This is a genomic window from Streptomyces sp. NPDC048172 (genome assembly GCF_043202595.1).
Taxonomy (GTDB): domain Bacteria; phylum Actinomycetota; class Actinomycetes; order Streptomycetales; family Streptomycetaceae; genus Streptomyces.
In genome coordinates, this window is sequence record NZ_JBIDAT010000003.1 from 281763 (window position 1) to 397105 (window position 115343).

At 73.4% G+C, this 115343-nt stretch carries 69 protein-coding genes and 3 pseudogenes (1 of these 72 only partly in view); 41 read left to right on the forward strand and 31 right to left on the reverse strand.

Annotated features, from left to right (window positions below; all coding sequences use genetic code 11):
• A protein-coding gene (locus tag ACGF3A_RS14780) for a protein kinase (RefSeq protein ID WP_393729596.1) crosses the window boundary here: on the forward strand, window positions 1-2861 show its 3' portion. Its footprint begins 622 nt before the window's first position; only the last 2861 of its 3483 coding nucleotides appear in the window; the start codon falls outside the window, past its left edge; it ends in the stop codon at window positions 2859-2861.
• Here ACGF3A_RS14780 and mca read toward each other — a convergent pair.
• Window positions 2803-3693 carry a mycothiol conjugate amidase Mca gene (gene mca, locus ACGF3A_RS14785; RefSeq protein WP_393729598.1) on the reverse strand — a complete coding sequence of 297 codons (891 nt, stop codon included), beginning with the start codon at window positions 3691-3693 and terminating at the stop codon, window positions 2803-2805. The two genes, ACGF3A_RS14780 and mca, sit on opposite strands and share 59 nt — an antisense overlap.
• Complete coding sequence (locus ACGF3A_RS14790) at window positions 3690-4586, reverse strand: alpha/beta hydrolase (RefSeq protein ID WP_393729600.1); 897 nt, start codon at window positions 4584-4586, stop codon at window positions 3690-3692. Before ACGF3A_RS14790 ends, mca begins: the two co-directional genes overlap by 4 nt.
• A gap of 123 nt (window positions 4587-4709) precedes the next feature.
• On the opposite strand from ACGF3A_RS14790, the gene ACGF3A_RS14795 reads away from it, so the two are divergent.
• Window positions 4710-5342 carry a TetR/AcrR family transcriptional regulator gene (locus ACGF3A_RS14795; RefSeq protein WP_393729602.1) on the forward strand — a complete coding sequence of 211 codons (633 nt, stop codon included), beginning with the start codon at window positions 4710-4712 and terminating at the stop codon, window positions 5340-5342.
• A gap of 6 nt (window positions 5343-5348) precedes the next feature.
• Here ACGF3A_RS14795 and ACGF3A_RS14800 read toward each other — a convergent pair whose 3' ends face one another.
• Entirely contained in the window at window positions 5349-5981 is a 633-nt protein-coding gene (locus ACGF3A_RS14800) for a DUF1345 domain-containing protein (protein ID WP_393729603.1), read from the reverse strand.
• Between the two features lie 97 nt (window positions 5982-6078).
• Here ACGF3A_RS14800 and ACGF3A_RS14805 point away from each other — a divergent pair, with 97 nt between their 5' ends.
• The 6 genes and pseudogenes from ACGF3A_RS14805 (at window position 6079) to ACGF3A_RS14830 (ending at window position 12917) form a co-directional block, all read left to right on the forward strand.
• The gene (locus tag ACGF3A_RS14805) at window positions 6079-7290 is read left to right on the forward strand and encodes an MFS transporter (protein ID WP_393729605.1); all 1212 of its coding nucleotides are present in this window, start codon (window positions 6079-6081) and stop codon (window positions 7288-7290) included.
• Window positions 7291-7508: 218 nt separating this feature from the next.
• Window positions 7509-8048 (forward strand): TetR/AcrR family transcriptional regulator, encoded by a 540-nt coding sequence (locus ACGF3A_RS14810; protein WP_393729606.1) that lies wholly within the window; start codon window positions 7509-7511, stop codon window positions 8046-8048.
• A 58-nt stretch (window positions 8049-8106) separates the two neighbouring features.
• Window positions 8107-8490 carry a VOC family protein gene (locus ACGF3A_RS14815; RefSeq protein ID WP_393729608.1) on the forward strand — a complete coding sequence of 128 codons (384 nt, stop codon included), beginning with the start codon at window positions 8107-8109 and terminating at the stop codon, window positions 8488-8490.
• 137 nt (window positions 8491-8627) lie between these two features.
• Entirely contained in the window at window positions 8628-10529 is a 1902-nt protein-coding gene (locus tag ACGF3A_RS14820) for an alkyl/aryl-sulfatase (protein ID WP_393729610.1), read from the forward strand.
• Window positions 10530-10711: 182 nt separating this feature from the next.
• Window positions 10712-11945, forward strand: a pseudogene (locus ACGF3A_RS14825) (MFS transporter).
• An 81-nt stretch (window positions 11946-12026) separates the two neighbouring features.
• Window positions 12027-12917, forward strand: coding sequence for a LysR substrate-binding domain-containing protein (locus ACGF3A_RS14830; protein WP_393729612.1), 891 nt, complete (start codon window positions 12027-12029; stop codon window positions 12915-12917).
• Between the two features lie 61 nt (window positions 12918-12978).
• Here the strand turns inward: ACGF3A_RS14830 and ACGF3A_RS14835 are convergent, their stop codons facing one another.
• Window positions 12979-13827: an SGNH/GDSL hydrolase family protein gene (locus ACGF3A_RS14835; protein WP_393729614.1), complete on the reverse strand. Its 849-nt coding sequence runs from the start codon at window positions 13825-13827 to the stop codon at window positions 12979-12981.
• A gap of 109 nt (window positions 13828-13936) precedes the next feature.
• Window positions 13937-14521 (reverse strand): hypothetical protein, encoded by a 585-nt coding sequence (locus ACGF3A_RS14840; RefSeq protein ID WP_393729616.1) that lies wholly within the window; start codon window positions 14519-14521, stop codon window positions 13937-13939.
• 352 nt (window positions 14522-14873) lie between these two features.
• Here ACGF3A_RS14840 and ACGF3A_RS14845 point away from each other — a divergent pair, with 352 nt between their 5' ends.
• The 8 genes from ACGF3A_RS14845 (at window position 14874) to ACGF3A_RS14880 (ending at window position 33914) form a co-directional block, all read left to right on the forward strand.
• Entirely contained in the window at window positions 14874-16331 is a 1458-nt protein-coding gene (locus tag ACGF3A_RS14845; protein ID WP_393729618.1) for a tannase/feruloyl esterase family alpha/beta hydrolase, read from the forward strand.
• A gap of 444 nt (window positions 16332-16775) precedes the next feature.
• Window positions 16776-23633: an SDR family NAD(P)-dependent oxidoreductase gene (locus ACGF3A_RS14850; protein WP_393730676.1), complete on the forward strand. Its 6858-nt coding sequence runs from the start codon at window positions 16776-16778 to the stop codon at window positions 23631-23633.
• Window positions 23634-23641: 8 nt separating this feature from the next.
• Window positions 23642-28210 carry a beta-ketoacyl synthase N-terminal-like domain-containing protein gene (locus tag ACGF3A_RS14855; RefSeq protein WP_393730678.1) on the forward strand — a complete coding sequence of 1523 codons (4569 nt, stop codon included), beginning with the start codon at window positions 23642-23644 and terminating at the stop codon, window positions 28208-28210.
• Entirely contained in the window at window positions 28200-28505 is a 306-nt protein-coding gene (locus ACGF3A_RS14860) for an acyl carrier protein (protein ID WP_393729620.1), read from the forward strand. The genes ACGF3A_RS14855 and ACGF3A_RS14860 overlap by 11 nt, the downstream gene beginning before the upstream one ends.
• Window positions 28502-29383, forward strand: a complete 882-nt coding sequence (locus tag ACGF3A_RS14865; protein ID WP_393729622.1) for an alpha/beta fold hydrolase — start codon at window positions 28502-28504, stop codon at window positions 29381-29383. The genes ACGF3A_RS14860 and ACGF3A_RS14865 overlap by 4 nt, the downstream gene beginning before the upstream one ends.
• A complete protein-coding gene (locus tag ACGF3A_RS14870; protein WP_393729623.1) occupies window positions 29384-30592 on the forward strand; it encodes a glycosyltransferase in 1209 nt (402 codons plus the stop codon).
• Entirely contained in the window at window positions 30589-32409 is a 1821-nt protein-coding gene (locus ACGF3A_RS14875; protein WP_393729624.1) for an ABC transporter ATP-binding protein, read from the forward strand. The genes ACGF3A_RS14870 and ACGF3A_RS14875 overlap by 4 nt, the downstream gene beginning before the upstream one ends.
• A 197-nt stretch (window positions 32410-32606) precedes the next feature.
• A complete protein-coding gene (locus ACGF3A_RS14880) occupies window positions 32607-33914 on the forward strand; it encodes a phosphatase PAP2 family protein (protein ID WP_393730680.1) in 1308 nt (435 codons plus the stop codon).
• Window positions 33915-33920: 6 nt separating this feature from the next.
• Here the strand turns inward: ACGF3A_RS14880 and ACGF3A_RS14885 are convergent, their stop codons facing one another.
• From ACGF3A_RS14885 to ACGF3A_RS14895, 3 genes are all read right to left on the reverse strand, one after another.
• Window positions 33921-35009: a methyltransferase domain-containing protein gene (locus tag ACGF3A_RS14885; RefSeq protein WP_393730681.1), complete on the reverse strand. Its 1089-nt coding sequence runs from the start codon at window positions 35007-35009 to the stop codon at window positions 33921-33923.
• An 83-nt stretch (window positions 35010-35092) separates the two neighbouring features.
• Window positions 35093-37462, reverse strand: a complete 2370-nt coding sequence (locus ACGF3A_RS14890; RefSeq protein ID WP_393729626.1) for an ABC transporter permease — start codon at window positions 37460-37462, stop codon at window positions 35093-35095.
• A complete protein-coding gene (locus ACGF3A_RS14895) occupies window positions 37459-38190 on the reverse strand; it encodes an ABC transporter ATP-binding protein (protein ID WP_393729628.1) in 732 nt (243 codons plus the stop codon). Before ACGF3A_RS14895 ends, ACGF3A_RS14890 begins: the two co-directional genes overlap by 4 nt.
• Before the next feature lie 203 nt (window positions 38191-38393).
• On the opposite strand from ACGF3A_RS14895, the gene ACGF3A_RS14900 reads away from it, so the two are divergent.
• The 3 genes from ACGF3A_RS14900 (at window position 38394) to ACGF3A_RS14910 (ending at window position 43993) form a co-directional block, all read left to right on the forward strand.
• Window positions 38394-39716 (forward strand): sensor histidine kinase, encoded by a 1323-nt coding sequence (locus ACGF3A_RS14900; protein ID WP_393729630.1) that lies wholly within the window; start codon window positions 38394-38396, stop codon window positions 39714-39716.
• Window positions 39713-40399: a response regulator gene (locus ACGF3A_RS14905; protein WP_393729632.1), complete on the forward strand. Its 687-nt coding sequence runs from the start codon at window positions 39713-39715 to the stop codon at window positions 40397-40399. Before ACGF3A_RS14900 ends, ACGF3A_RS14905 begins: the two co-directional genes overlap by 4 nt.
• A 462-nt stretch (window positions 40400-40861) precedes the next feature.
• Window positions 40862-43993, forward strand: a complete 3132-nt coding sequence (locus ACGF3A_RS14910; RefSeq protein WP_393729635.1) for a BTAD domain-containing putative transcriptional regulator — start codon at window positions 40862-40864, stop codon at window positions 43991-43993.
• Between the two features lie 72 nt (window positions 43994-44065).
• Here ACGF3A_RS14910 and ACGF3A_RS14915 read toward each other — a convergent pair.
• A pseudogene (locus ACGF3A_RS14915) lies at window positions 44066-46824 on the reverse strand (AAA family ATPase).
• A 272-nt stretch (window positions 46825-47096) separates the two neighbouring features.
• Here ACGF3A_RS14915 and ACGF3A_RS14920 point away from each other — a divergent pair.
• Together ACGF3A_RS14920 and ACGF3A_RS14925 are read left to right on the forward strand one after the other, a co-directional pair.
• A complete protein-coding gene (locus ACGF3A_RS14920) occupies window positions 47097-49157 on the forward strand; it encodes a BTAD domain-containing putative transcriptional regulator (RefSeq protein ID WP_393729637.1) in 2061 nt (686 codons plus the stop codon).
• Between the two features lie 13 nt (window positions 49158-49170).
• Window positions 49171-49428, forward strand: coding sequence for a hypothetical protein (locus tag ACGF3A_RS14925; protein WP_393729639.1), 258 nt, complete (start codon window positions 49171-49173; stop codon window positions 49426-49428).
• 58 nt (window positions 49429-49486) lie between these two features.
• On the opposite strand, the gene ACGF3A_RS14930 is transcribed toward ACGF3A_RS14925, so the two are convergent.
• Window positions 49487-50770 carry an LCP family protein gene (locus tag ACGF3A_RS14930; RefSeq protein WP_393729641.1) on the reverse strand — a complete coding sequence of 428 codons (1284 nt, stop codon included), beginning with the start codon at window positions 50768-50770 and terminating at the stop codon, window positions 49487-49489.
• Window positions 50771-51120: 350 nt separating this feature from the next.
• Here ACGF3A_RS14930 and ACGF3A_RS14935 point away from each other — a divergent pair, with 350 nt between their 5' ends.
• Entirely contained in the window at window positions 51121-52341 is a 1221-nt protein-coding gene (locus ACGF3A_RS14935) for a DMT family transporter (protein ID WP_393729643.1), read from the forward strand.
• Between the two features lie 60 nt (window positions 52342-52401).
• On the opposite strand, the gene ACGF3A_RS14940 is transcribed toward ACGF3A_RS14935, so the two are convergent.
• The 7 genes from ACGF3A_RS14940 to ACGF3A_RS14970 all read right to left on the reverse strand — a co-directional run bounded on the left by ACGF3A_RS14940 (window position 52402) and on the right by ACGF3A_RS14970 (window position 74118).
• A complete protein-coding gene (locus tag ACGF3A_RS14940; RefSeq protein ID WP_393729646.1) occupies window positions 52402-53589 on the reverse strand; it encodes an RICIN domain-containing protein in 1188 nt (395 codons plus the stop codon).
• A 298-nt stretch (window positions 53590-53887) separates the two neighbouring features.
• Window positions 53888-57919, reverse strand: a complete 4032-nt coding sequence (locus tag ACGF3A_RS14945; RefSeq protein WP_393729648.1) for an amino acid adenylation domain-containing protein — start codon at window positions 57917-57919, stop codon at window positions 53888-53890.
• Between the two features lie 63 nt (window positions 57920-57982).
• Window positions 57983-58234, reverse strand: coding sequence for a hypothetical protein (locus ACGF3A_RS14950; RefSeq protein ID WP_393729650.1), 252 nt, complete (start codon window positions 58232-58234; stop codon window positions 57983-57985).
• A gap of 105 nt (window positions 58235-58339) precedes the next feature.
• Window positions 58340-59212 carry a TauD/TfdA dioxygenase family protein gene (locus tag ACGF3A_RS14955; RefSeq protein WP_393729652.1) on the reverse strand — a complete coding sequence of 291 codons (873 nt, stop codon included), beginning with the start codon at window positions 59210-59212 and terminating at the stop codon, window positions 58340-58342.
• A 25-nt stretch (window positions 59213-59237) separates the two neighbouring features.
• The gene (locus ACGF3A_RS14960; protein ID WP_393729654.1) at window positions 59238-68585 is read right to left on the reverse strand and encodes an amino acid adenylation domain-containing protein; all 9348 of its coding nucleotides are present in this window, start codon (window positions 68583-68585) and stop codon (window positions 59238-59240) included.
• The gene (locus tag ACGF3A_RS14965; RefSeq protein WP_393729656.1) at window positions 68582-72586 is read right to left on the reverse strand and encodes an amino acid adenylation domain-containing protein; all 4005 of its coding nucleotides are present in this window, start codon (window positions 72584-72586) and stop codon (window positions 68582-68584) included. Before ACGF3A_RS14965 ends, ACGF3A_RS14960 begins: the two co-directional genes overlap by 4 nt.
• A 269-nt stretch (window positions 72587-72855) precedes the next feature.
• Window positions 72856-74118: a glycosyltransferase gene (locus tag ACGF3A_RS14970; RefSeq protein WP_393729658.1), complete on the reverse strand. Its 1263-nt coding sequence runs from the start codon at window positions 74116-74118 to the stop codon at window positions 72856-72858.
• 235 nt (window positions 74119-74353) lie between these two features.
• Between ACGF3A_RS14970 and ACGF3A_RS14975 the strand changes: the two genes are divergently transcribed.
• Window positions 74354-75058, forward strand: coding sequence for a hypothetical protein (locus tag ACGF3A_RS14975; protein ID WP_393729660.1), 705 nt, complete (start codon window positions 74354-74356; stop codon window positions 75056-75058).
• A 51-nt stretch (window positions 75059-75109) separates the two neighbouring features.
• Here the strand turns inward: ACGF3A_RS14975 and ACGF3A_RS14980 are convergent, their stop codons facing one another.
• Window positions 75110-75739 (reverse strand): TetR/AcrR family transcriptional regulator, encoded by a 630-nt coding sequence (locus ACGF3A_RS14980; protein WP_393729662.1) that lies wholly within the window; start codon window positions 75737-75739, stop codon window positions 75110-75112.
• Window positions 75740-75888: 149 nt separating this feature from the next.
• Between ACGF3A_RS14980 and ACGF3A_RS14985 the strand changes: the two genes are divergently transcribed.
• Window positions 75889-76479: an NADPH-dependent FMN reductase gene (locus ACGF3A_RS14985; RefSeq protein ID WP_393729664.1), complete on the forward strand. Its 591-nt coding sequence runs from the start codon at window positions 75889-75891 to the stop codon at window positions 76477-76479.
• A gap of 34 nt (window positions 76480-76513) precedes the next feature.
• Window positions 76514-77665 carry a serine hydrolase domain-containing protein gene (locus ACGF3A_RS14990; protein ID WP_393729667.1) on the forward strand — a complete coding sequence of 384 codons (1152 nt, stop codon included), beginning with the start codon at window positions 76514-76516 and terminating at the stop codon, window positions 77663-77665.
• 34 nt (window positions 77666-77699) lie between these two features.
• Here ACGF3A_RS14990 and ACGF3A_RS14995 read toward each other — a convergent pair whose 3' ends face one another.
• Window positions 77700-78596, reverse strand: coding sequence for an SDR family oxidoreductase (locus ACGF3A_RS14995; protein ID WP_393729669.1), 897 nt, complete (start codon window positions 78594-78596; stop codon window positions 77700-77702).
• 169 nt (window positions 78597-78765) lie between these two features.
• Complete coding sequence (locus tag ACGF3A_RS15000; RefSeq protein ID WP_393729671.1) at window positions 78766-79371, reverse strand: dihydrofolate reductase family protein; 606 nt, start codon at window positions 79369-79371, stop codon at window positions 78766-78768.
• Window positions 79372-79587: 216 nt separating this feature from the next.
• Here ACGF3A_RS15000 and ACGF3A_RS15005 point away from each other — a divergent pair, with 216 nt between their 5' ends.
• Window positions 79588-80337 (forward strand): hypothetical protein, encoded by a 750-nt coding sequence (locus ACGF3A_RS15005; RefSeq protein WP_393729673.1) that lies wholly within the window; start codon window positions 79588-79590, stop codon window positions 80335-80337.
• 420 nt (window positions 80338-80757) lie between these two features.
• Here ACGF3A_RS15005 and ACGF3A_RS15010 read toward each other — a convergent pair whose 3' ends face one another.
• Window positions 80758-81996 carry an MFS transporter gene (locus ACGF3A_RS15010; RefSeq protein ID WP_393729674.1) on the reverse strand — a complete coding sequence of 413 codons (1239 nt, stop codon included), beginning with the start codon at window positions 81994-81996 and terminating at the stop codon, window positions 80758-80760.
• Between the two features lie 97 nt (window positions 81997-82093).
• On the opposite strand from ACGF3A_RS15010, the gene ACGF3A_RS15015 reads away from it, so the two are divergent.
• Window positions 82094-83095, forward strand: a complete 1002-nt coding sequence (locus tag ACGF3A_RS15015; protein ID WP_393729676.1) for a LysR family transcriptional regulator — start codon at window positions 82094-82096, stop codon at window positions 83093-83095.
• A gap of 295 nt (window positions 83096-83390) precedes the next feature.
• On the opposite strand, the gene ACGF3A_RS15020 is transcribed toward ACGF3A_RS15015, so the two are convergent.
• On the reverse strand, window positions 83391-84371 hold the full coding sequence (locus ACGF3A_RS15020) for a pirin family protein (protein WP_393729678.1): 981 nt from the start codon (window positions 84369-84371) through the stop codon (window positions 83391-83393).
• Window positions 84372-84537: 166 nt separating this feature from the next.
• On the opposite strand from ACGF3A_RS15020, the gene ACGF3A_RS15025 reads away from it, so the two are divergent.
• From ACGF3A_RS15025 to ACGF3A_RS15035, 3 genes and pseudogenes are all read left to right on the forward strand, one after another.
• On the forward strand, window positions 84538-85188 hold the full coding sequence (locus ACGF3A_RS15025; RefSeq protein WP_393729680.1) for a C39 family peptidase: 651 nt from the start codon (window positions 84538-84540) through the stop codon (window positions 85186-85188).
• Window positions 85189-85198: 10 nt separating this feature from the next.
• Window positions 85199-85705 (forward strand): aminoacyl-tRNA deacylase, encoded by a 507-nt coding sequence (locus ACGF3A_RS15030; protein WP_393729682.1) that lies wholly within the window; start codon window positions 85199-85201, stop codon window positions 85703-85705.
• A 114-nt stretch (window positions 85706-85819) separates the two neighbouring features.
• A pseudogene (locus tag ACGF3A_RS15035) lies at window positions 85820-86612 on the forward strand (SDR family NAD(P)-dependent oxidoreductase).
• Window positions 86613-86697: 85 nt separating this feature from the next.
• Here ACGF3A_RS15035 and ACGF3A_RS15040 read toward each other — a convergent pair.
• Window positions 86698-87900 carry a helix-turn-helix domain-containing protein gene (locus ACGF3A_RS15040; protein ID WP_393729683.1) on the reverse strand — a complete coding sequence of 401 codons (1203 nt, stop codon included), beginning with the start codon at window positions 87898-87900 and terminating at the stop codon, window positions 86698-86700.
• A 228-nt stretch (window positions 87901-88128) separates the two neighbouring features.
• Between ACGF3A_RS15040 and ACGF3A_RS15045 the strand changes: the two genes are divergently transcribed.
• Entirely contained in the window at window positions 88129-89046 is a 918-nt protein-coding gene (locus ACGF3A_RS15045; protein ID WP_393729685.1) for a DUF4394 domain-containing protein, read from the forward strand.
• On the opposite strand, the gene ACGF3A_RS15050 is transcribed toward ACGF3A_RS15045, so the two are convergent.
• The 3 genes from ACGF3A_RS15050 to ACGF3A_RS15060 form a co-directional block, all read right to left on the reverse strand.
• Window positions 89033-89506 (reverse strand): DUF5707 domain-containing protein, encoded by a 474-nt coding sequence (locus ACGF3A_RS15050; RefSeq protein ID WP_393729687.1) that lies wholly within the window; start codon window positions 89504-89506, stop codon window positions 89033-89035. The genes ACGF3A_RS15045 and ACGF3A_RS15050 overlap by 14 nt on opposite strands.
• 184 nt (window positions 89507-89690) lie before the next feature.
• Entirely contained in the window at window positions 89691-90662 is a 972-nt protein-coding gene (locus ACGF3A_RS15055; RefSeq protein ID WP_393729689.1) for a DUF3048 domain-containing protein, read from the reverse strand.
• A 182-nt stretch (window positions 90663-90844) separates the two neighbouring features.
• The gene (locus ACGF3A_RS15060) at window positions 90845-93016 is read right to left on the reverse strand and encodes a DUF6351 family protein (RefSeq protein WP_393729691.1); all 2172 of its coding nucleotides are present in this window, start codon (window positions 93014-93016) and stop codon (window positions 90845-90847) included.
• A 167-nt stretch (window positions 93017-93183) separates the two neighbouring features.
• On the opposite strand from ACGF3A_RS15060, the gene ACGF3A_RS15065 reads away from it, so the two are divergent.
• The 5 genes from ACGF3A_RS15065 to ACGF3A_RS15085 all read left to right on the forward strand — a co-directional run bounded on the left by ACGF3A_RS15065 (window position 93184) and on the right by ACGF3A_RS15085 (window position 98432).
• A complete protein-coding gene (locus ACGF3A_RS15065) occupies window positions 93184-94344 on the forward strand; it encodes an SRPBCC family protein (protein WP_393729693.1) in 1161 nt (386 codons plus the stop codon).
• Between the two features lie 21 nt (window positions 94345-94365).
• Window positions 94366-95295 (forward strand): 3-keto-5-aminohexanoate cleavage protein, encoded by a 930-nt coding sequence (locus ACGF3A_RS15070; protein WP_393729695.1) that lies wholly within the window; start codon window positions 94366-94368, stop codon window positions 95293-95295.
• Window positions 95282-96259 carry a 3-hydroxyacyl-CoA dehydrogenase NAD-binding domain-containing protein gene (locus ACGF3A_RS15075; protein ID WP_393729697.1) on the forward strand — a complete coding sequence of 326 codons (978 nt, stop codon included), beginning with the start codon at window positions 95282-95284 and terminating at the stop codon, window positions 96257-96259. The genes ACGF3A_RS15070 and ACGF3A_RS15075 overlap by 14 nt, the downstream gene beginning before the upstream one ends.
• Before the next feature lie 10 nt (window positions 96260-96269).
• The gene (locus ACGF3A_RS15080) at window positions 96270-96866 is read left to right on the forward strand and encodes a TetR/AcrR family transcriptional regulator (protein WP_393729699.1); all 597 of its coding nucleotides are present in this window, start codon (window positions 96270-96272) and stop codon (window positions 96864-96866) included.
• A 363-nt stretch (window positions 96867-97229) separates the two neighbouring features.
• A complete protein-coding gene (locus ACGF3A_RS15085; protein ID WP_393729701.1) occupies window positions 97230-98432 on the forward strand; it encodes a cupin domain-containing protein in 1203 nt (400 codons plus the stop codon).
• A gap of 24 nt (window positions 98433-98456) precedes the next feature.
• Here the strand turns inward: ACGF3A_RS15085 and ACGF3A_RS15090 are convergent, their stop codons facing one another.
• Complete coding sequence (locus ACGF3A_RS15090; protein WP_393729703.1) at window positions 98457-100838, reverse strand: ATP-binding protein; 2382 nt, start codon at window positions 100836-100838, stop codon at window positions 98457-98459.
• Window positions 100839-101409: 571 nt separating this feature from the next.
• Here ACGF3A_RS15090 and ACGF3A_RS15095 point away from each other — a divergent pair.
• The 3 genes from ACGF3A_RS15095 (at window position 101410) to ACGF3A_RS15105 (ending at window position 104749) form a co-directional block, all read left to right on the forward strand.
• Window positions 101410-102213 carry a hypothetical protein gene (locus ACGF3A_RS15095; protein ID WP_393729705.1) on the forward strand — a complete coding sequence of 268 codons (804 nt, stop codon included), beginning with the start codon at window positions 101410-101412 and terminating at the stop codon, window positions 102211-102213.
• A gap of 90 nt (window positions 102214-102303) precedes the next feature.
• The gene (locus tag ACGF3A_RS15100) at window positions 102304-103218 is read left to right on the forward strand and encodes a hypothetical protein (protein ID WP_393729707.1); all 915 of its coding nucleotides are present in this window, start codon (window positions 102304-102306) and stop codon (window positions 103216-103218) included.
• A gap of 235 nt (window positions 103219-103453) precedes the next feature.
• Window positions 103454-104749 (forward strand): M20 family metallopeptidase, encoded by a 1296-nt coding sequence (locus ACGF3A_RS15105; protein ID WP_393729709.1) that lies wholly within the window; start codon window positions 103454-103456, stop codon window positions 104747-104749.
• A gap of 80 nt (window positions 104750-104829) precedes the next feature.
• Here the strand turns inward: ACGF3A_RS15105 and ACGF3A_RS15110 are convergent, their stop codons facing one another.
• From ACGF3A_RS15110 to ACGF3A_RS15125, 4 genes are all read right to left on the reverse strand, one after another.
• Window positions 104830-106491, reverse strand: coding sequence for a PucR family transcriptional regulator (locus tag ACGF3A_RS15110; RefSeq protein WP_393729711.1), 1662 nt, complete (start codon window positions 106489-106491; stop codon window positions 104830-104832).
• Window positions 106492-106551: 60 nt separating this feature from the next.
• The gene (locus ACGF3A_RS15115) at window positions 106552-107901 is read right to left on the reverse strand and encodes an aspartate aminotransferase family protein (protein ID WP_393729713.1); all 1350 of its coding nucleotides are present in this window, start codon (window positions 107899-107901) and stop codon (window positions 106552-106554) included.
• A 35-nt stretch (window positions 107902-107936) separates the two neighbouring features.
• Window positions 107937-109469, reverse strand: a complete 1533-nt coding sequence (locus tag ACGF3A_RS15120; RefSeq protein WP_393729715.1) for a CoA-acylating methylmalonate-semialdehyde dehydrogenase — start codon at window positions 109467-109469, stop codon at window positions 107937-107939.
• Window positions 109470-109616: 147 nt separating this feature from the next.
• Window positions 109617-111440, reverse strand: a complete 1824-nt coding sequence (locus tag ACGF3A_RS15125) for an ABC transporter substrate-binding protein (protein ID WP_393729717.1) — start codon at window positions 111438-111440, stop codon at window positions 109617-109619.
• Between the two features lie 162 nt (window positions 111441-111602).
• On the opposite strand from ACGF3A_RS15125, the gene ACGF3A_RS15130 reads away from it, so the two are divergent.
• Together ACGF3A_RS15130 and ACGF3A_RS15135 are read left to right on the forward strand one after the other, a co-directional pair.
• Window positions 111603-113672 (forward strand): hydantoinase/oxoprolinase family protein, encoded by a 2070-nt coding sequence (locus ACGF3A_RS15130; protein WP_393729719.1) that lies wholly within the window; start codon window positions 111603-111605, stop codon window positions 113670-113672.
• Between the two features lie 3 nt (window positions 113673-113675).
• Window positions 113676-115343 (forward strand): hydantoinase B/oxoprolinase family protein, encoded by a 1668-nt coding sequence (locus ACGF3A_RS15135; RefSeq protein ID WP_393729721.1) that lies wholly within the window; start codon window positions 113676-113678, stop codon window positions 115341-115343.

The following is a 115343-nucleotide window of genomic DNA, read 5'->3' on the forward strand; positions in this document are numbered from 1 at the left end:
GCGAACCGCTGGGCCGCCGCACGGACCTCTACAGCTACGCGGTCTGCGTCCTGGAGATGTTCACCGGCGGCCGTACCTGGCTGATCGGATCCGCGGCGGGGGACGCGCTGGCGGAGCACCTGGCCGACGGAGCCGACGCCACGGGCGATTTCGGTGATGGTGACGGTGACGGCCCCGTGCCGCCCCCGATGCCGGAGGGCGTGGCCGGACTCCTCGCCGCCTGCCTGGAGCACGACCCCCGGCGGCGGCCCGGCTCGGCTGCCGAGGTCGCCGAGCGGCTGACCGGCGTCCACCGGGAGCTGACGGGACGGCCGTACCCCCGCCAGGAGCCGGTCGAGGCGGACCTGCGCGCCGACGAGCTCAACAACCGGGCGCTGTCCCTGGTCGACCTGGGACAGCGCCGGGAGGCGGACGAGGCGTTCGGCGAGGCGCTGGAGGCCGACCCGCAGCACCCGGAGGCCCGGTACAACTCGGGGCTGCGCATGTGGCGGGCCTCCGGCATCACCGACGAGACGCTGCTCGCCGCCCTGGAGACGGTGCGCGCCAACGCCGAGAACGCCGCCGATCCCGCTCCCGACCCCGGCCGTACACGCCTGGCCCTCGCCGAGGTGCACCTGGAGCGCGGCGACCACGAGGCCGCCGACGGCATCCTCGGCGCCCTGGCCGACGAGCGGCCCGACGACCCCGACCTGCGGCGTACGCGCGCGGCGCTCGGCCGCGCGCGGGACGCCCTCCCGCACCGCGACTCGGTACGGGAGGTCCCCTGGCAGACCCGTACGCGCCCCGGCCCCGACGACGAGACCGTGGTCCGGCTCACCCCCGACGCGCGGCTCGCCGTGACGGGCGAACGGGACGGCACCGTACGGCTGTGGGACGCGCGGGAGGGCCGGTGCGTGCGGACCTTCGAGGGGCACACCGCGCGCGTCCACAGCGTCGACATCACGCCCAACGCCCGGTACGTCATCTCGGCGGGCCGCGACGACACCGTACGGCTGTGGGACGTCGCCACCGGCACCGCGAACGGCGTCTTCCAGGCCACCGTCTGGTCGCTGCGGCTGAGCCCGCGCGAGCCCGTGGCGGTCTGCTCGCTGCCGCACTCCTCCGAACTCCTCGTCGTCGACCTGGAGTCGGGGAAGCCGCGCCGGGTGATCCAGGACAGGGAGCGCCCGGGGACGGTGGAGCTGAGCCCGGACGGGCGGTTCGCGGTGGTCGGCGGCTGGGCGCAGTCCCCGCGCGCCCGGGTGTGGGACCTGACCGAGGGGCGGCTCCTGCACGAACTCGCCGGTGACGGCGGCAAGGTGGTGGCGAGCGCCTTCAGCGCCGACGGCCGGTACGTCGCGACCGCGAAGTGGTTCGGTGTCTCCGAGGTCTGGGACCTCGGCACGGGACGGTGCGTGCGCACCCTGCGCGACCACGACGGACCGGTCACGGCCGTGGCGCTGAGCGCCGACGGCCGGTGGCTGGTGACCGGCGGCGGACCGACCGACGGCGCCGTACGCCTGTGGGACCTGCCGCCGGGCAAGGGCCGCTGCCTGCGCACCGCGCGCGGGCACGCGGGCGCGGTGAGCGCCGTGCACGTCGATCCCGACGCCGGGCTCGTCCTCTCGGCCGGCCAGGACAGCACGGTGCGGGCGTGGACCATGCCGGGCGGGCATCTGGCCACGCCCCGGCTGAGCCGCCCGCGCCGCCACGAGCGGCTCGCCCGGCTCGCGGACGAGGCCGCGGACCTGGTCGGGGAGGCGGAGACGGCCCTGGCGCGGGGCGCCCGCGCGGACGCGCTCGCCGCGCTCGCGGCACTGAGGCGCGCGCGTGAACTGCCGGGCCACGAACGCTCGCCCAGGGTCAGGGAGGCCTGGCGGGCCCTGGGCCGCCTCCTGCCGCGCACCGCGCCGCGCGGCCACTGGGCGGCGAGCACCTACGAGGGCTTCGTCCCGAGCACCACGGAGGTGCACATCTCCGCGGACGGCAGGACGGGCGTCGAGTGCGCCTACGGCAGGGAGGTGACCGTACGGGACCTCCGGCGCGGCACCGTGCTGCGCGAACTCGCCGGCCACACCGAGAACGTGCTCCGCGTACGGCTCAGCCCGGACGGCACGCTCGCCCTCTCGACGGGACGCGACGGCACCGTACGGCTGTGGCGTACCGGCACGGGCGAGTGCCTGCGCGTCCTGGAGCTGGACCTCGGGCCCGGGGCGACCGGCCGCGACCGGCACGGGCCCGACGCCGACTGGCTCCGGTTCACCGCGGACGGCGCGCACGCGCTGATCGGCGGCGTCGCCCAGGGCATCGCGCGCTGGGACCTGTCGACCGGCGCGCGTACGCCGACGGGGATCGGCCCCGCCGTCCCGGACGCGGGCCGCACGTCCGAGCGGGCCCATCTCACCGACGACGGCGGCTTCCTGGCGCGGGCCACCCCCGACGGCACCGTACGGGTCTGGGACGTGGCGAGCGGCCGCCGCCTGCGCACGGTGCGTACCGAGGGGTACCCCGGCGCCCTGTGCCTGAGCCCCGACGGGCGGCTCCTGCTGACGGCCCACGGCGGCACCCTGCGCCTCCGGAACCTCGTCTCCGGGAACGGCGTGCGGGAGTTCGAGCCCAGGGAGCCCGACGTACGGGAGCTGCGGATCGGCGCCGACGGGCGGTACGCGGTGTCCGGGGGCCTGGACCTGGTGTGCCTGTGGGACCTGGAGCGCGGGGAGTGCGTCCGGGTGCTCGACGACCAGAAGGGCGCGGCCTGGCTGGAGACCACCCCGGACATGAACTACGTGCTGAGCGCGCCGGACGGCAAGATCTCCAAGCCGGTCACGCTGTGGGAGCTCGACTGGGAACTCGGCGCGTCGAGCGGCGCGGGACCCCGGTGAACAGGTCGTCCTCGGGGAGGTCCACGGTGACGTGCGTACGGGCCAGGTGGTAGTCCTCCGTGGGCCACACCTCCCGCTCGACGTCCCGGTCGTGGAGCATGAAACCGGCGTGCGGATCGACCTGGGTGGCGTGGGCGAGCAGCGCCCTGTCCCGTACGGCGAAGTGCGCGGCGCACGGCACGCGGGTCGTCGTCTCCCGCGCGGGCGGCCCCTCGGGCAGCTCCGCCAGGACCTCCCGCATCCCGGAGTCGAGCCCGCGCGCCGTCATCCCGTCGTGCAGCGCCTGGAACCAGGCGCGGGACAGGGCCTGTTGGTAGTAGAGCTTGAGCGGCCGCCAGGGCGCGCCCGCGCCGGGGTGGCGCGCGGCGTCCCCGGCCGCCTCGAAGGCCGCGACCGTGACCTCGTGCGTCCTGATGTGGTCGGGGTGCGGATAGCCGCCGGTCTCGTCGTACGTCACGACGACGTGCGGGCGGAACGCGCGGATCTCCGCGACCAGCCGCCCGGCGGCCTCCTCCAGCGGCGTCGCGGCGAAGCAGCCGTCCGGCAGCGGCTCGCCCGCCGGGGGCATCCCCGAGTCGGTGAACCCCAGGAACCGCTGGCGGACGCCCAGGATGTCGCGCGCCGCGGCCATCTCGGCCCGGCGGACCGCCGCCAGGTTCTCCCGGACGCCGGGCCGGTCCATGGCCGGGTTGAGCACGTCGCCGCGCTCGCCGCCCGTACAGGTGACGACCAGGACGTCCGCGCCCTCGGCCGCGTACCTGGCGAGGGTGGCCGCGCCCTTGTTCGACTCGTCGTCGGGGTGGGCGTGGACGCTCATGAGACGCGGGGTCATGAACACCTTTCTCCGGTCCATTCCGCCAGGCGGCGGAGGAACGTGGTCGTGGTCGGCAGGGCCTGCCCTGGCAGCATCGCGAGGGGAAAGACGTGGGGCATGCCCTCGTAGACGTCGAGCGTGACGTCGACCCCCGCACGCGCGGCGGTCTCCGCGAACCGGCGGGCGTCGTCGAGCAGCACCTCGGCGGAGCCCGTCGCCAGCAGCAGCGGGGGCAGGCCGCCCGGGTCGCCGTGCAGCGGCGACTGGGGCGCCTCGTCCGGGCCGGCCCCCGCCAGGTACTGGGCGGTGATCTGCTCCAGGACGGCCCGGCTGATCAGGTCGCGCCCCTCGTTGGCGTCGAGCGAGGGGCCGGAGAGCGTCATGTCGGTCAGCGGCGACACGACGACGGCACCGGCCGGGAGCGCCTCCCCGGCCTCCCCGGCCTCCCCGGCCCGCTCGGCCTGCCGGAGCGCGAGCAGCGCGGACAGGACGAGCGTGCCGCCCGCCGACTCCCCGAACAGGACCGTCCGGGACGGCGGCACGCCCTGGAGGCGCAGGTGGCGGAGGACGGCGAGGACGTCGTGGAGCGCGGCGGGGAACGGATGCGCGGGGGCGAGCCGGTAGTCCACCCGGAAGACGGGGCGGCCGGTGGCCCGCGACAGCCGGTACGCCAGGGCCCGTTCCGCGCGCGGGTCGGTGTGCGCGAATCCTCCGCCGTGCACGTACACCACCGCTCCCGCCTCGGCCGCCGGACGGCCGGAGCCGTTCACCCACTGCCCCGGCGCCTCGTCGGCGAGCGGGAGCGCGGGGGAGAGGTCGGCGTCACCGGGGAGGTCGGGCGCGCCCGCGGCGAGGGCCTGGAGCTGCGCCATGACGGCGGCGACGTCGCCGGGGGCGGCGGGGATCTTCAAAGGGGCTCCTCGCGTGAAGTGTTGTGGCGTTGTGGTGCTGTGCGGAACGGGGAAAACATTATGTCGAACCTAAAAATATGTCGAGCTACTTTTTAGGTCGGTTCAGAGTTAGGGTGTGGCCTCATGGCCCAGCTACAGGGACTCCGCGCGCTCAAGAAGCAGCAGACGCGCCAGGCGATCTCCGACACCGCGACCCGGCTCTTCCTGGAGCGCGGCTTCGAGGCGGTGACGCTCACCGAGATCGCGGCTGCCGCGCAGGTCTCCAAGATGACCGTCACCAACTACTTCCCGCGCAAGGAGGACCTCGCTCTCGACCACCACGAGGAGTTCGCGGCCTCCCTGGCCCGCACCGTGGCCTCCCGCCGTACGGGCGAGTCCGCGCTCGACGCGCTGCGCCGCGCGTTCCGCGCCGCGGTCGAGCGGCGCGACCCCGTCATCGGCTTCACGGGCGCCCCCTTCGCCCGGATGGTCGCCGACAGCCCCACCCTCACCGCGCGCCTGCGCGACCTGCACGACCAGCGAGAGGCCGCCCTGGCCGACGTCCTCGCCGCCGAAACGGCCGCCGCCCCCGGCGATCTCCTCCCCGGCGCCGCTGCGGCCCAGCTCGCCACGGCCCACCGCACCCTGTTCCAGTACACGGTGGACCTCACTCTGGAGGGCTTCAGTGACAGGAAGACGGCAGTCGCCCTCGACCGCGCCGCGCACCAGGTCTTCGGCCTCCTGGAAGGTCCCCTGGCCGACTACGCGGTGCGCTGAGACCGCTCAGCCCGTGACGAGGCCGACGACCAGGTTGATGGCGCTGGCCAGGATGCTGGTGCCGAAGACGTACGACAGCAGCGTGTGGCGCAGCACGATCGCGCGGATCGCCGGGCTGGAGACGTCGGTGTCGGACACCTGGTAGGTCATGCCCAGGTTGTAGCTGAAGTAGAAGAAGTCCCGGTAGGTGGGCGGCGCTTCGGAGTTGAAGTCGATGCCGCCCCCGGCCGCGTAGTAGACGTACGCGTAGCGGGCGGCGTACATCAGGTGCAGCGCGGCCCAGGCCATGAAGACGCCGCACAGCGCGGTCGCCGCCCCCGCGTGGCCGGTGTCGGACTCGCCGAGCAGGAGCAGCAGCACGATGGCGACCAGCCCGCACAGGGCGACCGCCACGACCGCCAGCTCCTCGACGAGGGGCTGGAAGTCCTCGCGCCGGGCGTTGCGGTGGGTGGCGGCGGCGTCCATCGGCCACAGCACGGCCCAGCCCGCGAGGACGAAGACCAGCTCCGTCGCCGCGATCCCCGCGAGCACGCCGAGCGTCCCCCCGACCGTCGGTCCGACGGACGCGCCGACCGCGACGCCGAGGGCCACCGCCCCCGCGAGCCGGGGCGCGGCGTCAAGGGGCAGCAAGGCGCTCATGGGAACCGAGAGTAGTCGTGAGGTCACTTTCCGGCTCGCCGAGGGCGGGGAGAGGGGGGAGTGTACGTTCGTACGCTCTGGTCGTAGGATCCCCCGCATGACCACTGAGACCCTGGTCCGGCCTGCCCGGGCAGAGCAGCACGCCCGGGTGGCCGTCGCCGCGCTCTTCTTCACGAACGGAGCCCTGTTCGCGAACCTCCTGCCGAGGTATCCGCAGATCAAGGCGGACCTCGGCCTCGGGAACGCCACGTACGGGCTCGCCGTCGCGGCGTTCCCCACGGGCGCGATAGCGGCGGGGCTGGCGGCCGGTGTCGTCATCCGGCGGCTCGGCTCGGCGCGCGCGGCGGTGGCGTGCACGCTGCTGACCGCCGTGGGGATAGGCGTGGCCGGGTTCGCGGACTCGGTGGCGCTGTTCGCGGCGGCGCTGCTCCTGGCCGGGGCGATGGACGCCGTCACGGACGTCGCGCAGAACGCCCACGGGCTGCGCGTGCAGCGCCGCTACGGGCGCTCGATCATCAACTCCTTCCACGCCATCTGGTCCGTCGGGGCCGTCACCGGCGGCGTGATGGCCGCGGCGGCGATCGCGCTCGACGTCCCGCCGGGCTGGCATCTGGCCGTCTCGGGCGTGGTGTTCGCGAGCGCCGCGTGCGTCGCGCTGCGGTTCTGCCTGCCGGGTCCCGACGAGGAGGAGAGCGGACCGGGGGCGGAGGACGCCGCCGTCCCGGCCGGTCGGCGGCCCGGCGGCGGGACCGGCAGGCGTACGGCGTACGTGCTCGGCGTCCTCGTCCTCCTCTCCATCGCGGGAACGCTCGTCGAGGACGCGGGCAACTCCTGGGCCACCCTCTATCTCTCCGACACGCTCGACGCCCCCGCCACCCTCGCGGCGTCCGGCTACATCGCGCTGGTGGGCGCCCAGTTCATCGGCCGTATCCTCGGCGACCGGCTCGTGGACCGCTTCGGGCAGCGCACCGTGGCGCGCGCCGGGGGCCTCGTCGTCACCGCCGGAATGGGCCTGGCGCTGGCCGTGCCCACGGTGCCCGGAACGATCCTCGGCTTCGCCGCCGCCGGGCTCGGCGTCGCGACCCTGGTGCCCGCGGCGATGCACGAGGCCGACGAACTGCCGGGCCTCAAGGCCGGTTCGGGCCTCTCCCTCGTCTCCTGGCTGATGCGCCTCGGCTTCCTGCTCTCCCCGCCGCTGGTCGGCATGGTCGCCGACGCGGCCGGACTCCGTACCGGCCTGCTGGTCGTCCCCGCCGCCGGGATCCTCGCGATGCTGTGCGCGGGGGTGCTGCGGAGCCGGCGCGCCTGAGCGCACCTGTGTCCGTACGGAGGCGCCTTCTGTGACTGCCCCCCCCGATCTTGTTCCGCGGGTGCGGCTGTCGCTGTGGTTGCTCGCGCAGTTCCCCGCGCCCCTTCGGGGCGCTCACTCGTCACGGCTACGATCGCCCCCATGCCGACGGAACACCCCGCGCGGGTCTCTCATGTCCGGGGCGCTCGCGCGCTCCGCTTCCGCTGAGGCCGGTCGCCATGGCCACCGGACACACGGACCCGAAGCGCCGTGACCGCATCATCGACGCCGCGCTCGACCTGATCGCCGAGGAGGGGCTCGCGCGCGTCTCGCACCGCAGGATCGCCGCGCGTGCCGGGGTGCCGCTGGGCTCGATGACGTACCACTTCGGCGGCATCGACGAGCTGGTGCGGGAGGCGTTCCGGCGCTTCACGGACCACATGGTCGCCGTCTTCGACGCGCATCTCGCCGCCCCGGCGGACCGCGACGAGGCCCGGGAGGCGGTGGCCGATCTCGTGCACCTCATGTCCGAGGGCAGCCAGCGCGATCTCGTCCTCACCCAGGAGCTCTACACCCTCGCCGCCCGCCAGCCCTCCTACCGGGAGCTGACCCAGGAGTGGATGCGGCGCAGCCGGGTCCACCTCGGCAAGCACTTCGACCCGCACACCGCCCGTCAGCTGGACGCCCTCATCGAGGGCCTGACCCTCCACCGGGCCCTGGCCAGGGAGCCCCACGACCGGGCCCTCACGGTGGAGGCCATCGCCCGCATCACGGCCTGACCGGGTGAGCGCCGAAATCTACAAGGCCGCCGGGCCCCCTCCCTGCGAGCATCGGGGCATGACCAGCGAATTCTTCCCCAAACTGCTCGTGTCCGACGCGGACGCGGCGATCGACTTCTACACCAAGGCGCTGGGCGCCGACGTGGCCCTCCGGGTGGCCGACGAGGGCGTCGTGCACCACGCCGAGCTCACCGTGGGAGAGGCGACTCTCGCGCTGGCGCAGAGCGTCCCGGAATGGGGGTGGCACGACCCCGTCTCCCTGGGCGGCTCGCCCGTCCTCCTCACGCTCGACGCGGCCGACCCGGACGCGGCGGCCCAGCGCATGGTCGACCTGGGCGCCGAGCTCGTGATCCCGGTCGAGAACCGGCCCTACGGCAAGCGGCAGGGCAGGGTGAAGGACCCGTTCGGACACCTGTGGGTGATCAGCGGCCCGCTCCGCTAGCACGGTGACACCCGCGGTCACCCGGACGGACCGCGCCCGGTAGTGCCCGCACGCGGCGGGGGCGAGGGTGAACCGGCCGGGACCGTGGTGAGCGCGGTCCCGGCACCCGCCCGTGCCCGTCCGCGAGGGAGAGCCCGATGTCCCCGAACGACCAGTCCAGGCCCGCGGAACCGGGAGTCGCCGAGGCGAACGAGGCGGTGCGGCGGCGGTTCCCGTTCGAGGACACCCGGGACCTGGACGACGCCCGGCGCGGCTTCATGGGCACCACCTCCGACGGCGCGATCCACAGCGCCGACGGCCGCGTGGTGTGGGATCTGGAGGCGTACGGATTCCTGGCGGGGGAGTGCCCGGACACGGCGAATCCGAGCCTGTGGCGGCAGAGCCGGATGGCGGCGGACCACGGCCTGTTCGAGGTGGTCGAGGGCATCTACCAGGTGCGCGGCTTCGACCTGTCGAACATGACGCTGGTCGAGGGGGAGCGCGGCGTGTTCGTGATCGACCCGCTGATCTCCGCCGAGACCGCCGCCGCGGCCCTCGCCCTCTACCGGGCCCACCGCGGGGACCGGCCGGTCACCGGCGTGCTCTACACCCACAGCCACGTCGACCACTTCGGCGGCGTCAGGGGCGTCGTCACCGAGGACGAGGTCGCCGCGGGCGTCCCCGTGCTCGCGCCGGAGGGCTTCCTCGACCACGCCGTCAGCGAGAACGTCTACGCCGGTACGGCCATGGCGCGCCGCGCCGCGTACATGTACGGGGCCGCGCTGCCCAAGGGCGGGCGCGGCCAGATCGGCACCGGGCTGGGCCAGACCACCTCGACCGGCGCGGTCGGCCTGATCCCGCCGACGCTCGACGTCACCCGCACCGGGCAGGAGGAGACCGTCGACGGCATCCGGATGGTCTTCCAGCTCACACCCGGCACCGAGGCCCCGGCGGAGCTGAACATCCACTTCCCCGCCCACGCGGCGCTCTGCATGGCGGAGAACGCGACCCACAACCTCCACAATCTGCTGACCCTGCGCGGCGCCGAGGTCCGCGACCCCCGCGTCTGGGCCCGCTACCTCACCGAGGCCGTCACGCTCTTCGGCGCGGACTCCGACCTCGCCTTCGCCTCGCACCACTGGCCCGTGTGGGGCCGCGAGCGGGTGCTGGCCTTCCTCTCCGAGCAGCGCGACCTGTACGCGTATCTGCACGACCAGACGCTGCGCCTGCTCAACCAGGGGCTCACCCCGCTGGAGATCGCCGAGCGGGTGGAGATGCCCCCGGCCCTGGAGCGGGCCTGGCACACCCACGGCTACTACGGCTCCGTCAGCCACAACACCAAGGCCGTGTACCAGCGGTACATGGGCTGGTTCGACGGCAACCCCGCGCACCTGTGGGAGCACCCGCCCGTCGAGGCCGCCGAGCGGTACGTGACGTACATGGGCGGGGCCGAGGAGGTCCTGCGCCGCGCCCGCGACTCCTACGCCGAGGGCGACTTCCGCTGGGTGGTCCAGGTCGTCCACCACGTCCTGTTCGCCGACCCGGGCAACGCCGAGGCGCGCACACTCCAGGCGGACGCGCTGGAGCAGCTCGGATACGGCTGCGAGAACGGGCCCTGGCGGAACTTCTACCTCACCGGGGCGCTGGAGCTGCGCCAGGGCCCGGTCGGCACGCCCACCGCCACCGCCTCCCCGGACTTCCTGGGCGCCCTGACGGTCGAGCAGCTGTGCGACGCGCTGGCCGTACGGGTGGACGGGCCGCGGAGCTGGCACGCCGACCTCACGGTCCGCTGGAACCTCCCGGACGGCGAGCCCCTCACCCTCCGCCTCTTCAACGGCGTCCTCACCCACCTCACCGGCACCGGCCCCGCCGTGGCGCCGCCGGACGTCGAGATCACCGGGGGCGAGGCGGACCTCCGCGCCGTCCTTCTCGGCGCCCTGCCGCCCGTCGGACTGGCGGCGAGGGAGGGCGTCACGGTCTCCGGGGACCTCGGGAAGTTCACCACGCTCCTGGGCCACCTCTCCGAACCGGACCCGGGCTTCGCGATCGTCACGCCCTGACGCCGCGAACGCCCCTGTCGGGGACGGCAGTTCCCTCTGCTATGTTCTGCCGCATGTTCCTCTTCCGTGCATAGGAGTCAGCGCCGCCCACGCCCGCCGGGCGTGGCATCCCGCTGCCCCTGCACGCGCGTGCGCCGCCGGTCCGCCGGTTCCGGTGCCGCTTCTTTCCCGGGAACACATTCATGTCCTCGCCCCTTGCCACGGCTCCGTCGTACGCGGCCGTGCTCCGCACCCCCTCCGCCTGCCGTACGTTCGGCGCCGCCCTGCTGGGCCGCCTCTCGTACGGCATGGTCCCGCTGTCGCTGATCCTGGCGGCCAATGACATCACCGGCTCGTACGCGACAGCGGGCAGCGTGATGGCCGCGTTCGGTATCACGGCCGTCCTGCTCTCGCCCGTACGCGCGGGGCTGATCGACCGTCACGGGCCGCGCCGGGCGCTGCCGCCGATGGCCGCCGGGTACGCGGCGCTGCTGGCGGTGCTGGCCCTCGCGACCCGGCGTACCGGCGGTCCCGCTGGCCCTCCTCGCCGGGGCCGCGGGGGCCTTCGCCCCGCCGCTCGGTCCCGTGATGCGCTCGCTGTGGACGGCGCTGGTCCCCGACCGCGACCTGCTCCGGCGCGCGTACAGCCTCGACGGGGTCGCCGAGGAGCTGCTCCTCGTGACCGGACCGCTCCTGGTGGGGCTGCTGGTGAAGACCGCCTCGCCCGCCACGGGCCTCGCCGTGGCCGCCGCTCTCGTGCTGACCGGGGCGCTGGCCCTGGTCACGTCCCCGGTGGCGCGCGAGCCGCGGGGCCGCCGGGCGGCGGGGAACGGCGGTGCTCCGGAGTCCCCTTCCCCCGCGGCGTCCGGGCGGTCCGGGCGGTCCGGGCTCGGTGCGGCCGTCACCGTCGCCGCGGGCGTCGGGACGAGCCTCGGGGCGCTGGAGCTGCTCGTGATCGCCTTCGCCGACGCGCACCACGCCTCCGGCACGGTGCCCTGGGCCCTGGCGGCGCTCTCCGCGGGCAGCGCGGTCGGCGGTCTGGCCCACGGCGCCGTCCCGTGGCGCGCGCCGACCGGGAACCGGCTCCCGTGGCTGGCCGCCGGGCTCGGGCTCGTACTGGCATGCGCCGGGCTCGCGCCCCACCCGTACGTCCTCATCGCCGGGACCGCCGCGGCCGGGCTCTTCGTCGCCCCGGCGATCACGACGGCGTATCTGCTCGCCGACGAGTCCGCGGCGCCGGAGGCCCGTACGCGAGCGGGGGCGTGGGTCAACACCGCCCTCAACGCCGGGTCCTCCCTGGCGACCGCCGCGGTCGGCCACGCGGTGGGCCAGCTGCCGCTGACGCTCTGCTTCGCCCTGGCCGCCGGTCCCCCGGTGCTGGCCGCGTCGGCGGCCCTCGTCGTGCCGCGGCGCGGTGCGGGAATTGCCCCGGCCTGAATTCTCGGTTTCCCTGGCGTTGAACTCCTCCGGCGGAGCGTCCCCGGATCAGAGTGAGCGATCGATGGAGAGAGCCGCACCATGCAGTTGCGCGATATCGAGATATTCCTGACCTTGGCGGAGGAACTGCACTTCGGGCACACCGCGGAGAGGCTGGGCATCGCGCAGGCGTCCGTCAGCCAGTCCATCGCCAAGCAGGAACGGAGCATCGGCGCGCTGCTCTTCGAGCGCACCAGCCGCACGGTGCGGCTCACCGATGTGGGCCGTCAGCTCCGCGACGACCTCACGCCGATCCCCGGAGCGCTGCGGCGCAGCCTGGACCGTGCGACCCGGGCGGCGCGCGGCGGCTCCGCCGTGCTGCGGGTGGGAATGATCGGGGAGAACGCCCACGATCTCCTCCCCTTCTGGGAGGCGTTCCGCGCGCGCCATCCCCAGTGGCGGCTGCAGGTCCGGCTCAGCCCGTTCGTTCAGCCCTTCGAGTCGCTGCGCCGGGGCGACCTCGACGTACTCGTCGCGTGGCTGCCCGTGGAGGAGCCCGATCTGAGCGTCGGGCCGGTCATCTGCACCGAGCCCATGGTCGCGATGGTGTCCGCGCGGCACGCGCTCGTGGACGAGAAGGCCGTGTCGATGGAGACGTTCGGCGATCACGGGCTGTTCGGGGCGGGCACCGCGCAGCCCGCGTACTGGGAGGACGCCTACAGCCCGTTCGCGACGCCCTCGGGGCGGCCCATCGAGCGCGTGCACACCGTCGCCGCCTGCGAGGAGGTGCCCACGATCGTGGCCACGTCCGACGCCATCGACCTCACCAGCGCCCACGCGGCCCGCTACTCGGCACGGCCCGACATCGCGTATCTCCCGGTCACCGACTCCCATACGCTCCGGTGGGGCCTGGTCTGGCGCTCCGACGCGGAGTCGGAGCCCGTCCGTGCCCTCGCCCAAGTGGTCCGCGACCTGGGGGTTCTCGCGCTGTGAGGTGGCCGGTGCGGCACCGGATGTGCCGCACAGGCCACCTTCGGGGCGCCTCCGGTCAGGGTCAGCCGGTGACGCCGTTCAGCAGCGGCAGGTACCCGTCACGGTGCCCGGCCTTGTTGGGGTGGTACGACTCGTCCAGATCGCTCCACTCCAGGCTCGTCACCCAGGTGTCGTTGTCGGAGCAGATGGTGTGCGGATCGAAGGACTCGCGCGGGTCGACGTAGGTGAACCCGGCCTTCTTGGCCTGCTCGGACGTCACCGCGGCCAGGGTGTCGGCGGCCGAGTTGAGCGCCTCCCGCTCGGCGTCGCTGAGGCCGAGGATGCCGCAGCTCCCGCCGATCGTGTACAGCCGCGGATAGCCCATCACCACGACCTTGGCGTTCGGTGCCTTGGCCCGCATCGCCGCGTACGTGTTGGCGAGCGCGCCGGGCAGCTGGCTGGTGGCAGCGGCCTTGGCGGCGTCGACCCCGGCGAGGCAGTCCTTGTCGTCGGCCGTCAGGATGCAGTTCTTCAGCACCTCGACGAAGCCGACGTCGTTGCCGCCGACCTGGACCGTCGCCAGCGTGGTGTCCGCCGTGAGCTGCGGGACCTGCTGGCTCTGCACCTCCGCGGTGGTCGCGCCGGAGCACGAGGCCTCCACGAAGGCGTACGAGGAGTGCTGCTGCGCCCAGAGGCGGGAGTACGTCGACGGGCCGCGGCGGCACGGGTCGTCGGGGTTGTCGTACTCGCCCGTGCCCGGGGCCACGGCGTACGAGTCGCCGAGCGCCACGTACTTGCCGGCGGCCTTCGGCTCCCCGCCGTCGGCGGCGTTCGCGCCGGGTGCGGCGGTGAACGCGAGGCAGACGGAGGCGAGCGCGAGGGAGAGGGACGTGAGGGATCTTCGCGTGCGTAAGGCCCGTGACGAGCGCATACCTGACTCCTGGTGAGGTGGGGGTGGGGAGGAGAGGGCTGTCGATGCGCGTAGACCCGCGGGCGCGCGCATCGACAGCCCCTTCCGGGGTGAAATTCGGGGGAGGGGCTCAGCCCTGGACTTCGGAGATCATCGCGCGGGCCGTGCCCTCGGCCTGGTCGTACCGCTCGGGGTACGCGGAGCGCTGGACGCTCTGGGCGAGCTCACCCGCGGTGTAGCCGGGGTTGTTGGCGTCGTTCGGGATGGCCTGGTCCAGGAACGCGTTGGTGGCGTGGACCGGGTCCATGCACTGCTCCGGGGTGCCCCAGCCCTGGCTCGGGCGCTGCTGGAAGACCCCGAGCGAGTCGCGGTCGCCGCAGTTCAGGTTGTTCATGTGGGACTCCACCCAGCCCGCCTCGAACGCGGCGAGCAGCACCTTCTCGGTGACGCCGCGCTCGGTCGCGATGCGGTGGACGGTCTGGGTGATGCTGAGGTCGCGGTCCGGCGGGACGGCGCAGCGGGAGTCGAGGATCTCGGCGTTGGCGCGGTGCCGGGAGTCGTCGGGGCTTCCCGCGGTGGCGCTGTTCGCGAACGCCGTACCGGCCGTCACGTTGCCCGCGAGCAGCACACCGGCGACCACGCCGATCGCCGTGCGGGTGACTGTCTTGCGGGAGCGGGATCTCGGACTTCTCGGCTCTCTCGGCAGGCTCGACACAGGAACATCTCCTTCCAGCTCCCGCCTCAGACCACTGAGACGGGGCCAAGTGGGGGGTGGGGCGTGTCAATTCAGCGGACCGTAATGGAGCTGACATGTACGCGTCAATGACCCGGTGGGTACGGGATCTCGGAAACCCGGCCCGACGAGGTGTTCCCGTAATCCGCATTCGCCGACGGGAGGTCCAGGTATTCACGCCGTACGCCCGCCATGCAAGACCGCGTGGGTGAATTCCCGGCATGGTGCGGCGCACCAGAGCGGGAACCCCGGGAGTGGGTCTCCGGTCCATACCTCTGAAGGCCGCGAGTGCTTAACCTCCGCGCGTCGGCACTCATGACTCCGGAGGCAGTTGATGCGCCTATCCCACGGCTCCGCCCCGCATTTCGGGAAAGCGGGCCCGTTCGCCGTTCTCGCCCTGGCGGCCCTCGCCCTCGCCCCGTCCGCCGCCACCGCCGTACCCCCGGAACGGGCTGCTCCGGGGCAGCGCGCCCCGGCCGGAGACCGCTGCCCGGACCGGGCGCGGGTGCCGGGCGCCGAACGCCAGCGCGTGGCCTGCCTCGACGAGCTGACCACGGCGGGGACGGTCGCCTCCGGGCACACCGATCCCGCCGACTGGGAGGGGCTGACGCCCAGGGACCAGCCCGTACCCAGGGGAGTTCCCGGCGTCCAGATCGACGGCTACTTCCCTGACACTTCCACGACCAATGGCAGTCACGGCTGGAACCACGACGCCCAGTTCGTCATCAGGCTGCCGGAGCGCTGGAACGGCGGCCTGGTCGTGGCCGGTACGCCCGGCAACCGCGAGCAGTACGCCAACGACCGCGCCCTCGCCGACGACGCGCTGGCCAAGGGATTCGCCTACGCCGCCACGGACAAGGGCAACACGGGCCCCGCCTTCCACCGCGACGGGAAGGCCCCCGGGGACGCCGTCGCGGAGTGGAACCGGCGCCTGACCCAGCTCACCCGGGCGGCCCGCGCCACGGTCGCCCGGCACTACCACCGGGCGCCGTCCCGCACGCTGGCGGCGGGCCTGTCCAACGGCGGCTACCTGGTGCGATGGCAGCTGGAGAACCACCCCGAGCTGTACGACGGGGGAGTGGACTGGGAGGGCGCGCTGTGGCGTTCCGACGGCCCCACGCAGCTCGACTTCCTGCCGCGGGCGCTGCGCCACTACCCCGTGCACGCCGCGGGAGGCGCGGGTGCCGGGCGGGCCCGGGCGGCGCTGCACGCCGCCGGCTTCCCGGCGGGCTCGGAGTTCCTCTGGCCGTACCACCACCGGGTCTACTGGGACCTCACGCAGCGGATCTACCGGGAGGAGTTCGACCCCGGCTTCGACGGGGAGACGGAGGCGGGGACCCCGTACTGCGCCCCGGGCACCCCGGCCTGCGACGCCGACTACGCGTACGCGGCCCGTCCTGAGCAGGTCAGGAAGGCCGTCGCGAAGGTCGCGCTCACCGGGCGGATCGGCAAGCCGTTGATCACGCTGCACGGGACGCTCGACGTCCTGCTGCCGATCAGCCGGGACTCGGACGTCTACGCGAGCATGGTGCGCGAGAACGGCCGCGGGCGGCTGCACCGCTACTACCGCGTCGAGGGCGGCACCCACACCGACTCCCTCTTCGACACCTTCCCGGAACGGCTCAGGCCGCTGGCGCCCTGCTACCGCGACGCCTTCGCCGCGCTGGACCGCTGGGTCACCTCCGACCGGCGTCCGCCCGCGTCCCGTACGGTCGCGCGGCCCGCCGGGGCGGACTCGGCGTACCTGGTGGACAACTGCCCTCTCGGTAGCAGGAACCGGTCGGAATGGTGAAGCGAAATTAATCGTTCCGCTACCTTGGCGTGAGCTATGAATGCGCATTCATGTGGACCATGAATGCGCATTCATGTGCGCATGTACTCCGGGTGATTTCGGAAATTTTGTTGCGATCTTGATAATCCCTGTTGTGACCGGGTCGAGTTCCGTCGAGAGTGCCGCGATCCGGGTGGAACCGGGCAATCCAAGACGCGAGTTCAACTTCCTGTTGAGGGGGTCGTGTCAACAGCCGTACTCCGTAGTACGATCGCCGCGACTCGCCCTGGAACGCCTTACCCCCCACCCTTGAGGCGCTTGATTCATGGCAGCTCACTCCCTTTTCCCGTGCCCGCGTCCGGTCGCGCCCCCGCCTGTGCGCATATCGCGAAGAGAGCGGCTGCCGTCGTTTATTGGACATTCAACTTCTCGCGCCTCCATGTCCTCTGGAGTGTTCACATGCGTATGCCTCACGCCGGTACGGACGGGGGTGCGTCCGCGATGACGGAACTCGTCCTCGCGGTGCACCCGTTCGGCGTCGCGTCGGCACGGTTCACCGCGGCCGCCTCCCGCGCGGGCGGCCTGGGAGTCCTCGATCTCACCGCCGGCGGACGGGCGGCCCGCGAGCAACTGGCCCTGGCCGCCGAGTGGTCGCGCTCCGGTTTCGGCCTGCGGCTCGCCGACGCCGACGCCTACGGCGTCCGAGCGGGCGACCTCCCCACCCGCGCCCACACCGTCGTGCTCGCCGCCGGTGCTTCGGCGAGCGCCGCCGACTTCCCCGGCCGACGCGTCCTCGCCGAGGTGACCAGCGCCGACGAGGCCCGCGCCGCCGTCGCCGCCGGGGCCCACGGGCTGATCGCCCGGGGCCATGAAGCGGGCGGCCGGTGCGGTGAGCTGAGCACCTTCGTGCTGCTGCAGCGGCTGCTCGCCGACGAGGCCTGCGCCGGGACCGGGACCGGGACCGGGGCCGGGGCCGAGGCGCTGCCCGTATGGGCCTGCGGCGGCATCGGCCCGCACACCGCGGCCGCCGCCGTCGCCGGGGGAGCGGCCGGAGTGGTGCTGGACACCCAGACCGCGCTGCTCGCCGAGGCCGAACTCCCCGCCGAGATCACCGGATCGCTCGCCGGGCTCGACGGCTCGGAGACCGTCGTCGCCGAAGGCCTGCGCGTCCTGCGGCGGCGCGTACCCGGTACGGCCACGCCCGCGGCCCCCCTGGAGATCGGCCAGGACGCGTTCCTCCCCGCCCGCTTCCAGCAGCGCTGGGGCACGGTCGGCGCGGCCGTACGCGGCGTGCGCGAGGCCGTCACCGGCGCGCTCGCCGCCGACGCGCCCGTGCTCGCCCCCGGCGGCGCGGGAAGCCGCGCCCTCGGCGCCGAACTCCCCGTCGCCCAGGGGCCGATGACGCGCGTGAGCGACCAGGCCGCGTTCGCCGCCGCCGTGGCCGCCGAGGGCGCCCACCCCTTCATCGCGCTCGCCCTCTCCGGCGCCGAGCAGACCCGCGCCGTGCTGGAGGAGACCCGGGAGCGGCTGGGCGACGCGCCTTGGGGCGTCGGCGTCCTCGGCTTCGCCGCCGAGGAGGTCAAGGCGGCGCAGCTGGAGGTCATCCGGGAGATCCGCCCCTCGCACGCAGTCATCGCCGGGGGCCGTCCCGCGCAGGCGGCGGCCCTGGAGGAGGCGGGGATCTCGACGTTCCTGCACGTGCCGTCCCCCGGGCTGCTGGGCCAGTTCCTGGAGGCGGGCGCGCGCAAGTTCGTCTTCGAGGGCTCCGAGTGCGGCGGCCACGTCGGGCCCCGCGCCAGCTTCCCGCTGTGGCAGGCACAGCTCGACGTGGTGGAGGACTTCCTCGCCGCGGGCGCCGACGCCGACGGGATCCAGCTCCTCTTCGCCGGAGGCGTGCACGACGCGCGGTCGGCCGCGATGGTCGGGGCCATGACCGCGCCGCTGGCCGCGCGCGGCGTCGCCGTCGGCGTCCTCATGGGCACCGCCTACCTCTTCACCGAGGAGGCCGTCGCCGCGGGCGCCGTACAGCCGCTCTTCCAGCGGCGGATGCTCGACGCCGGGACCACCGCGCTGCTGGAGACCGCGCCCGGCCACGCCACCCGCTGCGTGCCCAGCCCCTTCACCGACGAGTTCGCCGCCGTCAAGGCGGAGCTGCGCGCCGACGCCGTGCCCGACCGCGACGCGTGGGAGCGGCTGGAGCGGCTCAACGTCGGCAGGCTGCGGCTGGCCAGCAAGGGCATCGAACGCGTCGGTGACGCGCTCCGCGAGGTCGGCGAGGAACGCCAGCTCGCCGAGGGCATGTTCATGGCCGGACAGGTCGCCGTGCTGCGCTCCGAGACCACCACCGTCGCCGCGCTGCACGCCTCGGTCACCACCGGCGCCCGGGACTTCCTCGACGGCCGCAGGGCCGCGCTCGGCCTCGGCGAGGAGCCGCCCGCCGCCGCGCCCGAGCCGCTCGACATCGCCGTCGTCGGCATGGCCTGCGCGTTCCCCCAGGCACCCGACCTCGCGTCCTACTGGGGACACGTCCTCTCCGGCACCGACGCCGTCACCGAGGTGCCCGCCTCCCGCTGGGACCCCGCCGTCCACTACGCCGAGGACGGCGCGGGGGAGCGGACGCCCTCGCGCTGGGGCGGCTTCCTGCCCGAGATCCCCTTCGAACCGCTCGACTACGGCATCCCGCCCGCCTCCCTCCCCAGCGTCGAGCCCGTCCAGCTCCTCTCCCTCGAAGTCGCGCGCCGCGCCCTGGACGACGCCGGATACGGGGAGCGCCCGTTCGCCCGGGGCCGCGCCTCCGTGGTCTTCGGCGCCGAGGCGGGCAGCGACCTGTCGAACGCGATGACGCTCCGCACCGTCCTGCCCTCCTACCTCGGCCAGCTCCCGCCCGCGCTGGACGAGCAGCTCCCGCACCTCACCGAGGACTCCTTCCCCGGCATCCTCGCCAACGTCATCGCCGGGCGCATCGCCAACCGCCTCGACCTCGGCGGCGCCAACTACACCGTGGACGCCGCCTGCGCCTCCTCCCTCACCGCCGTCGACGTCGCCTGCAAGGAACTGACCGCGGGCACCAGCGACATGGTGCTGTGCGGCGGCGCCGACCTGCACAACGGCATCAACGACTACCTGCTCTTCGCCTCGGCCCACGCGCTCTCCCCCTCGGGACGCTCCGCGCCCTTCGACCGCTCGGGCGACGGCATCGCGCTCGGCGAAGGCGTCGCCTGCGTCGTCCTCAAGCGGCTCGCCGACGCCGAACGCGACGGCGACCGGATCTACGGCGTCATCAAGGGCGTCGGCAGTTCCAGCGACGGCCGCGCCCTCGGCCTCACCGCGCCCCGCGCCGAGGGTCAGCGCCGGGCGCTCACCCGCGCGTACCGCAACGCCGGGATCTCCCCGGCCGAGGTCGGCGTCGTCGAGGCCCACGGCACCGGAACCGTCGTCGGCGACCGCACCGAACTGGGCGCCCTCACCGAGGTGTTCAGCGAGGCCGGGGCCGAGTCCGGCGGCTGCGCGCTCGGCTCGGTGAAGTCCCAGATCGGCCACACCAAGTGCGCGGCGGGCCTCGCCGGGCTGATCAAGACCACGCTCGCCCTCCACCACGGCGTCAAGCCGCCCACGCTGCACCTGCGGCAGCCCAACCCCGCCTGGGACGAGCAGACCAGCCCCTTCGCGTTCCACACCCGGGCCCGCCCCTGGACCGCGCCGCCCGCCGAACGCGTCGCCGGGGTCAGCGCCTTCGGCTTCGGCGGCACTAACTTCCACGTCGTGCTGCGCGCGTACGACGACGGGGCTCCGCCCGCGCACGGCCGCGACGCGTGGCCCACCGAGCTGTTCACCTTCCGCGGCGCGGACCACGAGGCCGCGGCCAAGGCCGTCCGGGACCTCCTCGCACTGGCCGAGGCGGACGGATCGGCGTTCCGCCCGCCTCGGCTGCGGGACCTCGCGCTGGCCGCCTCCCGCCGCGCCGACCAGGCGGCCGTACGGGGTCTGCCCACCCGTATCGCCGTCCTGGCCTCCTCGGTGCCGGAGCTGACGGCGGCGCTGCGCCGGGCGGCGGAGGGCGAGCACGCCCCGGACGACGGGATCCACCTCGCCGACAGCACCGCCGAACCCGGCGAGGTCGCCTTCCTCTTCCCCGGGCAGGGCAGCCAGCGACCCGGCATGCTCGCCGAACTGTTCGTCGCCTTCCCCGAGCTGCAGCGCTATCTGCGCCTCGACCGCACCGCCGCGGGTGCCCTCTTCCCGCCCGCCGCCTTCGACGAGGCCGGACGGCGCGGCCAGGCCGACCGCGTCACCGACACCCGCGTCGCCCAGCCCGCGCTCGGCATCACCGGACTCGCCGTCCACCACCTGCTCGGCCGCGTCAACGTCCGCCCCGCGATGGCCGCCGGGCACAGCTACGGCGAACTCGCCGCGCTCGCCGCCGCCGACGTCTTCGGCCCCGAGGAACTGCTCTGGTCCAGCCGGGCACGCGCCGAGTCCGTCCTCGCCGCCACCGCTTCCGACGGCCCCGGCACCGACGACCCCGGCACCATGGCCGCGGTCACCGCGCCGGGACCCGAGGTGACCGCCGCGCTGGAGGAGGCGGGCTGCGCCGGTTCCGTCGTCGTCGCCAACCACAACTCGCCCCGCCAGACCGTGATCTCCGGCCCCACCGAGGACGTCGAAAAGGCCGTCGAACGGCTGCGGGCCCAGGGCCTGGAGGCCAAACGGATACCCGTGGCCTGCGCGTTCCACAGCCCCCTGGTCGCCGCCGCGGGCGACACCTTCGCCGCGACGCTCGCCACGGTGCCGCTGCGGGCCCCGGCGCTCCCGGTCTGGTCCAACCGCACCGCGGCGCGGTATCCCTCGGAGCCCGAGGCGATACGCGCCGAACTGGCCGCGCAGATCGGCTCGCCGGTCCGCTTCGTCGAACAGATCGAGGCCATGTACGAGGCGGGCGCGCGGACCTTCGTCGAGGCGGGCCCCGGCGCGGTGCTCACCCGGCAGGTCGCCGAGATCCTCGGCGAACGCCCGCACCGCACGGTCACCCTGGAGGCCCGGGCCCGCACAGGGCTCTCCGGCTTCCTCGCCGCGCTGGCCGAACTCGCCGTCTCCGGAGCCGACGTACGCACCGGCTGGCTCTTCCAGGGCCGCGACGCGGCCGACGCCGCGCACGCCCCCCGCCGCAGGCGCGCGGGCTGGACCGTCGACGGCCACCTCGTCCGTACCGCCGACGGCGCCATCCCCGCCACCGCCCTGCACCCCGCCCAGCGCATCCCGGAGGCCCCAGTGACCACCCCTGCCGGAACCAACGGACACCCGAGCCCCGGGGGTGAGGCCCTCATCAGCGAATTCCTGCGCACCAGCAGGGAGATGCTCGCCGCCCAGCGCGACGTCCTGCTCGGCTACCTCGGCACCGAACCCGGCGTCCGGCCCGCCGCGGTGCCGATGGAGCACACGATGCGCGAGCTGACGGCCACAGCCACGGCCACGGCGACGGTCGCGGAGGCCGAGCCCGCGCCTGTACCGGCCGCACCCGAGCCGGAGCCGGAGCAGCCCGGTGCCGAGCTGACCGGTGAAGCGGTCCTCGCGGCCGTACTGGAGGTGATCGGCGACCGTACCGGCTACCCCGCCGACATGATCGAACCCGATCTGGACCTGGAGGCCGACCTCAGCGTCGACTCCATCAAGCGCGCCGAGATCGCCGGACAGCTCGCCACTCGCCTCGGCCTCCCCACGACCGACGACGCCGGGATGGAGGAGCTGTCCAAGGCCCGTACGGCCGCGGGGCTCGCCGAACTCCTCCTCGCGGCACGGCAGGGCGAAGCACCGGGCACGGCTTCTGAGGCGCCGCCCGCCGACGCCGAGCCCGCCGACGCCGAGCCCGCCGCCGCCGAGCCCGTCGTCACCGCGCCCCAGCGGCTGGTCATGACCGAGTACGACCTCGCGCCCGCCGCCCCGGACGCCGGGGAGCTGAACGGGCGTACGTTCCTGATCCTCGGCGAGGGGCCGCTCGCCTCCTCCCTCACCGAGCGGCTCGGCGCGTACGGCGCCCGTGCCGTGACCGTCACCGGGATACCCGAGGGCGGGCGGTTCGACGGCCTGATCCACCTGGTCTCGCCCGACGGCGGCCCCGCGCCCGAGCCGGTGCTGCCCGGCGCCGTCCCCCTCTACCAGGCGGCGTTGGCCGCGGGACCGCGCTGGGTGCTGGCCGCCGGTGCCTCCGGCGGGCTGCGCGGATTCTTCCGCTCGCTGTCCCGGGAGTACCCGGAGACGACCCTCCGCGTCGTCGAACAGCCCGCCGGAACTGCCCCCTCCGACGCGGCCGAGGCCCTCGTGGGAGAGCTGGCCTCGGTCGACCGCGAGCCGGTCGTGCTGCGCGCGGGGGACTCCCGGCGGCGCGGGCTCCGGATGACCGAGACCGGCCTCGGGACCCTGGGCAGCGCCGGGGCCGGGCCCTCCGACGACGGCGCCGCCGAGGCCGCGGCGCTCGGCCTCGACCACGAGTCGGTGGTGCTCCTCGTGGGCGGCGCGCGCGGCATCACCGCGCGGTTCGCCACCGCGCTCGCCACGGCGGCCCGCTGCCGCCTCGAACTCTTCGGCCGTACCCCGATGCGTTCCGAGGAGGAGACGCCCGCACTCGCCGCCTCCACCGACGCCGAGCTGCGTGCCGCGCTGATCGCGGACGGGCACAGATCCCCGGCCTGGGTGGAGCGCACGGTCGCCAGGATCCAGTCCGAGCGCGAGGTCCGCGACACCGTACGGCGGCTGACCCGGCTGGGCAGCCGCGTGCGGTACCACTGTGTGGACGTGCTCGACGCGGAGGCCGTGCAGGGCGCCGTGAAGGACGTGCACGCCGAGCACGGCAGGCTCGACGGGATCGTGCACGCGGCGGGCGTGATCGAGGACAAGCTCTTCGCGGAGAAGTCCCCGGACTCCTTCCACCGGGTCTTCCGCACCAAGACCGAGGGCGCCAGGCATCTGCTCGACGCCGTGGGCTCTCTCGGGGAAGGGCCCCGGTTCGCGGTGCTGTTCGGCAGTATCGCGGCGACCATGGGCAATCGCGGCCAGACCGACTACGCCGCCGCCAACGACGCCCTCGAATCCCTCGGTGGGGAGTGGGCCGAGGCGGCTCCCGGCCGTCGCGGACTGACCGTCCACTGGGGCCCGTGGGCGCCCACCGGCACCAACGACGGGATGGTCACCCCCGAGCTGATGCGCAGCTACGCGGCGCGCGGCGTCCGCCTCATCGACCCGGAGGAGGGCACCATGAGCCTGCTGCGCGAACTGGCCTGGGGCCCGCGCGAGAGCACCTCCGTCGTCTACACCGCCTCGGGCTGGTGACCGCCCCGATGCCACCGGGCCGTCCCCTCTCGCCCGGTTCCTCGCCGGTCGCCGTCGTCGGCATGGCCGCGCTCTTCCCCGGAGCGCCGGACCTCGGCACGTACTGGGACAACCTCGTGCGGGGCGTCGACGCGATCACCTCCGTCCCCGCCTCCCGCTGGGACGCCGGGCACTACGATCCCGGCCCGGACGGCGTGCGCCGCGCCGACCGCGTCTACTGCGGGCGCGGCGGCTTCGTGGACGACCTCGCCGAGGTCGACGTCAGCGCGTTCGGCATCATGCCCGCCTCCGTGCCCGCCACCGAGCCCGACCAGCTCCTCGCGCTGCGCGTGGCCTCGCAGGCGGTCGAGGACGCGGGCGGCGCCGGGCGGCTCTTCGCCGACCGTGCCGACCGGCGCCGTACGGGGGTGATCCTCGGCCGCGGCGGCTACCTGACGCCCGGCCTGGTCCGCCTCGACCAGCGGGTGCGTACGGCGGGCCAGCTCGTGCGCACCCTGCGGGAGCTGCTGCCCGACCTCGGGGAGGAGCGGCTGGAGCGGGTGCGGAGCGCCTTCACCGAGCAACTGGGCCCCGAGGCCCCGGAGTCGGCCATCGGCCTCGTGCCCAACCTGGCCGCCTCCCGGCTCGCCAACCGCCTCGACCTGCGCGGCCCCGCCTACACGGTGGACGCCGCGTGCGCCTCCTCGCTCATCGCGGTCGACCACGCGGCGCGGGAGCTGGAGAGCGGCCGGTGCGACGTCGTCCTCGCCGGAGGCGTCCACCACTGTCACGACATCACGCTGTGGAGCGTGTTCTCGCAGCTCGGCGCGCTCTCCCGGAGCGAGCGCATCCGGCCCTTCCACCGGGAGGCCGACGGGGTGCTCATCGGCGAGGGCACGGGCGTCGTGGTGCTCAAGAGACTCGCGGACGCCGAGCGCGACGGCGACCGGATCTACGCCGTGATCACCGGCACGGGAGTCGCGGGCGACGGCCGTACGGGCAGCCTGCTCAGCCCCGACTCCGCGGGCCAGGCGGAGGCGATCCGCGAGGCGTGGCGCCGGGCCGGCCTGGACCCCGCCGAGCCCGGCGCCCTCGGCCTCCTCGAAGCCCACGGCACCGCCACCCCGGCGGGCGACGCCGCCGAACTGGAGACGGTCGCCGAGGTCTTCGGCACGCCCGACGAACTGCCGGACGACGCGGCACGCGGCGTCATCGGCTCGGTCAAGTCCATGATCGGGCACACCATGCCGGCGGCCGGGATCGCCGGGCTCATCAAGGCCGCGCTCGCCGTGCACCACGGCGTCCTCCCGCCGACCCTGCACTGCGACGAGCCGCACCCGGCGCTCGCCCGTACCCGCTTCACGACCGTGGACACCGCCGTCCCCTGGGAGGACGGGCGGGCCGGTGCCGGTGCCGGTGCCGTACGCCGCGCGGCCGTCAACGCGTTCGGCTTCGGCGGGATCAACGCCCATGTCGTCCTCGAACAGCCCGCGTCGTCGGCTGTCGCTCGTACGAGCGTCGAGGTGCGCGAGCCCGAGCGCGTACTGCGGCTGGCGGCACGGACCCCGGACGAGCTGGCCCGGCTGCTGGACCGCGACGACGCGGAACTCCTCGCCGCCGCGCCGGACGACACCGGGCCCGGACCGTACGGACCGGTGCGGCTCGGCGTGGCCGATCCGACGGCCAAGCGGCTCGCGCTCGCGCGCAAGGCGGTCGGCCGGGGGCGGCCGTGGCGCGGCAGGAACGACGTGTGGTTCGTCCCCGCACCGCTGCTGGGCGAGGCGGGCGGCGGCGGGCTCGCCTTCGTCTTCCCGGGCCTCGAAGCGGACTTCGACCCGAACTGTGCCGACGTGGCCCGGCACTTCGGGCTGCCCTGGGCGCTCTCCGGCACCGGCACTGGTTCCGGTTCCGGTTCCGGTTCCGCCACGGTCGGCGACGTCGGCCGCCAGGGCACCGGCGTCTTCCAGCTCGGCCGTCTGCTGCACTCCGCGCTGGAGCGGATCGGCGTCGTCCCCGACGCGTTCGCCGGGCACAGCCTCGGCGAGTGGACCGCCATGGCCGCGGCCGGGATCCACGCCCAGGACGAGGTGGACGCCTTCCTCGCCTCGTTCGACCCCGACGAACTGCGCGTGCCGGGCCTCGCCTTCGCGGTGATCGGCGCGTCCGCCGAGAGCGTCGTGGAGGCCCTCGCGGGCCAGACGGAGGTGGTGCTCTCGCACGACAACGCGCCCAGCCAGGCCATGATCTGCGGCCCCTCGGAGGCCGTCGAGGCGTACGTCGCCCGCTTCCGCGCGCAGGGCGCGATCTCCCAGGTCCTCCCGTTCCGCTCGGGCTTCCACACCCCCATGCTCCAGCCCTATCTGGACCCGATACGGAAGGCGGCCGAGACCTACACGCTGCACCCGGCGCGGCTCCCGGTCTGGTCCGCCACCACCCTGCGCGAGTACCCCTCGCACCCCCAGGACGTACGCGAACTCTTCGTCCGCCATCTCCTGGAGCCGGTCCGCTTCCGGCTGCTCGTCGAGGCGATGTACGACGCCGGGTTCCGCGCCTTCGTCCAGCTCGGCGCCGGTCAGCTCGGCTCGCTGATCGCGGACACCCTGCGCGGCAAGGACCACCTCGTGGTCCCCGCCCACTCCGCGCACCGCTCCGGCCTTCCCCAACTGCGCCGCGTGGCCACGGCGCTGTGGGCCGAGGGCGCCGCACCCGACGCGGCGGCGCTCCGCCCGGGCCGCCCCGCCGGAGCACCCACGGCACGCCGCCGCGCGGCGCCCGTACGGCTCGACCTCGGCGGCGCGCTCGTCTCCCTGGACGAGTCCACCCGTACGGAGCTGGGCGCGGCCCTGCTCCCGGCGCCGGGTCCCGTGGCGGGCGCACGCCCCTCCGCGCTCGACCCCCTCCGGGCCGGGGACCCGCTGGCCGCCGAGTTCTCCGCGCTGCTCGACGACACCGCGGCGCTCGCGGCGGACGTGCTCACCGCACGGAGCAGCACCGCAGCCGCACCCCCCGTCCCCTCACCACCCCCCGTCCCCCGCGAACTCCGCGCCTCCCTGCGGGTGTCCGTCGACGCGATGCCGTACCTGCTCGACCACTGCTTCTTCAAGCAGCCCCCGCAGGCCGACCCCTCCGAGGGCTGGCCGGTCGTGCCCGGCACCACCGTCATCGGGCACCTGACGGAGTTCGCGGAGCGGGCGGCGCCCGGTCTGCGCGCGGTGGCCGTGCACGACGTACGGCTCAACCAGTGGATCACCGCCGTCCCCGCCGTGGATCTCCCCGTCCACGTCGTCCCCGAGCCGCCGCACCCCTCGGGCGCGGTCCGCGTGACGGCCACGCTCGGGCCGTACGCGCGGGCCACCGTCGAACTCGCCCCGGAGCACGCGCGGAGACCGCCCGCCGCGTGGACGTTCGACGCGGACGACGAGCGCCCCTGCGAGCTGACGGCACGCGAACTGTACGAGCGGCGCTGGATGTTCCACGGCCCGCGCTTCCAGGGCGTCACCGAGCTGACCGCGACCGGCGACGCGCACGTACGGGGCGTCCTCACCACCCCGCCCGCGCCGGGCGCCCTGCTCGACAACGTCGGCCAGCTGCTCGGCTACTGGATCATGTCGCGGCTGCCCACCCGCACCACCGTCTTCCCCGTCGGCATGCGGGAGATCCGCTTCCACGGCGCGCACCCCGCGCCGGGCGAACGGCTCGACTGCCTGGTCCGCGTCGTCTCCGTCACCGACACCACTCTCGAAGCCGACATGCAGCTCGTCCACGAGGGCCGCGTCTGGGCGGAGCTGCGGGGCTGGCGCGACCGCCGCTTCGACAGCGACCCGCGCATCCGCCGGGTGGACCGCGAGCCGGAGCACCACACCCTGTCCGAGGTGCGGGAGGGCGGCTGGACCCTCGTCCACGAGCGGTGGCCCGACCTGGCCACGCGCGAGCTGATCATGCGGAACATGCTGGCGGGGGAGGAGCGCGCCGCCTACGAGACGCACGCGCCCCGGGGCCGCCGCCAGTGGCTCCTCGGCCGTATCGCGGTCAAGGACGCGGTGCGGCAACGGCTCTGGGACGAGGGGAGCGGCGGGATCTTCCCCGCCGAGCTACGGGTCGCCAACGACTCCGCCGGACGCCCGTACGTCACCGGTGCGTACGGACGTGTCCTTCCCCCGCTCCGCGTCTCGCTCGCCCACCGGGCCGAGGCCGCGGTCGCGCTCGTCCGCGCCGGGACCGGCCCCTGCGGCATCGACATCGAGGAGGTCGCCGAGCGCCCGGCCGGCACCCACGAGGCCGCGCTCGGCGTACGGGAACGGGAGCTGCTCGACTCCCTCGTCCGGGAGACCGGCGAGCCCGAAGCCCTGTGGTTCACCCGCTTCTGGGTCGCCAAGGAAGCGGTCGCCAAGGCACGCGGCACCGGACTGGCCGGGGCCCCGAAGAGTTTCGAGATCACCGACGCCACCGGCACGGAACTCACCGTCCGCACCGGCGGCGAGACCTGCCGTGTCCGCCACCGAAGGGCGGCAAATCCGCCCGGACTGCCCGCCAGGGACTACGTCGTGGGCTGGACGGCCGCCCATGAGGATGAGGAGGAGAGCGAAGATGACCGCTGACACGACCGCCGACGTCGTGCTGGACGACGTCACCGGGATGCTGCGCGAAGTGCTCGGCGAGTACGGGCTCGACGACGCCGAGATCACCATGGACACCCTGTTCCACGACGACCTCGAACTGGAGAGCATCGACCTGGTCACCCTCTCCGCCGCGCTGCGCGGCCACTACGGCGACAGCGTCAACTTCGCCGCGTTCATCGCGGACCGCGGGCTGGAGGAGATCATCGAGCTGACCGTGGGCGACCTGGTGCGGCACGTCGTGGACTCGCTCCCGACCGGGGCGGGCCGGGCATGACGAAGATCCGCGTCGGCGAACTGGACGTCCACGTCCAGCGGATGGCGGCGGAGGGGCCGCCCGCCGACGGACCGTCACCGTCCCACGGGGACGGCCGCCCACCGCTCGTGGTGCTCGTCCACGGCCTGCTCATCGACAGCCTGGCGAGCTACTACTTCTCTCTCGGCCCCGCCTTCGCCGCGCGGGGCATGGACGTCCTCATGTACGACCTGCGAGGGCACGGCCGGACCGGGCGCCCCGCCACCGGGTACCGCCTGGAGGACTTCGTGGCGGACCTCGACGGGCTCCTCGACGCGTTGGGCGAGGACCGTCCCGCGCACGTCGTGGGCAACTCCTTCGGCGGCGCCGTCGCCTACGGGCTGGCCGCGGCGCACCCCGGCCGCGTGCGGTCCGTCGTCGCGATCGAGTCCGAGCCCCCGGTGGCGTCCTGGGCCGCGAAGATGGCCGAGGGCCTCAACGGCGAAGAGGGCGGCCTGGTGGTCAAGGAGGTGCGCACCTGGCTCGCGGGGGACCCCGAACGCAACGCGCGCCCCTTCCAGCTCGCCGGGCGCATCCTGGACGACACCACGATGGCCGAGGACATCCCGCGCAGCGCCGTCCTGGACGACGGACTCACCGGCATCCGCTGCCCCGTCTTCGCCCTCTACGGCGCCGACTCCAAGCTCTCCGCGCAGGCCGGGCAGCTGGCCGCCACGCTCCCGCGCTGCCGCACCGTCGTCCTGCCGGGCCAGGGGCACTCGGTGCTCGTGGAACGGACCAAGGAGACGGCCGACCTGCTGCTCCACTGGCTCGGGGACGACATCCACGACGAGACACACGACGAGGCACACGACGAGATCCACGACGACATCCACCGCACCGGACCGGAGGCCGACTAGATGGGCCGGTTCCTCTTCGTCGTGCCGCCCCTGGTCGGCCACGTCAATCCCGCCGTCGGCACCGCCGCCGCGCTCGCGGCACGCGGTCACGACATCGCCTGGGCGGGTCCGCCGGACCTGGTCCGACGGCTGGCGGGGCCCGACGCGCGCGTGTTCCCGTGCGTCCCCGACGATCCGGAACCGGACCGGAACGGGACGATCGAGGGGCGGACGGCCCGGCTCAAGGGACCCGCCGCCTTCCAGTTCCTGTGGGAGAGCTTCCTCGTCCCGCTGGCGGACCACATGGCGCCCCGGGTACGGGCCGCCGCCGAGGAGTTCCGCCCGGACGTCGTCGTCGCCGACCAGCAGACCGTCGCGGGCGGCCTCGTCGCCGACGCGCTCGGCCTGACCTGGGTCACCTCGGCGACGACCTCGGCCGAACTGGTCGACCCGCTCGCGGGCATGCCCAAGGTGGCGGCCTGGCTGGACGGGCTGCTGGCCGACCTGCGCGACCGGATCACGGACGGCGGGGGCACCGCCGACCCCCGGATGTCCCCGTACGGCGTCGTCGCGTACACCACCCGCGCCCTGCTCGGCCCGGCCGAACTGCCCGAGCGCGTCTGGCTGGTCGGCCCCTCCGTCACCGACCGCCCGGCGCCCGACGACGGCTTCCCCTGGGAGTGGCTGAAGGAGGCCGACCGCACGGTCCTGGTCACCCTGGGCACCGCCAACGCGGACGCGAGCGGACCGTTCCTGAACGCCGCCGCCGAGGCGCTCTCCGGCATGACCGGGTCCGGGGTCCGCGCCGTCGTCGTCGACCCGGCGGGGAGCGTGACCGGCGCCGCCGGGAACGTGCTCGTGCGCCCCCACGTGCCGCAGCTCCCGCTGCTCGCCCGGGTGGACGCCGTCGTCTGCCACGCCGGGCACAACACCGTCTGCGAGGCCCTGTGGCACGGCGTCCCGCTGGCCGTCGCCCCGATCAGGGACGACCAGCCCATCGTGGCGGGCCAGGTCACCGACGCGGGCGCCGGCGTACGGCTGCGCTTCGGCCGCGCCGACTCGCGTCGTATCGCGGACGCCGTCACGACGCTCCTCGACCCGGCGAACGGGCACCGCGAGGCGGCCCGCGCGATCGGCCGCTCCTTCCACGAGGCGGGCGGCAGCGAGACGGCGGCCACCCGCCTCGAAGCCCTCCTCGCCCCGCCGGGAGAGGGGACTGCGCCCCGATGACCCACGACGACGAGATGACGTCCGACGACGCGCCGCCCGGGTCCTTCGGCTCGCTCCTCCGGCGGGCCCGCCCGTACTGGCGCGCGCTCGCGCTCTCCCTGGTGCTGAGCCTGCTGGCCAGCGTGTCCGGGCTCGTGCAGCCGAAGTTCGCGCAGACGATCCTCGACCGGCTCGCCACGGGGGAGAGCGTCGCCCGGCCGATCCTCGTGCTGGCCGTGCTGCTCGTCGGGGGCGCGCTGCTGACCGGCGCCAACGCCTGGCTCCAGCAGCGCACCTCCGAGCGCGTGGTCCGCCAGGTCCGGCGCGACCTCGTGGAACGGCTGATCCGGCTGCGCGTGCCCGAGCTCGACCGGCGCCCGCCCGGCGACCTCATCGCCCGGGTCACCGCGGACAGCACGCTGCTCAAGAGCGCCGCCACCGAGGGGCTGATCATGTCCGTCAACGGGGCCCTGACCTTTGTCGGGACTCTGGTGATGATGGCCACGCTGCACGCGGGGCTGCTCCTCGCGACCCTGCTGGTGCTCGCGCTCGTCGGGCTCGTGATGACCGTCGTCCTGCCCCGGATCCGGCGGGCCGTCGCGCGCGAGCAGAGCGCGGTGGGCGCCGTCGGGGCCCTGCTCGACCGCACCCTCGGGGCGACCCGCACGGTCAAGGCCAACGGCGCCGAGGAGCGCGAGACGCGGGCCGCGCGGGACGCGGTGGAGGAGTCCTACCGCGCGGGCCTGGTCGGCGCCCGCTACAGCGCCGTCGTCACCATGCTCGGCGGCGCCTCGATCCAGACGGCGTTCCTCGTGGTGCTCGGGCTCGGCGGGGTGCTCGTCGCGGGCGGCGACATGGACGCCTCCGCGCTCATCGCCTTCCTGCTGTACGTGTTCTTCCTCTCCAGCCCGATCGCCTCCCTGGTCGGCGGCGCCGGAATGCTCCAGCAGGGCCTGGGCGCGGTCGGCCGTATCGACCAGGTCGAGGAGATGGCGGTGGAGGAGGACACCGCCCCGGTGTCCGCGGAGCGCGCCCCCGGACCGCCCCCCGCGGTCGAGGCCGTCGGCGTCGAGTTCGCCTACCCGGGCCGCTCGCCCGTGCTGAGCGGCGTGAGCTTCACCGTGCCCGGCGGCACCCAGACCGCGCTGGTGGGGCTGTCGGGCGCGGGCAAGACCACCCTGTTCTCCCTGCTCCAGCGGTTCTACGAGCCCACCGCCGGGTCCCTGCGCATCGGCGGCCAGGACATCGCGTCCCTGCCGCGCGCCGAGGTGCGCCGCCGGATCGCGTACGTGGAGCAGGACGCGCCCGCACTCGCCGGGACCCTGCGCGACAACCTCCTCTACGCGGCGCCCGGAGCCGGCGAGGAGGAGATCGCCGAGGCCCTGCGCGCCACCCGCCTCGACACCCTGCTGGCCCGCCTGGACCAGGGGCTCGACACCCCCGTCGGCGCGCGCGGCGTCACCCTCTCCGGCGGCGAGCGCCAGCGGCTGGCCATCGCGCGGGCCCTGCTGCGGCGCCCGCAGGTGCTGCTCCTGGACGAGGCGACGGCCCAGCTCGACGCCCGTAACGAACAGGCGCTCGGCGAACTCGTCGCGGGCCTCGCCCGGCACTGCACCGTCCTGCTCATCGCGCACCGCCTCTCGACGGTGGTCGAGGCCGACCAGATCGTCGTCCTCGAACACGGCACGGTCCGCGCCGTGGGCACCCACGGCTCCCTGATGGACGCGGACGGCCTCTACCGCGAATTCGCCGCGAGCCAGCTCCTGGCCGCCGGGGCCGCTGGGGCCGCCGGGGCTGCCGGGGCCTCCGGGGGACGGAGCCCGCACATGCCGCTGTGACCAGTGCCACACATCGGCACAGGAAACCCTCGACGCACACCGGGCGTCGAGGGTTTCATGGTCATCCTCCGCGGTGCCCGTACTCCGCTAGCATGATCGAACTTACGACGATCAGCCTGACCGTTCCGCCAGAACTCAACAAATCGGCCGAAAAATTGATAACTAACGCATCGCGGAATTCCTCGCGAGTGAAACGCATAACTGAATACGCCGGGTGGCGCCAGCCCCGAGTGCTGCTGTGGATCACGGCGGGCGTGGTGGGCCTCGGATTCCTCGTCGCGCTGGAGATCGCCGCGCGCCATTACGGGACGCCGGGGCCGGTCACCATGCAGGTGCGCGAGGTGATCCTCACCCCGAAGTCGGGGCCCCTGCTCTACGCCAGCCTGGGGCTGACGATGGTGGTGCTCACCTGGCGGGAACGGGCGCTCGCCGCGGCCGTCGCCATCGGCATCGACATCCTCTACCTGCCGTTCCGGTGGGCGTTCGACGCCAAGATGTACTTCGGCAACGGCGCGCTGTGGGTGATCATCGGCCTCGCGGTCATCGCTGTCACGCGCCGCACGGGGCAGGAACGGTCGCTGCTGCTGAAGGGCGTCGGGCTGGGCCTGCTGCTGGTGGCCGGGCGGAAGACGGGCGAGACCTGGCTGCTCATCACGTCGAAGACCCGCCCGATGGTCCTCGACCAGTACGTGGCGACGGCCGACCACGCGCTGGGCAATCCGTCGTGGCTGGTGGGACGGATCGTCGAGGCCACGGCGCCGGTCGGCACGAACATCCTCGACTGGGTCTACGCGCAGCTCGCGGTCGGCGCGGTCATCGTCGCGGCCTATCAGCTGCGGAACGTGGCGTCCGAGCGCCGCTTCCCCAGCCACCACCTGGTGCGGACCTTCCTGGTGATCGGCCTTCTCGGACCGGCCTTCTACATGATCTTCCCGGTGGTCGGTCCCATCTTCGCCTACGGCGCCGACGGCGGGCACTGGGCCGTGGCCAACCTCTGGCCGGACACACCGCCGCCGTTCACGGTCCCGGAGCCGATGCCGCACGACGGGATCACCCCGCGCAACTGCATGCCCAGCCTGCACACGGCATGGGCCGTGGTGATCTTCGTGCACTCCCGCAAGGGACCCTGGGCGCTGCGCCTCCTGGGCACGCTCTGGCTGATCACCACGCTCGGCGCGACGCTGGGCTTCGGCTACCACTACGGGGTGGACATCATCGCCGGTGTGGTCTTCGCGCTCACCATCGAGGCGGCGATGCGCTCGCTCGTCCACGGCTGGAACCGGCAGGGAATCCAGTTCGCGGCCTACGGCACGGCGGTCTTCACCGCGTACCTGCTCTCGTACCGCTATCTGCCGACGGAGATGGCCGAACACCCCTGGGTGTTCGGACCCCTCCTCATCCTGGCGATGCTCTCGGTGATCCACTTCTACATCCGCACCACCAAGGTCCGGGAATCGGAAGCGACCCCGGCCCAGCGCCCGGAACCCCAGCCCGAACCGGCCTGACCGCCGTCAGGCCACGAGGAGACGGAGGCCGAGCTCCGCCGCGTCGAGCGCGACGAGGTCGCGGTTGCGCTCGGTCCACCGCCCCGTGGCGAGGTCGTCCCGGAGGCCGTCCACCGCGCGCTGCTCGGCCTCCGGACCGACCCTGGTCCAGACGGACACCGCGCGCCGCACCTCCTCGTCGAGGTACGCCTCGGGGCGGCGCCAGTGGGCCTCGAAGAAGCCGTCGGCGCAGTCCCACGGGATGAGCACCGGCTCCGCGCGGCCCCCGATCGCGTGGGTCAGGTCGGAGAGCGACGGCCAGTCGCTCATCAGACCGGCGAACTCGGGCAGGTAGTCACGGGTGAGCCAGAACCGCTGCCGCCAGCCGGTGCTGCTGGCGTCGTACGTGAACACCACGACGCGGCGGGCCACGCGCCGCATCTCGCGCAGCCCGGCGACCGGGTCCGGCCAGTGGTGGAGGGTGCTGACCGCCATCGCCGCGTCGAACGACTGGTCCGCGAACGGCAGGCTCTCCGCGGAGGCGGCCACGCACGGTGCCGCTCCCGGCGGACGCTGCGCCCGCATGACCGCCGACGGTTCGACCGCGGTGACGTCGCGGTCGGTGGGCTCGTACGAGCCGGTGCCCGCGCCGACGTTCAGCACCGTCCCCGCGTCCCCGAGCGCGTCCCAGATCCGCGCGGCGATCCGCGGCTCGGTGCGCCGCGTCGCCGGATAGGCGGAGCCGATGGACTCGTACAGCTGCGCGCCGAACACCCTCAACTGCTCCTCCGCCGTCGTCCAGATCCCCATGGCACGTGCCTCCAGCTCCTTGTCGATGGCCGCCACCGTGACGGCCGCGCGGTCCCGCTGCTCCAGCAGCAGGCCGCGCAGCCGGTGCAGATGGGCTACCGCGTCGGTGGACGCGTCGTCGACCAGGTCCGCGATCTCGCGCAGCCCGAAGCCCAGCCGCCGGTAGGCCAGCACCTCCCGCAGGCGCTCCACGTCGCCCGCCGAGTAGGCCCGGTATCCGGCCGGCGTCCGGGCGGAGGGCCGCGCGAGACCGATCTCGTCGTAGTGATGCAGCGTGCGGACGCTCACCCCGGCCAGCTCCGCCACGCGCCCCACGGTCAGTTGTTCTTCCACGTCCCTGACAATGCGGCATCACGTCACGTGAGGGTCAAGCGCCCCGCCTCCCGGCCCTATTCGGTGCGCAGGGCCGTGGCCGTCCGGGCCCTGGCCGCCCAGCCCGCGGGCAGGAGCGCGCCCAGCACGGCGATGAGCAGGCCGCCGAGGGCGAGCGGGAGCAGCTCGGCCGCGTGGTAGACGGCGATCACGGAGTCGGGGAAGCGGAGCCCCACGCTCTCGCCCATCGCGGGGAGGACCCAGCCGTGCAGGGCCACGCCGAGCGGTACGCCCACGGCGCCCGCGACAAGGCCGGTCACGACGACCGAGGTGAGGACCATCGCGACGGTCTGGCGGGGCGTCATCCCGAGCGCCTTGTGGACCCCCAGCTCCCGGACGCGCTCGCGGGTGTCGAGCAGCACGCCGTTGAGCACGCCGAGCCCGGCGACGGCGACGAGCATCAGCGTGAGGAGCGCCGAGAGCGCGTTGAGCGTGACGACCATGTCGCCCCCGGCGCCGAGCCCGCCCGCGCGGGCGGTGCTCCCCAGCGGCGCTAGCTCCTTGTTGAGCGCGGTCACGTAGGCGGGTACGGCGGTGCCGGACGCGACCTCGATGTGATGGCTCGTCTCCGTGAGATCGGGGTGCGCGCCCTTGAGGCTCGCGGCGTCGGTGAAGACCTGCATGCCGTCGTTGCGGGGGTCGAGGACCTCACCCACGATCCGGACCCTGACCGGCCGGTCCAGGCCGTCGAGGGTGACCGTGTCGCCGACACGGGTACCGGTGGCGGACAGGAAGGGGGTCGGGACGACGGCCTCGCCGGGTCCGTCGATCCAGCGGCCCGAGACCATCGCGTAGCCGCCCCACGACGCGTCGCCCGTGAAGGCGACCACGTCGACGGTGCCGGTCAGCCCGGCGACGTTCGCGCGTACGGTCGAGGCCCGGTAGTACCTGCCGGTCCCGTCGGCCGACTTGACGGCCGCGGCGACCGCGTCGGGGTCGGCCCGGGGCTTCCGCCGCTCCTCGCCGCCGGGCCCCGGAGGGCCGAAGTCCGGCAGGGGCGCGGGCACGACCACGTCGGCGACGTCGTGGGACTTGGCCTTCATCACCTCGCCGAGCGTGGCGCCCATCCCCACGGTGAACGTGACGGCGACGGCGCCGAGCAGGACCGCGGACCCCATGGCCAGTGCCCGCCCCGGCCGCGCGAGGGGCCGGGCCAGGCCCAGTGCGAGCGGCAGCGGCAACGGCAGCCGTCCGGCCAGCCGGGCCGCCCACCGCCCGCGCCGCGCCGAGGAGTTACGTCCGGAGGAGTCACGTCCGACGGCGAGCGCGTCGACCGTACGCAGCCGTCCCGCCCGCCAGGCGCTCGCCCACGCGGTCACCGTCACCAGGCCGAGCGCCCCGGCGATCACCGTCACGTCGACCCAGGGGGCGACGGACAGGGACGAGGAGCCGTACACCTCTTCGGTCTCGGCCAGCACGGGCACGGCGAGCAGATGGCCGACGAGCACGCCGAGGACCGTGCCGACGGCGGCCGGGACCAGCGCCTGGCCCACGTACGCGCGGACGACCTGGGCCGGGGTGAAGCCGACCGCCTTGAGGATGCCGATGCGCCGCGTTCCCGTACCCACGGCCGACGCGACGACGTTGCCGACGATGAGCACCGACATGACCAGCCCCAGGGCGCCGAACGCGACGAGGAACGGGACGTATACGGCGGTGTCACGCTCGGCGGACCTCTTCACGGTGAGCCAGGACTGCTCGCCCACGGCCGCGCCCCGCGGCAGCGACCGCGTGACCGCCTTGCCGCCCGCGGTGATCCGCGCGGCGGTGTCCGCCTCGGCGAAGCGGTAGAGCATCTGGTAGCCGCCGCTGCCGGGCGCGGTGAGCGCCGCCGTCTGGGACGGCGCCACCCACGCGTCGGCGGTCCCGGTGACCGAGCGGGCCACCCCGACCACCGTCAGCGTCGGGCCGCCGGGCAGCCGGGAGAACGCGAGCCTCTTGCCGAGGGTGGGGATGACCGAGGAGCCAGCGGAGAGCACGATCTCCCCGTCACGGGCGGGCCACCGGCCCTCCAGCAGCGCGACCTTGTCCGGCCCCCGGCCGGGACGGTCCCGGCCGACCACGGTCATCGGCCACCCCGGACCCGTCCCGTCCGCCTTCGGGGTGACCGTCGCCGTGCGGAACGGACCGGCCGCGCCGCTGACTTCCCCCGCGCCCTTCGACCTCGTCAGCTGAGCGGCGCTCACCTTGTCCGCGTCGAACCGCATCGAGAGATGCGCGCCCTGCTGCCGGTCGAAGGCGTCGTCGAAGGGCGCGCTGGAGATCACCAGCAGCGAACCGCCGAGCACGGAGGCCGCGACGGCCATCAGCGTGGCCAGACCGATCACCAGCGTCTGCACCCGGCGCCGTCCCACGCCCGCGCGCACCACATTGCCGAGCGCGCTCATCGGAGGGCCTCCGGGGTCTCCGGCGTCTCCGGGGCGACGGCCCGCGACGGAACGTCCTCGGTGATCCGGCCGTCGGCGATCCTGACCGTACGGTCCGTGCAGGACCGGGCCAGTGCCAGGTCGTGGGTGACCACGACGACCGTCTGGCCCTCGGAGTTGAGCGCGCCGAGCAGCTTGCTGACGTCCTGTCCCGCGGCCGTGTCCAGGGCGCCGGTCGGCTCGTCGGCCAGCAGCAGCGCGGGCCGGTTCATCAACGCCCGTGCCACCGCGACGCGCTGCCGCTCGCCGCCCGACAGCCGCCCGGGGTGGGCGCGGGCATGCCGGCCGATGCCGAGGTTCTCCAGCAGCTCGGCCGCCCGGCGGCCCGCCTCGGCGCGTGCCATGCCCGCGAGCCGCGCGGGCAGGACGACGTTGTCGGTGACGGTCAGATCGTCGAGCAGGTTGAAGAACTGGAAGACCATGCCGATCCTCGACCGCCGGTGGAGCGCCGAACCGGCCTCGTCCAGCTGGTCCACCCGTACGCCGTCCACCGTGACCGTCCCCGTGTCGGGCCGGTCCAGGCCCGCGATCAGGTTGAGCAGCGTGGACTTGCCGCTGCCGGACGGGCCGAGGACCGCGACGGCCTCGCCGCGCCGCACGGTCAGCGACGCGTGCTGGAGCGCGGGCGGACCGTCGTCGTAACGGCGGCTCACCTCGCGCAGTTCGATCACCGGCGTGCTGCTGCTCATCGAAGTCTCCTAGGTTCGGGCCGATCGGCCGCCTGAACGCTAGGAGCGGGCCCGGCCCGTACGCGTCGGCCGCCCGGACCCCTTGCCGTACCGAGCGGGGAGGAGCCGCGCACACGTCATCCCTGCGATGTAGGCGAGCGAGGTAGCCGGTGCGGCGGGAACCGTCGCGGAGACGGATTCCGCGGGTCCGCGCGGCGGCGACAATGACCCGGGTGAGGAACGTACGTAGGACGCTGCACCGGTTCCGGGAAGCCGCCCGCGACGCCGGGCGCCCGAGCGGCCCGCCGCTGCGGCCCACCCGGCGCGCCTGGCAGTTCGACGCGCTGATGGCACTGGCGCTCGGGATCGTCACCGTCTACTACGGGATCGACAACGCCGGAAACGTCGTGGTGCGGGAGATCGCACCCGGCGTGATGAGGACCGTGCCGCGCCCGTCCGGGCCCGGCGGCCTGGCCTACATGGTGACCCTCGCGGCCATCGCCTCGGGCGCCCTCGCGCTGCGCCGCCGCTACCCGCTCGCCGTGCTGTGCGTCGTGACGGCCGCGACGCTGGCGACGCCGCAGAGCGTGCTGCGGCTGACGTTCTACGCGTTCCTTGTCGCCGTCTACAGCGCCGCCGTCCACAGCCCGTACCGGACGGCGACCCTGGCGGCGATCCCCGCGTCGGTCCTCCTGGTCGGCACCTCGGGGAACTCGGTGACGCCGATCGTCCCCAACGAGTACATCGCCCTGCTGATCCTGGTCCCGATGGCCGGGGCGGCGCTGGGGCTGCGCACCTGGAAGCGCCGGAGCGACGAGGGGCGGACCCGGCTCACAGCCCTGGAACGCGAACAGGCCGAGGCGCTGCGGCGGGCGGTCGCGCACGAGCGCGCGCGGATCGCCCGCGAACTGCACGACGTCGTCACGCACAACGTCAGCGTGATGGTCATCCAGGCGGGCGCGGCGCGCAAGATCATGAAGACCGCGCCCGAGCAGGCGGGCGAGGCCCTGCTCGCGGTCGAGGCGGGCGGCCGGGCGGCCATGACCGAACTGCGGCACGTCATGGGCCTGCTCACGCTGGACGGGCCCGAGGACGACCCGTCCGGCGCGGCGGCGGAACCCGGCGCGGCGACCGAACTGGCCCCGCAGCCCGGCCTCGGCCAGCTGGACGCGCTCGTCGGACGAGTACGGGACGCCGGACTGGCCGTCACCCTGGACGTCGTCGGCCCGCCCCGCGATCTCCCGCCCGGCATCGGGCTCGCCGCCTACCGCGTGGTCCAGGAGGCCCTGACCAACACCGTGAAGCACGCCTCAGGCGCCACCGCCGCCGTGACCGTCGAACACCGGCCGGAGCAGCTCCGGGTGGAGGTCACCGACACCGGCGGGCACCCGGCCACCGGCGCGGCGAGCGGCGCGGTCACCGGGAACGGCCGCGGCCTGATCGGCCTGCGCGAGCGCCTCGCCGTCTACGACGGCACCCTCACCACGGGGCGACGCCTGACCGGCGGTTACCGTGTGGAGGCGCTGATCCCCCTGGAGACACCGTGACCGAGCCGCTCCGTGTCCTTCTCGCCGACGACCAGACCCTGGTCCGTACGGGGTTCCGGCTGATCCTCGGCGCCGACGGCATCGACGTCGTCGCCGAGGCGACCGACGGCCTCGAAGCGGTCGAGGCCGTCCGCCGCACCCGCCCCGACGTGGTCCTGATGGACATCCGGATGCCCGGCATGGACGGCCTGGAGGCCACCCGCCGCATCCTCACCGGGGCCGAGGGCGGGCCCCGTGTGATCATCCTGACCACCTTCGACCTCGACCGGTACGTCTACGCGGCGCTCTCCGCCGGGGCCAGCGGCTTCCTCCTCAAGGACGTCAGCCCCGAACACCTGACCGCCGCCGTCCGTACGGTCCGTACCGGCGACGCGCTCCTCGCCCCCGCCATCACCCGCCGCCTCGTCCAGCGGTTCACCCGGCACGGCGACGGCACCGCGGCGCTCCACCGCGACCTCGCCTCGCTCACCCCGCGCGAACTGGAGGTCCTCGGCCTGCTGGCCCGCGGCCTGACCAACGCCGAACTCGCCGCCCGCCTCCACCTCGCCGAGGCCACCGTCAAGACGCACGTGGCCCGCATCCTCGCCAAGCTCGGCCTCCGCGACCGCGTCCAGGCGGTCATCGTCGCCTACGAGACGGGGCTGGTCAGCGCGGGCGAGAACGAGGCGCCGGACCAGGCGTAGACGGCTCGGGCGCCGACCGCCCGGGCGCCGACCGTACGAGCGGACCGGGGCCTGCGCTTCCCCGGAGACCCCGGACGGTTGCCCGTTGAACCGATCCCGGCCGTCATCCGTGTCATCCGTGCGGCCGACAGGGAGCGACGCGCAGCGCGGGCGTCCGGCTCCCGGACCGGCCAGGCGCCCGGTGGTCGAGAACCGCCGGCTCCCACCGGGCGCCCCACCCGGCCCCGGCCGGAGCCCGCCGGGCCTGGAACCCCTCTCCTTCCGCGGTTCCTCATCCCCTTCGGCATCCCATTCCGCCGTTCCAGGGCACTGGTATTCCTGCAGCTCAGAGCCCGTTCCAGCGATCCAACGTCCCGTAGTGGCCGCGATCTGTGGCGCCGGAGGCGGGGGGCGGAACAAGCTGTGGTCGTCCGAGGCGCCGGGCGGCTCGCTGCCCCCGGGCCCGCTCCAGGGAGGAATCACGTGGCATTGCCCGAGCCCGTCGCGGTGGCGGACTTCGCCGAACACCGCGTCGAGGACAGCGAGGGGCACGGCTCCGTGCCCCCGGACCGAGCAGCCGCTCAGCTGCGCTTCGCCGTACTGGGCCGGGTCAGGGCGTGGAGAGACACCACGGAGCTGGAGCTCGGTTCGCCGCAGCAGAGAATGGTGCTGGCGGCGCTGCTGCTGCGGCGGGGGCGGCCGGTCACGGTCTCCGAACTGGTCGACGCCGTCTGGGGCGAGGAGCCGCCGAACGCCGCCGTGTCCGTGCTGCGCACCTATGTGTCGCGACTGCGCAAGGCGCTGAAGTCCGGATCGCGCGCCGCCGACTCCCCGCAGGTGCTCGTCTCGGTCACGGACGGCTATCTGATCCACATCCCCGAAGACGGCCTGGACCTGGACGTGTTCGAGCAGCGGGTCGCCGAGGCGCAGAAGCTGCGCGCCGAGGGCGCGCTCCCGGCGGCGGCGCGGCTGCTGCGCTCCGCGCTGGAGGCGTGGGAAGGGGCGCCGCTGGCCGGACTGCCGGGCCCGCTGGCCGAGGCCGAGCGCTCCCGGCTGGCCGAGGAGCGGCTGCTCGCGCTGGAGACCCGCCTGGACATCGACGTCGAACTCGGGCGCCTGGGCGAGGCGGTCCCGACCCTGGTCGCGCTGAGCGGCGAGCACCCGCTGCGGGAACGGCTGGTCCGGCTGCTCATGCTCGCGCTGTACCGGTCGGGACGGCAGTCCGAGGCGCTGGCGGCGTACCGCAGGACGCGCGGCACGCTGGTGGAAGAGCTGGGCGTCGAGCCCAACGCGTCACTGCGGGACCTGCACGGGCGCATCCTCGCGGCCGACCCCTCGCTGACCGCGCCCTCCTCGGCCCCTGCTCAGGCAGCGTCCCCGGCTTCGGCATCGATCCCTGTCGAGGCCCCTGCCCCTGGCCCTGCCCCAGTTCCCGGCCCCGAGCAGGAGGCCCGCCCGCAGGAACCCTCCGCACAGGAGGACGCCGAGGCCGCGTCCCGAACGGCCACGCCCGCACAGCTCCCCGCCGACCTGCCCCACTTCAGCGGGCGCGAGGACGAACTCGGGCAGGCCCTGCACCTCGCGGCGGACAACCCGTCGGGCCCGCCCACCACGGTGATCAGCGGCATGGCCGGTATCGGCAAGACGGCACTGGCCGTGCACTGGGCCCACCGGATCGCCCACCGATACCCCGACGGGCAGCTCTACATCAATCTGCGCGGATTCGACCCCACCGGCGCCGTCATCGCCTCGGCCGAGGCTGTCCGGATCTTCCTCAACGCCCTCGGCCTCCCCCCGCAGTCCGTCCCGGACTCGCTGGAAGCGCAGGCGGCGCTGTACCGCAGCCTGCTCGCCGACCGGCGGATGCTGATCGTCCTCGACAACGCCCGCGACGCCGAGCAGGTACGCCCGCTGCTGCCCGGCTCTCCGGGCTGCCTGGTCATCGTGACCAGCCGCAGCCAGCTCACCGGCCTCATCGCCAACGAGGGCGCCCGGCCGATGATGCTCAGCCCCCTGGCGTCCGCCGAGGCCCACGACTTCCTGGCGCGCCGCATCGGGGCCGCGGCGCTCAGGGCGGAACCCGGGGCCGCCGAGGAGATCGTCGAGCGCTGCGGCCGTCTGCCCCTGGCCCTCGCCGTCGTCGCGGCCCGCGCGGCGACCAATCCGACGTTCGCGCTCGACACCGTCGCCAGGGAGCTGCGCGAGAGCCGCGGCAACCTCGACGCGCTCACCGGTGGCGACCCCACCACGGACGTACGCACCGTCTTCTCCTGGTCCTACCAGGCCCTCTCCGCCCCGGCCGCGCGGCTGTTCCGCCTGCTGGGCCTGCCCTCCGGGCCCGACATCTCCGCACACGCCGCGGCGGCGCTGGCCGGGCTCCCGCTGCGCGAGACCCGGCGCCTGCTCGCCGAGATCACCCGGGTCAGTCTGCTGACCGAGCGCGTCCCCGGCCGCTACACCCTGCACGACCTCCTGCGCGTCTACGCCGCCGAACGCGCCGCGGCACAGGGGCCGCCGGAGGAGCGGCGGCAGGCCCTGGAACAGCTCATGTACTGGTACCTGCACACCGCGGACAGCGTCTACGCCCACCTCGCCCCGCGCCACCGCCCCCTGCCCCTCAAGCCCCTGCCCCCGGGGTGCGAGCCCATGACATTCGCCTCGCGCGACGAGGCGCTGCGATGGTGCGAGACCGAGCGCCCCAACCTCGTCGCCACCGTGGACCTGGCCGCGCGAACGCGCCGGCCCGACCTCGCCTGGCAGCTGACCATCTCCCTGTGGGGGTTCGCCTTCCTCAGCGGCAACATGCACGACTGGCTCAACACGGCGCGGACCCGGCTGGAAGGGGCCCGCGGGGCGAACGACCGCAGGGGCGAGGCGTGGAGCCTCACCGAGGTGGCCGCCGCGTCCACGGCGATGGGCCGTCTCGACGAGGCCGTCGAGCACTACCGCGCGGCGATGCTGCTCTACCAGCGGCTCGGCGACACCTACGGCAGCTCCCAGGCCGTGAGCGGCCTCGGCGTCGCCTATCTGCACTCGGGACAGCTCGACGAGGCCTTCGACTTCCTCAACCGCTCGCTGGCGCTCTCCCGTGCCAACGGCGACGACTGGGCCGAGGGCATCGCCCTGGCGCATCTGGGCGACGCCTGCCTGCGACTGGGCCGGTACGACGAGGCCGTCGACTACCTGCGGAAGGGCTTGCGGCTCCTGCGTACCACCGGAAACTGCTGGTTCGAGGGCGCCACGCTCGCCTCGCTCGGCACCGCCCTGCACCGGCAACGCCGCCTCGGTGAAGCGGTGGAGAGCTACCACGAGGCACTCGACGTGCTCCGTGACGTCGGCAACCCCGGGGGCGAGGGCGACACCCTCGGCCACCTCGGTGACGTGCTCCTGGACGCGGGCCGTCCGGAAGAGGCCCGTGACCGATGGCAGCAGGCACTGGCGCTCTTCGAGGAGTCGGGCCGTCCGGGCGCCGAGGGCATCAGGGCCAGGCTCCGCCGCCTGGAAGCGGGCGAGCGTGCTCCGGAGGTGGGCACGGAGGCCGCCCCGGAACCGACCCGGCCCCTGCACCGGACCGCGTGCGCGTCCGCGTCCGCGGGGCACGCGCATCCCGAGTGAACTGCCCTCGCACCTGGCCCGGCCGACGCACGCGCTCCACCGAGCGGCCGGAGCGGGGGAGTTCCGCGCGGGTCAGCGCGTGAGCGCGGCCTGGAGCTCTCCGCGGCCCCGGATGCCCAGCTTGCGGTAGGTGCTCGTGAGGTGCGTCTCGACGGTGCGGCGGGCCACGCTCAGGAAGGCGCAGATCTCCGTGTTCGTACGCCCGCCGGCGGCCAGTTCGGCGATGCGGCGCTCGCTGAGGGTGAGCGCCTCGGAGCCGGTGTGCGCGGCGGAGATGCGGCGGGCGCCCACCGCGCGCAGAGCCGTCTCGGCGGAGAGCCGCAGGCCGTCGGCCCCGCTCCGCTCCGCTCCGCCCGCTCGGCCGCCTCGTGCAGACAGGCCCGGGCCTGGTTCCGTCGGCCCGCGGCGGTGAGGCGGCGCCCCTGGTCGAGCAGCGCGCGGATCAGCTCGCCGCGGTCCGGCGAGCGGCGCAGCACGGAGACGGCCTCCTCGGTGAGTTCGAGGCCGTGCTGCCCCGGGGTCGCCAGGGCGAGGCCGCGCAGGGCCCGTCCCACCGCGCGCGGGGTGTCCCACAACCGGGCCAGCCGCACCTCCTCGTACGCCAGTGCCTCGGCGCGCCGCCGGTCGCCCAGCGTCAGCCAGCACTCGGCCGCCGCCGTCCGCCAGGGGGTGGCGACCGGGCTCAGCACCGTATGGGCCGACTGCTTGCGTCCGCACTCCAGGAAGTCGTGCAGCGCACCCGTCGTGTCTCCCAGCGCCGACCGCAGGGTGCCGCGGGCGTGCAGGAACCGGCTGATCTCCCAGGACTCCAGCGCCGGGTTGAGGGCGAAGCGGTCGGCGTATTGCCGCGCCTCCCGCAGCCGGCCGGTCTCGACCAGGGCGCGCAGGGTGCGCGCGGCGGCGTTCGTCGGCTGGGAGCGGCGGGCCGCCGCCCGGCCCTGCTCCGCGTGCCCGGCGAGCAGCCGTACGTGGTCCCCGCGAGCGGCGACGAGGTCCGCGCGCAGGTCGAGCAGGGGCTGGTGCATGGGGTGCAGCAGCACGGGGGACTGCCCCGCCAGGCCGCGTTCCACCAGCCCTTCCGCCTCGTCGAGTTCGTCGGCCCACAGGGCGACGGTGGCGGCCGTGCCCAGGAGGAAGCTCTCCTCCACGGGGTCCGTGGGCTCGCTCAGCAGTTCCCGCAGGCGGGCCGTCGCCGCGCGGGCCGAGATCTCGCCGGACGTGGCAGCGTCACGCACCAGCAGGGCGAGCGCGGCCGCGCCGACGGTCTCCGCGCTGTCCTCGGCGGCGTCACGCAGCCGCTGGTACGCGGCCCGGCGTGCCGCCGGGTCCTGCTCCGAGAGCAGGACGGACGCGGTCCGTACCGTACGGACGAGCAGGGGGTCTCCGGCCAGCTCCCGCTCGGTCCCGCGCAGCACGCTCACGGCGGGGCGCACCTCGCCCTGGTCGGTCAGCGCGGTGCCGAGGGCGAGCGCGGCACGGACGCGGTCGCGGGGTTCGGCGGGCAGGCGCAGCGCCTCGGCGAGCCGCCGGATGCCGGCGGGGGCGTTGGCGCAGCCGTACTCCAGCGAGCCCAGCCGCGTGGTCAGCGACTGGCGCAGAGCGTCGGGGAGCGGCTCGTCCAGAGCCCGGCGCAGATAGCGGACGGCGTCGCTGTCGCGGCCTTCGCGGACGGCGACGGTGACGCCGTCCCGCAGCACGCGCAGCACCCAGTCCCCTCCCGACGTCCCGCTGCTCAACAACTGCCGCGCCATGGACTCCACATGGTCGCCGCGGCGCAGCATCGCCTCGGCGGCGGACAGCGCCGCGGCCTCCCTCGCCCCGGCGGTCCAGCCCGCGAGGACGGCGTCGCGCAGCAGGGGGTGCGCGTAGCGCACGAGGCCCGCGGCGTCGGGGCGCAGCAGGCCGATCCGGAGCATCGCGGTGAGCCAGCCCGCCGTGCGGGCCGGGTCGGACCCGGCCGACTCGGCGAGCAGCCAGGCCGGTCCGTCGGAGCCGCCCTCGGAGTCGGGCCGTTCCAGGACGGCCAGGGTCCTGGCAGCCGCGGCCGTCGCGGGCCCCGCGCTCTCCAGCCACCAGGAGACCGCCGCCGGGTAGGCACCGGGGTAGAGCGCGGCGCACCGCTCGGGCACGGCCTGGCGCTGGACCTGGTGCAGGTCGTCCAGGAGCGCGCGCAGCAGCAGGGGGACACCGGCGCCCGCCCGTACGCACTCCGCCGTCCACCGCGCCGTGGCCGCGGGGACGGTGGCCCGGACGAGCGCGGTCGAGCCCTCGTCGGAGAGCGGGGCCAGGGTGTGCGTGCGGACGAGGGACGGCGACAACTCGTGCGTCAGTCCCGGCGGCCGGGGTGCGATGTCGTACTGGCTGCGCTCGGTGACCACCAGCAGGACGGCCAGCCGGTCGATACGGCGGGCCACATCGACGAGCCAGCGGCGCGAGGCGGCGTCGGCGAGATGGACGTCGTCGACGGCGACCAGCACCGGGCACTCCGCCGCCCGCGCGCGCAGCAGCCGCCAGAGCGACGCGGCGGTGTCCCGGTCGTCGCCCGCGCGGCCCGCGTTCGCGCCCGGGTACCCGTCGGCGTACTCGTCCGGGTGACCCAGGAGGTGGTGGATCGCGGAGAAGGGGGCCGTGTCCTCACGGGCGCAGCGCACGTGCAGGACATCGAGCCCGCGGTGCGCGCCGTACGCCGCGGTGGCCTCCAGCACGGCGGTCCGGCCGGTCCCGGTGGCGCCGCGCACCAGGACGAGGCGGCCCGCGCCGGTGAGGACGCGCTCGGTCTCGGACACCATCAGCGCGTGTGCCGCGCCGCGTTCCAGCAGGTCTCCGAACATCCCTTCCTCCATATCGAGGTGCCGATGTGTCGAGGTATCGAGGTGTCGAGGTACCGATGTGCCGACGGGTGCGGCACCGACCGCACCTCAGCGGGCACAACGGCCCCGCGGGGCGGGCGGTTCAATCGGGAACGCGGCTGATCTCGTGGTGCCTCTCGTGGTGTTCCACGATTGCGGGCCCGACAACGAGCGAACAATCTTGGGCCGTGACCAGGGCCTCAGCCCTTGCCGGAGCTTCGAGCCGTGCCCTGGGCGGGAAGGTGACGACCGGAGTGAACCCGACCGAGCCGTGCACCACGCGGTACCGGCTGCTGGGCCCTGTCCAGGTCCAACGCGGCGACAGCACACTGGATCTGGGACCGCGGCAGCGCAGAGTGCTGCTCACCCGGCTGCTCATCGAGGACGGCCGTCCCGTTCCCGTCGGCGAGCTCTGCCGCTCGCTGTGGAACGGCGACCAGCCCGCCGGTGCGATGTCCTCGGTGCGGGCCCACGTCAGCAGGCTGCGTTCGGTCCTCGACCCGGCCCGGCGTGCCCGCTCCACCGTGCTGGTCGCCGACTCGGCGGGCTACGCCCTGAAGGCGCCCCGGGACGCGCGGGACACGAGCGCCTTCGAGGACTCCCTGCACCGGGTGCGCGGCGCCCTGAAGCGCGGAGAACTCCTCTTCGCGCAGCGCGAGCTGGACGTGGCCCTCGGGCTCTGGCGTGGCGAGGCACTCGGCGACGCGGCGGAACTCCCCTTCGCGATACGCGAACGGGAACGGCTCAACTCGGCCCACCAGGACGCCAAGGAACTGCGGGCCTCGATCCTCCTCCACCAGGGCGACGTGGAGCGAGCGATCGAGGTCGCCGAGGGGCTCTCGCAGAGCGCCCCGCTCCGGGAGACGTCCTGGTCCCTGCTGATACGCGCGCTCTACGCGGCGGGCCGTTCGGCCGAGGCGCTCGCCCGGTACGACCGGTTCCGGGACATGCTGGCCGGCGAGCTGGGCCTGGACCCCAGCCCCGGGCTGAGCAGGCTGCACACCGCGATCCTGCGGCACGACACCGGGATCCTCGACGACGTGCTGCCCGCCTCCGCTCCCACCACCGTGACCGCGGCCGGCGGGCCCGTCGCCGCACCCCTGGCCGGACGGGCCGAGGAGACCGCGCAGCTCACCGCCGTACTGTCGGGTGCGGCGTCCGGGCGCACCGGGTGGGCCGTGGTCTCCGGGGCGCCCGGTTCAGGGAAGACCCGGCTGCTCGACGAGGCGGCCGCCAAGGCCGCGGCCGAGGGCTTCGCCGTCGTCCGCGTCGCGGGCGGCCGACCGGGGGGAGAGGCGCTGGACGCACTCGTTCGCGCGCTCACCCGCGCTCCGGTCCCCACCCTGTGCGTCGTCGACGACCTCGACCGGGCGCGTCCCGCCTTCCACTCCCGACTGCTGCGGCTCGTCGACACGTTGCCGGAGGCGCCGGTCGCGTTCGTCTGCGCGGTCCGGAACGCCGACGACCCCTCCGCCGACGGGCTGCTGTCGGCGCTGGCCCGCCGGGGCACGACGTGGCTGCCGCTGGAGCCGCTGACCGTCCTGGACGTGACCGAGCTCCTGGAGGCGCACGGCGGCGCCGCGACGGCCGAGGAGGCGGCGGCGCTGCACCGGCGGGCGGCGGGAAACCCGTTCGCGCTGTGCGAGTTGCTCAAGCTGCCGCCGGAGCGGCGCACCGGCCCGACGGCGCGCGTGCCCACCGCGGTGCGCGGCGCCGTGCACGCGCGGCTGGCCGAACTCCCCGACCGGGTGCGTGAGGTGCTCACCTACGCGGCGGCCGACGGCGAATGGCTCGACATCGGTCTGCTGGCCGACACCCACGCCACGTCGCCTGACGTGCTGCTGCCGCTGATCGACGCGGCCGTCGCCGCGTGGCTCCTGGTATGGGAGGCGAGCCCCGTGGATCGCCCCGAAGGGGGCTACCGGTTCCCCGAACTGTCGCGCGAGGTGGTGCTCGGCACCCTCACCCCCTCCGCGCGGCAGAGGGCGCACGCGGCCCTCGCCCGCGAGCTCATGCGCCGCGACGGCGCGGACCCGGCACGCCTGGCCCGGCACCTGCGGGTGGCGGGCCCGGTGATCGTATCCGGCAATCCATCGGCAACGTACGGACAAGATCCGCCGGATAACGTCATGACCAACCCCGATAACCGTGCAGATATGAGGAAAGGAAGCGCACATGGCGAAGACGAGGACTCTCACGCGTACGGCGATCGCGTTCTGCGGCACCGCGCTGATGGCCACCGGAGCGGTGGCCGCGACGGCGAGCCCGGCGGTCTCCGCCGAGAGCCAGGGCGGGACCGTCAAGATCTGCGCTAAGGGCAACTACGACGTGAGCGCGGAATTCGTGGGATCGGGGAACGGCCAGGGCTGGCGGTCCAAGACCATTCGAGTGGGGAAGTGCACCACCGCTCCGAGCCTCGGCTCCGGGCGGTTCAACGTCTACGGGCACAAGTCCCCGAGCAAGTTCCACGTCGGTTCCCTGGACTACAAGAAGGGCCAGTCCCGCGACATCACCGCCGTCGGAAGCTCCGCCAATCCCGATCTGGTCGTGAACGGCCCGGGCGGAGGCACGTTCGTGAAGAACTAGTTCGTGAAGAACGAGGAAGTCCCGCCGGGGCCTCGTCCCGGGAACGGTGAGGGGAGGGTCAGCGCAGACCCTCGTAGTCCTGCGCCACGGTGAGTGTCACCGGTCCTGATGCCCGCCCGTCCGCCCGCGAGGCGGATCCCGGCAGGCGGGAGGCGAGGACCTCGGCCGAGCGCCGGAGGTTCCCGGGATAGCTGACGGTGGTCTTCCTCGCCCGCTCGGGGGTGTTGCCGGTGGAGGCGACGGTGAAGCCGAGGGCGCGCAGGTCCTTGGCGACCCGCGCCGCGCGCCCCGGCTGTCCGGTGCCGTTGAGCACGCGGACGCGTACGGACGGGGTGGGCACGGGATTCTCGCTCGCGGCTTCCATCCGCTTCTTGTCGACTTCCTCGTCGTGGGCGAGCTGGCCGAAGAGCCGGGCCGCCTGCGGGTACTGCCAGACGACGTTGGCCCGGTCGGCCGGAATGTCGGCCTGCCGGGGGTAGTTGGGCACGGTCAGGAAGGTGAGGCGGTCCTGGGGGATGCCCTTGACCTGGGAGGCCAGCTCGTAGAGCGGCTTGAGCCCGGCCAGCTCTTCGTCCGTGGTCAGGGACTTGGTCGTGGAGTCCAGGAAGTCGTACAGCGCGGCGGGGCTGGTCACCTTCTTCTGTGCCTTGCGCGCGAGGGCCCGCATGAACTCTTGCTGGCGGCCGATGCGGCCGAGGTCGGAGCCGTCGCCGACGCTGTAGCGGGTACGGACGTAGCCCAGGGCCTTCTCGTCCTTGACGGTCTGGCAGCCCGCCTCCATGTCGAGGTGGGCCTTCTTGTCGTGGATCGGCTCCTTGGGGCAGACCTCGATGCCGCCCAGCGCGTTGACCATGCCCTTGAAGCCCTGGAAGTCCACCGACATGAAGTGGTCCATGCGCAGCCCGGTGTTCTTCTCCACGGTCTTGATCGTGCAGGCCGCCGCGGCGCCGACGTCGCCCTTGCTGCCGCCGATCGCGAAGGACTCGTTGATCTTGAAGGAGTGCGGCGCCGACTTCTTCCCGTCGCCCCGCTCGCAGGACGGGATACGGACGTAGGAGTCACGCGGCAGCGACATCACCGTCGCCCACTCGCGGTTCGCGGCCAGGTGGACGACCATCAGCGTGTCCGACTGCATCGTCTCCAGGCCCTTGCCGTACTCCGCGTTCGCGCCCGCACGGCTGTCCGAGCCGACGACCAGGATGTTCTTCGAGCCTGAGCTCAGCTTCTCCGGGCGGTCGCCGTCCAGCCGCTGCTTCAGATCGGCGGACGTGATGTTGCCGTCGAGCTGCCGGTACGCCCAGAACCCGGCCCCCGCGGCCCCCAGGACCAGTACCGCGAGCACGCCTCCGGTCCACGCGAGTATCCGTCCGCGACGGGTGAGCCGCGTCCTCCTCGTCTGCTGCCTCCTGCGGCCCCCGCGCCCGGCGCTGCGACCTCGTGTCCTTGGCTCCATGCCCGTACCACGGATCGGCTGGGAGAGGGGTTCACCGTGTGACGAGGGGAGCGGGGAGGGCGATTGAACCGTTCGGCGTCTCTCCACGTGGAGGGGGCAGATGGCGCTGCGGACGGCCCCCGTGTCCGCTGCGCCGTCTTCGCCTTCCGTCCCGTCCGCGTCGGCCGTTCCGCTCAGGAACCGGGCTGCGGATGGCAGACGACGTCCCTCCAGACGAGACAGATGAACTCGCTATGCCTATGCCTTCTTCCCCGGGCGGCACGAAACGCGCCCGGGCCTCCTTCGATCCTCTGGCCATCTCGGCGATGGTCGTCACCGTCGTCGCCTTCTCGGCCACCGCCCCCCTCACCGCCGCAGGCTCCGCGCCGCCCCTGGCCATGGCGTTCTGGCGCAACGCCTTGGGCATCGCCACGCTCGGCCCGTTGCTTCTCCTGGTGCTGCGCCGCCGCGAGGTGGCGCGCGTCGCGCGCGGGGAACGCGGAGTGCTCCGGCGCGAGCAGTGGCGGCCCCTGGCCCGCGGCTTCCTGGCCGCCACCTCGCTCGCGCTGCACTTCGCGACCTTCATGACGAGCACCCGCATGACCACCGTCGCCATGTCCACGGCCCTCGTGGCCACGCAGCCGGTCTGGCAGGCCCTCATCGCCGCCGGTCAGGGCGTGCCCGTCGCGCGCCGCACCTGGGCGGGGCTGCTGCTCGCCGTGGTGGGCGCGGCCGTGGCCGCCGGGCCCGACGTGCAGGCCGGCGGACCCGCGCTGAAGGGCGATGCGCTCGCCCTTGCCGGGGCCATGGCGCTGGCCGGGTACACCGCCCTGAGCCAGCGGGCCCGGGCGGACGTGAGCACCCCGTTCTATTCGGCGTTCACCTCGCTGGTCTGCGGGGTGGAGCTCCTGGCCGTGTGCCTTCTCGCGGACATCCCGCTCACGGGCTTCGACCGGACCACGCACCTGTCGCTGCTCGGCCTGCTCCTGCTGCCCCAGCTCCTGGGGCTCGGCTCGATGAACTTCGCGCTGGGCCGCGCCTCGGCCACGACGATGAGCGTCTTCCTCCTCCTGGAGACGCCGCTCGCCGCGCTCGCCGCCTGGCTCTTCATGGCCCAGGGCATCGAAGCGTGGGCCGTGCCCGGACTCGTACTGATCATCGTCGGCGTCATGGTCGTGGTGACCAGCGACGGCGCGGAACCGGCCGAGACCGGCCAGGAACGGCACCGCGGCGAGGTGCCGCTGCCGCCCCCGCCTCCGCCTGTCCCCGCCGTTGCCCCCGCACCTGTCCCCGTCCCTGCCCCCGCCGTCATGACCGCCGGGCCGCAGCCGCGGCAGCAGCCCGCACCCCACCAGCTCCGCGACGACCCCCGGGTGGAGTGGGCGGCGCCCCGGCGCGGCCGGAACCCCGCGGTGCCGGTCACCCCGCACGGCACGGGCGCCTTCGACACCTTGACCCTGTTCAGGATTCCCCGCGAATAAGACGAGGCGGCGGACGACGAGGCCCGGATCACGGAACGGAGCTCTGTTCCCCGGCGGGGATCAGGCCAGCCCCCACGCGTGGTCGTCCTTCGGGTTGCAAGGTACGACCGTGAGCCGGGCGTCCTCGCCACCACCGCCGAACTTCTTGCCCGAGACGTCCAGGCACATCTGCTCGCTGCGGTAGTTGCGGATCCAGTGCTTCCCGTCGTCCCGGTCGTCGAGCCACCAGAGCTGGTTGTCCTTGGCGGTGCCGTCGCAGCCCGCCTCGACAACTCCCGTCGCGCCGGGCACGGAACCGTACCCGGGCAAGTCCATGCACCGGCCGTCCTTGCTGTTGCGGATCACGAAGAGCCTGCCCTTGCCGGGCTTCCGCTGCTTCACGTCGAAGATCCACACCTGGTTGTCCTCGCCCCGGTCGTCGGCGCACGGGTCCTGGTTGATGTGGCCGCCGTCCTTCCCCTTGCCCTTGCCGGGGACGTCGGCGCACATGCCGGTCATGGCGTTCACGAGTTCGGCGCCGTCCTTCGGGAACGCGGTGCCGGAGTGTTCGCGCTTCGCGGACTTCCTCTTGGCCTTCGTGCCGTCGGAATCCGCGTCGCCGTTCCCGTCCCGGTCCTCGCCCTTGTCCTCCCGCGCGGGGGAGTTCTTCCGGGCGGAGTCGGGCTCGGTGTGCCGGTCGGACCTGTCGCCGCTGTCGCGCTCGCTGTTGTCCTTGGACTTGCCCTTGTACGAGCCGAACTTCTGCGAACCGTCCTCGGGGACGGTGGCGCCTGCGGCTCGTCCGGTGCCGGAGCCCTTCTCGTCGTCGTCCGTTCCGAGGACGATCAGGGGGACGGCGATCAGGAGGGCGCCGGTGAGGGCCGCTGCGGCGCGCAGTGCCTTGGTGCGTCTGCCCGAGGACGGTTCCTCGCCCTCGCCCTTGTCCTCGCCCCCGCCCTCGCTCTCGTTCGTGGCGGTGGCGGGTTCCGGCGCGGGCGGGCCGTTGTCGAATCCGGCCGCCAGCATGGCCCTGATGGCGTCGGTGTCTCCTCCGGCGCCCGCCGCCGCGTCCGTGCTCGGCTCGGGCGTCGCCGCGACGGGCCCGGACGACGAGGCCGACTCGTCCGGCCGTGCCGTACCGGACGGGCCGCTCCGCCTCCCCTTCCGGACCGGCAGCGCCTTCCGTTCGGCCGCGGGGGCGGATCCGGGAAGCGGCTCGGCGCGGCGTATCGCCGGGCCCTCCGGGTCCGTTGGCTCCTTGCTGGGCATCGTGTCTCCGTTTCGGGTCTCGGGCAGTGCGCCGCGCTGCTGTGCCGGAAGGTCAACCGCCGGAGCCCGCCGGGCCGACGGTCAGCGGCGGGAGCACGTCCGGTGCCCGCCGGGGTCGGCGGCGAGGGGCCGCGCCCGCTCGGCTGCCCGCGCGGAGCACACTCGCCGCATTCCGGTCATGCTGCCCTGCACACGGGGCGCCGCCCGCCTCCGGCACGTCCGCACGTCCGGCAGGACCACGAACTCAGCCCGCGACAACGCGTCCGGAGGGCGACAACGGATCCGAGCCGCCGACGGTTCAACCGGAGAGCGGATTCCGCCCGGCACGTCCGGCAGGCCCGGCAGGCCGGGCAGGCCGGGTGAGACGCTCCGCGATCAGGTCCGCGATCCGGGGTATGCGCGCGCCCTCCAGGAGGTCCCAGTGGCCGCCGTCGACCGTCTCCACGGTCAGCCCGGCGCGGGCGCGGGCGCGCCAGAACCGTCGCAGTGCCTCGCCCGCCGCCGCGGGGTCACCGGTCTCGGCGACCTCCGACTCGGCGGCCTGCACGAGAAGCAGCGGCGCTTGCGAGGACTGGGGCATGTGGTCGCGGGCCGCCATCCGGTTGTGGTTGTAGATCCGGAAGTAGCGGTCGATCTGCGCGTCGTCGATCCCGGGGTACATGCCGTTGAAGCGGACCAGTTTGTCGCGGAACTCGGCACCGTCGACCGGCCCGAACCGCGCGCGCTGCGCCGGGTCGTCCGTCGCGTACGTGTCCAGGAGCACCACCGACACCCCTTGGTGCCCGGCCGCCGCGAGCCGCCGTCCCATCTCGTGCGCGACGAGTCCGCCGAAGGAGAGGCCGCAGAGCACCAGGGTCTCGCCGGGGCCGGAGCGCAGCAGCGTCAGATAGTGCTCCGCCATCGCCTCGACCGAGAGCAGCGGCTGCTCGTCCGGGTCGATGCCTCGCGACTGGACCCCCTGCACGCGGACGCCGTCCGGCAGCGCGCCCGACAGCGGGAGATAGCAGAAGGCGGTGCCGCCTGCCGGGTGGACGAAGACGACCCGGCGGGCGTCCGCATCCGAACCGGCGCGGAACTCGATCAGGCCGTCGTCGGGCCTCGCCGGTGCCCGGCTGCGCAGCCGCGCGGCGAGCTGCTCCACGGTGGGGTACTGCAGGACGTCGCGGATCGGCAGGGTCCGGCCGAACTCCTCCTGGATCAGGTGCGTCACCTTGACGGCGGACAGCGAGGTGCCGCCCACCGCGAAGAAGTCGTCGGTGATGCCGATGTCGGAGTGCACCAGCACCTGCCGCCAGATCCGGAACAGGGCCATCTCGACCCGGTCGCGCGGTGCGACGGTGTTGACCTGGTCGGACCGTGCGGCGCGGGCGCGGCCCAGCACCTCCGCGCGGTCCACCTTCCCGTTGCGGTTGAGCGGGAGCCGCGGGAACTCGGCGAAGAGCGTCGGGATCATGTAGTCCGGCAGCAGTTCGGCGAGGGCCGCGCGCCACTTGGCGGTCGTGGACTCCGCCGCCTCGCCCCGGCCGAGTCCCGCGACGAGCCGCACCTCACCGGCCTCGTCCCGGTCGGCGAGGACCGCGGCCTCCTGGACGCCGGGCAGCTCCCGCAGGACCGCGGCGACCTCGCCGGGCTCGACGCGGAACCCGCGCACCTTGACCTGGTCGTCGGCGCGGCCCACGAACTCGTAGTTCCCGTCCGGCAGCAGGCGTGCCAGGTCGCCCGTACGGTAGACCCGCTCGCCCGGTACGAACGGGTCGGCGGGGAAGCGCTCCGCGGTCAGGTCGGGCCGGTTGTGGTAGCCCCGCGTGACACCGGCGCCGCCGATGTGGACCTCGCCGACGACCCCGGGAGGCACCGGCTCGCGGCGCCGGTCGAGCAGCAGGACGCGGGTGTTGTCGATCGGCCGCCCGATCGGGCAGTTCCGGTCCACGTCCCGCGGCTCGTCGTAGGCGATGCTGTAGACGGTGGTCTCGCTCGGCCCGTAGATGAAGCTGAGGCGCAGGTCCGGCAGCGCCGCGCGGAGCCGCCAGAGCGCCCGCTCCGGCAACGCCTCGGCCCCGGTGAACAGCTGACGCAGCGACAGCCCCGCGAGACAGGCGTCCGCGCGCTCGCGGTTCTCGTCGATCCAGGTGATGTACGCGGCGGGCAGCCAGGCGTGCGCGATCCGGTGCTCCCGCATCCAGTCGAGCAGCGCCTCGGGATCGCCCCGCAGCTCCTCGGGAACGAGGTGCAGCACGCCGCCGGTGGTCAGCGGCAGGAACATCTCCTGCACGAAGATGTCCCAGCCGATGCCGGACCACGCCGAGCACGGCTCACCGGGCAGGGTGCCGTGAGCGGCGGTCCAGTTGTCCAGGAGATTGGCGATGTTGCCGTGGGTCCCGGCGATTCCCTTGGGGCGGCCGGTCGAGCCGGAGGTGTGGATCACATAGGCGAGCTGTGCGGACGGCGACGACGGCGCCCCCTCCGGCCCCTCCGGCCCCTCCTGCCCCTCCTGCCCCTCCTGCCCCTCCTGCGCATCCTCGTGGCCTCCCTCCGCCTCCACCTCCGTGAGCTTGAGCCACGGGCCCGGCGGGTCCGCGACATCGCCGAGCACCAGCGCGGGCGTGGCCTCCTCGACCATGGCCCGGAGCCGCCCGTGCGGCTGGCGCGGGTCCAGCGGCAGGAACGCGGCACCGGCCTTCAGCACGCCCCAGATGCCGACGATCAGCTCCGGCGTACGGCCGCAGTGCAGGCCGACGACCTGCCCCGGCCGTACGCCCCGGGCACGCAGGGCGTGGGCGAGCCTGTTCGCCCGCCGGTCGAGCGCGGCGTAGGTCAGCCGGGCGCCTCCGCAGACCAGCGCCGGTTCGTCGGGCCGCAGCCGCACCTGCTCGGCGAAGCGCTCCAGAGGGCCGGTGACCGGGCCCGAGGTGATCCGCCCCTGACCCTGGGCCAGCACCTCCGCGCGCTCGTCCGCGTCGAGCAGGGAGTACGCGGTGATGGCGCGCTCGGGGTGCCGGGCCAACTGCTCCAGCACGCGCGTGAGATAGCGGCCGAACCGCTCGGCCGTTCCGTGGTCGAAGAGCGCGCGGGCGTAGTCGAGATGGCCGACGACGCCGCCGTCCTCCTCGTGCACCGACAGCGTCAGGTCGAACTTCGCGGGCGCGTACGGGATGTCGAGGGGCTCGGCCTCGGCCCCGGGCAGATCGAGCCGGTCCCGGAGGGTGGCGCCCCACGCCAGCATCGTCTGGAAGAGCGGGCTGTGGGAGAGGCTGCGGCGCGGGTTCACCGCGCCGACCACCTGCTGGAAGGGCAGGTCCTGGTGGTCGAGCGCCCCGCGCAGCGCGGCACGCACCCGGCCGAGCGCCTCGGCGCCCGTCGGGCCGCCGGACAGATCGGCGCGCAGCGCGAGGGAGTTGACGAAGAAACCGATCAGCCCGGCGTCCTCCGACCGCCTCCGCCCCGCGACCGGAATCCCGACGACGGTGTCCGTCTCCCCGGAGAGCAGCCCCAGGAGGATGTGCCAGCCGGTGAGGACGGAGGTGAACAGCGTGCCGCGCTCCGCCCGCGCCGTGTCGCGCAGCGCGTCCGTGAGCGCGGGGGAGAGGCGGACCGGGATCCGCCCGCCCGCGTGGTCCGGGCGTGTCGGGCGCGGGCGGTCGGCCGGGAGCGCGAGCAGTGCGGGGGCGTCGGCCAACTGCTCCCGCCAGTACGCGGCCTGCGCCGCGGCCTCCTCCCCGCCCGCCCACGCGTGCTGCCGCGCGGCGTGGTCGGCGAACTGCGCGCCGAGCGGCGGCAAGGGGTCCGGCTCCCCGCGCAGCGCGGCGGCGTAGACGGCGCTCAGCTCCGGCAGCATGATCTCCATCGACCGGCCGTCGAAGACGGCGTGGTGGAACGTCAGCAGCAGGGCGTGGCGGTCCGGCGCGAGCGTGAGGAGCCGTCCCCGGGCCAGCGGCCCGGCGCCGAGGTCGAAGGGCGTCTCGCACTCCTCGCGCAGCCGGTCGAGGAGGAGCTGCTGGGCGTCCTGGCGGTCGGACAGGTCCTCCGCGACGAGCGCGAAGCCGGTCCCGGGCGGTGCGATCTCCTGCCGCACCTCGCCCTCCACCACGACGAACCGCGTGCGCAGCGCGTCGTGCCGGGCGGCCACCGCGTCGAGGGCCCGCGCGAGCAGCGACCGGTCCAGGTCCCCTTCGATGCGGTAGGCCATCTGCTCGTTGTACGCCGCGTGGGAGCCCTCCGCGCCTTCCGCCTGCTCCAGCGCCCACAGGCGCTGCTGGCCGAAGGAGCAGAGCGCCGGTGCACCGGATTCCGGTGCCGGACGGGCGTCGCGGGGGGTGTGTGTCGCCGTCAAGGAGTGTCCTTCTGCAGTGAGTGAACGATCGATGCCGACGGGCCCCCGGCGGTCAGAAGCCCCCTAGCGCACGAACAGCGTGTAAGTGCCGTCCGGCTGCATCACGCACTCGTATTCGCTCCAGGGGTACCTGTCCTGGGACACGGCGGCGTGTCCCTGCCCTTCGCAGTACTGCTTGCCGGGGATCCCCGAGTCGATCGGGCGGAACGCCGGAACAGCGTCAGCGGAAGCGGAACCTGCGGTCGCCGGAATGAGGGCGGTCGCGGCAGCACCGACCGCGACGGCTGTGGCGACGCGAGAACGCCAGGACTTCATCGTTTCCTCCGTATTCGTTCTTTCCGGGCTCGGGCGAACCCGTACGGGGTTGCAACGGACCCGTACGGGCAACGGTTCAATCCCCCGACAGCCCGGATCCGGAGGTCAGCCCTTGACGGGGCCGCCGTTGACGGCGACCCGCTGGCCGTAGCGGGTGTACGGGTAGTAGTCGTACGACGCGTGGTGCTGGACGCACCGGTTGTCCCAGAAGACGAGGGTGTTCGGCGCCCAGCGGACCCGGCAGTGCAGGAGCGGCCTGCGGGCGACCATGGCGAAGAGCATGTCGAGCACGGCCCGGCTCTCCTGCTCCGAGAGCTGCGGGATGCGGCTGGTGTAGACGCTGTTGACGTAGAGCAGCTTGCGGTCGGTCTCGGGGTGCCGGGCGATGAGCGGGTGCTCGCTCTTGGGGATGACGTAGTCCTCGGGAGGGGTGTAGCCCGCCAGGGCCAGGGCGCCGTCGTGCACGGCGGTGAGCGGGTCGAGCAGGGAGCGCATGGCCGGGGAGAGCATCTCGTAGGCGAGGTGCATGTTGGCGAAGAGGGTGTCGCCGCCGCAGCCCGGCTCGGGGATCTCGGTGATGTAGAGCATCGAGCCCAGCGAGGGTTCGGCGTCGGCGGTGCCGTCGGCGTGCCAGCCGTCGCCCGCCACGTACGACGCGGCCGGGCTCGTGCGGATCTCCAGGACGTGCGGGTCGCCCTCGGGCGGCGGCGGGTTGGTGAGGCGGAGCTCGCCGAAGGTGGCGGCGAAGCGCTTGTGGTCCTCGGCGGTGATCTTCTGGTCGCGGAAGACGATGACGTGGTGGTCGCGGAACGCGGTGTGTATCTCCTCCAGCTGCTCGGCCCCGAGCTCCTCCGACAGGTCGACGCCGGAGATCTCGGCGCCCAGCACGGGGGTGAGCCGGTCGACGGTGAGCGTGCGGTAGGGGTGCACGGGACGCGTGGTCACCGCTTCCAGGGCTTCGAGCTCGTGCGATTCCATGACGTCCTCCAGAGCTGGCGTGGGTTCACCGGGCACGGTGCGGTGCGGGGTGCGGTCGCTGATCGAGCATCGCCGTGAGGGCCTCGGCCACCGTGTGGACATGAGGCTCCGCGACGACGCCGTAGTGGTCGGTGGGCAGGGACCTCCGTACGGCGGACGAGGGCAGGCAGGCGCTCCACTGCCGGTCCGTCTCCCGGGGTTCGCCGGGCGCGGGGATGCCCGCCGTGGGCCGCTCGGCCAGCCACAGGTGCGTGGGGACGCGGGAGAGCGGGCGCACCTGGTGCTCGCCCAGGCTGCGCAGGTTCGCGCGGCAGCAGCGGGCCAGCCTCTCGGCGTACGCCCGCGCGTGGTCCGCCGAGGCGTCCGGACCCGGAGCGGTCGGGTCCGGGGCCCCGGTGCCCAGTTCGGCGGCGAACACCCTGTCGAGGTGGGTCTCGTCGTACGCGGCGACCAGCGTCCCGGCCTGTGGCGGCGGAGGGTCCAGCAGGTGGAGGGACTCCAGCGGCTGCCCCGCCGTCTCGGCCAGGGAGGCCATCTCCATGGCCACCCTGGCGCCGTAGGACCAGCCGCCCAGGTGGAGCCGGTGACCTGGGCCGCCGAAGCGGTCACGGAGCGCCGCGTCGTAGAGGCGGGCGCGTTCGGCCAGTGACCACGCGGGCAGGGCGGCGTCACGGAGCGCCGGGTCGGCTATGAGGCACACGGTCGGCCCGGGCCCGAGCGTCGCCACCAGGGGCCGGTACGCCTGGATGTCCCCGCCCACGGGGTGCACCAGGCACAGGACGGCAGGGCCGGTGCCCTCCTGCCAGATGTCGAGGGTGACAGGGGATGCGGCGGGGGAGGCTTCGGGCCCGGCGGAGGTGAGGGCGGCCTCGATGTGTTTGAGGATCTCGGTGAGGCTGACCTGGTGGCTGAAGGAGGCCAGGTCGCACTCGACTCCGTACTCCTCCTCGACCTGGGCGATCACGCTGATCAGGGTCAACGAGTCGGCGCCGAGGTCGTACAGGGAGTCGTCCGGGTCCAGTTCGGCCACGCCCAGCAGATCCTTGAGCGTCCGGGCGAGGGCGTCCGCACGTTCTCCGGCGCTGTCCGTGGCCGCTCCGGGCGGTGTGACGAGCGGTCGCGTCCGGTCGTCGGCCGAGGGGGCGTAGAACGCCCGGGAGGCGTCGATGTCGGTGGTGGAGACGAGGAGCTGCGGCAGCTGCAGGGCCAGGGCGCGGGCGAAGACCGCCTTGCCCTCCTCGACCGTCAGCGCGACCGCCAGATGGGCCTGATGGCGGCCGTCCGACTCCAGGGCCCGGGTCGCCATTCCGGTCTCGCCCCAGATGTCCCAGTTGACGCCGACCCGGACGGTCGTCTCCGCCTCCCCGGAACGGTGGTGCGCGAAGGCGTCGAGGAGGCTCGCACCGGCCGCGTAGTCGCTCTGGCCGACGCCGCCGAGCAGCGCCGACATCGAGGAGCAGTAGACGGCGACCCCCGGCCGGAACGTCTCGATCAGCTCCTCCACGACGAGCGCGCCCCGCTCCCGCGCCGCCGCGGCCGCGCGCATCGCCGTCGCGTCGCGCCGCACCAGCAGACCCCCGAATCCGAGACCCGCCGCGTGGATCACGCCGTCCAGCCGTGCGGTGTGCCCGGCGACGGCCGCCGTCACCTCGGGCGCGGACATGGCCGTCAGGTCCGCCTCGACGAGGCCGACGCGGTCGGCCCAGCGGGCCAGTTCCGCGGGCAGCCGCGGGTTCCGCGACAGCAGCAGGACCCGGCCACGGGTGTGCTCCAGCAGCCAGGCGGCCGACGCACGGCCGATGCCGCCCGTACCGCCCAGCACCAGGTGGACCGTGTCCGCACCGGACGGTACGAGGGGCTCCGCGTCGCCGGACGGCGCCGGTACGGGCGTGGTGCCCGGCCGCCACCAGTAGCCCTGGCGCAGGGCGAGCTGCCGGGGGAGGGCGGCTTCGGCCCGGCGTGCCTCGGCGACGGCCGAGGCCACGTGTCCGGCCCAGCGGCCGAGGTCGCCGTCGGGGAGGTCCAGCCAGTGCCCGTGCAGCGCCGCCTCCTGGGGAGCGACCTCGACGGGACCGGCGAGGAGCGCGAGTTCGGGCCTCTTCACCGTTCCGGCCACGGGCCGCGCCGCGTACGACAGCCACCACACGCGCGGGACGCCCGTACGCCCCGACAGCGCCTGGGCGAGGGCGGCCGTGGTGTCCAGGCAGGCGTGGCGGGCGTGTTCCAGCGCGCCGGGTCCGACGGGTCCGGCCACGTCCAGGGGCAGCGCGTGCACCCACTCGGCGTCGGCCGGATCGCCCTCGGGCAGCGCGTCGAGCAGGAGGCGGAGGGACGCCGGGTCGGCCAAGTCGGCCTCGAAGGCGTCGGGGCCTCTGCGGGCGAAGGCGCGGGACGGATGGACCCGTACCACGCGCGACGCCACTTCCCGGAAGGGAGCGAGTGCCTCCTGCGGCGTGCTCTCGGCGGCCACGACGACCACGAGGGGCGCGACGGGCGGCGCTACGGGCGCGCTTCCGGCCGGTGCTGCAGTGCCCGCGACGGCGGCGCGGCGCAGCCGGACCCAGTGCGGCTGGTGCAGCCAGTCGGCCTGGGGCAGCCGCCGGGGTTCCGCTGCCGGTGACTCGGGCGCGCGGTCGAAGTCGTACTCCGCGAGCGCGAAGGACGGCGGCGGGAAGTCCCAGGGCGCGGGCGCGTGCCCGTGCCCGCGCCCGTGCCCCTGCCGCCACTCGACGGGCCTTCCGGTGTGCCAGGCCTCGGCGAGTTCATGGGCCGAACGGCCGACGGGGGAGGCCGGCGCGGCGTCCGGGTCCGCGGCGCCGTGCCGGACCTCCCCGGCGGCCACCGCGTCCAGCCAGCGCACCGCGGCGTCGGCGTCCGCCACGGGTGCCGCGGCCCGCAGACGGTGCGGCGTCCGCCCGGCCTGCAGATGGCGCAGTACGGACGTGAAGCGCGCGGGCCGCTGCCGGAGGTAGGCGGCGATGCGGGCGGCGTCGGCGGCGAGGGCCTCCGCGCTGGAGGCGGACAGCACGAGGCACTTCGGTACCGTGCCACTCGCCCCAGCATCGGCCCGGCCCTGTGTCCCGGTCTCGGTCTCGGTCCCAGTCCCGGTCTCGGTGTCCCGTTCCACGATGACGTGCGCGTTGGTGCCGCCGATCCCGAAGCTGCTCACCGCGGCCACCCGTTCGCGTCCCTCGGGCCAGGGCGTGGCCCGGCCCGGCACGTGGAAGGGGGCGGGGTCCGGGCCTATCTCCGGGTTGAAGGCGCGGAAGTTGAGGGTGGGCGGGAGGCTCCCGTGGTGCACGGCGAGGACGGTGCGCACGAGGCCCACCACACCGGCGGCCGCGCCCATGTGGCCGAGCTGGCTCTTGACCGAGCCGAGCGCGCAGCGGCCGGACTCGCTCACGTCGAACGCCTGGCGGAGCGCGCTCACCTCGACCGGGTCGCCGAGCCGGGTGCCGGTCCCGTGCGCCTCCACGTAGCCGAGGTCGGCGCCCGTACGCCCGGCGCGGGCCAGCGCCGTCCTGATCACCTCGCGCTGCCCGGCCAGCGACGGCGCGGTGTAACTCATCTTCGCCGCGCCGTCGTTGTTGATCGCGGAGCCCGTGAGGAGCGCGTACACGGTGTCGCCGTCGCGCCGCGCCTGCCGCAGCGGTTTGAGGACGACGACGCCGACGCCGCTCGCGCCGACCGTCCCGGTCGCGTCGTCGCTGAAGGGGCGGCAGTCGCCGTCGGCGGAGAAGATGTGCTGCGGGCGGTAGCGGTAGCCGCCCGTCAGTCCGGGGTCGATGAGCACTCCTCCGGCGAGCATGACGTCGGCCTCGCCCTGCCGGAGCATGCCCGCCGCGAGGTGCACGGCGACCAGGGAACTGGAGCACGCGGTCTGGGCGCTGAAGGCGGGACCGGTCAGCCCGAGGGCGTAGGCCACCTTCGTGGCCAGGAAGTCCTTCTCGTGGTGCAGGGCGAGCTGGAAGCCGTCGGGCAGCCGTCCGGGATCCGCCTCGCGCAGCATCGACTGGAAGTAGGTGTTCTCCCCGGCACCGGCCACCAGGCCCACGCGTCCGGCCGACGCGTCCGCGACCCCGGCGTGCGCCAGGGCCTGCACGCTGGCCATCAGCAGATGGCGCTGCTGGGGATCCATCAGGCGCGCGTCCTGGGGGCTGATGCCGAAGTGGCCCGGGTCGAACGCGAACATCCCGTCGAGCGTGCTGTGCGCGCCGATGACGCCCTCCGGCGCGTCGATACGGCGGATGCCGGTGCCGCCGGAGACCACGAGGTCCCAGAAGGCCGCCAGGTCCGGGGCGCCGGGCACCCGTACCGCCATGCCGACGACGGCGACCGGTTCGCCGGGCAGCGGGGGCCGGTCTTCCTTCTCTGCCGGAGCTGCGGCTGGGCCGCGATCGGCGGCGAGGTGGCGGGCCAGCGAGCGGACGGTGACGTGCTCGAACAGATCCGCGACGCCGAAGCGCAGCCCGAGCTCCGTGGTGCAGCGCAGATGGAAGCGCATGAGGGCGAGGCTGGAGGCGCCCGCCTCGAAGAAGGTCCGGTCCGGTTCGATGGCCGTCCCGGTGACCTCCTCGAAGGCGGCGGCGAGCCGCTCCTCCTCGGCCGACAGCCCGGCGCGCGCGGCCGTCGAACGGCGTATCTCCTCGCCCGGTGCCCGCAGCGCCGCCTGCCGGTCCAGCTTGCCGCTGGGGGTACGCGGCAGCGCCCGGAGTCTCCGGAAACGGTCCACGCGGACGTAGGCGGGCAGCAGCGCGGAGAGATGCGCGGTGAGGTCGTGGGCGGACGGGGAGGAACGGCTCCCGTCACGGAACTCCAGGCAGGCCGTCAGCCGGGCGCCGTCGTGGGCGACGACGGCGCCCGCCACCGCCGGATGGCGCAGCAGGGCCGCTTCGACGGAGCCCAGCTCCAGCCGGTGCCCGCTCAGTTTGACCTGCTGGTCGTCGCGGCCCGCGTAGTGCAGCAGGCCCTCGCGGTCGAACCACGCCAGGTCGCCGCTGCGGTAGCACAGGCCGACCCCGGGCAGCTCGACGAAGCGGGAGTGGTCGAGGGACGGTTCGTCGAGGTAGCAGCGGCTGGCCATGGTGCCGCCGATCAGCAGCTCGCCGGTGCACAGGGGCGGTACCGGCTCGCCGTGCGCGTCCACCACGCGCAGCTCGGCGCCCGCCACGGGGTGCCCGATGGCGGGCCGTTCGGGCCACAGCGCCGGGTCGCCCTCCAGGCACAGGGCGCTGACCACGTGGGTCTCGGTCGGCCCGTAGTGGTTGAAGAGGCGGGTGCCGGGCATTCCGGCGAACCAGCGGCGGACGGTGCCGGTGCACACCAGTTGCTCGCCCGCGGTGATCACCTCGCGCAGCCGGGAGGGGAACCTGCCCAGGCGGACCGCGTACTCGGCGAGCAGTTGCAGGGCCACGTACGGCATGAAGATCCGCTCGGTCCCCGCGGACTCCAGCCGTTCCAGGAGCGCGGGGGCGTCCTGCCGCCACTCGGGGCGTACGAGCTGGAGGGTGCCGCCGGTGCACAGCGTGCCGAAGATCTCCTGGAAGGACACGTCGAACGCCAGCATCGAGAACTGCTGGGTGGCCGCCGGGGCCGTCAGGCCGCCGGGCCCCGACTGCCACCGGATCAGGTCGCACAGCGTGCGGTCGTAGATCTGCACGCCCTTGGGCACGCCCGTGGAACCGGAGGTGAAGAGGGTGTAGAGGGGGCGGGCGCCGTCGTGCGTACGCGTGCCGTCCACTTGCGGCGCCGGGTCCCCCGGGCCCGTCAGGGAGACCGCGTGGCGCACCACCCCGTCCGGGAACAGCCCTTCCGGCGCCGGGGACGCGTCGTCCGCGACCAGGACGCACAGCGGGTCGACCCGCTCCAGGACGCGGCGCAGCACGTCGTCCGGGTACGAGGGGTCGAGGGGGACGGCGGTGACGTTCAGCCGCGCGAGCGCCAGCAGGGCCACCACGTGCTCGGCGGACGGGTCCAGGTAGAGCGCGGCGCGGCAGGGGGCGCCGTCGGCCGGGAGCGGGTAGCGGTCGGCCAGCTCCGCCGCGAGCGCCGCGGCGTGCGCGTCCAGCGCCGCGTAGCTGAGGGCGTCCCCGTCGGCCGTGAGGACGGCGGGCGCCTCCGGAGTGCGGGCCGCCTGCCGTGCGAATCCCTCGGCGACGGTGGTGAAGCCCGGCTCCGGGACGGGCCCGCGGCCGTGCTCCGGCAGGGAACGCCGGTACGGCGCGACCAGTTCCCGTGCCGTGGAGCGGCCACCGGACGCGAGCGCGTCCATGCCCCGCCGGAACAGCTCGGCCATCGCCTCGACGTCCTCGCCGGTGAAGCGGTCCTCGGCGTACTCCCACAGCAGGTCGAGCCCGTCGGGGTGCTCGACCACGGAGACCGTCATCGGGCACTTGGCCTCCGGCGCGGCCCACCACAGGGGGCGCGGGCGGCAGCCGGGGAGCCGCAGCTGACCGAAGTCGGTGTTCTCCAGGACGAAGAGGAGATCGAACGGCGTGTCGTCCCCGCCGGCCTCCCAGCCGGTCAGAACGTCCGCGAGCGCCACGTCCTGGCGGCGCAGCACCTGCCCCGTGCCGCTCTCCGTGCGGGCGAGGTGGGCGCGCAGGTCCTCGTCCGGTACGACGGTCATGGGCAGCAGCACGGTGTTCGCCAGCATGCCCACGCTGTCCTCGAACTCGCGGACCGGACGGCCTGCGACCGGCGCCGCGATACGCGGACGGACCAGCCCCGTCACGCCGTAGAGGCTCCAGGAGAACACGCTCAGCAGCACCTGGAAGCGCGTCATCCCGAACTCGGCGCCGAGCCGGTCCACTTGGGCCCGGTGCCCGGCGTCGAGCGAGGTGTGCAGCAGCCGCGCCCGGGATGCGGGCTCGGCGTCGCGCGCGGGCAGTGGTTCCTGGGGTTCCTCCAGGCCCCGGTAGTACGCAAGGAGTTCGTCGCGCTGTGCCCGGTAGCCCGCGCTCGCGTACCGGTCGCTCTGCCAGGCGGCGACGTCCAGCGGAGTGGGAGCCGTCGCCGGACGGCGGCCGGATGCCGGTGCGGATTCCGCTTCGGATTCCGCTTCGGCGTACGCGTCGGACAGGTCCCGCAGCAGGACGCTCAGCGACCAGCCGTCGACGGCGATGTGGTGCAGGTGCAGCAGCAGGGTCCCGCCGTCGCCGTCGCCGCCGTCGTCGCGGGGCAGCCAGCAGGCGCGGAGCATACGGGGGACGGCGAGGTCGAAGGGCTCGGCGAAGAAGACGTCGGCGAAGAGGTGCGCTTCTTCCTCGTCCCACGTCTGCCCGGGGCCCGGCTCGTGCCAGGGGTCGTACGGCTCGCCGACCGTCTGCCGCAGCCCCTCCGGCGCGGCGGCGAAGCCCGTCCGCAGCGCCGCGTGGCGTGCCACCAGGGCGCGCAGCCCCCGCCGCAGGGCGGCGGTGTCGACGGGCCCGTCCACGCGGAACGCCTGGTTGACGGAGTAGGCGCGGGACTCCGGTGCGCGCCGCTGCAGCAGCCACAGCCGCTGCTGTTCGCTGGTGACGGGCGCCGAGCGGGCACCGGCGACGACCGGTGCGGCAAGGGTGCTGTCCTCGCCGCGCCCGTCCGCCGTGACGGCCCGGGCGAGCGCCGCCAGGTCTTCCCGCAGGACGGCCGCCTGCGTGAGCTCGCGGCCCCATCGCTGCCGGACCGCGAAGCAGAACCGCAGCGCCTTCAACGAGTCGCCGCCGCAGGCGATCCACCGGTCCCCGGGACCGAGCCCGGAGGTGCCCAGGATCTCCTCGGCGAGCTCGACGACCTCGCGCTCCGCGCCCGTCGCGGGCGGAGCGCCGTCTTCCGGCGCCGCGGGCCGCCAGGCCGTGCGGCTGCGGGCCTGGCGCACCAACGCCGCCTCGTCGACCTTCCCGTTGGCGTTGAGCGGCAGTTCCCCGACGAGATGGATCCGGTGCGGGCGCATGTAGGCGGGCAGGCGGTCCGCGAGGTGACGGTCGAACTCCTCGTAGGCCAGCTCCTGGTGGAGGACGACGAACGCCAGCAGCTCGTTCGGCCCGTCCTCCTCCCGGCCCGCACGGCGGGTGCACACGTAGGCCCGGCGGACCGCGGGATGGGCCAGGACGCGCTGTTCCACCTCGCCCGGCTCGATCCGGAAGCCACGGACCTTGACCTGGCGGTCGGTCCGTCCGACGTACGTGATGCGGCCCTCGTCGTCGGCCCGTACGAGGTCGCCGGTGCGGTAGTGCCGCTCCTCGCCGCCGTCGAGCCACGCGAGGCGTACGAAGCGCCGCCCGGTCTCCTCGGGGAGGTTGCGGTACCCGGCCGCGAGCCCGGCGCCGCTCAGCAGGAGTTCGGCGACCTCGCCGGGCGCGGCGACCCGCTCCTCGCCCGGCACGGCCAGGACGGCACCGGTCTGCGGCAGGGGCTTGCCGATCGGCACCACGTCACCGTCGAAGTCGCGCGGGATCGGGTGGCACAGCGCGAAGGTGGTGGACTCCGTCGGCCCGTAGATGTTGAACAGGCGGGTGCCGCTGTCGGCGTTGTCCCGGTACCAGCGGCGCATCACCCGGGGGTTGAGCTGCTCACCGCCGACCAGCACCTCGCCCGCCGCGGCGAAGCAGTCGGGGACGGCCGAGACCACCGCGTCGAACAGGGCGGTGGTCACGAAGACGGTGTCCACGCGCCCGCGCCGCAGCGCCGCCGCGAGCCGCTCCGGGGTCTGTGTGTCCTCGTCGCGCAGGACCACGCAGCAGCCGCCGGTCAGCAGGGGCGCCCAGACCTCGAAGCTCAGCGCGTCGAACGCCGGGTTCGCCATGCAGGAGTAGTGCAGGCCCGGCTCGGTACGGACGTAGCCGGGCCGCGCCAGCCGCAGGATCCCGGCGTCACGGACCTCGACGCCCTTGGGCTGCCCGGTCGTCCCGGAGGTGTAGAAGAGGAAGGACACCTCGGCGGCGGACGGCGGCTGCACGGCGTCCGCGACGGGCCCGGCATCCGGGAGGCCGGGCAGCACGGTGTCCACGGCGAGGGTCCGCAAGCCGTCCGGGAGCTCCGTTGCGCTCCACGGCCCCGGCATGGCGTGCACCAGGGCCGCCGCGCCGGAGTCCCGCAGGATGAACAGGCGGCGTTCGGCCGGGCTCTGGGTGTCGAGCGGCACGACCCGCGCCCCCAGCCGCAGAATGCCCAGCATCACGCAGACCAGCTGCCACGAACGCGGCAGCGCCACCGCCACCGTCTGTCCGGGAGCCACGCCCTGGCGGCCCAATGCCCGGGCCACCTCGGCGCTCGCGGCGTTCAACGCCGCGTAGTCCAGCCGTACGTCGCCGTCGGCGACCGCTTCGGCCTGGGGCGAGAGGAGTGCCTGGCGGTGGACCGCGAGAGCCAGCCCTTCGGCGCGGGGACTCATCGTGCCTCCCGCGTGCCAGGGCCGCTGCCCGCGCCGTCCGTCACCAGGTCCAGTTCGGCGGCGAGGACGGCGGCGACGCGTGGCAGCTCGTCGCTCTCCAGCATGTCCCAGTGGCCACAGGCCACGGGCTCGACCACGAAGGAACCGGTGACGCGGCGCCGCCAGAACGCGCGCAGGCGGGCGGCGGCGTCCCCTTCCCCGTCCTCGTCGTCCACATTCGTCGCCTGCATCAGCACGGTGCGGGTGGGTGACTCGGGCACGGCGTAGTCGCGTGCCGTGGCGCGATGGTGGTTGTAGACGTTCAGGTAACGGGCCACCTGGTCGTCGTCGATGCCGGGGTACATGCCGTTGAAGCGCACCAGCTTCTCCCGGAACTCCGCCATGCCGGTCGGCGCGATCTCGGCGCTCCGCTCCCCGTCCTGCGCGCCATGGGTGTCGAGCAGGACCACGCTCACCTTCCCGTGCCCGGCCGCCGCCAGCTGGCGGCCCATCTCGTACGCGATCAGGCCGCCGTAGGAGAGCCCGCACAGCACCAGTGCCTCGTCCGGGCGCGGGCGCACGAGCCGCAGATATTCCCGGGCCATCGCCTCGACGCCGGGCAGGACGGACTCGCCGTCGGCGATGCCGGGCGCCTGGAGCCCCACCACCCCGGCCTCGTCGGGCAGCGCGGTGGAGAGCGGCAGGTAGCAGAACGCGGTGCCGCCCGCGGGGTGCACGCACACGACACGCCCGTGGCCGTCACCGGCGCGGAACTCCACCAGGTTGCGCGACTCCGGCTCCGGCTCCGGGGAGCGCCCGTTCCCGTCGTGGCCGCGCACCCGCGCGGCGAGGGCCTCGATGGTGGGGTGCAGCAGGACGTCGCGGACCGGCAGCGGCACGCCGAGCTCCTCCTCGACGGCGGAGGCCATCTTGATCGCCGAGATCGAGGTGCCGCCGAGCGCGAAGAAGTCGTCGCCGATCCCGACGTCCGGGTGGAGCAGCACCCGCCGCCAGATCCGGTACAGCGCCATCTCGGTGTGGTCGCGGGGCGCGGCCGTGTTGACCCGCCGCGTACGGGCTCCTTCCGCCGCGCGCAGCACCGCCGCCCGGTCCACCTTGCCGCTGGGGGTCAACGGCAGCCGCGGGAACTCGGCCACCACGCCGGGGATCATGTAGTCCGGCAGGCGGTCCTTGAGGGCCGCGCGCCACTCGTACGCGTTCCGCGCCGTCTGCGCCGTTCCTGCCGTTCCTGTCGCGCCTTCGGCCTCGCATCCCACACCGGCGACCAGCTGCGGGCCGCCCGGTGCGTCCCGGTCGGCCAGCACCACGGCCTCCCGTACGCCGGGCACCGCCAGCAGCGCCGCCTCGACCTCGCCGGGCTCGATCCGGAAGCCGCGCAGCTTGAGCTGATCGTCGCCGCGGCCCACGTACACCGCGTTGCCGTCCGGCAGCCAGCGCGCCAGGTCGCCGGTGCGGTAGATCCGCTCGCCCGGCACGAACGGGTCGGGCACGAAGCGCTCGTCGGTGAGGTCGGGCCGGTTCAGATAGCCGCGGGCCAGGCTCGCTCCGCCGAGGTGGACCTCGCCGGGGACCCCCACGGGCACCGGGCGCATGCGGTCGTCGAGCAGGTAGAGGCGGGTGCCGCGCAGCGGCCGGCCGATGGGGCACGAGCGTGCGTACGGCCCCGGGTCGGTGTAGGCGGTGGAGTAGAGCGTCGCCTCGGTCGGGCCGTAGCCGAAGCAGACGCGCAGGCCGGGCAGCTGCTCGCGCATGCGGTGGAGGGCGCTCTCGGGCAGGGGTTCCACGCCGGTGAGGAGCTGACGCAGGCTCAGTCCGGCCAGCCGCGCGGCCGGGTCCTCGTCGATCCACAGGACGTAGGACGGCGGCAGGAACGCCTGGGTGACCTCGCGTTCGCGCAGCCAGCCCAGCAGCGCGGCGGGGTCGCCCCGGAGCGCGTCGGGAACGAGGTGCAGCACGGCGCCGGTCGTCAGCGGCATGAGGAGCTCGTGCACCGACGCGTCGAAGCCGATGCTCGACCAGGCCGACGCCGCCTCGCCCGGCGCGTCCCCCATGAGCTCGCGCCAGTGTTCGAAGAGATTGACGACACTGCCGTGCGTGACCGCCACGCCCTTGGGGCGGCCGGTCGACCCCGAGGTGTAGATGACGTAGGCGAGCCGGGCGGGGTCGTCCTCCAGCGCCGGTGCCTCGTCGCGTACGCCCTCGGCCTCGACCTTCGCCAACTGCTCCCACGGGTGCCGGTCGTCGCCGGAGCCGTCGGTCAGCACGAGCACCGGCGCGGCATCGCTCACCATGGCCGTGAGCCGGTCCGGGGGCTGTCCGGGGTCGAGGGGCAGATAGGCGGCGCCGGACTTGAGGATGCCGAGCACGCCGACGACGAGTTCGGCCGTACGCCCGGTGTGCAGGCCGACGACGCGGTCGGGCCCGGCGCCGCGGGCGATCAGCGCGTCGGCGAGCCGGTTGGCCCGGCGGTCCAGCGTCGCGTAGTCCAGCTCCGCGTCCTCGGTCACCACGGCGCGCTGCTGCGGCCGTTCGCGCACCTGTGCGGCGAATCGTTCCAGCAGACCGGCGGGTCGCGGTGCGTCCGGTACGGCCGTGGAGGGCCCCGCGCTGAAGGTGGCGAGGAGTTCCCGCTGCTCGTCCTCGTCGAGCAGCGTGAGGTCGGCGAGCTCGGCTTCGGGCCGTTCGGTCAGCAGCCGCAGGACGCGGAGGAACTGGCGCACGTACCGCTCGACGGTCGCCCGGTCGAAGAGCGCCACCGCGTAGTCGATCTCCCCGGTGAGCTGCCGGCCCTCGTCGGCCAGGGCCAGGACCAGGTCGAACTTCGCGGGGACGTGTGCCGCGTCCTCGCGCAGCTCGACCTTGAGGTCCGGCAGTTCGAGCTCGTTCCGCATGGAGGGGACCCAGGCGAGCATGGTCTGGAACAGCGCGGTGCAGGCGGGGCTCCGCGGCGGGTTGACCAGTTCGACGACGCGCTCGAAGGGCAGGTCGACGTGCTTGAGCCCGTCGCGTATGCGCTGGTTCACCCGCTGCAGGACGTCGCTGACGCGCGGGCAGCCGGACAGGTCGGCGCGCAGGGCGAGGGTGTTGACGAAGAGGCCGACCAGGCCCTCGACGTCCCCGCGGCGGCGGTTCGACGTAGGGGTGCCGACCACGATGTCGTCCTGCCCGGAGAGCAGGGACAGCAGCACCGACCAGCCGGTCAGCACGGTCGCGAACAGGGAGACATCGTTGTCGGCAGCGAGCGCGCGAAGGTCCCGCGTCAGGTTCTCGTCCACGGTGACGGGCAGCCGGTCGCCCTGAAAGTCCTGCTCGGGCGGGCGGGGCCGGTCGGTCGGCAGGGAGAGCACGGGAGGGGCACCGGCCAGCGCGGAGGTCCAGTACTCGGCGTGCGCCGCGGGCTCCTCTCCCGACATCCACTCCCACTGCCAGCGGGAGTAGTCGCTGTACTGCCACGTCAGTTCCGGCAGCGACGGATCCTGCCCCTTCCGGAGCGCGGCGTACACCTCGCCCAGCTCGCGCAGCAGCAGGGAGCGGGACCAGCCGTCGAAGACGATGTGATGGGCCATCAGGAGCAGTACGTGGTACTCGGGTTCGAGCGCCACCAGGCAGCCGCGCGCCATGGGCTCCTCGCCCAGGCGGAACGGGGTGCCCTCCACCTCCTGCCTCGTCCGTGCGAACCGCGCGAACCGCTCCTCCGCGTCCGGCAGTTCCGTCAGGTCCTCGAAGGTCACCGGGAACCCGGTCCCGGGCGGATCGACGACCTGGAGCGCGGAGCCGCCGGAGGGCACGAGCCGGGTGCGCAGGGCCTCGTGCCGGGCCGCGAGCAGGTGCAGCGCCCGGAGGAGCAGGTCCCGGTCGAGGGGCCCCCGGATGTCGAAGGGCATCGGCTCGTTGTAGGCGGCCCTGGCGGCTCCGTCCCTGTGCGCCGTGACCCACAGTCGTTCCTGGGCGAGGGACAGGGGGGCGGGGTGAGGGGTGACTGCGATTCGGGGGGAAGGCACGGATTACCCTTCACGAGAAGGGAACGCGCGGAAATCTGATCCCGCGTTCCCGAAGGATCGGTGTTTCATGCAATCGAGGGTGGGTATACCCGGCGAGCTTCGGGATATCGCCGCTTCTTTACCAGAACTCCGTGCGGCTGCGAAGGGCGCATACGGAGGGTAGTTGAGGAAGTGTTTGCTTTCCGGACGTTCCCGCGGGGGCTCATTCGCGCCGATATTAAATGTGGGCCGATTGGATGGTCAACTGTGACCCGGGCCACACTCGGGCTTCACCGCTGCCGGAGTTCCGCGACGAGCCGAGCGGCGGCAACTTCCGCTCCGTCGGTACGGATTCGGCCCGCCAGGGCCTCCGACCGCTCCCGGGCCCCGGGTGCCAGCGCCGTCCGGAACGCGAGGTTCAGGACGTCGGCGGACGGGGCCGGACCGCCGATACCGTCGGTGCGGTCGGTACCGTCGAGAACGGCGCCGATGCCCAGCTCGGCGACCCGTCCGGCCCAGTACGGGTTGTCCGACAGCCGGAGAGGGATCACCACCTGGGGCGTTCCGGCGCGGGCGGCCGTCGCCGTCGTCCCCGCACCGCCGTGGTGCACCACGGCGGACAGCTTGCCGAAGAGCCGCTGGTGGTTGACCTCTCCGACGGCGAAGCATCCGGGGCGGTCGTCATCCTCGCCCGTCGGAGCCTCGCCTGCCAGATCCGCGTCGGCCCAGCCGCGGTTCACGAGCACACGGTGCCCCTGTGCGCGGATCGCCTCGACGCACCTGCGGCCGATGTCCGGCGACGGGCGCATGCTGCCGAAGGCCACGTGGACCGGCGGCGCGCCCGCCTCCAGGAACTCCACCAGGTCGTCGGGGAGCGGGCGTTCGTCCGGCAGGTTCCAGGCGCCCGTCTGGACGACGTCGAGCCCCGGGGTCTCCGGCCAGGGCCCCAGGGCCGGGTCGGCGGCCAGCCACGGCCGGTCGGTGAAGACGTGGTCGCGGACGTCGCCGACCGGTGGCAGTCCGAGCGCGGCGCGGCGGCCGTTGAGCGTCTCGCCGAACTCCGCGTCCAGGTTCCGGGCGTCCAGCTCCCACAGCTTCCGGTTGTCGTGCGCTTCCGGTTCCGGCCAGCCGGGCCGGGGCGGGGGCGCGTGGTGCGGCGACGGGAGGTGGACCGCCGCGTAGCTCACGTAGACGTAGCGGACTCCGGCTGCCTCGGCGACGGAGCGCGCGGCGACCTGCGCCAGTCCGGCCGCCACCAGCGCGTCGCACCCGTCGAGCGCCTCGGGGAAGACGTCGAACTGCGTCTCGACCAACTCGGTGCGGTAGCGGGAGAGTTCGGCTGCCGACGGCAGCGCCGTCCCCCGCGTCAGCTCGCCCACGGGCGGCCCGACCGGGAACAGCCGTACCCCGATGTCCGCGAGCCGTTCGGCCAGTTCCTCGTCCGGCGGCGCGCACATGCGCACCTCCGCGCCGTGTCCCCGCAGCCGCACGGCGAGTGCCACCAGTGGTTCGACATCGCCTCGCGTCCCGTAGGCCGACAACAGCACGCGCATTCCGCTTCCTCTTTCCTTGTCAATTCCTTGTCGAATCATTGTCTTTCTGCCGGGCAGTGCGGATCGCGGGTCGTCTGTCGCGCGTTGCGAAACGACTCGATGGTTCACGCACGTACCCCCGGACTCTCTCGCGGAAGTTCCGGACGATCAACACCGCGTTTCGTTCACGGAACCGTCCGCAGTGGCTACGGTGAGCGCCAGCGTGCCCTTGTCGACACCTCGGGAGAACTGCTTCATGCACAATTCGCCCATTCCCGGCCCTGACGTTTCGGTCGTCCTGCCCTGCGCCGGTCTCGGAACGCGCTTCGGCGCCGCCTACCCGAAGGAACTGCACTGTCTGGCCCCCGGGGTCACCGTGCTGGACCGCAGCCTGGAGGCCGTCGTCGAACTGGCCAAGAGCGGGCTCAATGTGCGCCTCGTCGTCGTGTTCGGCACGGCGAAGCTGGACACGGTGCGGTACCTCGCGCGCTACGCCGACCTCTTCCAACTGGTCTTCGTCTACCAGGACGAGGCCTCGGGTCCTGGCCTCGAAGGGGCGATCCAGTCGGCCCTGCCGATGACGCAGGGGCCGGTCGCGCTGGTCCTGCCCGATATCGTTGTCACCGGCTCGGACGCGGCGGGCAAGCTCCTCGCCGCACTGGAGCGGACAGAGACCTCGGGATGGAGCGTCGTGGCCGCCGAGGAGCGGGATCCCGCCACGCTGCGGCAGATGGGCGCCCTGGCCCTCGCCGAGGCGGGCGGCGTACTGACGGTGGGCGCCGCCACCGACAAGCCGGCGGACCCCTCGGGCTACAACGCGTTCTGGGGCATGGTCGCGGCCACCGAGGACCAGGCCTACAGGCTGCCCGACATCGTGCGGAGGGGGACCGCGAGCCCGCTGGCCGGCGCCGTCGCGCTCATGGCCGAGGGAATCGTCAACTACAACACCCCCGAGGGCTGAGGCGAGCAGGACTCCGGCCGCGGCCCCGGCCCGGGAGGCCGGGGGACCGGGTCACTTCCTGCGGTAGTAGCCCAGGAACATGTCCACCCCGCGCTCCACCAGGCGTTCCGCGAGCTCGGGGGCGAGGCGGTCGCCGTAGCCGCTGTGGACGATGTGGGGGTAGAGGACCAGCGCGTAGAACTGCAGGATCGCCACTTCCATGTCGGGGATGTCCAGGTCCGCGCGGGACTTCAGGGCGGCGGCGAGCGGTTCGGCGAAGCGGTCCGGGCCCTGGGTGCGCCACGCGCGGCCCAGCTGGGGGAAGCGGTGGGACTCGGCGGCGATGAGCGCGCGCAGCGCCAGCACCTCGTCCTGGGCGATCCCCTCGACCCAGCCGCGTGCCGCGGCGGCGAGCACCTCGCGGATGTCGTCGTCCGCCGTCAGCTGCCGGTCCATCGCACGGGCCGACTCGCCGAGGGCCTGCTCCAGTGCGTCGCCGACCACCTCCGTGAACAGGTCTTCCTTGCCACCGAAGTGGTTGTAGACCGTCACCTTCGACACACCGGCCTGGGCGGCGATCTGGTCCACACCGACACCGAAGCCGTGGCGGAGGAACTGCTCCCGGGCGGCGTCGATGATCGCCGTGCGCTTGCGTGCCGCCCGTTCGCCCGACGGCTTCCGCTTGGTCGTGGAGTCCTTCATCGGCCACATCCTACCCATCATCTGAACTGAACGGTTGAGTTCAATTGAACTGAACTGTACAGTTCACTTCGGTCGCGGCCCACGGCACGGCAACACCACGGCACGACGACCTGCCACCATCCCCCTCCTCGCATCGGAGCTGAGCCACCATGAGCCACATCGACGTCCTCGCCCTCTCCGGAAGCCTGCGCGCCGACTCCCACAACACGGCCCTGCTGCGCGCCGCGCGCGGCATCGCCCCCGACGGCATGGCCCTCGACCTCTACGCCGGGCTCCGGGACATTCCCCCGTACGACATGGACCTCGACACCCCGGACCGGCGCCCGGCGCCCGTCCGCGAGCTGCGCGCCCGTATCACCGCCGCGGACGCCCTGCTGATCGCCACACCCGAGTTCAACTACTCGGTGCCGGGCGTGCTGAAGAACGCCCTCGACTGGGTCAGCACCGACTGGACCGGTGCGGAGGGGCTGCCGCTGCGGCGCAAGCCGATCGCCCTGACCGGGGCCGCGCCGACCAACTTCGGCTCCGTACGGGCGCAGCTGGCGCTGCGTCAGGTGTTCCTCTGGACGGACTCGGACCTGGTCGTGAAGCCGGAGGTCATCGTCTTCCGCTCGCACGAGCGGTTCGACGAGGAGGGCAACCTCACCGACCCCACCACGCGCCGACTGCTCGGGGAACTGCTGGACGGCCTCGCCCGCAAGGTCGAGGCGGCCCGTACCGGCGTACCGGCCGCGGCCTGAAGCGGCCTGGAACGGCCTGAAGGGGGAGACCACGATGAACGCATCCCCCACGACACCGGTGGCCGCCGTGCACGGCAGCGTCGACGGACGGTTCGCCGCCGTGCGCGAGGAGTTCGCCGCGGTGGCGCACGAAGAACCGGGGCTGAGCGCGCAGTTGGCCGTACGGCTGCACGGGCGCCCGGTCGTCGATCTGTGGACCGGCCCGGAGGTCAGCGGCGACTCCCTGTTCGCCCTGTACTCCTCCGGAAAGGGCGCCGCCCACCTCGTCACGGCGCTGCTCGTGCAGGACGGCGTGCTGGATCTCGACCGGCCCGTGGCCCGCGACTGGCCCGAGTTCGCGGCCGCGGGGAAGGCCGGGCTGACGCTGCGTGACCTGATGGCCCACAGGGCCGGGCTCCTCGGCACGGCCGCAGGGCTGAGCACCGAGGAGCTCGCCGACGAACGGCGCCTGGCGCGGCTGCTCGCGCCACTGGACCCGGCCTGGCCGCCGGGCAGCGGATACGGCTACCACGCCTTCACCGTCACGGCGCTGACCGGCGAAGTCGTCCGCCGCGCCACCGGCCGCACCCTCCAGGAGCACTACGCCGAGTGGCTGCGGATCCCGTACGGGCTCGACTTCCACCTCGGCCTGCCCGAGAGCGAGGAGCCCCGCTACCTGCCCGCGCAGCCGTCACCCCCGCCAACAGCCCCCACCGGCCTGACGGCCCTGGCCTTCAACGCGCACGCCGATCCGCCCACCGACCTGGTGGCCTACGCCAACACCCGGGCCGTACGCGCGAACGGCTCGGCCTCCTCGGCGAGCGTGGGCACGGCGCGGGGCCTCGCCAAGCTGTACGCGGCGGCGGTCTCGACGGTCGAAGGCCGCGCGCCGCTGCTCGGCCCGGACGTGCTCGCGGAGTTCACCGCCCCGCACACACCGGGCGTCGACCTGGTCACCGGGGAAGAGAGCCACTTCCTGCTGGGCTTCGAGGCCCAGGGCGTCCGCTACGGGCCGTTGAGCGCGCGGGCGTTCGGCCACAGCGGGGCGGTCGGCGCACAGTCGTTCGCGGACCCCGGCACCGGCATCGCCTACAGCTACACCCGCCGCCGCTTCTCGCCCGGCGGTGGTGGCGGAGCCCCCGAGAACCACCGCCTGATCGCCGCGGTGACCGCCGCCGTTCAGCGCTCCGGCTCGGCGATGCGGTAGCGGATGCATGCGATCGTCGTGCTCGGGGCGCCTGTCATCGGGGCGGTGGCGCGGCGTCGGGGGCGGCGTCGGGGGAGGCGCGGAGGGCCGTGGAGTGGTCGGCGAGGAAGGTGTCGAGGGAGCGGGGTGCCCGGCCCAGCAGCTCGGTGACGGTGCCGGTGACGGCCGATGCCTCCCCCGCCTCGTACATGCCGTACAGCTCGACGATGCCGTCGGCCTGCCAGGGGGCCATGCCGGTGTCGAGCAGGGCGGCGCGGATCTGCTCCGGCGTCAGCGCGTGGTACGTGACGTCCCGGCCCAGCACGTCGCCGATCCGGCGGGCCACCTCGTCGTACCGGAGGGCTTCCGGGCCGGTGATCTCGTGGACCGCCCCGTCGTGCTCGTCCGTCGTGAGGACACGGGCGGCGACCTCGGCGACGTCCCTGGCGTCCACGTAGGAGACGGCGGCGTTCCCGACGGGGAGCGGCAGCGTCCCGTTCCGGAACGCGGGGGCCATGCCGAGGAAGTTCTGGAAGAACCCGTTGGGGGCGACGGCTGTCCAGGGCAGTCCGCTGGCCCGGAGATGAGCGAACCCCTCGGCGTGGGCGTCGAAGAACCGCACCGGGGAGGAGAGGTGGCCCAGGCCGATCGCGGCCTGGAGGACGACCTTGGGGCGGCCCGCCCGCGCGGCGGCGTCGATCACGTCACGCTCCTGCCGCGCGGCGTCCGGGCCGACCGGGGTCAGCAGATACACCGCGTCGACGCCTTCCACGGCCGCCGTGAGCGACCCGGGGTCGTCCAGGTCCGCGACCACGGCCGTCACGCCGTCGTCCCACGCGGCGGGCGCGCCGCCGCCGTTGCGGACCAGCGCGCGGACCGTGGCACCACGGTCGCGCAGCGCACGTACGAGTGGGGCGCCGACGGTGCCGGTCGCGCCCGTGACGAGAATCATCCGTCCTCCAGAGGGAGTTGAGGAGGTTCCGGGGAGGCGCCCGGACCGTGTGCTGCCGGGCCTCCGGGCACGATTCACGCTACGGGGCGACGGGGCGCCAGGGCAGCCGTATGCTCCGCATCCCTCCGTGTCCCGGTTCCTGGTCGCCTGTGCGGAGCCGGCAGCGACGTCACGCGGGGGCGCCGAGCGGCGGGTGTTCGAGCACGCGGGGCTTGTACTCGACGAGCTGGATGCCGCCGTCGAAGGTGCGGTGGTCGGTCATTTCGAGGGCGACGTCCGGATAGCCGTCGTAGATGCGTTCGGCGCCCGTGGCCCCGGTGATCACCGGGAACATCACGACCCGGAAGCGGTCGACGAGTCCGGCCCGTAGCAGGGACCGGCACAGGCTGAGGCTGCCGATCGTGCTGAGGAGCCCCGAGCCGCTCGCCTTCATGGCACGGACCGTCTCGACGGCGTCGTCGCGGATGAGCGTGGAGTTGGCCCACGTCAGTGGCTCCTTGAGCGAGGAGGAGAACACCACCTTGGCCGCTTGCGTGAGTGCGTCGACGGACGCCTCCTCCTCGGGCCTGAACTCGTCCTGGCCACCCGGGACCTGGCCCTCGGCGAAGCCCGACATCTGGCGGTACGTGTTCGCCCCCATCAGGTGGGTGACCTCGGGCTGCTCACCGAGCCAGGCGAGATACTCCGGGCCCTCCAGACCCCAGAACCCGGGCCATCCCTCGGCCGACGCGTAGCCGTCGAGGGAGGTGATGAAGTCGACGAGCAGCTCCGACATGGTGGTGTCCTTTCCTTGGGCGTTGGGCGTTGGGCGTTGGGTGTCACGAGCTTGGACCGGCCGAAGGCCAAAAACTCATCGGCCACGCCGCGGAGTGACGAGAACGGCCAGGGCTTCGCCTGGCACGATGGGATCAGCGCGCGGGGGAGCGCTCCGGGAGGAGGAGCGGCGCAGGCCCGTGTCGCGGGGGACACGGGGACACGGGGGACGAGACGGATGAAGAACACTGTCGTGCGCTGCGGCGCACTGCTGCTCGGCTTGGCGGCCGTATGGGCGGGTCTGGCCATGGCCCAGGAGCCGTATCGCAACACCCTTGAGTACAGGCACGCCAAGCCGTGCGAGGAGAGCGGCGTCGAGGGGCGGGCCCGGTCCTGTGTCGGCCGGGAAGACAGCCGCGTCGCGGACAAGTCCACCCGGACGACCACGGCGGGCAGTACCGATGACTCCACCCGGCAGACCCACTACTACCTGAGCATCGAGCGGGGTGCGGAGGGGACCAAGAAGCACGAGGTCTCCAGTGGCCTGTACGACGCCGCGCGGCGCGGGTCGCGCGCCGAGCTGGAGATCTGGCGCGGACAGGTGGTGGGCATAACGGTGCGCGACTCCCGGGACCGGATCGCCCCGGCCGCGGCGACTGACCTGATGTGGCGGTTGCTGCTCAGCTGGGCCGGGGCGGGGCTGGTGCTCTGGGCCGCTCTGGGCAGGGGCCGGTTGCGGGAGTTGTTCGGAGTCATGGGCTCCCGGGCGTTCGCATGGATGTGGCTCGGTGCCTGGACCGCGTGGCCCGCGAGCCGCATCGCCGCCCACGGCATGCCCGACTGGGGCATGTGGCTCTGGTCGGCCCTGTGGCTGCTCGGCGTGGTGCTGTGCGTACCGTTCCTTCTGGACGCCTCCGATTCCCCCGCCGGGGTGATCAGACGATGGAGACACCGCGGCCGTGCGCGGACGCGTGTCCGGACCCGCTGACCATCTAGCGTTTGCCCCCCTTGCCCCCTTCGTGCAGACGTCCGGGGCGTTGGTGAGCGGCGCGGTGCGGTGCTGACCAGCCGTCAGCGAGACTTTGGTGACCGGGTTTCCGGGCAGCGGCGTACACGGGGGAGTGCCGCTAGGTGGTGGTGCCGTCCCCGAGCGGACCCGAGGCGTTGTACAGCGTGTGCTTGGAAACCGATCGTGGGGTTTGCGTGCACGGCCACCGCTATCGGCGACGTCGGAGCGCGTTCGGCATGATCGGGAGGCGGGGGCCCTGCCTGTCCGAGGTGCGTCAGTCACGGATGGTGGGCAGGCGGCGCTGAGCGGGTGGCAGCATCGGGGGTCGCCGGAAAGCACCGATGGTCATGTGATCGGCTCGTTGATCGGGCGGACAGCAGCAGGGGGCGTAGTGGACGTTCATGACGCGACCCCGGCCGGGACGGCGTCGGCGACTCGGGTGCGTTGAGGGCCGGGGCCGACCAGCCCGACCGGCAGTGAGGCCAAGGCGAGCGCAGCGGTGGCCCACAGCAACGGCACCGTGCCTGCTCCCTCAACCACGAGGCCGCCGGCGAAAGCGCCGAGGGCGATGGCGGCGGTGAACACGCCGACGTAGAGGCCGGTGACGTGCTCGACCCGGTCGGGTGCGGCGGTGGTCATCCACAGCTGGGCGCCCACGGAGAGTCCGCCGTAGGCCACGCCCCACAGGGCGATCGCGATGCTGGCGGCGAGAGCGAGGGTGCCGAACAGGGCGAAGATCGCCAGGGCGAGGGTGATGCCGGTGGCCAGCAGCAGCACGGTCAGCACCGGGCGGCGACCTGCGGCGGCACCGGCAGCGAAGTTCCCGATCAGCCCGAACGCGCCGTACAGCAAGAGCAGCAGGGCGATGGTGTTGGCCGACATCTGCGACAGCTCTTCGAGTGCAGGGCGGACGTAGGTGTAGGCGGCGAAGTGCGCGGTCACCAACAGCACCACCACGATCAGCCCGGTGACCACGGCCGGGCGCGCGAGGGACCGCCGAGGCGCGGCGTCCTCGTCGTCGGCTGCGGCCGGGCGGCGCAGCACGGGCAGGGCGAGCATGAGCGCCGCGGCGACGATCAGCGCCAGGGTGGTGAGGGCCCCGAAGGCGGCCCGCCAGCCGAAGGCGTTGCCGATGAAGGTCCCGAGCGGCACGCCGAGCACGGAGGCGGACGCCACGCCGCTGACGGCGAAGGAGACCGCGAGCGCGATGTTGCGGGGCGCGACCAGCCGCGTCGCGACCGCCGACGCCATACCCCACACGACACCCATCCCGATCCCGAGGATGATCCGGGAGACCACGAGCATCGCGAACCCGCCCGCGATCGCCGTCAGCGCGTTGCCGATCGCGAGCACGACCATCGCCACGGCGAGCACCTGCCGCCTGTCGCGGTCCCCGAGCAGTCGAGGGGCCACGGGTGCGGTAGCGGCCGAGACGAGGCCGGTGATGGTCAGGCTGGTGCCGGTCGCGCCGACCGAGATGCCTAGGCCCTCAGCCATCGGGGTGAGCACCCCCACCGGCAGCATCTCGGAGGTGACGACCAGGAACGTCGCGATGGTGAGTACACCCACGGCGACCCACTGGGGCAGAGTGGTCCGCTCACCGCGGAGCGGAACGGGAGAAGGTGCAGAAGAACTCATGACCTCCACTCCACCGCCCCCGGCGGTGTGGGAACAACGTCGATCTCCTCATCGATCGATGAGCCAGGCTGATCGATCGGGTGGTAGCGTCGGGGACATGGGCTCTCCGACGATGCATCAAGCGCACGTGCAGCAGATCGAGTGCCTGCTCGCGCTGGCCGAGGAGCTGCACTTCGGGCGCACCGCCGAGCGCCTGGGCCTGTCGCAGTCGCGGGTCAGTCAGCTCATCGCCGCCCTGGAGTCCCGTGTCGGCGCCCGCCTGGTGGCCCGCACCAGCCGCCGCGTCTCCCTCACCCGGGTCGGCGCGCAGTTCGTGAAAGAGGTCCGGCCCGCTTACCGGGCGCTGCTGCGCACCTTCGACCGTGCCAGGGAACGGGCGATGCGCGGCGCGGTGGAGGAGCTGCGGATCGGGTTCACCGGGATGGTCTACGAGGAGATCACCGCCACCTTCCGCGCCCTGCGCGAGCAGCACGGCGTCGCCGTGCACACCCACGACCTCCCGCTCGGGTCACCGTTCACCGCCGTCCTCGACGGCGAGGTCGACGCGGTCATCGCCGAGTTGCCCGTGCACGAGCCGGAGCTGACGGTCGGGTTCCGGTTCCCGGCGCAGGACCAGTTCGTCGTGCTCAGCACGGACCATCCCCTCGCCGGGCAGGAGAGCATCGACCTGGAAGACCTCGCCGACCTCGACCTGCTGCACCGCATCGGCGACGCCCCCGACTACTGGAAGACCGCCCGCACCCCGCCGGCCACCCCCAGCGGGGTGCCGATCCTGTCCACCGCCGGGATCACCACCGTCGGCCAGGGCATGAGCCTGGCCGCCTCCGGCTCCCATGCGATGCTCGCCTGCCGGCCCCTGATCGAGCACCATCAACGTGGCGACCTGCGCTACTTGCCCGTCCGCGGCCTCGAAGCCACCAGCCAGCTCGGACTCGTTTCGCGCACCGACCACCCGACCCCCGCGCTCCGTACCCTCGCGGGCCTCCTCGAACACGCCGACAAAATCAGAACCGAGGTTCCAAGCACCGTAGCCGCCGTGAATGTCAGTCGACGTCGCGACTCCTCGTCGGCCGACCTTCCCGTGGCACAGCAAAGGTAGGCGGGCACGCCGCAGAAGGGATGGCGCTCACGAACGCGGCAGATCAAACCCAGCGCATGCGCGAGGCCAAGGAGCCGATCAAGACCGAACTACTTTTGCGCCCCTACGGGTTCCCTGTAGCAGGAAGCCCGGACCAGGCCAAGGTGCATCGCCCAGAAGTTGGCTGATGCCCCATCAGGGAAGTCAGCAAGAAGTCAGCATCGATCTGACTAGACCTGGTCGCAGGTGGCAACACCCGGGGGCGCGCATCATGGTCAGCGCCTGGTCATTCAAGCGAGAGTGACGAAATGCCTGGTCAGCTCGGCCGAGTCCGGGGCTTCAGGGCGATGTTTGGGAGTGGGGGAGCGGGGAGTGGGTCTCCGCCGTAGCCGTGGACCTCGCCGAAGCGGCGCCCGGCCGCCCAGTCCTCCCGCGCCCGCGCGATCTCCTCGTGGGTACGTCCGACGAAGTTCCACCACATGATGATGTCCTCGTCGAACGGTTCGCCGCCGAGGAGGATGAGGCGGGCGGGGGCGTCGTCGGTGTTGGTGAGGTGGAGGCGGGCGCGGCCCGGGGGCGTGTAGCCGAGTTCGGCGGGGGCGAGGGCGGTGCCCTCCAGGCCGACGGTGCCGCTGTCGACGAGGACGCCGTGCTCGAAGGCCGGGTCGATGTCGAGGGCCAGGTCCGTGCGTGCGGGGAGGAGGAGTTCCGCGCCCAGCAGCGGGGTGAAGGTCTCCACGGGGGAGGTCTCTCCGCAGAGGCTGCCGAGGAAGACGCGGACCGTCGCCCCGGAGTGTTCGACGGGGTCCGGCACATGGTGCTGGAAGGCGCGCGGCGCGTCCCGGTGGGCGCCCGGCAGCGCGACCCAGAGCTGTACGCCGTGCAGCAGGGTCGTACGTGCGGTCGAGACCTCGGAGTGGCAGATGCCGTGGCCGCCTGTCATGAGGTTCAGCTCGCCGGGGCGTACGAAGGCGTGGGTGCCGAGGCTGTCGCGGTGTTCGATCTCGCCGCTGAAGAGCCAGCTCACCGTCTGGAGCCCGATGTGCGGATGCGGTGGTACGTCCATGCCCGCGCTCGTCCGTACGTCCGTGGGCCCGTAGTGGTCGGCGAAGCACCACGCGCCGATCAGCGAGCGGGCGCGCTGGGGGAGGGTGCGGCGCACGGCCATGGCGCGCACGCCGCCGAGGGGGACGTCGCGGGGTTCGAGGATCTGGACCGCGGGGTGGCCGTGGGAGCCGTCCGGTGCGGTGCCGCTGGTGCAGCGCACCTCCTCGGGGCGCGTCTCCGTATTGCTCATCGTGCGCACGCTCGCCTTCTCGATGTCTCCACCGGGACCGGTGGGCGGCCGGTGGGTCAGGGGGCCAGTGGCGTCATGCTCGCACAGCGCGCGCGGAGCTCTCCTGACCGGCGAGTTCGTGGGCGCAGGCAGCAGTACGGCGCGTGCGTGGGGAACACTGGTTCCCATGCCCGAGGCCCCGCACGTCACGACCGTTCCGTACTACGCCCAGTGGGAGTCGCCCGAACTGGTGGCCGAGATCGTGTCCGGGCGGCTCCCCGCCCAGCGGGACCCGAACTGGCCGAAGTCCGGCGCCGCGACGCCCGACGACTACGCGTACTGGTCGTGGCGGCTGTGCGGCATGGCCTGTCTGCGCATGGCCCTCGACCACTGGCGCGGCACAGCCCCGCCGCCCGTCTCCCTCGCACAGGAGTGCCAGGAGGCCGGGGCGTACGTCCGCCACGAGGACGGGCGCCTCGACGGGCTGATCTACGCCCCCTTCGCCGTGCACGCCCGCGACCGCTGGGGCCTCGGCGCCGAGTCCCGGCCCGTGCTGAGCCCGCGCGAGGTCCGCGCGCACCTGGCCTCCGGCGGGCTGGCGATGCTCTCCGTGCACCCCTCCCTCCGTACGCTGGACTCCCTCCGTACGTCGGACCCGGCGCCGCCGCACAGGGGCGGCCATCTCGTGCTCGCCGTCGCCGCCGACGACGTACACCTGTACGTGCACAATCCGTCCGGCTTCCCCGGTGAGTCGCAGCGCGCGTTCGCCGTCCCCTGGCCCGAGCTGGACCGCTACTACGCCGGACGCGGCGTCCTGCTGGCCGACCGCGCGCTGTAGCCTCGCGCCTATGGCAGACGAGGAGGCAACGGCCGTCCCCGCAGAGGTCCTTGAGGCCCGGGGAGCCGTGTTCAAGGTGCACGAACACCCGGACCGCACCGAGCTGCGCGAGGTGTGCGCGGGGCTGGGCATCGGCGTGGAGCGGACCGTGAAGACGCTGGCGTTCGTGACGGGCGACGACCGGCTGGTGCTCGCGGCCGTCCCCGGGCACGCGCGGCTCCGGTACGGGGCGCTGGCCCGGGCCGCCGGGGTGCGCCGCGCGGACCTGAAGCCCGCCGGGGCCGAACGCCTGGCCGTCCTCGGGATGGAGCCGGGCGGCGTCTGCCCCGTCTCCGCCGACTCCTCCGCGACGGTCGTCTTCGACGAGTCGGTCGCCGGGGCCGGGCACGCCATGGTCTTCTGCGGCAGCGGCCACCGCGACAGCACGATCGAGATCGCGGCGTCGGCCCTCGTCGCCGCCGTCCCGGACGCGCGGACAGCGGAGATCGCCGACCTGCCGGGCGAGGACGGGCGCTGAGACCCGCGCCTCCCGCGGTCTTCCCGGGCCCCGTCGGTCCCGTGCGTCAGCGCGGCGCCGGAGCAGACTGAATCCCGGCACGCCCATCCGGCCACGTGAGGAGCACGGCACAGCATGCGCATCACCCTCGAAGGCAAGACGGCACTGGTCACCGGATCGACGCAGGGGATCGGCGCGGCCATCGCCGCCGGGCTCGCGCGGGCCGGGGCGCGGGTGGCGGTGAACGGACGCGACGCCGGGCGGACGCAGGAGGCGGTGGACCGGCTGCGCGGCGAGGTCGAGGGGGCGCAGGCGCTCGCCGTGCCCGGTGACCTCGCGACCGACGAGGGCTGCGCCGAGGTGCTCGACCGGCTGCCGGAGACCGACATCCTCGTCAACAACCTCGGCGTCTTCGGCGCCCGCCCGGCCCTGGAGATCGACGACGCGGAGTGGCGGCGCTACTTCGAGGTGAACGTCCTCACCGCCGTCAAGCTCATCCGCGCGTATCTGCCGGGCATGACCGCCAGGGGCTGGGGGCGGATGCTCAACATCGCCAGCGACTCGGCGGTGGTCGTCCCGGCCGAGATGATCCATTACGGGATGACCAAGACGGCCCTGCTCTCCGTCACCCGGGGCTTCGCGAAGGAGGCGGCGGGCACCGGGGTGACCGTCAACTCGGTGATCGCCGGGCCCACGCACACCGGCGGCGTCGAGGACTTCGTGTACGAGCTGGTCGACAAGGAGCTGCCCTGGGACGAGGCCCAGCGCCTTCATGCGGGAGCACCGGCCGCAGTCCCTGCTCCAGCGCCTCATCGAGCCCGAGGAGATCGCCCACATGGTCGTCTACCTCAGCTCGCCCTTCGCCTCGGCCACCACCGGCGGCGCGCTGCGCGTGGACGGCGGCTACGTGGACTCGATCCTTCCCTGAACCCTCCAGGGCCCCTGAGCCCCTCCGACTCCCCGAGCAGGTCGTTCCGTTGCGGACGGCCTCTCGCTGACCGTCACCGCCACGTTCACGACAGGGAGCGGGCGACCACCGTGCTCAGGGCCCGTACGCCGTGCGTCGATCCCGGGGCGATGCCGGTGAGTTCGCGGACGCGGCGGAGGCGGTAGTCGAGGGTGCGCGGGTGGACGTTGAGGGCCTCGGCCGCCGCGGCCCGGTTCATGTCGTGGCGGTAGTACGCGTCGAGGGTGAGGAGGAGATCCGGCCCGGGGGCGAGGCGGCGGGCCACGGTGCGCAGCCAGTCGTCGACCGACGGGGCGTCGGCGACGGCGAGTTCGACGAAGACGTCCGCGAGGGTGTACGGCCGTGAGTGCGGGGACGAGGGCCGTGCCGGGGCCACCTCGCTGATCCGCCGGGCCAGTGCGAGCGCGCCGGCCAGCTCGGCCAGCGGCGCGGTGGCCGTACCGGCGGCGCACGGGCGGCCGAGGGCCAGCGCCGCGTCCCGTACGAGCGCGGGCGCGGGCTCGGGGGCGGCGTGCAGCCGCACGCTCTCCGGCGTACCGGGTCCGACGGCGATCAGCTCGCCGCCCCGGCCCGCCTCGTCGGGGCGCCACACGACCGGGACGCGGTGGGCCCGCGCGAGGGCCTCGACGGCGCTCAGCGCTGCGGGGCCAGGAAGGGCGGCGGGCGGCCGGTCGGGGACCCGGATCACGGTCACCGCGGCGTGGGCGGGCAGCTCCATGCCCAGGGCGGGGGCCAGTTCCGCGGCGAGGGGGTCGTGGGCCAGCAGCGACCGGGCGAGGAGGGCGACCTGCTCGACGTAGGGCAGACGGCGGCACAGCACCGCGGCGAAGCCCTGGCTGTAGGCGCCGATGCCGCGCTCGCCCTGCGGGGCGAACCAGCCCATCATCCGCATGAGTTCGTCCACGCCGCCGTCGCGCTGGGCCTCCGTCGCCTCGTTGATCTCGCGCAGCATGAGCGCGGTGTGCAGCCGGAGCACCCGCTGCCGCGCCTCCGGCGACATGCCCGCCTCGGCCCGCGCCGCGCCCATCGACGCGATGTGCGCGAGATCCTCCGCGCCCAGCGCGCTGTTGCCCGGCGAGAGCGCGAGCGTACGGCGCCTGAGCCACACCGCGTGCTCCAGCGCCTCGGCCCTGGCCCGCGGATTCCCGTCGAGGAACGCGAACTCCGGGATCTCCCGCGCGTACGCCTCGACCTCCCGGCGCGCGTGGTCCGCCACCCGGCGGGCCAGTTCGGCGAAGAGGCTTCCCATGGCGGGGAGCATGCTGATTTCCATGAACGGTGGACAGTAGAAAACCGGACGTTGTTTATCACTTCGCATGAACCGGCGACGAGGGACCGGCGGCTGCCTTTGTCATCGTGCGCAAAATTCCGGGGCCTCGGCATTCTCGCCGTCCCACGCGCTTGTGGGGCCATGGGGGCGCGGGCTTAATAGGGCCCTGGAATCGGCTTCTTCGTTCGAACGGAAGGGGAATCCCCGATGAAATCACGTACCAGAAAGAGAACCGCGGCGGTCCTCGTGAGCCTGTCCGCCTCGGCCGCGCTCCTGATGGGCGCGCCGGGCACCGGGACGGCAGCCGCGCCACCCGAGCCCGGCCCCGGGGCGGCATCTGACCGCGCCCCGTCCGCCGCCCCCAGCCTGCGCGCGTTCGGCATCACCGGCGACGGCACGCTCATGGCCACGTTCACCACCGACAAGCCGACCGTGCTCGACTGGGTCAGGGAGATCACCGGCCTCGACGGCGACAAGAAGCTCGTCGGGATCGACCAGCGGGTACAGGACGGCCTGATGTACGGCGTCGGCGACCAAGGCGGGATCTATACGATCAAGACCCCGCCCGCCACCGCCGACGTCGTCGTCACCAAGGTCTCCCAGCTCCAGGTCGCGCTGTACGGGACGAACTTCGGCGTCGACTTCAACCCGGCGGCCGACCGGCTCCGCGTCATCAGCGACAACGGCCAGAACCTGCGCCACAACCTCAATGACCACACCACGGTCGAGGACACGGTCCTGACCACCCCGCCCGCCACCGGGCCCTCGCGGGGCGTCACCGCCGCCGCCTACACCAACAACGACCTCAACGGGACGACGGCGACCACGCTCTTCGACGTCGACACCAAGAACGACCAGGTCGTCATCCAGGCCCCGGCCAACAACGGCACCCTCTCCGCGACCGGCTCCCTCGGCTTCGACGCGGGGCCCAACGCCGGGCTGGACATCTACAGCAAGGCGGCGAACGGCAAGACGGTCACGAACACGGCCTTCGCCTCGCTGACCCCGTCCGGCGCGAGCACGCCGACCCTCTACACCGTCGATCTACTCACCGGCACGCCCACCGCCGTCGGCAAGTTCCCCCTCAACATCACCGACCTGGCCGTCTCCCTCACCGGGAGCTGACCGGGCCCGCGACGTCGAAGCTCGCCGCCTCCGGCACGAAGAGGGTGCCGCCGTCCTCGGCCTTCGCCAGGACGGAGACGTGCCAGGTGCCCTTCTCCAGCTCGGCGGCCTCCTTGTCGGAGACCTTGAGCGTGTACGTACACGTGGAGGTCTCGTCCGAGGACTCCTCGCAGGCGGCGCTCTCGACGTCGGCCATCTCCCCGGCCTTGGGCTTGAGGTCCGAACCCTTCGGCCAGGCCAGCACCTTGAGGTCCCGGACCCCCGAGTCGTCGCTCACCTTCGCGGTGAAGGTGAGCGAGCCCCCGGCACCGGACGTGGGCGCCGAATAACGCGCCTTGGCGTCCTCGACCGTCGGCTCGGTGGGTCCGGTGGCCGAGGCGACGGTGCCGACGGCTATCCCGCCGACGCCGACGACGAGGACGGCGCCGACGACCGACGGAACGACGATGCGCTTGTTCATGAAGAATTCCCTTCGGAACGGAAACCACGCGGACCGACGGCCGCGTATTCTCAATCGCGTCGCGGAAAACAACCGCCGGAATTCCCGGTGTTGTTCCGCGATGTGATCGAGAATAGGGCCGCCGGTCCGCATGGGTCCTCGGACCTCCGGATGAACGCTTTCTGCAACCAGAGGTAGAGCGCCCTCAGTTCTCCTGGTAGGCGAGCCAGACCTGGCCGCGGTCGAACGGCATCCGCTTGCCGTCCGGCAGCGTGTAGACGGTGTCGCCCGTCGCGCTCTCCCGCTTCCACGTCGTCGTGAACGCCTTGCCGTCGCGCAGCACGGTCGCCTCGCCGCTGCCGACGGTCTTGATGTACGGCGTCTCGCCGCTGGAGTCCGGCGGCATGTCGGTCTTCTGGACGATCACGGTCTTGCCACCGAGCCGCTCGCCCGAGGTGCCCTTCGCTGGCTCGCCGTCGAACGAGGCCAGCCAGCGGCCCTCCTCCGCCGACCAGGAGAAGGCGGTGGTGGACGCGCCGTAGTCCACGGTCACTTCGTCCGTCGGTTTCCCGCCGTCCGGCTCGTCGCCGAACCGGAAGCCGATGTCGCTGGCCTTGCTCGCCTCCGGCGCCTTGGCGAGGAGCTTGTCGGGGTGGCCGTACAGGTTGTGCGGGGGCTCGTTGTCGCCGCCGCGCTCGTACGCGTCCGGGTGGTCGTCGTGCGAGACGCCGTACAGCGGCGACTTGTTTATCTTGTCCACGACCGCCTCGCGCGCGCCCGAGTAGGCGAGCGCCGGGCGCTGGAACATCCGCATCTGCTCGACGTTGTACTCACGGGCGCTGCGCACGGGGCCCAGGGAGTCCGGATACTTGCTGGAGTAGATCGCGAACAGCCTGCCGAGCCCGCCCTCGACCTTCTCCACGCCCACGATGTCGGCGTCCTCCAGGGCGGTCTGCGGGCGCGCGTCCTTGTGGTTGTCTATCTTCACCGCGAGAACGGGGTTCTGCTTCGCGGCGAGCCCGGTGAACGGGGAGGTGTACGCGGCCTTCCCCTTCCGCGGCTCGGCCTTGGAGTCCTCGGGCGCGGCGAACGACGGCGTGGTCGCGACCACCGCGGTGAGCCCGCCGACGAGGGCGAGCGCGGCGGCCAGACGGGTACGGCGTGGGCTGCCTTGCATGAACAACGGGCCTCCTGTGGGGGGAAATCCAGCTCGACCGGTTGGAACGACCGGACGGAACGGCCGGTTGGAACGACCGGATGGAAGAGCCACCCCACCGCCGCCGCCCCCTCACGTCAATACCCGGACGCCACCGCGGTCCTGCCCGTCGGGGAACCTCGGCGAGCGGCGGACGTAAGGAGTCAGCGCCCGCCGAACGACTGCCACGTACCGGCCAGGCCCCGCTGGCCCGCGCCCGGCTTCGACCAGTCGCAGACGCCGTCGGGGAAGAGGCGGCGCAGCCGGTCGAACTGCTTGTCCGTGAACCTCACCGAGTAGTCGGAGCGGCTCACGGGGCGCTTGCGGCAGGTGACGACGTCGTTCGCCACGCCCGCCCCGGCGACCATGCGGGGCGAGGGCCACACCGGGTACAGCGTGTTGCAGGCCGTGGTGCCGGTGCCCGCGACCTGCGGCTCGGAGATCTTCCGCGGGTTCGTGCCGCGCGTCCAGCACGCGTCCGTCAGGCCCTCCGGCTTGTGGCGGACGATCTTCCGGATCGGGGTGTCCGCGCTGTCGTCGCCCTTGATCCCGGTCAGCCACCGGTCCATGTCGGCGACCAGGTCGGCGAGCGAGAAACCCCTGCCGTCCTTGCGGACGAGCATGACCTGGTTGGCGTGCGTGCCGTTCGCCTTGTCCAGGCGCGCCCGCGTCGAGAACGAGTGGAAGCGCAGATGCAGGTCGCCGCCGGGCGCGTCGTCCGTGTAGTCCCGGTAGTCGATGATCGGGACGTCCGCGAGGCCGCCGCCCCCGTTGAGCATCCGGCCGGTCCGGTACGCCCTCCGGGTCGCCTCCGGATCGGCGGCCGTACGGCGCGAGGTGTGCCGCGCGTCGGCGTCGAGCCCGCCGACGCGCGCGTTGAGGTCGAGGAAGCGGTTGACGTCGATGGTGCCCTTGTTCAGCGCCCGCAGGCCGTACTGGATGCCGGTGTTGTCCAGGGGTCTGCGGACGAGACCGGTCCTCGGGTCGCGTCCGTAGACGTTCACCGCGTGGCTGAACACGTCGCAGCGGGCACCGTCACGGTTGGCCTTACGGGCGTACCGCTGCGCGCGGGGGAGCCGCGCTGGGCAGTAGGCCGTCGGGTCGATGCGGCGGCCCTCCGTGGCCAGACGGGCGATGCTCCTCCACTCGCCGAAGCCGGAGACGGCGCGCTGCTGCTCCTTGCTGAACCTCAGCCGCTTCGGCGCGCGGTCCCCGAAATAGCGGTCCAGGAGGAGCGCGTCGCTGACCGTGCTGACCGTTCCGAAGCCGACGTCGGGGAAACTGCATCCGGAGAGGACGCCGTCGAGCAGGCCCGGGTAGTTGTCGGCGATCTGGTGGGTCTGGTACGAGCCTCCGGAACAGCCGCTGCCGATGGTGAACGCGGGCGGCCCGTAGGTCTCGACGAAGCGCTCCTTGACCATGCTGACCGTCTCCGCGGCCAGCAGGTCGTTGCAGTTGTTCCCGAACACGTTCAGCGAGGACGAGGCGACGGCGTACCCCTTCCTCAGCAGGTCGTCCTTGAGGACGCCGTCCGTGCGGCGCCCCTGCACGTACCAGCCCTTGGCACAGCCACCGCCGAACCCGTAGACGAGCCGTCCGTTCCAGCCCGTGGCGCGCAGTCGCGGATCGGGGGGCCCGGAGCGCGGGTCGTGGAGCACCGCTGTCTCGTAGACGCCCCGATTGCGCGTGCCGGTCTCCACGCGGACGATGTAGGGCACCTTCTCGCCCGTACTGGTCGTGGTCGTCTCCATATCGTCCGGCCGGGCGTCCTTGTGGGGGAGACGGACGAACTTTCCGCCGGTCGTGCGGTACAGATGGACGACGCGCGTCCGTACCGAGCAGTCGGCGTCGCGCGGCCGGCCCAGCCGCTGTCCGGTCACCGTCCTGAACGCGGCGGTGTCACAGACGAACGGCTTCTCGTGCGGCCCCGAGAAGACCGGTCCCGTGGCCGGATGGCCCTTCAGGACGAGCCTGGCGGCCCGTTCGTCCGGCGCCGAGGCGGTCAGCGTGTTCGCGCCGCGCCGCACCTTCCGCACGAGGCCCAGCAGGTCGCCCCCGTCGCTGGTGGGGCGGAAGCGCTCGGTGACGTCGCGCCCGTTGAGGGCGACCCGTACGTCCTGGAGGACGAGGTGCGACGGCACGCTCACCCGTACGAGCGCGTCGTCCCCGGAGACCACGTCCGGGCGCGAGGACTCCGCCGTCACCGTCAGCCGTCCCTTGCCCTCGCCCTTGGCGGGCGGCGCCGACGGGCCCGAGAACAGTCCGACGACCGTGCCGACGAACAGCACGCCGACCAGCCACCGCACGACGGGCCGTACCGGGCCTTGGGGGACCACTGTGCAACTCTCCTCGCTGCCCACCTCGCTGCCCACGGGTCAGGGGGCGCGCTTCAGCGTACGGGGCACCCGTACGCCGTGCTCCGGCGGCGCTGCGCCGGGCCCGGTTGGACGATCGTTCACCAGAGGATTGAACGATCGTCCAAACCGGGTCTATGGTCGACGGCATGACTGCTGTCACCACAGACGAGGTAGCGGCGATAGCCGCCGGGTACGACACGGATCCGGCGCGCTCCCTGTCCCTGAACGCCGAGGCGTACACCGAGCCGAAGTGGCACGACGCGGACCTCCAGGCGATCTTCGCCCGCACCTGGCAATGGGTCTGCCACGCCGAGAAGCTGGCGCGGCCGGGCGGCTATGTCGCGACGACGGTCGCCGGGATGCCGGTGGTGGTCGTCCGCGACCGCGAGGAGCGGCTCCGCGCCTTCTACAACGTCTGCAAGCACCGGGCGCACGAACTCCTGTCGGGCTCCGGCACGACGCGCAGCATCGTGTGCCCGTACCACGCGTGGACGTACGACCTGACGGGCGCGCTGGTGGGGGCGCGCAAGACGGACCGTATGGAGACGTTCGACAAGTCAGGGATCTGCCTCGACCGCATCCAGGTCGAGGAGTTCTGCGGATTCGTCTACGTGAACCTCGACCCGGAGGCCAGGCCGCTGGGGGAGCAGGCGCCCGATCTCGCCGCCGAAATCACCCGGCGGGCACCGGACATCGGGAAGCTCACGCACGCGAAACGGCTGCACTACGACATCAGGACCAACTGGAAGAACGTCGTCGACAATTTCCTGGAGTGCTACCACTGCCACGTCGCGCACAAGGAGTTCGTCTCGCTCGTCGACATGAACACCTACGACGTGAAGACGCACGGCATATGGTCGAGCCATTTCGCCGACGCGGGCACGTCCGAGAACACGGCGTACGACGTCTCCGGGGCGAGCGTCACGGAGCACGCGGTGTGGTGGCTGTGGCCCAACACCTGCCTGCTGCGCTATCCCGGGCGGGGGAATTTCATGGTCCTCCAGATCATTCCGGCCGGGCCCGACCGCACGCTGGAGACCTGGGACTTCTTCCTGGAGAGCGCGGAGCTGGACGAGGCGGAGGAGCAGTCCGTGCGGTACATCGACGAGGTGCTCCAGGTGCAGGACATCGACCTCGTCGAAAGCGTCCAGCGCGGAATGAGCACGCCCGCCTTCACCCAGGGCCGGATCGTCTACGACCCCGAGCGGGCGCCGGGCCTCTCCGAACACGGCGTCCACCATTTCCACGGCCTCGTCCTCGACGCCTACCGCGCGCTGGTGAACGACCGTACGGCGTCCGTTTCCTGACCGCTGGAGAGGTGAAAGCACATGCCCGAACCGGTCATCATCACCTGCGCGCCGACCGGGGGAATCCACACCCCGACGATGTCGCCGCATCTGCCCGTCACTCCGGACGAGATCGCTGACGCATCCGTGGAAGCCGCCCGGGCGGGCGCGGCCGTCATTCATCTGCACGCCCGGGATCCGCGGACGGGAAAGCCCGACCCCCGCCCGGAGGTGTTCCGGCAATTCCTGCCGCGGATAGCCGCCGAGACCGACGCCGTCGTCAACATCTCCACGGGCGGCGGCCTGGGAATGACGCGCGAGGACCGGCTCCGCGCCGCCGAGGCGGCCTCTCCCGAGATGGCCTCGCTCAACGTCGGATCGATGAACTTCGGCATCTTCCCGATGCGGGAGAAGTACGGTCAGTGGAAGCACGACTGGGAGCCCGAATTCCTGGAATCCACGCGTGACCTGGTCTTCAAGAACACCTTCGCCGACCTCGAACACCTCGTGAAAGAGCTGGGCGGAACGCACGGCACCCGCTTCGAGTTCGAGTGCTACGACCTCGGGCACCTCTACAACCTCGCCTGGCTCATCGACCAGGGCTGGCTCGAACCGCCCTACTTCGTACAGATGGTCTTCGGCGTCCTGGGCGGCGTGGGCGCCGATCTCGACAACCTCGCACACATGCACACCGTCGCCGACAAACTCTTCGGTGACGACTACGAATGGTCGGTCCTCGCCGCGGGCCGCCACCAGATGAGCTTCGCGACACAGGCCGCCATGCTCGGCGGCAACCTCAGGGTCGGCCTGGAGGACAGCCTCTACCTCGGCCCCGGCGAACTCGCCCCGTCCAACGCCAGCCAGGTCACGAAGATCCGCTCGATCATCGAGTCCCTCGGACACACGGTCGCGACCCCGGACGAGGCCCGTCGGCGGCTCGGACTGAAGGGAGCGGACCGTGTCGCATTCTGACCGTACCGACTCCGTACGTTCCGGGACCCGGGTGGCCAGCCTCGGCGGCGGGGTGATCGGCCGCAGCTGGACCGCGCTCTTCCTCGCCGCGGGCCGGTCCGTCGCCGTCCACGACCCCGACCCGTCGGCCGAGGGGCGGGTGCGCCGGGCGGTCGAGGACGCCTGGCCGGTCCTCGCCGAACTGGGCCTCACCGACCACGGCGACCCCGACGACCTGCACTTCCACGCCGACCCGCGCGCGGCCGTCGAGGGAGCGGCGTTCGTCCAGGAGAGCGTCCCCGAACGGCTCGGCCTCAAGCACGAGCTGTACGCGGCCGTCGAGCCCGCCCTCGACGCCGGGGCGGTCGTGGCCTCGTCGGCGTCCGGACTGACGCTGACCGAACTGCAGCGGGGCTGGAGCGACCCGGGCCGCCTCGTGCTGGGCCACCCGTTCAACCCTCCGCACCTCGTTCCGCTGGTCGAGGTGATGGGCAACGACAGGACGGCGGCGGGAGTGGTGGACCGGGCGCGCGCCTTCTACGCCTCGGTCGGCAAGGTGACGATCGAGGTCCGGCGCGAAGTGCCGGGCCACGTCGCCAACCGGCTGCAGGCCGCGCTGTGGCGCGAGGCCATCCACCTCGTCAACGAGGGCGTGGCGAGCGTCGAGGACGTCGACACGGCGGTCTCCGCCGGTCCGGGACTGCGCTGGGCGACGATGGGCCCGACCCTCCTCTTCCACCTGGGCGCGGGCGAAGGCGGACTCGAAGAGTTCTGCGAGCGGTACGCGGACAGTTTCAACCGCTGGTTCGACGACCTGGGCAGCCCGCGCCTGGACGAGGCCACGGCACGACGCCTCACGGACGGGCTCCGCCCGGTCGCCGGGGCACACTCGGTCGACGAGCTGTCCCGCCGCCGCGACGCCCTGCTCACCGAGCTGATCGCCCTCACCCACCGCGCCGTGCGAGACGGGAGCGAGGCTGGCTAGCATCGTCCGGGTGAGCGAGACGGTTGCGGGAGCCGCGGAAGCGGAAGCCGAGAAGAAGCCCGGCAAGCAGGAACGGATCCTCGATGCCGTCCTCGCCCTCCTGTCGCGGAACGGGATCTCGGGCGTCAGCATGCGCGCGGTCGCCCGGGAGGCCGGGGTCGCGCTGGGCCTGGTCAACTACTACTACGCCGACAAGGTCACCCTCATCTGCGCCGCCCTGCGCCGCATCGAGGAGCAGGACGTCGCCCTCGTCGCACCGGACCCGGACAAGAGCCCCACGGAGAACCTCCGCGCGGCGCTCCGCCGGGTCGCCGACTCCGAGTTCCTGACGACGGAGTACCTCTCCCACCGCCTCCAGCTCTGGTCGCTCGCCCAGGCGCACCCGGACTTCGAGAAGATCAACACGGCGGCCCAGAAGCGCTACCGCAAGGGCCTCGCCACTCTCATCCGCGCGGCCCGCCCCGACCTCACGCGCGGCGAGGCGAACCGCCGGGCCACCGACATCGACATCGTCCAGAACGGCCTCTGGCTCACGGCCCTCCTCGGCATCGACCGCGCCTCGATCCGACGGAGCGTCAGACGCTGCGAGGAGATCGCCTTCGAGTGAGCGGAGCGAGCCCGCCGCTCCCCGAACTCCGGGACTCCGGGTCGGTCTCAACGAGCTACGGCATGCAAAGAGCGGCCCCGCGCCTACCGCCCTGCCGCACTGTGTCCCGAATTCGGCCTTGTCGCCGCCGCGGGGCTCCGCGAACCTGGAGCGGATGGTGGCGGCCAGCGGAGAGGTGCCGACGTATGAGCGGAGCTGAGACCCGGCCCGCACCTGGGAGCCGGCTGCTCCTCGGTGTCGAACGTATCGAGGTGTTCAGCGCCCGGAACCGGACGGGTGACTCCAAGAACAGCGGAGACAACGACACCCCTCCGGACAGCCCCTACCAAGTCGCGCAGGCACGCATGGCGGAGCGGGCCCCGTATGCGCCTCGGTGACCTGGTGCGTCCCTCGTCGGCCGAGGAATTCCTTCAGCGGACCCTGGGAGTCGAACCCGCCCTCTTCCGCGGCGACGAGCACCGGTTCGAGAGCCTCGTCTCCTGGGACGTCCTGAGCGGCCTCGTGTCCTGGTCACCGCCCGACGGCGCGCAGATCCGCCTCAACCAGGACGGGAAGAAGATCGACGAGTCGGAGTGGATCCACACTCACCTCTCTCCCGACGGGCGCGTCTTCCGCACGATCAGGACCCGGGAATTCCGGGAGCTGCTCGGCAAGGGCGCGACCCTCGTCGTGGACGCCGTCGACCGCAGGCACCGCCCACTGGACAGCCTGGCGCGCGGACTCGAACGGGACTTCGGGACGCCCGTCCAGATCAATGCCTACAGCGCCTGGGGCGAGAGCCCGGGTTTCGGCATGCACTGGGACGGACACGACGTCCTCGTCCTCCAGGTCACGGGAGAGAAGGAGTGGACGCTCTTCGGGAGTCCGCCGCGTCGCTGGCCGATGGAGCAGGACCTGGAGGAGGCGCCGCTGCCGCCGGACACGGCGGAGGGGACAGTCGAGATCCTCCGTCCCGGAGACGTACTCCATGTGCCGCGCGGCTGGTGGCACAGCGTCCGGGCCATGGACGGCCCCACCCTGCACCTCACCATCGGGATACCGCGGCCGACGGGCGTCGATCTGCTGCAGTGGCTGGCGGGCCGGATGAGCGCACATCCCGTCTTCCGCGCCGACCTGCCCCGGCACCGGACTCCGGAGGAGCGGGAGCGGCACCGCCAGGACCTCGTCCGCACCGTCTCGGTGGTCCTGGAGGACCCGGCGCTGGTGGACGACTTCCTGGCCGCTCAGGACTCCGGCGCGCCCGCGCGGCGGGTGCAGAGCCTGGGCGGCCTGGCGCCCGACGGTGGTGAGTGGCGAAAGGAGGACGAAGTCTCCTGGCTCGCTCCCCGCGCCGTGCTGCGTGAGGCGGACGACCGGATCGTGATCGAGGCGGACGGGCATCGGTTCACGTTCTCGGCGGTGGCGGGAGACATGCTGAGGCTCCTCACCGACGAGCTCGACACGACGGTGGGCGAGGTGCTGGCGGCGGGGACCGGCGGGGAGGCCCGCCTCGACGAGGGCACCGTGCGGGAGTTCCTCGCGGACGTGGTGGCGGCGGGGCTGGCGGCGGTCACGGAACCCCGCTGATCCAGAGGCGGCACGCGAGGCGCGTCAACCGTCCCCTGCCTCCGGTGCGCCTTCGGCGAGCTTCGCCCCGATACGCGCGCTCGCGCGCTCACCCCTGTCGCCGTGGCGCCCGGCGACCTGGCGGAGCGCCGTCCCCCACAGACGGAGCGCCTGCTCGGGGTCCCTCTCGCGTACGAGGTCGCCGAGCAGGTCGAGCGCCATGGCCTCCTGCCAGCTGTCGCCGTGCTCGTAGAAGACGGCGGCGGCTTGCCGCAGCAGCGACTCGGCCTCGGGAGCGCGCCCGAGGCACTGGAGCGTTCCGGCGCTGTAGAACCAGGCCATCGCCTCGTAGAAGCGGTCGTCAACACCACGGAACACCTCGGCGGCGCGCTCGTAGGAGACCAGCGCCGCCTCGTGGAGACTCAGGTCCTCCTGCGCGGCGGCGAGCGTCAGCAGGCGCGCGGCCTCCGACCGGGGGTACCCCAGCCGCACCGCGCACTCCACGCTCCGCTCGGCCGCCAGCAGGGCCGCGCGCGCGTCGCCGTTCGCGAGGTGGATGTTGCTCAGGACCCGCAGTGCCCGCCCCTCGCCCTGGGTGTCGCCCACGGCCCGCTGCGTCTCCAGCGCCCGCTCGACGAGCGTGACCGCTGCCGTCACCTCGCCCGTCTCCACCCTGCAGTGGGCCAGGTCGACCATGGCCGAGGCGGCCCGCCGGTGCTCCCCGATGTCGCCGAACAGCGCGCACGCCTCCGTCAGCCGCGGCACGGCGGCGTCGTGCTCCTTTGCGCGGAAGTGGTCGAGCCCGATCGCGCCCAGCGAGGCCGCCTCTCCCGAGCGGTCGCCCAGCCCGCGGAAGAGGGCGAGCGCCCGCTGCTGACAACCCCGGCTCTCCTCGAAACGGCGCCGGCTGGAGAGCACCCTGCCCATCCTGCCCAGAGTCCGGGCCTCGGCGGCACGGTCCCCGAGCCGTCGGCTCGCGGCGAGGGAGATCTCGGCCATGCCGAGCAGCTCCGTCGACGTGAGGGGGAGCGCGTCGCTGCGCCACAGGACGAGCGGCAGCTTCGAGGCCAGTTCGTCCGATCCGCTCCGCGCGGCGGCGTGCACCGCGGCCTGGAGGGCGGCGTGCTCCTGCCGGAACCACGCGAGGGCGTGCTCGCGGTCCCGCAGGGGCAGCGGCTCGACGCCTGACCCCGCCGACAGCGTCACGGGCTCGGTCGCCGTGGGTTCGAGGAGCGCGAGAGCACCGGTCGCGGTGTGGAAGTACCAGGTCAACAGGCGGCGCAGGGCTGCCTCTCGGGCTGGCGGAGAATCGAGCGCGTGCGACTGGTCGGCGGCGTAGGCACGCAGCAGGTCGTGGAACTGGAAGCGGTCGGAGCCGGTCTGCTCCAGCAGATGCGCCCCCGTCAGCTTGTCCAGCAGCCTGCGGGTCTCGGCCGTGCCGAGGGCGGCGAGCGCGGCGGCGTCGTGCGACCCGAAAGCGATGCCCGGATGCCCGCCCAGGAGCCGGAAGAGCCGCGCCACGGAGGGTGGCAGCGCGTCGTAGGACCAGTCGAAGACGGTCCGTACGTCGTACGGGCGGTCGCCCTCGTCCTCGTCCGTGCTCAGCGCGTGCCAGCGGGAAGCACGGTCTCTCAGCTGGGCGTTCAGGTCGTCCAGACGCAGATGCGGATGGCTGACGACGCGCTCGCCCGCGATACGCAGGGCGAGGGGCAGCCGTGCGCAGAGCCGGGCGAGTTCGGCCAGTGCCTCGGTGTCGTCGCCGGCGCGATGCCCCTCCACGACGGTACGCAGGAGGGTCACGGCCTCGGTCTCGGACAGCAGGTCCAGCACCATCCGGTGGGCACCCTCGCGCACCGACAGGCCGGACAGACGGCTTCTGCTCGTCACTATCGTCAGCGCGGCGGGTCCGCCCGGGAGCAGCGGCCGGACCTGCGCGGTGCTGGCCGCGTTGTCCAGGAGGACCAGCACTCTGCGGTCCGCGAGGCAGGAGCGGAAGAGGGCGGCGGCGGCCTCCAGCTCCTCCGGGACAGCCCGGTGCGGGGTGCCGAGCGCGCCGAGGAACCCGCGCAGCACCTCCAGCGGCGTCCGGGGCGCGTCGTGGTCGTGCCCGCGGAGGTCGGCGTAGAGCTGGCCGTCGGGGAAGCGGTCCGCGATCCGGTGCGCCCAGCGCAGTGCCAGGGACGTCTTCCCGACGCCGGGGGCGCCCGTGACGAGCACGACGGGGATGCGGGGCGCGTGGACACCCGCCGCGCTCAACGTGGCGGCGAGACCCTCGAACTCGGCGTGCCGGTTCACGAAGTGCCGCACATCATGCGGGAGTTGGCGGGGTGCCGGGATGACCGGCCGCGTGGCGGAAACGGCGTGGTGGAAGTGCACCTCGCCGCTGATGTCACGTGCCAGCACGACATTGTCGGCCGACCCTGACATCTGGTGACGGGTCGGTCCTTCGCCGCCCCCGCTTCCGGTCTCCTCCTCCACCGCGGGACCCCCTCGCAGCGCGCACCGGCCCGGTCCGGCTCCCCCGGCCCCTGTAGGGCGTCACGCTAGGCGAGGGCCCGGAGGCGGACAAGGCGCGGACAACGCGGAGTTCACCCCGGGGGAGAGGGCTTGCCCGGATCCCGTCCCCACGGTGCCTTCGAGCTGCTCGATGCCGTGATTGAGCTGGAGCAGCAGCGAGAGGAACTCCTGGGTCCGTTCCGCGCTCCACCGCGTGGGCTCGATGAGCCGGGTTCATCTTCCATAGCGTGGTTCTGGGTACGGGGTCCGGTGTTTTCACGTCGACCTCGTTGCTGTGCGGAAGTGGCACTGGCGTGAGCATCTGGATGCCGCGTGCGGACGGGGTGAGGAACCGCCGAGGTCGGGAGGGGCCGATAGAAGCGGAGCTGCCAGTTCACTCTGGCTGGATCTGACATGTCCATGGTCGTTCTGATGTGGCAGGTAGCCCTAGGCTCGTCCGTCTGTTCCGGCTGAAGGGGCCGGACGGATGGCTGGAGGATGTATGAAACGGAGCAGCTCTGTCACTGGTGTCGCGTTACTCACGGCCGCGGCGGCCCTGTCGACGACCGCAGCCGCACCACCCCCCTCTTCCTCTCAGAGCCCGGACCCGGCTTCCCGGGAGCACACCGCGCAACAGCAGAAGCGGGAAGGGCCCAGGAACATCTCCTTCTTCTCCGACCGGCCGCTGGACGCCGACAAGCAGATCCCGGTCAAGTCCCTGCCCAAGGCCGCCCGTGACCAGCTCAGCGGCAGACCGAAGGCTGAGGTGAAGCGCGACACCCCGCGTGGCTACAAGCTCCGCAGAGGCCAGCGGACGACCAACTTCATCTACAACTCGGCGGATGTATGGGCCATCGACGTCAGCTGCGGCTGGTGGGACTGCGATGTCACCCAGCAGGTACGGCTGCAGTTCAAGGAGAACGTCTTCGGCCGCCAGTCCAAGCGCTGGCTGCTGAGGGCCGAAGCCAAGCCTTGGTCCGGGCCACCCGAGTTCGAGCTGGATTACTCCTACGAGTGCGGGGTCAACCTTCCCAACCAAGTCGACGAGACCTGCTCGACCTGGCACAACGACGGCGCGGACGGCCCCGATCAAGGAGCCAGCTGGGACGGACAGCAGCTGAACCGCGGCTTCGGCCGGACACCCGGCGCCACAAAGTTCCCCATGCTGAAGCTCGACGTCGAATTCGCAGACGGCTCGCATGCCCGCGGGGACGATGGGGAACTTGGTGAGAAGTTCCGTGGCTGGGATGTCTGCGTGACGCAGAGGACCACCAAGCTGTGCCCGACCACCGGCACCGGCGACTGAGAACTCTCCATCCCCTGGGGCCGGCGACGCGGCATACGCAGACCCCAGGGACGGAAGGTGCCGTGCCCGCCATGGTGCGAGGAGAAGAGGATGTCCGTCCCGCCAACCTGGTCGCAACTGCTGGACCTGCTCAACCGCCCCAAGCCCGCACTCCGCGGCACCTACCAGATCGTGCGCCCACGCCTGGACGACGGACACGGCTGGCCCCCGCCCAGTACCGCGCAAGAGACCACACGCTTCGCCTTCCGCCCGCCCGCCGCATGGCGCTTCGAAGCCGATGACGACGTGTCCTTCACCCCCGATGCCGCCCCGCACCCCGGCCTGAGTTTCGGTAGCGGTCCTTTCCCCTGGGCCTTCGACGCCTCCCCCGAGCGCCTTGTGCCTGGCGCCGTCAGCGATACCCTCGCAGCGGCCGAGGCCCTGAGTGCTGCCGAGCCCGTCACCCACGACGGCCGCCCCGCCTGGGCCATCCGCCTGACCACCCGCCCCGTGACCGACCTACGGCTGACCGTCGACTCGGAACTGGGACTGATCCTGCGCGCCGAGAGCCCCTCCCGTCACTATGGTGAGCAACTCACCGGCCTGCACAGCCACGTCCGCCTGACCGACGCCGATTTCGAATGGAGCGAGGAACTCGAAGCAGCCGAGCAGCGTCGGCTCGCCCGCTGGGAAGAGGCCAGCGAGCACTACCGGCACCACTCCCTGCCTCTCCCTCTGTACTGGCCTGGCCCGCTGGAGGACACACTGGTGTGGGACGGCGACCTCGCCACCGGTTTCCTCATCCTCGCCTTGGACTCCGCCGAGCCCCCCGACGTCCCGCAACGCGCCTACCTCATTCGCCAGCCACCGTCCGACCCGTCCTACGAACAGGGCCCGCTGACCGACCCCACGGTCTTCGTGCACCGTTGGCGCGACAGCACCTGGCATTGGACCCTCGCCGTCGAAGACCGGCCCCTGACACCTGATGAATTGCGCCGGGTGAAGGACTCACTGCCTGGCAGCTGAAGGGGCGGACAGCGGCTCGTTCCTCCACTCACACAAGAGTGTCGGTGTTCTTCCGGCACGCGGTGCAGCCGTCGACGCGACCAGGGCTGACCGTGCGCCCCGACGCGACAGGGTGCACTTAACGACACCCCCGAAGTGGCATCCGCCGGTTGGGCGGTGGGCGCCCCGGCGGGAATCGTGGGCGGTGCCGCATCCGGAGAGCCCGGGAGCGGCGCGCACCACGAGAGGGGACACAGTGAAGCGTTCCGAGAAGCACGCCCCCACACGGCGCGCGGTACTCGTCGGCACGGGGGCGGCGGGTGCCGCGCTGGCGTTGGGGGCCGGCGGTGCGGCCGCCGCTGCCCCGGCGTCGGGCGGGCGGGGATGGCAGGCGGCGGTGGACGCCGAGACGGCGCGCCTGGAACCCGAACTGCTCGCCCTGCGGCGGGACCTGCACCGGCACCCCGAGACGGCGGGCCAGGAGCGGTACACCGCGCGGGCGGTCGCCCGGCAGCTGCGCGCCGCGGGACTGGCCGTCACCACGGGGGTGGGCGGGCACGGCGTCGTCGGTGTGCTGCGGGGCGCGCTGCCCGGCCGTACGGTCGCGTACCGCGCGGACATGGACGCCGTACCGCCCGGCGGCGTCGTCGGCGGGGGCACGGAGCCGGCACACGTCTGCGGGCATGACATCCACACCACGGTGGGCGTCGGCATCGCACGGGTCCTGGCGCGGCTGCGGCGGCGGCTGTGCGGGACGGTGGTGTTCCTCTTCCAGCCCGCCGAGGAGGCGCTGACCGGGGCGGCGGCGATGCTCGACGAGGGCGTCCTGGCGCGCACCGGCGCGGCGGAGGTGCACGCACTGCACTGCGGGCCGTTCCCCGTGGGGCAGTTCGCGGTGACACCCGGCTACGGGCTGCCGGGCCAGGACCGGGCGGAGATCGCCCTCTCCGGGCCGGACGCGCCCGCGGCGGCGAAGCGGCTGGCCGCCGAGATCGGCGGGCTGGCAACGGTGCGGCCGCCCGAGACAGCGGAGGCGATGGAGCAGCTGGTGGCCGACGTACAGACGCCGGGCGGGCCGCTGGCGCGGTTCGTCGTCGCCTTCCCGAAGGTGGAGGAGTCGGTGGTGCGGGTCTCCTCCCGCTGCTGGCCGCAGGAGCGGTATACGGAGGTGCGTCGGGAGATCCGCCGGCTGGCCGCGACCCACGCGGGGGCACGGGTGCGCTTCCCGTCCGAGCCGTCCCCGGCGATGGTCTGCCCGGAAGACGACGGGCTCGCACTCTCCCGGCACCTGCGCGGTGCGCTCGGCCGGAGCGCGGTGACGCGCCTGCACGCCGCCTTCCCGTTCAACGGCGAGGACTTCGCCCTCTTCCTGCAGCGCGTGCCCGGCACGTACACCTTCCTCGGCGTCCGCCCGCCGGGCACCAGCGTCCTCGACAGCATGCCGCACTATCCGGGCTTCACCCCGGACGAGGGGGCCATCGCCCACGGCGTGCGCGGCATGACGGGCTGGCTCGCGGAACGGGCCCGCGGGGGAAGGAATTCCATGCCCTGATACTCCGGTAGGAGGTGCCGTCGGCCACCCGGAAACGGTCCCCCGACCGCATGGTCAGCGCCACTCCCGGGCTCGGCGGGTCAGCGGTACTGGTCGTGGGCCAGCAGTGCCACCGCCAGGGAGGTGCGGGTCTCGGGGTCGGTGAGGTCGGCTCCGAGGAGGCGTTCGATCCGGGCCAGGCGTTTGTAGAGGACCGGGCGGCTGACGTGCGTACGGCGGGCCAGGTCGGACTTGTTGCCGCCCGCGGCGAGGAACTCGCGGAGCAGGTCCACCAGTCCGCCGCCGTGCTCCGCGTCGTGGGCCAGCAGCCGGTCGAGCTCCGATTCGGCGAACGCCTGCACGCGCGGGTCGTCGTACATCAGCGACAGCAGCCCGCGCAGCCGTACGTCCGCGCTGCGGTAGTACGGGCGCGGTGGCCCGGCGAGGCTCCCGGCGGCCTCGGCGATGTGGCGGGTCGCGCGCAGTGCGGCGGCGGCCGGAAGCAGCTCGGTGGCGGAGCGGCCGACGCCGACGGTGGCATCTCCCGGCGCGCCCCGCTCCTCGTGCACGGCGTCGGCGAACCGGAGAAGCACCTGGTCCTCGTCCGTACGGGCCGGGAGCGCGACGAGCAGGCCGACCTGGACGGAGCCGAGGGGGCCGGTGAGCGCGGAGACTCCCGCCGCCCGTACGGCGCGGGCGGTCAGCTCGACCAGTCGGCGGCGCAGCCGGGTGGCCGCCATGGGGTCGTCGGCGGAGCCCGTACCCGCGTGCACGACGACGGGGACGTAGGTCGCGGCGGGCCCGACGCCGAGGGACTGGGCGCGGTACAGGGCGTCGTGCTCGGTGAGTCCCGGGGTGTGGAGCAGGTCGTTGAGGAGCCCCTCGTGTGCCTGGTACTCCATGCCGAGCCGGTCGCGCTCGATCATCCGGCCGAGTTCGAGTGCCTGCGCGGCCCGTTCGACGAGCATGAGCAGCGACGCGGGGCGGAGGGCGGGGGAGGTCGGGGAGGTGGGGAGCACGAGACGGCCCCATACTTCGCCGCGGTGGCCGACCGGGGCCGTCAGCCATCCTTCGGGCCCCGTGGTGCCCGCGTCGTGGAGGGTGGGTGCGAGGCGGGAACGCCGCTGCCAGTCGCCGAGCACCCGCGCGGTGGGCTGCCCTTCGAGGGCGTGCGCGAGCACACGGCGGGACAGGTCCTCCAGCACCACGGGGCCGTCGGCCAGCCGGGCGGTCTGGGTGACGATGGCGCTCGCGCTGGCGCTCTCCAGGCTGAGCGAGGTGAACGTCTCGTGCGCCCGCTGGGCCAGCCGAAGATCGCGGTACTGCTCGTCCACGATCGTCCGGTGCACGATTTCGGTGATGGCGACGAACCGGACCCTGCGGTGCAGGGCCACGAGCGGCAACCCGTGCCGCCGGGCCGAGTCGACGACGGCGGCCGGGATCGCGGGCAGCCGCTCGCTCAGCTCGACGACGAGGCCGCAGGCGGAGGCGGCGGTCAGGGCCCGTACCCAGGTGTCGGCGTCGCCGTCGGCTTCGGTGTCGCCGACACCCGGGCTGCCGACGCGGCCGGAGGCGGGGTCCAGGGAGACCCCTGTGGTCAGGAGGAGTTCCCCGCCCTCCAGGAGGTCGGAGAAGTCACCGACCTCGCCGATGTGGACCCAGCGGACGGCGGCGTCGAGCGCGGCGTCCGTTCCCGCGAGCAGTTCGGGCGCCCCGCCGCGGATCACGTCGAGTTCGAGCACCTCACGCAGGATCACGGGCATTCCGCATTGTAGGCACGGAGGGGGTTCGCGCTGACACTGTGTAAAGCCCGCCCGAGCGGTTCAGCGGCTCCGGACGGCCGCGTCCACGGTCTCCAGCGCCTTGTCGAGGATGCGCAGTCCTTCCCGGGCGTCCTCGTCGGGGATGTTCAGCGGCGGCGTCAGGTGCACCCGGTTGGAGCTGGTGAGGGGAAGCAGCCCGCCCCGCTTGCAGGCGGCACCGAGCGCCGACATGACCGGGCTGGAGCCGCCGTTCGGAGCCACTGGTGTCCTCCGCTCGCGGTCCGAGACCAGGTCGAGGGCCCAGAACGCGCCCAGTCCGCGGACGTCGCCGACCGACGGGTGCCGCTCGGCCAGCTCCCGCAGTCCGGGGCCGAGGATCTCGCGCCCGAGCCGGTCGGCGTTCTCCACCACCGCCTCCTCGCGCATCGCCTCGATCGTCGCCACGGCAGCGGCGCAGGCGAGCGGGTGCCCGGAGTAGGTGAGGCCGCCGGGGTAGGGGCGGTCGGCGAAGGTCCGGTGGACCGGCTCGCCGAGGGCGACGCCGCCGAGCGGGACGTAACCGGAGTTGACGCCCTTGGCGAAGGTCATCAGGTCGGGCACGACGCCGTAGTGGTCGAGCCCGAACCAGCGGCCGGTGCGGCCGAACCCGGCCATGACCTCGTCGGCGATGAAGACGAGACCGTGCCGGTCGCACAGCTCGCGCACCCCCGCCAGGTAGCCGGGCGGGGGCGGGAGGATCCCCGCGGTGCCGGGCACCGTCTCCAGCACGATCGCGGCGAGGGTCGACGGGCCCTCCAGCTCGATCGTCTGCTCCAGATGCGCGAGCGCGCGCTCGCTCTCCTCGGCTTCCGTGGTGGCGTGGAAGGCGCTGCGGTAGCGGAAGGGGCCGAAGAAGTGCACGACCCCGGCGCCGCCGTGGTCGTTGGCCCAGCGGCGGGGGTCGCCGGTGATGTTGATCGCGGTGTCGGTTCCGCCGTGGTACGAGCGGTAGGCGGAGAGCACCTTGGGCCGGCCGGTGTGCAGCCTGGCCATCCGTACCGCGTGCTCGTTGGCGTCGGCGCCGCCGTTGGTGAAGAACACCCGGTCCAGGCCCTCGGGGGTGTGCTCGGCGATGAGCCGGGCGGCCTCGGAGCGGGTGGAGTTGGCGTGCGCCGGGGCGACGGTGCACAGCGCGTCCGCCTGCTCCTGGATCGCGGCGACGACGCGGGGGTGCCGGTGGCCCAGGTTGGTGAACACCAGCTGGGAGGAGAAGTCGAGGAGCCGGTTGCCCTCGCCGTCCCATACGGACGGTCCCTCGGCCCGGGTGATGACCATCGGGTCGATGTGCTCCTGGGCCGACCAGGAGTGGAAGACGTGCTTGCGGTCCAGCGCGTAGGCGCGGGCCGCGTCGGTGCGGGCTGCGTCGGTCATGGTGGCGGTTCCTCTCACAGCAGGGGCGGCGTGCGTCAGTCGTTCTGGGGGAAGCCGAGCTGGACACCGCCGGTGCGGGGTGCGGCCGGATCGGGCCAGCGGGTGGTGACGACCTTGCCGCGGGTGCAGAAGTGGATGCCCTCGGTGCCGTGCGCGTGGCTGTCGCCGAAGAGGGAGTGCTTCCAGCCACCGAAGGAGTAGTACGCCATGGGGACCGGGATCGGCACGTTGACGCCGATCATGCCGACCTCGACCTCGTTCTCGTAGCGCCGGGCGGCACCCCCGTCGTTGGTGAAGAGCGCGGTGCCGTTGCCGTACGGGTTGGCGTTGACGAGCTCCAGCGCCTCCTCGTACGAGGCGGCCCGGACGACGGCCAGCACGGGGCCGAAGATCTCCTCCTGGTAGAGGGACATGTCCGGGGTGACGTGGTCGAAGAGGGTGGGGCCGAGCCAGTACCCCTCCGCGCCGCCGGCCGCGTCCCCGGCCGGGGTGTCCCGCCCGTCGATCACCAGCTCGGCGCCGGAGCGTTCGCCCTCCGCCACGAAACCGGCGACGTGATCGCGGTGGGCGCGGGTGATGAGCGGCCCCATGTCGCTCTCCCGCCCGTTCACCCGGGCGCCCTTGGCGCCGTCGCCGACCCGCAGGGCACGGGTGCGCTCGGCGATCCTCTCGACCAGCCGGTCGCCGACCGGGTCGACGGCGACGACGACGCTGATGGCCATGCAGCGTTCCCCCGCCGAGCCGTACCCGGCGCTGACGGCGGCGTCGGCGGCGAGGTCGAGGTCGGCGTCGGGAAGGACGACCATGTGGTTCTTGGCGCCGCCCAGCGCCTGGACCCGCTTGCCGTAGCGGCTGGCCTCCTCGTACACGTAGCGGGCCACGGGTGTGGAGCCGACGAAGCTGACCGCGGCGACGTCCGGGCTCTGGAGCAGCGCGTCGACGGCGGTCTTGTCGCCCTGGAGCACGTTGAAGACACCATCCGGCAGGCCCGCCTCGCGCCACAGCCGGGCGAGCCAGACGGCGGCGGACGGGTCCTTCTCGCTGGGCTTGAGCACGACGGTGTTGCCCGCGGCGATGGCGACGGGGAAGAACCACATGGGGACCATGGCGGGGAAGTTGAACGGGCTGATGACGCCGATGACGCCGAGCGGCTGCCGCTTGGAGTGCACGTCGACGCCGGTGGAGACCGTCTCGGAGTAGCCGCCCTTGAGCAGGTGCGGCATGCCGCAGGCGAACTCCACGACCTCCAGGCCGCGGGCGATCTCGCCGAGCGCGTCGGAGAACACCTTGCCGTGCTCGCGCGTGATGATCTCCGCCAGTTCCTCCTTGCGGCTGTTGAGCAGCTCGCGGAAGGCGAAGAGGACCCGGGTGCGCCGGGCCAGGGACGTGTCCGCCCAGCCACGGGCGGCGCGGGCGGCGGACGCGATGACCGCCTGGGCGTCCGCGGTGCTGCTGAGGGCGACCCGGCCGACCACCGCACCGGTGGCGGGGTTGGTGACCTCGGCCGTCTGGGCGGAGGTGCCCGTGAACGCGGCGCCGTGGGCCCAGTGCGCGATGGTGCCGGTCATGAGACTCCTTCGGGAGCGGCAGCGGATGATCGCTTCCGATCGTGCGCGGCCGGGCCCGGCGAGGGGAGAGTCAGGGTGTAGCCGTTCCGGGGCATTCGTTGACAGGGTGTCGCCCGGCTGCGGGCGTACCGGTGTGCGTGCCGGTGCTCAGGAGTCGCGCAGCCAGGGGGGCCGCCGGAAGACGGTCTCCGCGTACGGGGCGGGGTGGATGGTGCGGCTCACGCCCCGCTGGATCTGGAAGACGAGCGGCGCCTGCGCGAGGGAGGGGTCCGGATTCTCGTCCGGGTAGGCGGCGTTGGTCTGGCCCGGACCGCCGAGGTAGTACGAGCCGTTGACGCCGCGGTGCACCTCATTGCGCAGCGCGGCCATGGTGGCCCCGGGCCGCCGCGGCGCGTCGGCCACGGTCCACGCCTGGGCCAGCATCCGCACCTGGTCGTAGGCGGCGCTGGCGAGCGCGTGACCGGGCTTGCGCCCGTGGCGGCGGAGGAAGTCGCGGGCGAAGGCGGCGCCGCGTTCGTCTCCGTACCGGCCGGTGGCGCTGGCCCATACGACGCCTTCGGCGGCGGTTCCGGCGGCGGTGAGAAAGGCGGGCACGGAGGGAGTGAGGAGGTTGTAGAGCAGCGTGGGGGAGGGGTCGCGGACGAAGGCGCGCTGGAAGCGGGCGACGGCGGCGGGCGGGTGGTTGCCGAGCAGCAGGGCGGCCGGCTCGGTCCGGCGGACCTCGGCGAGCACGGCGTCCCAGTCGGAGGCCGGGCCGACGCGCAGCCGGAAGTCGATCTGCCAGCCCGCGGACTCCAGCAGGTCGGCGGCGCCGGGCGGCAGGATCTCGCTGTCCGGGAACGCGGTCTCCACGACGGCGAGGGTGCGCCGCCGCGGCCGCCAGTCGCCGGTACGGGCGGTGTCCGCGGCGAAGCGCAGGAAGCCGGGGAGGTAGTTGCTGCGGCGGGGGCCGGTCTGGAAGACGTTGCCGAAACGATTCGGCTCGGCGGCGACCCAGGACGCCTGAAGATCGCTGGTGCCCAGGTGCAGATAGGGGATGCCCAGCTCGGCCGCGTATTCGTACGTGCGCCGCTCGTCCGTCAGGAGATAGCCGCCGAGCAGCGCGGCCAGTTCGCCCTCGCCCGCCGCCGCGAACGCGGTGTCCACCGAGTCGGGATCGCGGTTGTCCAGCGCGAAGACCTCCAGGTCGACGGGGCGTCCCCCGACGCCGCCGCGCGCGTTGAGCTCCGCCACCGCCAGTTCCGCCCCGGCCCGCATCTCCTCGCCGTCGGCCCCGTAGGGCCCCAGCGAGGGGGCCACCAGGCCGACGGCCAGCGGTCGCGGCGCGAATCTGCGGTCCGGCGCCTTCGGCGCCCCCGCGAACCGCGGCGGCCGGCCCTGCCCGTGGTCCAGCGCGTCCAGCATGCCCAGCGTCAGCGCGGAGAGTTCCGCGCAGCCGCCCGGGACGGGCAGCCGCAGCAGTCCTGTGTCCACCGCGAAGGCCGCCGCCGCGCCGCGGCTCGGCTGGCCCAGCTTCTCCAGCAGGGCCTCCACCTGCTTGCCCACCGTCCGTGAGCTGGTGCCCAGATACCCGGCGACGGAGGCGTTGGTCAGCCCTCCGGCCAGCAGCGTCAGCACGTCCAGCTCGCGCACGGTCAGCCCGTACGGCGGGTCCACCTCGGCCACCGAGAACGTGACGGCGGCCGGGCTGTCCGCACCGGTCGGCGGCACCACCAGGTCCACCTGGGCCCAGCGGCCCGAGCCGGTGATCCACACGAAGGACGCCGCGGGCCGCCGCGTCAGCAGCATCAGCCGCGCCCACCGCCGCACCGTCGCGTCCAGCACCAGGTCGCTGCCCCCCGCGTCGAGCCGCTCGAAGGAGCCGTCCGCACCCACCCGCCCCACGCCGGGCGCGGGGCGGGCATCGGGCCGCGCCGACCGGCCGGAGGCGGCCTGAGCAGGGACGGAGTGCGGATCGGAAACGCTCGTCAACGGTGGTGTCCCCTTCGTGCGGGGCGATGGGACGGACGCGAACGGCGTCGGTGTCCATGGGGAGAACGACGTATTACGGCGCATCGTGCGCCATGGGACAGTCCGATTTCAAGGCCGATCATGAATCGGCTGTACCCACAGAAATTGGCAGAAAGGGGTTCCATGCGCATCGGCGTCGAATGCGGTGGCACCTTCACCGACCTGATCGTCCTCGCCGACGACGGGACGCTGCAGGCCACCGCCAAGGTCTTCTCCACCCGCGAGGACCCGTCCCGGGCCGTACTGGAGGCCCTCGACGGGCTGCCCCCCGAACTGCGCGAGGGCGCCTCGCTGCTGCACGGCAGCACGGTCGCCACCAACGCCCTGCTGGAGCGCCGCGGCGCCCGCCTCGGGCTCGTGGTCACCCAGGGCTTCCGTGACCTGCTGTTCCTCCAGCGGCAGGACCGCGAGCGGATGTACGACCTGCGCTACGCCAAGCCCGAGGCGCTGGTCCCCCGGCACCTCGTCCAGGAGGTGGAGGAACGGGTCACCGCCACCGGCGAGGTGTCCGTGCCGCTGTCGGAGGAGTCGGTGCGCACCGCCGTCAAGCGCCTGGTCGCGGACGGCGTGACGGCCATCGGCGTCTGCCTGCTGCACTCCTACGCCAACCCCGGCCACGAGCGCCGGGTCGCCGCGATGGTCACCGAGGAGCACCCCGAACTGGCGGTCTCCACCTCCTCCGCCGTCGCCCGCGAGTTCCGCGAGTACGAGCGGACCAGCACCACCGCCGTCGACGCCTTCGTCCGCCCCTCCGTCTCCGGCTATCTGAGCCGGCTGGCGGCGGAGGCGGGGCGCCGCGGCATCACCGACCTCCAGGTCATGCAGTCCAACGGCGGCGCCGTGCCGGTACCCGTGGTCACCGCGCGGCCGGTGGCGATGCTGCTGTCAGGACCGGCCGCCGGGGTCAGCGGCGCCGTCGCGGTCGCGGAGTCCGCGGGCCTCGCCGACGTCGTCACCATGGACATGGGCGGCACCAGCACCGATGTCGCCGTGGTCGTCGGAGGCCGCCCCCAGCTCACCACGGAGGTGACCGTCGACGGGCTGCCGGTCCGCGCCCCCATGGTCGACATCACCACCGTGGGCGCGGGCGGCGGCAGCATCGTCGGCGTCGACAGCGGCGGCCTCCTCACCGTCGGCCCGCGCAGCGCCGGGGCCGATCCGGGACCCGCCTGCTACGGCCGCGGCGGCGCACTGCCCACCGTCGCCGACGCCAACGCCGTCCTCGGCCTGCTCGGCCCGGAGCCGCGCCTCGCCGGCCGCTTCCCCCTCGACATCGAGGCCGCCACCGCCGCCTTCACACCACTCGCCGAGCGCCTCGGTACCTCGGTGGCCACCACCGCCAGGGCCGCGTACCAGCTCGCCAACGTGGCCATGGCCGGAGCCATCCGGGTCGCCTCCGTCGAACGCGGCCACGACCCCCGCGAGATGACCCTGCTCGCCTACGGCGGCGCGGGCCCCGCGCACGCCGCCCGGGTCGCGGAGGAGCTGGGCATGCGCCGGGTGCTGATCGGCCCGCACCCGGGCCTGGCCTCCGCGTACGGACTGCTGGTCTCGCCCTTCCGGCGGGAGTTCGCCCGTACCGTGCTGGCTCCGGTCGGGACGCTCGACGAGGCCGCGCTGCGCCGCACGATGACGGCCGTGACCGACGAGGCGCACACGGAGCTGGCGGCCCAGGGCGTGGACGCTGCCACCGCGACCGACGAGTGGTCGGTGGACATGCGGTACGCGGGCCAGGGCTTCGAACTGCCCGTGCCGCTACGGACCACCGGTACGGAGGAGGGCGGGCCGGACGATCTGGTGGAGCGGCTGACCGCCGACTTCCACACCCTGCACGCCAAGCGGTTCGGCCACTCCGACCCGGCCGCCGCCGTTCAGCTCGTCACGCTGCGCCTCAGCGTCGGCAAGCCGAGTCCGGCCGTCAGCCTGCCGCGCGTCGAGCACGTACCCGAGGCGGCGGAGACCGGCCCAGGCCGGTGCACGGTCCTGGAGGGCGCGGGCCCGGAGCCCGCCCCCGTACTGCCGCGGCGGTCGCTGGCCGTCGGACAGCGGGTGACCGGCCCCGCCGTCGTCATCGACGAATCCTCCACCGCCTTCGTACCGGACACCTGGACCGCGACCGTCGACGACGCCACCAACCTCGTCCTGACCAGGACCGATGGTTCCCACCCGCACACGACCACCACCGGGAGCTGAGTCATGGCACTGGACACCACGGACACTACGGACGCCACGGACACCACCCGTCTCGGCCTGCTCCGGGCCGCCTTCTCCTCCATCACCCGGGAGATGGCGACCGACCTGCGCCGCGCCGCCTTCTCCTCCATCGTCCGCGAGGCCCGCGACTACTCGGTGGCCCTGACCGACGCCCGCGGCGAGGTCATCGACCAGGCCGAGTGCATCCCGATCATGACCGCCGGAATCTCCTACGCGATCCGCGGCCTCGCCGGGGCCGTGGACCTCACCACGCTCACCGAGGACGACGCGCTGCTGATGAACGACCCGTTCAGCGGCGGCCAGCACCTCCAGGACATCTACCTCTTCACCCCGGTCTTCGCCGACGGAGAGCTGATCGCGTTCGCCGCCAGCGTGGCGCACCACGTCGACATCGGCGGCGGCAGCCCCGGCCTCAACGCCACCGCCACCGAGATCTACCAGGAGGGCCTGCGGCTGCCGCTGAGCCGCTTCTCCGTCTCCCGGGACTGGGGCCCCGGCGGCTTCGTACAGGAGATCATCCGTGCCAACGTCCGCGTGCCGGAGCTGGTGATCGGCGACCTCAACGCCCAGTTCGCCGCGAACCGCACCGCCACCACCCGGCTCCTGGAGGCGACCCGGCGCTTCGGCACCGCGGACTGCCTGGCCGCCATGGACGCGCTGAAGGACTACGCCGAGCGCCGCACCCGCGCCGCGCTCAGCCGTATCCCCGACGGCGTGTACGAGTCGGTGCAGACTCTCGACGGCTCCGCCTGGGACTCCGGCAGCGTCGAGGTCCGCGTCCGGATCACCCTTGAGGGCGACCGTGTGCACCTGGACTTCACCGGCACCGGCGATCAGATCACCGGCAACGTCAACTGCCCCTTCGCCTCCACCGTGTCGGCCGCCGTCAGCGCCATCCGCTGCCTGCTCGACGAGCCCGACCTCCCGTTCAACGAGGGCTGCAACCGCCCCGTGACCGTGCACGCCCCGTACGGCAGCATCCTCAACCCCCGGCCGCCCGCCGCCGTGCGCAGCAGGCTCACCCCCGCCAGCCGCGTCTTCAACGCCGTCATCCAGGCGCTCGGCGCCCAGGTGCCGGAGCGTGCCGCCGCCACCGGCTTCGACACCACGACCGCCGTGACCGTCAGCCATCTCGACCGCTCCGACAGCAGCTACCAGGTCGTGCTGGAGATCCTCGGGGGCGGCTGGGGCGGCTGCGACGCCCACGACGGCGCCGACGCGCTCGACAACCCCGTCTCCAACTGCGCCAACGCCCCGGTCGAGGCCCTGGAGTCGGACTACTCGCACTTCCAGATCGTCGAGTACGCGCTGCACGAGGGCTCCGGCGGCACCGGGAAGCAGCGCGGCGGTCTCGGCATCCGGCGCACGTACCAGGCACTGGCCGACGACGTCGACATCGCCGGATACGCCGACCGCCACCACGAGGGCGCCCCCGGCCTGCACGGCGCGGGCCCCGGCGGCACGGGCGCCTTCACCGTCACCCGCACGGACGGCAGCGTCGAGCAACTGCCGGTCGTCTTCCACCAGAAGCTGCACCGAGGCGACCGCATCACCGTCGTCACCGGCGGCGGAGGAGGCGTCGGCGACCCCGCGCGGCGCCACCCGGATGCGGTCGCGGCCGACACGCGCGACGAACTCTCCCGTCCCTGA

Excerpts from the sequence above, each read along its gene's own strand:
- ACGF3A_RS15025 (WP_393729680.1), top strand. The coding sequence starts at position 84,538 with ATGCCCGAGGCCCCGCACGTCACGACCGTTCCGTACTACGCCCAGTGG.
- ACGF3A_RS14860 (WP_393729620.1), top strand. The coding sequence starts at position 28,200 with ATGACCGCTGACACGACCGCCGACGTCGTGCTGGACGACGTCACCGGG.
- ACGF3A_RS14975 (WP_393729660.1), top strand. The coding sequence starts at position 74,354 with ATGCACAATTCGCCCATTCCCGGCCCTGACGTTTCGGTCGTCCTGCCC.
- ACGF3A_RS15100 (WP_393729707.1), top strand. The coding sequence starts at position 102,304 with ATGTCCGTCCCGCCAACCTGGTCGCAACTGCTGGACCTGCTCAACCGC.
- ACGF3A_RS15135 (WP_393729721.1), top strand. The coding sequence starts at position 113,676 with ATGGCACTGGACACCACGGACACTACGGACGCCACGGACACCACCCGT.
- ACGF3A_RS15020 (WP_393729678.1), bottom strand. The coding sequence starts at position 84,371 with ATGAGCAATACGGAGACGCGCCCCGAGGAGGTGCGCTGCACCAGCGGC.
- ACGF3A_RS14980 (WP_393729662.1), bottom strand. The coding sequence starts at position 75,739 with ATGAAGGACTCCACGACCAAGCGGAAGCCGTCGGGCGAACGGGCGGCA.
- ACGF3A_RS14795 (WP_393729602.1), top strand. The coding sequence starts at position 4,710 with ATGGCCCAGCTACAGGGACTCCGCGCGCTCAAGAAGCAGCAGACGCGC.
- ACGF3A_RS14850 (WP_393730676.1), top strand. The coding sequence starts at position 16,776 with ATGCCTCACGCCGGTACGGACGGGGGTGCGTCCGCGATGACGGAACTC.
- ACGF3A_RS14960 (WP_393729654.1), bottom strand. The coding sequence starts at position 68,585 with ATGAGTCCCCGCGCCGAAGGGCTGGCTCTCGCGGTCCACCGCCAGGCA.
- ACGF3A_RS15000 (WP_393729671.1), bottom strand. The coding sequence starts at position 79,371 with ATGTCGGAGCTGCTCGTCGACTTCATCACCTCCCTCGACGGCTACGCG.
- ACGF3A_RS14995 (WP_393729669.1), bottom strand. The coding sequence starts at position 78,596 with ATGATTCTCGTCACGGGCGCGACCGGCACCGTCGGCGCCCCACTCGTA.
- ACGF3A_RS14985 (WP_393729664.1), top strand. The coding sequence starts at position 75,889 with ATGAGCCACATCGACGTCCTCGCCCTCTCCGGAAGCCTGCGCGCCGAC.
- ACGF3A_RS15045 (WP_393729685.1), top strand. The coding sequence starts at position 88,129 with ATGAAATCACGTACCAGAAAGAGAACCGCGGCGGTCCTCGTGAGCCTG.
- ACGF3A_RS14830 (WP_393729612.1), top strand. The coding sequence starts at position 12,027 with ATGCAGTTGCGCGATATCGAGATATTCCTGACCTTGGCGGAGGAACTG.
- ACGF3A_RS14955 (WP_393729652.1), bottom strand. The coding sequence starts at position 59,212 with ATGGAATCGCACGAGCTCGAAGCCCTGGAAGCGGTGACCACGCGTCCC.
- ACGF3A_RS14810 (WP_393729606.1), top strand. The coding sequence starts at position 7,509 with ATGGCCACCGGACACACGGACCCGAAGCGCCGTGACCGCATCATCGAC.
- ACGF3A_RS14805 (WP_393729605.1), top strand. The coding sequence starts at position 6,079 with ATGACCACTGAGACCCTGGTCCGGCCTGCCCGGGCAGAGCAGCACGCC.
- ACGF3A_RS15065 (WP_393729693.1), top strand. The coding sequence starts at position 93,184 with ATGACTGCTGTCACCACAGACGAGGTAGCGGCGATAGCCGCCGGGTAC.
- ACGF3A_RS14890 (WP_393729626.1), bottom strand. The coding sequence starts at position 37,462 with ATGAGCGCGCTCGGCAATGTGGTGCGCGCGGGCGTGGGACGGCGCCGG.
- ACGF3A_RS14875 (WP_393729624.1), top strand. The coding sequence starts at position 30,589 with ATGACCCACGACGACGAGATGACGTCCGACGACGCGCCGCCCGGGTCC.
- ACGF3A_RS15090 (WP_393729703.1), bottom strand. The coding sequence starts at position 100,838 with ATGTCAGGGTCGGCCGACAATGTCGTGCTGGCACGTGACATCAGCGGC.
- ACGF3A_RS15095 (WP_393729705.1), top strand. The coding sequence starts at position 101,410 with ATGAAACGGAGCAGCTCTGTCACTGGTGTCGCGTTACTCACGGCCGCG.
- ACGF3A_RS14815 (WP_393729608.1), top strand. The coding sequence starts at position 8,107 with ATGACCAGCGAATTCTTCCCCAAACTGCTCGTGTCCGACGCGGACGCG.
- ACGF3A_RS14800 (WP_393729603.1), bottom strand. The coding sequence starts at position 5,981 with ATGAGCGCCTTGCTGCCCCTTGACGCCGCGCCCCGGCTCGCGGGGGCG.
- ACGF3A_RS14950 (WP_393729650.1), bottom strand. The coding sequence starts at position 58,234 with ATGAAGTCCTGGCGTTCTCGCGTCGCCACAGCCGTCGCGGTCGGTGCT.
- ACGF3A_RS14845 (WP_393729618.1), top strand. The coding sequence starts at position 14,874 with ATGCGCCTATCCCACGGCTCCGCCCCGCATTTCGGGAAAGCGGGCCCG.
- ACGF3A_RS14970 (WP_393729658.1), bottom strand. The coding sequence starts at position 74,118 with ATGCGCGTGCTGTTGTCGGCCTACGGGACGCGAGGCGATGTCGAACCA.
- ACGF3A_RS14865 (WP_393729622.1), top strand. The coding sequence starts at position 28,502 with ATGACGAAGATCCGCGTCGGCGAACTGGACGTCCACGTCCAGCGGATG.
- ACGF3A_RS15130 (WP_393729719.1), top strand. The coding sequence starts at position 111,603 with ATGCGCATCGGCGTCGAATGCGGTGGCACCTTCACCGACCTGATCGTC.
- mca (WP_393729598.1), bottom strand. The coding sequence starts at position 3,693 with ATGACCCCGCGTCTCATGAGCGTCCACGCCCACCCCGACGACGAGTCG.
- ACGF3A_RS15085 (WP_393729701.1), top strand. The coding sequence starts at position 97,230 with ATGCGCCTCGGTGACCTGGTGCGTCCCTCGTCGGCCGAGGAATTCCTT.
- ACGF3A_RS15055 (WP_393729689.1), bottom strand. The coding sequence starts at position 90,662 with ATGCAAGGCAGCCCACGCCGTACCCGTCTGGCCGCCGCGCTCGCCCTC.
- ACGF3A_RS15005 (WP_393729673.1), top strand. The coding sequence starts at position 79,588 with ATGAAGAACACTGTCGTGCGCTGCGGCGCACTGCTGCTCGGCTTGGCG.
- ACGF3A_RS14900 (WP_393729630.1), top strand. The coding sequence starts at position 38,394 with ATGACCCGGGTGAGGAACGTACGTAGGACGCTGCACCGGTTCCGGGAA.
- ACGF3A_RS15040 (WP_393729683.1), bottom strand. The coding sequence starts at position 87,900 with ATGGGAAGCCTCTTCGCCGAACTGGCCCGCCGGGTGGCGGACCACGCG.
- ACGF3A_RS14870 (WP_393729623.1), top strand. The coding sequence starts at position 29,384 with ATGGGCCGGTTCCTCTTCGTCGTGCCGCCCCTGGTCGGCCACGTCAAT.
- ACGF3A_RS15115 (WP_393729713.1), bottom strand. The coding sequence starts at position 107,901 with ATGACCGACGCAGCCCGCACCGACGCGGCCCGCGCCTACGCGCTGGAC.
- ACGF3A_RS15030 (WP_393729682.1), top strand. The coding sequence starts at position 85,199 with ATGGCAGACGAGGAGGCAACGGCCGTCCCCGCAGAGGTCCTTGAGGCC.
- ACGF3A_RS14895 (WP_393729628.1), bottom strand. The coding sequence starts at position 38,190 with ATGAGCAGCAGCACGCCGGTGATCGAACTGCGCGAGGTGAGCCGCCGT.
- ACGF3A_RS15070 (WP_393729695.1), top strand. The coding sequence starts at position 94,366 with ATGCCCGAACCGGTCATCATCACCTGCGCGCCGACCGGGGGAATCCAC.
- ACGF3A_RS15050 (WP_393729687.1), bottom strand. The coding sequence starts at position 89,506 with ATGAACAAGCGCATCGTCGTTCCGTCGGTCGTCGGCGCCGTCCTCGTC.
- ACGF3A_RS15015 (WP_393729676.1), top strand. The coding sequence starts at position 82,094 with ATGGGCTCTCCGACGATGCATCAAGCGCACGTGCAGCAGATCGAGTGC.
- ACGF3A_RS15010 (WP_393729674.1), bottom strand. The coding sequence starts at position 81,996 with ATGAGTTCTTCTGCACCTTCTCCCGTTCCGCTCCGCGGTGAGCGGACC.
- ACGF3A_RS15110 (WP_393729711.1), bottom strand. The coding sequence starts at position 106,491 with ATGCCCGTGATCCTGCGTGAGGTGCTCGAACTCGACGTGATCCGCGGC.
- ACGF3A_RS14820 (WP_393729610.1), top strand. The coding sequence starts at position 8,628 with ATGTCCCCGAACGACCAGTCCAGGCCCGCGGAACCGGGAGTCGCCGAG.
- ACGF3A_RS14855 (WP_393730678.1), top strand. The coding sequence starts at position 23,642 with ATGCCACCGGGCCGTCCCCTCTCGCCCGGTTCCTCGCCGGTCGCCGTC.
- ACGF3A_RS14990 (WP_393729667.1), top strand. The coding sequence starts at position 76,514 with ATGAACGCATCCCCCACGACACCGGTGGCCGCCGTGCACGGCAGCGTC.
- ACGF3A_RS14835 (WP_393729614.1), bottom strand. The coding sequence starts at position 13,827 with ATGCGCTCGTCACGGGCCTTACGCACGCGAAGATCCCTCACGTCCCTC.
- ACGF3A_RS14935 (WP_393729643.1), top strand. The coding sequence starts at position 51,121 with ATGCCTTCTTCCCCGGGCGGCACGAAACGCGCCCGGGCCTCCTTCGAT.
- ACGF3A_RS14940 (WP_393729646.1), bottom strand. The coding sequence starts at position 53,589 with ATGCCCAGCAAGGAGCCAACGGACCCGGAGGGCCCGGCGATACGCCGC.
- ACGF3A_RS15120 (WP_393729715.1), bottom strand. The coding sequence starts at position 109,469 with ATGACCGGCACCATCGCGCACTGGGCCCACGGCGCCGCGTTCACGGGC.